Here is a 115,343-nt window from a genome sequence, read left to right as displayed (position 1 = left end):
CCACGCCCGCCGAGGCCGGCGCCCCGCGCGCCGCCGAGACCTTCCACGCCGCGAAGCCCGCGTGGGGGAAGTGCGGCACCGAGGACTACCCGACGCTCCAGTGCGCGTCCGTCGAGGTGCCGCTCGACCACGGCGACCCCGCAGGGCGGAAGATCACGCTCGCCCTGTCGCGCGTCCCGCACACGGCGAAGAAGTACCAGGGCCCCCTGCTGGTGAACCCGGGCGGCCCCGGCGGCAGCGGTCTGACGCTCGCCGGTTTCGTCGCGGCGTCGCTGCCGAAGGAGGTGGCCGCCCAGTACGACGTCATCGGCTTCGACCCGCGCGGAGTGGGCGCGAGCGAGCCGGCGCTGGACTGCGCGCCGGGCCACTTCGACCCGGTGCGCCCTGACTCGGTGCCGGCCACGCCCGAGGAGGAGCGGGCCAACCTCGCCCGCGTGCAGTCCTTCGCCGCGGCCTGCGGCCGGAAGTACGCCGACCTGCTGCCGTACATCGACACGTCGAGCGCGGTGCGCGACATGGACGTGATCCGCCGGGCCCTGGACGCGAAGACGATCAACTACTTCGGCTTCTCCTACGGCACCTACCTGGGCGCGGTGTACGCCAAGCTCTTCCCGGAGCGGGTACGGCGGCTGGTCCTCGACTCCGTGGTCGACCCCACCGCGGTCTGGTACGACTCCAATCTGGAGCAGGACTACGCCTTCAACGACCGCCACCGGGCCCTCATGGCCTGGGTCGCGGAGCACCACGCGACCTACGGGCTGGGCACCGACCCGGAGAAGGTCGAGGCCAAGTGGTACGCGATGCGCGCGGCCCTGAAGAAGGACCCGGCCGGCGGCAAGGTGGGCGCCGCCGAACTGGAGGACACCTACATCCCGGGCGGCTACTACAACGGCTACTGGCCGTATCTCGCGGAGGCGTTCTCGGCGTACGCGAACGACGAGGACGCCGAGCCGCTGATCGAGGCGTACGAGAACTTCGGCGCGAGCGACGCCGCCGGTGACAACGGCTACAGCGTCTACACCGCCGTCGAGTGCCGGGACGCCGCCTGGCCGCGTGACTGGCAGCAGTGGCGCAAGGACAACTGGGAGGTGTACGAACGGGCGCCCTTCATGACCTGGAACAACGCCTGGTACAACGCACCGTGCGCGTTCTGGCCGACCGAGTCGCTGCGACCGGAGCGCATCCGCAACAGCGAGCTGCCGCCGGCGCTGCTGTTCCAGGCGACGCGGGACGCGGCGACCCCGTACCAGGGCGCTGTCGCCGTCCACCGGCTGCTGGCGCAGTCGCGCCTGGTGGTCGAGTCGGGCGGTGGCAACCACGGTGTCACGCTGAGCGGGAACGCCTGTCTGGACCGGCATCTGGCGGCCTATCTCGCCGACGGGACGCTGCCGCGCCGGGGCGGGGGCGAGGCGGACGCGGTGTGCGCGCCGCTGCCCGACCCGAAGCCGCTGACGTCGAAGGCGGCGCCGACGACGGCCCGGGGGTCGACGCTGCACGGCCTGCTCGGGTTCCGCGGCTGAGCGGCCGGCCCGCCGTCGGGGACGGGTTGTCGTACCCGTGGGCCATGATGGGTCCATGAGCGACCTGACCAGGATCCCCGCCCCCGACGGCGTGGCACGCGCGGCCCAGTACAGCCACGTGGTGGCGGGCACGGGCCGTTTCGTCGCCGTCTCCGGACAACTCGCCCTGGACGAGGACGGCAAGCTGGTCGGCGAGGGTGACGCCGGGGCGCAGGCGCGGCAGGTGTTCGAGAATCTCCGGCGCTGTCTGGCGGCCGCCGGTGCCACCTTCGACGACGTCGTGAAGCTCACCTTCTTCGTCACGGACATGGCGCACATGCCGGCGATCCGCGCGGCCCGCGCCGAGCACATACCCGACGACCGGCTGCCGGCGGCGTCCGCCGTGCGGGTCGCGGGTCTGGTCCGCCCCGAGTTCCTGATGGAGATCGAGGCGTTCGCGGTCGTGGGCGCATGAGCGGGTTCCGGCTGCGGGCGATGACGGCGGACGACTGCGACCGCGTGGCGGAGATACGGATACGCGGCTGGCGGCACGCCTACCGGGGCCTGGTCCCGCAGCCGTATCTCGACGGCCTCGACATCGGGGCGGACGCCGAGCGGCATCGCGCGCGCCTGCTGCGGGGCGACGGCAACGTGGTGAACCTGGTCGTGGAGGCCGCGGACGGCGAGCTCGCCGGATGGGCGGCCTTCGGCCCGTACCGGGACGGCGAAGTGCGCACCGAGGACGCCGAGTTGTACGCCCTGTACCTGCTCCCCGAGCGCATCGGCCAGGGCGTGGGGCGGACGCTGCTCACCGAGGCGACCCGCCGCTGCGCCGCCGCCGGCCACGGACGCATGTACCTGTGGGTCCTCAAGGACAACGCCCGCGCCCGCCGCTTCTACGAGTGCGCGGGGTTCGGCTCGGACGGCGCCGAGGAGCCCTTCGAGGTGGACGGGGTGGCGGTGCCCGAGGTGCGGTACGCGAAGGAGCTGTCCGGCCGACACCCCTAGCGCGGCCGGGGGACCCTCCCCCGGGGACGCCCCTGCCGGGGGATCCGGGCGAGCGCGTGCACCGCCGCCTCGGCCAGCGCGGGGTGGGCGAGGGCTTCGTTGAGGACGGGCTCGGCGCGCGGGTCGCCGAGTTCGCCGAGGCCTTCCACACAGGCGAGGGCGACGCGGCGGTAGGGGTCGTGGGGGCGCAGCCGCCGGCGCAGGGTGGTGATCAGGGCGGGGACCGCCTCGGGGGCGCGCAGTTGAGTGAGCAGACGGACCGGGTGCAGGGCGTAGGCGACGCGGAGTTCATTGGTGGCGAGCGCGGCCGCGGCGCGGGCGGTGCGCGGGTCGCCGAGTCGCGCGAGGGCGTGGGCGGCGGAGGCGCAGCGGGGCGGGTCACGGTGGTTGAGCAGCAGCACCAGCGCCTCGAACGCCCGCCGGTCCCCGGCCACTCCGAGCCGGAACGCGGCCAGTTCCCGCGCCCACAGCGGCTGTCCCGGTTCGGTGAGGACGCCGGCCAGGGTGTCGAGGTCCTCCGTGGCCAGGAGACGGTCGTAGGCCGCCGATCCGCCCGCCTCGGACCGTAAGCGCTCCGTGAGCGTTCGCAACTCTTCGTTCATGTCTCCGAGGTTAGGCGTGCGCGCGGCGCATCGGGACCTACATCACAAAGCCGGGGGCTGGCGCGCTCGTTACCCGGGAGTTAAGCTCAGACGAGCGAGTTACCCACTCGCGACCCTCCTCATGGCGGTCTGGTGACGCGGCCGTCATGAGTCGCAGTCGGTTCGGTACCCCGTGTACCGCAGTACGGCTCGGCCCCGGGACAGGGCCGGTCGGATCCGCCGTCGCTTTCGTCGACGGCACCGGGCGTGTGCGCTCGCAGCCCGGTCAACACCCGCATCCCGCACGCACCCGGTGCGCCCTCCGGCGCACCCGGGCGTGTTTCCCGTCGTCACCCTCATTCCTGGAGTCCCGCGATGGCCACTCCCCTTTCCGACACCCCCCTGTCCCCGCTCCGGACCGTCGCCGTGGTCGGCCTCGGCACGATGGGCACCGGCATCGCCGAGGTCCTGGCCGGGGCCGGCCGCGACGTGATCGGCATCGACATCGGCGAGGCACAGACGGCCACGTGCCTCGCCGCCCTGGAGGCCTCGACCGCCCGTGCCGTGGAGCGAGGCCGGCTGACCGAGGGGCAGCGCGCGGATCTCCTGGCCCGCGTGACCACCTCCACCGACCTCACGGCCGCGGCCGACGCCGATCTGGTGATCGAGGTGGCGCCGGAGTCGTACGAGATCAAGCAGCAGATCCTCCGGGAACTCGACGGGATCGTGCGGCCGGAGACCATCCTGGCGACCGGGACCAACGCCCTGTCCGTCACCCGGCTCGCCGCCGATTCGGCCCGTCCCGAGCGGGTGCTGGGCATGCACTTCTTCAACCCGGCGCCGGCGATGAAGCTGGTCGAGATCGTGTCCTGCGTGCTGACCGCCCCCGCGGCCGTCACCGCGGTCACCGATCTCGCCCTGGACCTGGGCAAGGAGCCCGTCGCCGTCGGCGACCGGCCCGGATTCGTCGCCGACGGCCTGCTGTTCGGCTACCTCAACCAGGCCGCCGCGATGTACGAGGCCAACTACGCCTCCCGCGAGGACATCGACGCCGCGATGCGGCTGGGCTGCGGTCTGCCCATGGGCCCGCTGACGCTGCTCGACCTGATCGGCGTCGACACCGCGCGCACCGTCCTGGAGGCCATGTACGCCGAGTCCCGCGACCGGCTGCACGCCCCGGCCCCGATCCTCAAGCAGCTCAGTGAGGCAGGGCTGACGGGCCGCAAGGCGGGGCGTGGTTTCTACACCTACGAGGCGCCGGGCAGCGGCACGGTCGTGCGGGACGCGCTGACCCCACTGGAGGGCGGTTCCCCCGCCACCGGCCGTGCGGTGCGCTCGGTGGGTGTCGCGGGCTCCGGCACCATGGCCTCCGGGATCGCCGAGGTCTTCGCGAAGGCCGGCTACGAGGTGGTCCTGGCCGCCCGCAGCGAGGAGAAGGCACAGAGTGCCAAGGCCAGGATCGGGAAGTCCCTGGCGCGCTCCGTCGACAAGGGCCGGATGACCGCCGAGGCCGCCGCGCAGACCCTGGAGCGGGTCCGTCCCACGGGCACCTACGACGACTTCGCCGACGTGGACCTCGCGGTCGAGGCGGTCGCCGAGGACCTGGAGGTGAAGCGGCAGCTGTTCGCGGCGCTGGACAAGGTCTGCAAGCCGGGCGCGGTCCTCGCCACCACCACGTCCTCCCTGCCGGTCGTCGCCTGCGCCCGCGCCACCTCGCGCCCCCAGGACGTGATCGGCATGCACTTCTTCAACCCGGCCCCCGCCATGAAGCTGGTCGAGGTGGTGCGCACGGTGCTGACCGCGGACGACGTCCACGCCACCGTGCGCGAGGTCTGCGGCACGATCCGCAAGCACGCCGTGGACTGCGGCGACCGGGCCGGGTTCATCGTGAACGCGCTGCTGTTCCCGTACCTCAACAACGCGATCAAGATGGTGCAGGAGCACTACGCCTCCCTCGACGACATCGACGCCGCGATGAAGCTGGGCGGCGGCTACCCGATGGGGCCCTTCGAGCTGCTGGACGTCGTCGGGCTGGATGTCTCGCTCGCCATCGAGAAGGTGCTGCACCGCGAGTTCCGCGACCCGGGTCTCGCGCCGGCGCCGCTGCTGGAGCATCTGGTGGCCGCGGGCTGCCTCGGCCGCAAGACCGGCCGTGGCTTCCGCGAATATGCCAAGCGCTGAGCCGCGCCCCGGCGACTGGTTCACGAACGGCGCGGAGTGGGGCGGGCTGCTCGACCCCGACCGGTTCCCGCCACCGGCCCCCAGCGGCCCTCCCCCGCCCCCCGAGGGCGGGGGAGCCCCCGGTCCTGCGCGTCGAGCTGCGCACATGCAGTACGTTCAGGGCATGTCCCAGCCCGCCAAGTCCGCACGTACACCAGCCACGACCGAGCCGCCGGAAAGTGCCGCAGGCTCTCGCGCCGCCGCCCAGCGGCTCAAAATGCGCCGGGAACTGGCGGCCGCCGCGATGGAACTGTTCGCGACCAAGGGGTACGAGGCCACCACCGTCGACGAGATCGCGGCCGCCGCCGGGGTCGCCCGCCGCACGTTCTTCCGCCACTTCCGTTCCAAGGAGGAGGCGATCTTCCCCGACCACGACGACACCCTGGTCCGCGCCGAGGCGGTGCTCAACGCCGCCCCCGCGCACGAGCATCCGCTCGACACGGTGTGCCGTGGCATCAAGGAGGTCATGAGGATGTACGCGGCGCGGCCGGAGATCTCGGTCGCCCGCTACAAGCTGACGCGCGAGGTGCCCACCCTGCGCGAGGCGGAGATCGCGTCGGTGGCCCGCTACGAACGCCTCTTCACCCGCTATCTGCTCGGCCATTTCGACGAGCACGCGCACGACGACGACGCCAACGACGACCCGCTGCTGGCGGAGGTCGCCGCGTCCGCCGTGGTCACCGCCCACAACCACGTACTGCGGCGCTGGCTGCGGGCGGACGGCCAGGGCGATGTCGAGGCGCAGCTGGACCACGCCTTCGCGATCGTCCGCAAGACCTTCGGCAGCGGGATCATGGCGGGCCGGCGCACCGCTCCCCCGAGCCGGCCCGCGGCCTCGGTCTCCTCGCAGGGCGAGGTGCTGGTGACGGTCGCCCGCACCGACGCCCCGCTGGACGAGGTGATGCGGACCATCGAGCAGGCGCTCAAGGAGCGCTGAACGCAGGGCTCACCGCTGTGATGACGGCCACCCCACGGGGTGGCCGTTTTGCCATGTCAGAGGCCCTTTTCGCACGCCTTTCAGGACCCATTCGATCGATCATCGCTCATCTGATGGGTAAAGATTTCACCTGAGCTCAAGTTCTGACACTCAGTGCCTTGCGAGCTGACACGGCGTGCCATACGTTGAAGAGGTCCGGGCGATGTCCCGGCGGGCGCACCGCCCGCTTCGACCGGACGCCTGCGTCACAGGCACCCTCCCGCGCACACCAAGCGCTGCCGAAGCACCACCGCCGAACCGACGGCAAACCCTCGAACCCGAGCAGCACACCGACGTAACCCTCAGCGCCCCTCCCTCAGGGCGCTCATCGCCGGAGGCAACACCGTGACCGTCAAGGACATCCTGGCCGCGATCCAGTCGCCCGACTCCACGTCGGAGGACTTCGCCGCCCTTCCGCTCCCCGAGTCGTACCGCGCGATCACCGTGCACAAGGACGAGACGGAGATGTTCGCGGGCCTCGAGACCCGCGACAAGGACCCCCGCAAGTCGATCCACCTCGACGACGTGCCGCTGCCCGAACTCGGGCCGGGCGAGGCCCTGGTGGCCGTCATGGCCTCCTCGGTCAACTACAACTCGGTGTGGACCTCGATCTTCGAGCCGCTGTCCACCTTCGGGTTCCTCGAGCGCTACGGCCGCACCAGCGAGTTGGCCAAGCGCCACGACCTGCCGTACCACATCATCGGCTCCGACCTCGCGGGCGTCGTGCTGCGCACCGGCCCCGGCGTCAACTCCTGGAAGCCCGGTGACGAAGTCGTCGCCCACTGCCTGTCCGTCGAGCTGGAATCCAGCGACGGCCACAACGACACGATGCTCGACCCCGAGCAGCGCATCTGGGGCTTCGAGACCAACTTCGGCGGCCTCGCCGAGATCGCCCTGGTGAAGTCCAACCAGCTGATGCCGAAGCCGGACCACCTCAGCTGGGAGGAGGCCGCCGCCCCGGGCCTGGTCAACTCCACCGCCTACCGGCAGCTGGTGTCCCGCAACGGCGCCGGTATGAAGCAGGGCGACAACGTGCTCATCTGGGGCGCGAGCGGCGGACTCGGCTCCTACGCCACCCAGTTCGCCCTCGCCGGCGGCGCCAACCCGATCTGTGTCGTCTCCAGCGAGCAGAAGGCGGACATCTGCCGGTCGATGGGCGCCGAGGCGATCATCGACCGCAGCGCCGAGGGCTACAAGTTCTGGAAGGACGAGAACACCCAGGACCCCAAGGAGTGGAAGCGCTTCGGCAAGCGCATCCGCGAACTCACCGGCGGCGAGGACATCGACATCGTCTTCGAGCACCCCGGCCGCGAGACCTTCGGCGCCTCGGTCTTCGTCACCCGCAAGGGTGGCACCATCACCACCTGTGCCTCGACCTCGGGCTACATGCACCAGTACGACAACCGCTACCTGTGGATGTCGCTGAAGCGCATCATCGGCTCGCACTTCGCCAACTACCGCGAGGCCTGGGAGGCCAACCGGCTGATCGCGAAGGGCAGGATCCACCCGACGCTGTCGAAGGTGTACTCCCTGGAGGACACCGGCCAGGCCGCCCACGACGTGCACCGCAACGCGCACCAGGGCAAGGTCGGCGTGCTGTGCATGGCGCCCGAGGAAGGCCTCGGCGTGCGCGACCACGAGAAGCGCGCCAAGCACATCGACGCCATCAACCGCTTCCGGAACGTCTGAGGGCAGCTGGATGACAGAGCGTCAGACCCCGCCTGCGGCGCAGGGCGCGCCGGTGTCGAAAGAGACGAAGACAAGGGAGCGCAGCGACCGCGGGCTGAGGAACGTCGACACCGGCACGGAGCGCCCTGCGCCGCAGGCGCAGAAGGAAAGGGACCGTCCGTGGCTCATGCGGACGTACGCCGGTCACTCCACGGCCGAGGCGTCCAACGAGCTGTACCGGCGCAACCTCGCCAAGGGCCAGACCGGTCTGTCGGTCGCGTTCGACCTGCCGACCCAGACCGGGTACGACTCCGACCACATCCTCGCCCGCGGCGAGGTCGGCCGGGTCGGCGTGCCGATCGCGCACCTCGGCGACATGCGCCGGCTGTTCCAGGACATCCCCCTGGAGCGGATGAACACCTCGATGACGATCAACGCCACCGCCATGTGGCTGCTGGCGCTCTACCAGGTCGTCGCCGAGGAGCAGGGCGCGGACATCACCGAGCTCCAGGGGACGACCCAGAACGACATCGTGAAGGAGTACCTGTCCCGGGGGACGCACGTCTTCCCGCCGGGACCGTCGCTCCGCCTCACGACCGACATGATCGCGTACACGGTCTCCCACCTCCCCAAGTGGAACCCGATCAACATCTGCAGCTACCACCTCCAGGAGGCCGGGGCCACGCCGGTGCAGGAGATCGCGTACGCGATGTCCACCGCGATCGCCGTGCTGGACGCGGTGCGCGACAGCGGCCAGGTGCCGCAGGAGCGCATGGGTGACGTGGTCGGACGTATCTCCTTCTTCGTGAACGCGGGCGTCCGCTTCATCGAGGAGATGTGCAAGATGCGCGCGTTCGGCCGCATCTGGGACCGGGTCACCCGCGAGCGGTACGGCATCGAGAACCCCAAGCACCGCCGCTTCCGCTACGGCGTCCAGGTGAACTCCCTCGGCCTGACCGAGGCGCAGCCCGAGAACAACGTCCAGCGGATCGTGCTGGAGATGCTGGCCGTCACCCTCTCCAAGGACGCCCGCGCGCGTGCCGTCCAGCTGCCGGCCTGGAACGAGGCCCTGGGCCTCCCCCGCCCCTGGGACCAGCAGTGGTCCCTGCGCATCCAGCAGGTGCTGGCGTACGAGAGCGATCTGCTGGAGTACGACGACATCTTCGAGGGCTCGAAGGTGATCGAGGCGAAGGTGGAGCAGCTGGTCGCGGACTCGCTCGCGGAGATGGAGCGGATCCAGGAGATGGGCGGCGCGATGGCCGCCGTCGAGTCCGGCTACCTCAAGTCGCAGCTGGTCGCCTCGCACGCCGAACGCCGGGCCCGGATCGAGTCCGGCGAGGAGAAGATCATCGGTGTCAACGCCTTCGAGGGCACCGAGCCGAACCCGCTGACCGCCGACCTGGACACCGCGATCCAGACGGTCGACCCGGCGGTGGAGGCCCGCGTCATCGCCTCGCTCCGGCACTGGCGCGACACCCGCTACCAGCCGCCCTTCAACCACCCGCGCCCCTGCAAGGCGCTGGAGAAGCTGAAGGAGGCCGCGCGCGGCACCGACAACCTCATGGAGGCCACCCTGGAGTGCGCCCGCGCCGGCGTCACGACCGGCGAGTGGGCCGGGGCGCTGCGCGAGGTGTTCGGCGAGTTCCGGGCACCCACGGGCGTCTCCTCCGCCCCGGTGGCGGTCGCCGCCGAGGAGGGCTCGGCGCTGTCGGAGGTCCGCCGCAAGGTGGAGCTGACGGCCAAGGACCTGGGCGTGGGCAAGCTGCGCTTCCTGGTCGGCAAGCCGGGCCTGGACGGCCACTCCAACGGCGCCGAGCAGATCGCCGTGCGGGCGCGCGACGCCGGGTTCGAGGTGGTCTACCAGGGCATCCGGCTCACCCCGGAGCAGATCGTGGACGCCGCCCTCGCCGAGGACGTGCACGCGGTGGGCCTGTCCATCCTCTCCGGCTCGCACGCCCAACTGGTGCCGGACGTGCTCGAACGGCTCCGTGTGGCCGGTGCCACGGACATACCGGTGATCGCCGGTGGCATCATCCCGAACGGAGATGCCGAACAGCTGCGGGCCGCGGGCGTGGCCGCGGTCTTCACCCCGAAGGACTTCGACATCACCGGGATCATCGGACGCATCGTCGACGAGATCCGGAAAGCGAACAAGCTCGACCCCCTGGAGGTCCCCGCATGACCGTCAACCGTCTGCGTCCCCGCCGCTCCTGTCTCGCGGTGCCGGGAAGCAACCCGCGCTTCCTGGAGAAGGCGCAGGGCCTCCCGGCGGACCAGGTCTTCCTCGACCTGGAGGACGCGTGCGCGCCGCTCGCCAAGCCGGAGGCGCGCCACACCATCGTCAAGTTCCTCAACGAGGGCGACTGGACCGGCAAGACCCGCGTCGTGCGGGTCAACGACTGGACGACCGAGTGGACGTACCGGGACGTCGTGACGGTCGTCGAGGGCGCCGGCCAGAACCTCGACTGCATCATGCTGCCGAAGGTCCAGGACGCGCAGCAGATCGTCGCCCTGGACCTGCTGCTGACGCAGATCGAGAAGACGATGGGCTTCGAGGTCGGCCGCATCGGCATCGAGGCGCAGATCGAGAACGCGCAGGGCCTGAACAACGTCAACGAGATCGCGCAGGCCTCCCCGCGCGTCGAGACCATCATCTTCGGCCCGGCCGACTTCATGGCGTCCATCAACATGAAGTCGCTGGTCGTGGGCGAGCAGCCGCCCGGCTACCCGGCGGACGCCTACCACTACATCCTGATGAAGATCCTGATGGCCGCCCGCGCCAACAACCTCCAGGCGATCGACGGCCCCTACCTCCAGATCCGCAACGTCGACGGCTACCGCGAGGTCGCCCAGCGGGCCGCCGCGCTCGGCTTCGACGGCAAGTGGGTGCTGCACCCGGGCCAGGTCGAGGCGTCCAACGAGATCTTCTCGCCCTCGCAGGAGGACTACGACCACGCCGAGCTGATCCTGGACGCGTACGACTACTACACGTCCGAGGCGGGCGGCAAGAAGGGCTCCGCGATGCTCGGCGACGAGATGATCGACGAGGCCAGCCGCAAGATGGCCCTGGTCATCTCCGGCAAGGGCCGCGCCGCCGGTATGCGGCGCACGAGCAAGTTCGAGATCCCGGAGGCGTGACGGCGATGCAGTTCGGACGCACCTACGAGGAGTTCGAGGTCGGGGCGACGTACAAGCACTGGCCGGGCAAGACGGTCACCGAGTACGACGACCACCTGTTCTGTCTCCTCACCATGAACCACCACCCGCTCCACATGGACACGAACTACGCCGAGAAGACGACGGACTTCGGCAAGAACGTGGTGGTCGGGAACTACGTCTACTCCCTCCTGCTCGGCATGTCCGTCCCCGACATCTCCGGCAAGGCGATCGCCAACCTGGAGATCGAGTCGCTGAAGCACGTGGCGCCCACCTTCCACGGCGACACGATCTACGGCCAGACGACCGTGCTCGACAAGTGGCCGTCGAAGTCGAAGAACGACCGCGGCATCGTCCACGTCGAGACCAAGGGCTACAAGCAGGACGGAACCCTGGTCTGCGTGTTCCGCCGCAAGGTGATGGTGCCGACCGAGACGTACATCAAGGAGCGCGGCGGCGAGCAGCCGGGCCGTCCCGAACTGAAGCAGCAGGAGAAGTAGAGATGGCGCGCCTCGCCCAGACCGCCGGTCTGACGGACATCCAGCAGGAGATCCTCTCCACCGTCCGCGACTTCGTGGACAAGGAGATCATCCCGGTCGCGACCGAGCTGGAGCACCGCGACGAGTACCCGCAAGCGATCGTCGACGGCCTGAAGGAACTCGGCCTGTTCGGCCTGATGATTCCCGAGGAGTACGGGGGTCTGGGCGAGTCGCTCCTGACGTACGCGCTGTGCGTGGAGGAGATCGCCCGCGGCTGGATGTCGGTGTCCGGCATCATCAACACGCACTTCATCGTGGCGTACATGCTCAAGCAGCACGGCACGCAGGAGCAGAAGGACCACTTCCTGCCGAGGATGGCGGCCGGCGACATCCGCGGCGCCTTCTCGATGTCGGAGCCGGGCCTGGGCTCCGATGTGTCGGCGATCACGTCGAAGGCGGTGAAGGACGGCGAGGAGTACGTCCTGAACGGCCAGAAGATGTGGCTGACGAACGGCGGTACGTCGTCGCTGGTGGCCGTTCTGGTCCGGAGTGACGAGGGTCACCCTGAGGGCACCGCGCCGCACAAGTCGATGACGACCTTCCTGGTGGAGAAGGAGCCCGGGTTCGGCGAGGTCCGTCCCGGGCTGACCATCCCCGGCAAGATCGACAAGATGGGCTACAAGGGCGTCGACACGACCGAGCTCATCATGGACGGCCTGCGGATTCCCGCCGACCGGGTGCTCGGCGGTGTCACCGGCCGAGGTTTTTACCAAATGATGGACGGTGTCGAGGTCGGCCGCGTCAATGTGGCGGCGCGTGGCTGCGGCGTCGCTCAGCGTGCCTTCGAGCTCGGCGTCCAGTACGCCCAGCAGCGTCACACTTTCGGCAAGCCGATCGCCCAGCACCAGGCCATCCAGTTCAAGCTGGCGGAGATGGCTACCAAGGTGGAGGCCGCGCATGCGATGATGGTGAACGCGGCACGCAAAAAGGACTCGGGGGAACGAAACGACCTTGAAGCAGGGATGGCGAAGTACCTCGCCTCCGAATACTGCAAGGAGGTCGTGGAGGACGCCTTCCGGATCCACGGCGGCTACGGCTTCTCCAAGGAGTACGAGATCGAGCGTCTCTACCGTGAGGCGCCGATGCTGCTGATCGGTGAAGGCACCGCCGAGATCCAGAAAATGATCATCGGCCGCCGACTGCTCGAAGAGTATCGATTCCAGGGTTAGATGTCCGGATACGGGGTGTTTTCTTGGAGAAGAGGATCACACCCCGTATGCACTCTTCGGCCGTCGACTCGGCTGCCTGGCTTACCCAGTTGCGGCCCGGAGCCGCTACGATCGCCGGAAAGCCGCCGTCCCCCGCAAGTGCGCGGCATCATCCGCTACGAAGGTCATCCATGCCCCACAGCCAAACCTCTGCACACCGCGACAGCCTCGCCGGCGTACGCCTCGCGCGCGGAGCATCGCCGTGGCTTCTGCCGACCGTCGCCACCGCAGCCGTCAGCCTTCTGCGTGCCCGCCGCTCGGGTGCCGCGAAGGCCGTCGCCGTCCCCGCCACCGCCCTGGCGGCGGGGATGCTGTGGTTCTTCCGCGACCCCGAGCGCGAGATCGCCCAGGGCACGGTCATCTCGCCCGCCGACGGTGTGGTGCAGAGCATCATGCCGTGGAAGGACGGCCGCACCCGCGTCGCGATCTTCATGAGCCCGCTCAACGTCCACGTGAACCGCGCCCCGCTGGCCGGCACGGTGACGTCGGTCGAGCACATCCCCGGTGGCTTCGTTCCCGCCTTCAACAAGGAGAGCGAGAACAACGAGCGCGTGGTGTGGCACTTCGACACCGAGCTCGGCGACATCGAGATGATCCAGATCGCCGGCGCGGTCGCCCGCCGCATCGTCCCGTACGTGCCCCAGGGCACCAAGGTCGAGCAGGGCGAGCGCATCGGTCTGATCCGCTTCGGCTCGCGCGTCGACATCTACCTGCCCGAGGGCGTGGAGGTGGCCGTCGAGGTCGGTCAGAAGACCGTGGCTGGGGTGACTCGCATTGACCGTGGTTGATCCCGAGACACAGGCCGGCTGGGTGCCGGAGGCCGACGAGGCGGACGACGAGGAGGAGATGCCCCTCTCGCTCCGCCTGTCGATAGCGGACACCCTCACCCTGGGCAACGCCACCTGCGGCTTCATGGCGGTGTACTTCACCACCACCGGCATTCTGATCCCGCACCTCCAGGGCAGCCAGGAGACCGGCATGGCCCGCCACAGCGCGGCCACCGCCGTCATCCTGATGCTGTGCGCGGCGGTCTTCGACCTCTTCGACGGCCTGGTGGCGCGCAAGCTGCGGTCGTCGCCCATGGGCGCCGAGCTGGACAACCTCTCGGACCTGATCAGCTTCGGCCTGGCGCCGGCGTACTTCGTCCTGGTCTACGGCATGGTCGCGGACGACGCGCACCAGAGAGTGGCCGCGGTCGGGGCGATCGTGGTGCTGCTCGCGGTGGTGCTGAGGCTGGCGAGATTCTCCTGCGTCACGGTGAAGGACGGCACGTTCCAGGGCATGCCGTCGCCGTTCGGCGCGCTGACCGTCGTCTCGATCGTGCTCCTTGAGCTGCCGTTCGTGGCGACGCTGCTGGCGATTCTGGGGACGGCGTGGCTGATGGTGAGCCGGGTCGAGTACCCGAAGCCGCGGGGTCGGCTCGCGGTGGCGATGCTGTCGTGGATCGTGCTGTCGATGGGCCTGCTGGCCGCGTGGGCGTTCGACGCGCCGAGCGGGCAGCTGCTGCTCCAGACGGGCTGTGCGCTTCAGCTGGTGATGGGGGCGGTGATTCCGCTGTTCGCCACGGCTCGGCGGGTGAACAACTTCCGCGACAATCGGCGTGAGGCGCGGGCGGCGCAGTTGCCGTAACGCGCCGCGGTTTGATTTGGGCCCCGGACCCGGGTTGGGTTCGGGGCCCGTTTTTTCGCCCCCGCCGCCCCTTCCCGTCCCGACCCGGGGGCGCTGCCCCCGGACCCCCGCTCCTCAAACGCCGGAGGGGCTGAGTTTCAGCCCGTCCGGCGTTTGAGGACGAGGCCCGAAGGGCCGAGGGGGGTCTGGGGGCGCAGCCCCCAGGGACGGGAACGGGAAGGGGCGGCGGGGGCGAGAGAAAGCCTTGGCCTCAGGTCAGGAAATCCCGCGCGATGCGCTCAGCCGTGCGTTCCAGGATCGGCCCCGCATCGGCGATGCACTTCGAGACATCCGGCTCGAGGTCCGTCAGGGCGTACGCCCGCCGGATCCCCGCCCGCCCCAAAACCTCCGGCGGCAACGCCAACCGCCCGCACACCGCCACAACCTCCTTGCCCGCCGCCCGCGCCGCCGCGGCAACCCCCGCCGGCGCCTTCCCGTGCAGCGTCTGCTCGTCCAGCGACCCCTCCCCCGTGATCACGAGATCCGCCCGCTCCAGCGCCGGCGCGAAGCCCAGCACGTCCAGCATGACCTCGATACCGGGACGGAATCCGGCCCCCAGCAGCAGGGCGCCGTACCCGATGCCACCGGCCGCACCGGCGCCGGGAGACGCCGCGTACTCGGCGGCCTTCGGCCCCACCGCCCCCTCCAGCACCTTCGCGAAGTGCGCGAGCGCCGCGTCCAGCCGCTCCACGTCCTCCGGCGAGGCGCCCTTCTGCGGCCCGTACACCGCGGGCGCGCCCTTGGGTCCGGTCAGCGGATTGTCGACGTCACTCGCGAGCACGAACTCGACCGAGGACAGCCGCGGGTCCAGCCCGGACAGATCGGCGGACACCAGCTCGGCGAGCCCTCCGCCCCCCGGCGGAACCGGCTCACCCGAGGCCGTCAGGAACCGCGCGCCCAGCGCCGACAGCATGCCCGCACCGCCGTCCGTGGTGGCGCTCCCGCCCACCCCGAACACGATGCTCCGCGCGCCCGCGTCCAGCGCGGCCCGCAGCAGCTCACCGGAGCCGTACGTCGACGCCGTGAGCGGCGCGAAGACCCCGTCCGGCAGCCGCTGCAACCCGCTGGCCTCGGCCATCTCCACGACGGCGGTACCGTCGCGCAACGCGTAGGCCGCGGTCACCTCGTCCCCGAGCGGGCCGGTGACCCGTACCTCCCGGCGTTCGAACCCGGCCGCGACCGCCGCGGCCACGGTGCCGTCGCCGCCGTCGGCCACGGGCAGCGCCTCGACCGACAACTCCGGTACGACCCGGCGCAGCCCGGCCGTCACGCGCTCGGCGACCTCCACGGCCGTCAGCGACCCCTTGAACTTGTCCGCGGCGACCAGCACCCGCTGTGCCGACTGCGTCGTACGAGTGCCGCTCCGTGCAGCGTCCGCCACTTGCATTCCCCTTGTTCTCCGGGCCTCGCACGCATAGTCAAGGCCAGTCGCGCCGCTGTGACCCTAACCGGCGGGCACCGTCGCCGCCATGCCCCGCCCAGCCCGTGGAACGGCCCGGAATCGGGTAGACCGGTTGCATGACCGCCATGAGCGCTGTGGACACGGAGCGGGGACTCGCCGACCGCATCCTCGGAGGCTGGCTGGGCCGGATCGCCGGCAACATGCTCGGCAAACCGGTGGAACAGGGCGAGGTGTGGACGCGCGAACGCATCGACCGCTACCTGCGGCAGGCGGACGCCCTGCCGCTCACCGACTACCTCCCCGAGCCGCTGACCGAGAGCGAGGGCCTCGAGATGCGCCCGGAGTGGCGGGCCTGCGTCCGCGGCCGCGTCCACGGCAGCTGCCGCGACGACGACATCGACTACGCCGTCCTCGGCCTCCACCTGCTGGAGACCCACGGCTTCGACTTCACCACCGAGCAGGTCGGCGACCTGTGGCTGCTGCGGCTGCCGTACCTCCAGACCTTCACCGCGGAACGGGTGGCCTACCGCAATCTCGCGAACGGTCTCAAACCACCGCTCACGGCCACCTACGACAACCCGTACCAGGAGTGGATCGGCGCCCTGATCCGCGCCGACGTCCACGGCTGGACCTCGCCGGGCGCCCCGCGCCGTGCCGCCGCGCTGGCCCGCAAGGACGCGGTGCTGTCCCACACGGGCAACGGCGTGTACGGCGCGATGTGGGCGGCGGCGCTGGTCTCGGCGGCGTTCACCGCGCCCACGGTGCGGCACGCGGTGGACGAGGCGCTGACGGTGATCCCGGCGAGCAGCCGCCTAGCCCGTACCGTGCGCCGGGTGGCCTCCCTGCACGACACGGGGCTGACCTGGGAGGACACGCTCACCACGCTGGCGGAGGAGACGGCGGGCCTCGGCTGGATCCACACGGTCCCGAACGCGGCCGTCCTCACCGCCGGTCTGCTGTACGGCGACGGCGACTTCACCCGCACGATCGCCCTGACGGTGCGCGGCGGCCTGGACACCGACTCCAACGGCGCGACGGCGGGCTCGGTGGCCGGCGTCCTGTGCGGCGCCGCGGCCGTCCCGGGCCAGTGGAAGGACCCCCTCCAGGACACGGTGCGCAGTGCGGTCTTCGGCTTCGACGGGGTGCGGATCAGCGAACTGGCCGAGCGGACGCTGCGGCTGGCGCGGACGGATTCCTGAGGCGGACGCGCGGCCCTCGGACGTCGGTCGTAGGACCGACGGGGTAGGGCGTCCCTGCCTCCGGCCGGAGGCGGCGACCGGCATCGCGGCCTTAGCGTCGGAGCCATGAAGATCGGAATTCTCGGAACGGGAACGGTGGGCCGGACCCTGGCCACGGCCTGGTCCCGCGCGGGTCATGACGTCGTGCTGGGCTCACGGCGGGCCGGCGAGGCGGAGACACGGACGGAGCTGTCGGACGCGCTGGCCGCGGGGGTGACGGTCGCGGACCCGGCCTCGGCGCTGGACGCCGAGGTGGTGGTGAACGCGACGCCGGGCACCGCGTCCGTGTCCGCTCTCGCCTCGGCCGGAGCGGCCGCCCTGGCGGGGAAGGTGCTGCTGGACGTGGGGGTCGGCTTCGACGAGGAGGGCGGGCTGTCCCATCCGGGGGAGAGTCTGGGAGAGGAGATCCAGCGCACGTTCCCCGGCATCCGTGTCGTCAAGACGCTCGTCACCATGGACAGGGAGCTGATGGTCGCGCCGGACTCCCTGGAGGGCCCGAGCACGGTGTTCCTCTCGGGGGACGACGCCGACGCCAAGCAGACGGTCTCCGGGCTCCTGTCCGACCTGGGCTGGCCGCGGGACTCCCAGCTCGATCTCGGAGGCATCGCGACCGCCCGGGGCCAGGAGCACTACGCCCTGCTGTTCATGGGCATCGCCGAGGCCATCGGCTCGTACGGCTTCGGGATCCGGGTGGTGCCGCCGGCCGGGGCCTGACGGGTCCCCTGGGGCGCCGGGTGTTCTGCGCGCCCGGCGCTGGTGCGGGCCGGGGGTTGGTCGCGCTGCCCGGAGCTTACGGGGCACCTCCCAGGCCCTTAAGGCACTGGGGGAGGCACGACTGCCCGCGGATGGGTGCGCACCATATCCGCTCGCCGTGCCGGTGTGGGACGGCCTAGCCTCGGGGGATGAGTAAGCCTCTCGTCGTCCTTCTCAGTGGTGCCGGTGTCAGTACGGACTCCGGTATCCCGGACTACCGCGGGCCGAACGGACTGTGGCGCCGCGATCCGGAGGCCGAGAAGCTCGTGACGTACGACTTCTACATGAGCGATCCGGAGATCCGCCGCCGTTCCTGGCGGATGCGGCGCGACAACCGCGCGCTCGCCGCCGAGCCGAACGCCGCGCACCGGGCCGTGGCCGAGCTGGAGCGGTCCGGGGTGCCCGTGCGGGTGATCACGCAGAACGTGGACGGGCTGCACCAGCTGGCCGGGATGCCGGCCCGCAAGGTGCTCGAACTGCACGGCACGGCACGGAGCGTGGTGTGCACGAGGTGCCACGCGCGAAGCCCGATGGAGGACGCCCTCGCCCGTGTCGAGGCCGGTGAGGACGATCCGCCGTGCCGCGACTGCGGCGGCATCCTCAAGTCGGCGACGGTGATGTTCGGCGAGCGGCTCGACCCGATGGTGCTCGGCGAGGCGGTGGCGGTCAGCAAGGCGTGCACCGTCTTCGTCGCCGTCGGCACCAGCCTCCAGGTCCACCCCGCCGCCGGTCTCGCGGAGGTCGCAGCCGACCACGGCGCCCGCCTGATCATCGTCAACGCCGAGCCCACCCCGTACGACGATCTCGCGGACGAGGTGATCCGCGAACCGATCGGCACCTCGCTGCCCGCGTTGCTGCGCCGGATCGCAGCCAACAGGGCCTAGAAGAGGGCCGTTCCGCGTTCGAAGTCCAGGAGGCGCTGTTTGCGTTCCAGGCCGCCGCCGTAGCCGGTGAGGCTGCCGCTCGCGCCGATGACGCGGTGGCAGGGGACGATGATGCCGATGGGGTTGCGGCCGTTGGCGAGGCCGACCGCCCGGGAGGCCTTGGGGTTGCCGAGGTCGTCGGCGAGTTGGCCGTAGGTGCGGGTCTCGCCGTAGGGGATGCGGGTCAGCCGGTCCCAGACGCGGCGCTGGAACGGGGTGCCGTGCAGGCGCAGTTCGAGGGTGAACTCCTTCAACTCGCCCGCGAAGTACGCCGTCAGCTGTTCCTCCGCCTCGGCGAAGGGCGTGTCGTCGGGGGCGCCGAAGGTCTCCTCCGGTGGGCGGTGGCGCTGGTCGGTCATGTAGAGGCCGCACAGGACGCCGTCGTCGGCGACGAGGGTCAGCGGGCCGTAGGGGCTGTCGGTCACGGTGTGCTGCTTCATCTGCGGTGAATCCCTGTCGTCTCGCACCGGCTCACACCGGCAGGAAGTTGATGGGGTGGTCGTCCGTCGCCCACAGGTACTGGACGGCGTACGCCCGCCAGGGCCGCCAGCCGGCCGCGCGTGCGGTGAGGGCGGCCGGGGTGGACGGCAGGCCCAGTTCGCCGGCGGCGCGGCGGATGCCGAGGTCGGTGGGGAGGAAGGCGTCGGGGTCGCCCAGGGCGCGCATGGCGATGACGTCGGCGGTCCAGGGGCCGAAGCCGGGGAGGGCGAGGAGCCGGGCGCGGGTCTCGGGCCAGTCGCTGTCGGCGCCCAAGTGGAGTTCCCCGTCGGCGAGTCGGCTCACCAGGGTGGTGAAGGTGGTGCGGCGGGTGCGGGGCATCGCCAGGGTCTCGGGGTCGACTGCGGCCAGTGCCCCGGGCGACGGGAAGAGGTGGGTGAGGCCGCCCTCGGGGTCGTCGACCGGTGTGCCGTGCGCCGTGACCAGGCGGGCGGCGTGGGTGCGGGCGGCGGCCGTGGAGACCTGCTGGCCGAGGACGGCCCGTACGGCGAACTCCTCCTCGTCGACCGTGCGCGGCACCCGGCGGCCGGGCGCCTTGTCGACCAGCGGCGCGAGGACCGGGTCCGCGCGCAGCAGGTCGTCGACCGCGACCGGGTCGGCGTCCAGGTCGAGGAGGCGGCGGCAGCGGCTGATGGCGACGGAGAGGTCGCGCGGGTCGCTGAGGGTGAGGCGGCAGGCGATGTGGTCGGGCCGCGGGGTCAGCGCCACGATGCCGTGCCCGTACGGCAGCCGCAGCGTGCGCCGGTAGGCGCCGTCCCGCCACTCCTCCACGCCGGGGACGGCGGTCGCGGCGAGGTGGCCGAAGAGGTTGTCGGGGTTGAGCGGGGCACGGAACGGAAGGCGGAGGGAGAGCACTCCCGGGGTGCCGCCGGAGGCCGCCTTCGGCGCACGGCCGCGCAGGTCGCTCGGGGCGAGTGCGTAGACCTCGCGCACGGTGTCGTTGAAGGTGCGGACGGAGGAGAAGCCGGCCGCGAAGGCGATCTCCGCCATCGGCAGGTCCGTCGTCTCGACGAGCAGCCGCGCGGTCTGGGCGCGCTGCGCCCGGGCGAGCGCGAGGGGACCCGCGCCCAGCTCGGCGAGGAGCTGGCGTTCGACCTGCCGGGTGCTGTAGCCGAGCCGGGCGGCGAGACCGGGCACGCCCTCGCGGTCCACGACGCCGTCGGCGATCAGCCGCATGGCGCGGGCCACGAGGTCGGCGCGGTGGTTCCACTCCGGTGAGCCGGGGCTGGTGTCGGGGCGGCAGCGCTTGCACGCCCGGAACCCCGCCTGCTGGCAGGCCGCCGCGCTGGGGTGGAAGACCATGTTCTCGGGCTTGGGCGGGACCACCGGGCAGCTGGGCCGGCAGTAGATGCCGGTGGTGAGGACGGCGGTGAAGAACCAGCCGTCGAACCTCGCGTCCTTGGACCGCACGGCGCGCACGCAGCGCTCGGTGTCGTAGTGCATCCCCTTCTGCATGCCTCAAGGATCGGGCACGGCGGGCGCCCGGGTCTGGCGGGAATCCGACATCGACGTCACGTGTCCTGGGCCTGCCCGGATCGCCAGGCCGACTCGCGCAGCAGCCGCAGTCCGTTCAGGCCGACCAGCACGGTGGAGCCCTCGTGGCCGGCGACGCCGAGCGGGAGGGGGAGGTGGCCGATGAGGTCCCACAGGACGAGGGCGGTGATGGCGGTGCCCGCGATGACGAGGTTCTGCCGCACGAGCCGGCGGGCGGTGCGGGACAGCCGTACGACGGCCGGTACGGCGGCGAGCTCGTCGCGTACGACGACCGCGTCCGCCGTCTCCAGGGCCAGGTCGGAGCCCGCGCGGCCCATGGCGATTCCGGCGTGGGCGGCGGCGAGGGCGGGCGCGTCGTTGACGCCGTCGCCGACGAACAGCACCTTGCGGCCGGAGTCCTGGAGGTCCCGTACGGCGTTCACCTTGTCCTCGGGGAAGAGGCCGGCGCGGACGTCCGTGAGGCCGGTCGCCGTGGCGACGCGGGCGGCGGCCCGTGCGTTGTCACCGGTGAGGAGGACGGGCGGGGTGCCGGTCAGGGCCGTCAGCGCGGAGGCGGCGGCAGGGGCGCCGGGGCGGAGGCGGTCGGTGAGGGCGAGGGTGCCCACGGGGGTGCCGGCGCGGGTGACGCGGACGACGGTCCCGACCTGCTCCGCGCCCTCCGCCGGGTCCGCGCGGCCGACGGTCACCACGGCCCCGTTCACGGTGGCGGTGACGCCCTGACCGGGTGTGGCGGTGAAGTCGGTGGCGGGGGCGAGGGGCAGGTCGCGAGCCTGGGCGGCGGCCACCACGGCGCGGGCCAGCGGGTGCTCGCTGGGGTGCTCGGCGGAGGCGGCCAGGGCGAGGAGGGCGTCCTCGTCGAGGCCGGAGCCGGGCAGCGGGCGCACCTCGGTCACCTCGGGGGTGCCCTCGGTGAGGGTGCCGGTCTTGTCGAGGGCGGCGGCGTCGATCTCGCCGAGGCGTTCCATGGCGACGGCCGACTTGACCAGGACTCCGTGCCGGCCGGCGTTGGCGATGGCGGACAGCAGGGGCGGCATGGTGGCGAGGACGACCGCGCAGGGCGAGGCGACGATCATGAAGGTCATGGCCCGGAGCAGGGCGTCGGTGAGGTTCTCGCCGAACGCGAGCGGGATGCCGAACACCGCGAGGGTGGCGGCGACGACGCCGACGGCGTACCGCTGCTCGACCTTCTCGATGAAGAGCTGGGTCGGGGCCTTGGTGCGGGAGGCCTCCTCGACCAGGGCCACGATGCGGGCGATCACCGAGTCGCCCGGGTCCCGGCCGACCCGGACGCGCAGCGCGCCCGTGCCGTTGAGGGTGCCGGCGAAGACGTCGTCGCCGGGGCGTTTGACGACGGGCAGGGACTCGCCGGTGACGGTGGCCTGGTCGGCCTCGCTGACGCCGTCCAGGACGGTGCCGTCGGCGCCGATGCGCTCACCGGGGCGGACCAGCACGATGTCGCCGACGGCGAGTTCGGCGGTGGGCACGGTCTCCTCGCCGGTCCCGGTCACCCGGGTCGCCGTGGTGGGCGCGAGGTCGAGCAGGCCGCGTACGGAGTCGGCGGTGCGGGCGGTGGCCAGGGCCTCCAGTGCTCCGGAGGTGGCGAAGATGACGATGAGCAGGGCGCCGTCGAGGACCTGTCCGATCGCGGCGGCGCCCAGCGCGGCGACGATCATCAGCAGGTCGACGTCCAGGGTCTTCTCGCGCAGTGCGCGCAGCCCTTCGAGGGCCGGTTCCCAGCCGCCGCTCACATAGGCGACCGCGTACAGGCTTCCCCAGACCCAGGGCGGCGCACCGCCGAGGTCGGCGGCGAGTCCCACCAGGAACGCCACGAGCGAGGCGAGCGCCCACCGGGCTTCCGGGAGGGCGAGGACACGGGTGCGGCGGCGCCGGGCCGGGACGTCGAGGGACGGCCGGGGCGCGGGAGCGAGAGTCACGGACACCCGGCCACCATACAGGAACACTTGAAGACTCATTCATGCGTTCATATGTGATGGGTAAGATGTCGGCCATGGGTCATGGAGCCGTCATCCCGCAGGACGACGCGGAACGGGTGCGTCTGGACGAGGACAACGTCGCGAAGGTCGCCACCACGCTCCAGGCCCTGTCCACCCCCTCCCGGCTGCTGATCCTCGCCCGGCTGCGCGAAGGCCCGCTGCCCGCCACCGAGTTGGCGGCGGAGGTGGGCATGGAGCAGTCGGCCTGCTCGCACCAGCTGCGGCTGCTGCGCAATCTGGGCCTGGTGGTCGGCGAGCGCCGGGGCCGGTCCGTCGTGTACGCCCTGCACGACCACCATGTCGCCGAGCTGCTCGACCAGGCTGTCTTCCACGTGGAGCATCTGCGCCTGGGGATCAGCGACGCCGCCGAGTGAGACCCCGGCGGCGTCCCCGGATCACTCCCCCGCCGTGGGCCGGCGGGAGAGCGCCGTCGCCTCGGCCACGTCGGTGAGCGGGCGCAGGCGGTAGGTGTACGCGTAGTCGCGGTCGGCGAAGAGCTTGAACTCGTCGTGGGTGTGCGCGCCCCAGCTGTTGTCGCCGCCGACGCCCATCTGCCGGTGGTTGACCCGCAGGACCACGGCGTCCCTCGGGGTCAACTGGTAGTCGTGCCGGGCCCCGGCCGACAGGTCCTCGGGGGTGAAGTGGGAGGCGTTGACCTCCAGGAGCGGTTCGCCCGACACCAGCAGGCCGCGCCCGCCGCCGTCGGTCAGGGCGGCCCAGCGGACGTCGGTCTTGTTGCCGTTCTCCTGCGGCCGGATGTAGGGCGTCCACTGGCGGGCCACGGTCGACGTGTAACGGCCCACGTCGGTACCGGTGTTGCGGTCCCAGTGGTTCTCCTCGGGGCCGCGGCCGTAGTAGTGCAGCCGGTCCAGGCTGCGCGGCAGGAAGAGCAGCGTCCCGACCTCGGGGAGGTACGGCAGCTCGGCGGCGCCCGGGTGCAGGGTGTTGTCGACCTTGATCTCGCCGTTGCCGAAGACGGTGTACGTGGTGGTGTACGTGGACTCGACCGTGGTGGGCAGCGTGCCGCGCACCTCGATCCCGACGGCCCGGTCGCCCAGGGTCCGCACGGTGACGTCCGTGACCTTCCGGCGGGCGCCGGCGTCGCGCCAGGTCCGGTTGCGGGTGTGCTGGCCGTTGCCCTTGTCGTTGTCGGTGGGCGCCCGCCAGAAGTTGGGCACCGGGCCGGAGGTGATCAGCCGGGTGCCCTTCGCCTCGTACCCGGTGATGGTGCCCTCGCGCCGGTCGACGGTGACGGAGAAGTCCTCGCCGGTGACCCTGATCTCCCCGTCGCGGTCCTCGTGCCGCAGGGCGGGGACCCTCGACAGGGGTACGGGGGTCACGGCGGGGCTTCCGGCGTCGAGCGGGATCTGGTGCCGGGCCACCTCGAAGCCGGCCTCGGCCCACTTCGTGGACTCCTTGGTGGTGAACGAGAGCTGGAGGAAGAACTCCGCCCCCGGCTCCGGGTCCTCCGGCAGGCGTACGGGCACGGTGATGTCCTTCGCGGACAGCGGCCCCACGTCCAGCTGGTCCCGGCTCAGCCCTCCGCTTTCCACGACCTCGCCGTCGGCGACGAGCTCCCACCGGCCGTCGAACTCACGGAGGTCGGTGAACAGGTACTCGTTGGTGAGGGTGACCGCCCCGGGGTGGCCGCCGCCGGAGGCGGGCGCGGCGCCGATGGCCTGGTGGACGCGTTTGACCTCGGCGGCCTTGCCGGTGTGACGGCGGTCGGCGGTGACGATGCCGTCGGCGACGAAGGCGCCGTCGTTGGGGTTGTCGCCCCAGTCGCCGCCGTAGGCGAGGAACGTCATGTCCCCGGGCCGCTTCCTCTCGGCCTCGACGGTGGCGGCGTCGAACCAGAACCGCACGCCCTCGCCGCCGGGTCCCCGGTCGTCCGAGGCCAGTTCGGCGGCGGTGAGGGGGCGGGCGTAGACGCGGGCGCGGCGGACGGTGCCGCTGAACTCGCGGGTCTGGGAGTCGGCGTCGGTGGCGAGCGCGAGGGGCGCGGTGGTGCTGCCGGGGCGCCGGTCGGTGGTGCGGGTGGCTTTCACCGCACCGTCGACGTACAGGGTCAGGGTGCCGGCGTCGGCGTCGAAGACGCCCGCGATGTGGTGTTCGCGGCCGGTCCAGTCGTCCGGCAGTGCCCAGCTCGCGGTGATCCACTGGCCGCCGGAGTGGATGAAGAACTCCAGGTTCCCGTTGGTCTGCTTGAGCGCGTACTGGGTGTCGCCCTTGGCGAGGATGGGCTGGTGGTAGCCCGTGTACCGGGGTGTGACCCAGGCCTCCAGGGTCAGCGAACCGGTGAGGTCGAGGCTGTCGTGGCGGGCGAACACCGTGCCACCGCTGAGGCCCCTGTCCGGGTCCAAGGTGCCGCTGGGGGCGAGGATCTCGCCGCGCAGTCCGGCCGGCCCGGACTCGGTCAGCAGGGTGCGCGCCGGGACCGGCCAGTACAGGGACTGGTCGGCGAAGTCCCAGATCCAGCCGCCCTGGAGGACGTCGTGGCGGCGGACGACGTCCCAGTACTTCTTGAAGTTGCCATTGGAATTCCCCATCGCGTGGGAGTACTCGATCATGACGTACGGCCGGGTGTCGGCGGTGTCGCGGGCGCGCTGCTCGACGCGTGAGGGGCTCTCGTACATCTCCGAGCGGATGTCGCTGATGCCGGGCCGGTCGTCGCCCTCGTACTGGATGACGCGGGTGGGGTCGTAGGAGCGGATCCAGTCGTGCATGGCGTTGAAGGTGGTGCCGCCGCCGGCCTCGTTGCCGAGCGACCAGATGACCACGGAGGCGTGGTTCTTGTCGCGGTGGACCATGTTCTGGGCGCGGGCGACGCAGGCCGCCGTCCACTCGGGGTGGTCGCCGGGGTACTCGTCGCGGATGCCGTGCGTCTCGAGGTTCGTCTCGTCGACGAGGTAGAGGCCGTACTCGTCGGCGAGTTCGTACCACAGCGGGTTGTTCGGGTAGTGCGAGGTGCGGACGGAGTTCATGTTCATCCGCTTGATGAGGGTGATGTCCCGGACCATGTCCTCGCGGGTGAGGGCCGTACCGCGGCTCGGGTGCATCTCGTGGCGGTTGGTCCCGCGGAAGGAGACGGGCTTGCCGTTGATGCGCATCAGCCCGTCCCGGATCGCGAACTCGCGGAAGCCGACACGGTGGGAGAGCGTCTCGACCACCCGGCCGGCGGGGTCGCGGAGCCTGAGGACGGCCGTGTAGAGGTTCGGGTGCTCGGCCGACCACAGCCGGGGCCTCGGCACGGCCTTCGCGGCCCGTACGGTGACGTCCTCGCCGGCGCCGGCCGTGCCGAGGTCGGCGGTCTGCTCGAGCGGACGCGACCAGACGGCGTGTCCGCGCGCGTCGTACAGCTGGGTCTCGACGGTGTACCGGCCGCTCGCGTCGTCGCCGTACGCCCGCACGCTCGCGGTGACGGCCAGTTCGGCGGCGGTGTACGTGTCGTTCAGCGGGGTGTCGAGCTTGAAGTCGCGCAGGTGCACGGGCGGGGTGGAGTAGAGGTGGACCGAGCGGAAGATGCCGCTCAGCCGGATCATGTCCTGGTCCTCCAGCCAGTCGCCGTCGGCGTAGCGGTACACCTCGACGGCGATCTGGTTGGTGCCGGGCCTCAGGTGGTCGGTGATGTCGTACTCGGAGGGTGTGAAGGAGTCCTCGTCGTAGCCGACGAGTTGACCGTTGATCCACACGTAATGCGCGGACTTGACGCCCTCGAAGTGCAGGAAGGTGCGGCGGCCCCGCCAGTCGCGCGGGACGGTGAAGGTGCGCCGGTACTGGCCGACCGGGTTGTAGCGGGTCGGGGCGGCGGGCGGCCGGGGGTCCTCGCCGCGGCCGTTCGGGCCCCAGTACGGGTAGGTGATGTTCAGGTAGATGGGGAAGTCGTGGCCGTGCAGCTGCCAGACGGACGGGACGGGGATGGTGTCCCAGTCGCTGTCGTCGGTGTCGGTGCGGTGGAAGTCGGCGTCCCGGTCCTCGGGGCGGTCGGCGTAGGCGAACTTCCAGGTGCCGTCGAGGCTCTGCCGGTAGGGCGAGCGGGTGCGGTCGCCGGCGAGGGCCTGTCTCACGTCCGCGTAGGGCGTGAGGGTGGTGTGCGGCGGCTGGGTGCCGAGCCGGAAGACTCCGAAGTCGTTCCACTCCGGGGGCTCGTCGGCCGCCGCCCGCCGGCCGGCCGCGTGCGCGGCGACGGGTGAGGCGGACAGGGCGAGGGCGCCGAGCACGGCGGCGCCGGACTCCAGGAGTCGGCGGCGGCTGACGAGCGGCCGCCGGGGGTGGGCGGGCCGGTCGGCGGGAGACATGTGGGGGTGCGGCATGACCGTGGCCTTCCTCGGTGCGACAGAGTGCTGCGCGGACTGAGGGCACGTCGGATCCGCCTCGACGCAGAGCCGACGGGGGCGTTGCGGCAGGGGCGAATCACAACTGGCGGTGACGGAGCAACTACTGAGCCAGCCACACCCTAGAACTCGAACACAACCGAAGCAATGATCCCGTCGGTCTCTGTGCGGTCCTGATGGTTCTCCCGTTCCGGTCGGCTTCCTCGCGCACGCCTCTCGGATCCTGGCCTACTCGCGGGTAAAATGAGGGCAAAGGTGCCGGTTGTCGTATCCCGTCGGCCGGCACCGCGGTTCATGCCCTCGAAACCCGTACCGGTGAGAAGAGGCGCGTCATGGATCCATGGCTGATCTGGCTGATCGTCGCCGCCGTCCTGGCGGTGGCGGAGATCTTCACCCTCACCGCCGCGCTGGGCATGCTGAGCGTGGCCGCGCTGGTCACCTCGGGAGTCGCCGCGGCCGGGCTGCCGCTGGGGCTCCAGCTCCTGGTGTACGCCCTCGTCACCGCCGCCACGCTGCTGTTCGTGCGCCCCCTCGCCCTGCGCCACATGCTCCGGCCCCAGACCGCCCGGTTCGGCACGGACGCCCTGATCGGCAAGCCCGCCTACGTCGTCTCGGACGTCACGGGCACGGGCGGCAGGGTCCGTATCGACGGTGAGGAATGGACGGCCCGCAGCTACGACGAAACCCTGGTGATCTCATCCGGGACCACCGTCGACGTCATCGAGATCAGTGGCGCCACCGCGCTCGTCTACCCCCGGGACTGAAGCCATGGACATCACCGCCTCCGTCGTCGCCGGCCTGATCATCGCGCTGTTCGCGATCTTCACCGTCGTGCGTGCCGTCCGTATCGTGCCGCAGGCACGCGCGCGCAACGTCGAGCGGCTGGGCCGCTACCACCGGACGCTCACGCCCGGACTCAGCCTCGTCATCCCCTACATCGACCGGGTGCACCCGCTGATCGACCTGCGGGAACAGGTGGTCTCCTTCAAACCGCAGCCGGTCATCACCGAGGACAACCTGGTCGTCGAGATCGACACCGTGCTGTACTTCCAGGTCACCGACCCGCGTGCGGCCTTCTACGAGATCGCCAGTTTCCTCCAGGCCGTCGAGCAGCTCACCGTCACGACCCTGCGCAATGTCGTGGGGTCCATGGACCTGGAGAAGACCCTCACCTCCCGGGACACCATCAACAGCCAGCTCCGCGGGGTGCTGGACGAGGCCACCGGCAAGTGGGGACTCCGGGTCAACCGGGTGGAGATCAAGGCCATCGACCCTCCGCAGTCCATCAAGGAGGCGATGCAGAAGCAGATGCGGGCCGAGCGGGACAAGCGGGCGGCCATCCTGGGGGCCGAAGGGCAGCGGCAGTCGCAGATCCTCACCGCCGAAGGCGACAAGCAGGCGGCCGTCCTGCGCGCGGAGGGCAACCGCACCGCCGCGATCCTCGAGGCCGAGGGCCAGTCGCGGGCCATCGACGAGGTGTTCCAGGCCGTGCACCGCAACGACCCCGACCCCAAGCTCCTCGCCTACCAGTACCTCCAGGCGCTTCCCCAGCTCGCGCAGGGCTCGGGCAACAACTTCTGGGTGATCCCCAGCGAGATCACGTCCGCGCTCCAGGGCGTGTCCAGGGCGTTCACCGAAGTGCTGCCCCCGTCGCCGGCCACCCGTGAGAAGCCGTCGGCCGACGACAGCACCACCCGGGCCGCCGACGACACCGCGCAGGCGGCGCAGGCCGCGGCGGAGGCCCTGGCGGACGCCGCCGAAGCCGACACCTCCTCCCCCGGAGGCCTCCGGCGCCGCCGTCTCGCGGAGGGCGAGGACGGTGGGGACTGAGGGACCGCCGCCCGGGAGTCAGCCGACCCGGGCGGCGAACGCCTCGTAGGCCCGTTCGTCGAAGAGGACGAAGGTGACCTCCTCGACCGCCGTGTCCGTGGCGCGGACGGTCCCGACGGCGATGCGGGCCGCGTCCTCCATGGGCCAGCCGTAGACGCCGGTGGAGACGGCGGGGAACGCGACCGTACGGGCGCCCAGTTCGTCGGCGACGCGCAGTGACTCGCGGTAGCAGGAGGCGAGGAGGTCCGAGCGGTCCTCGCTCGCGCTGTGGACCGGGCCGACGGTGTGGATCACCCAGCGGGCGTCGAGGCGGCCCGCGGTGGTGGCGACCGCCTTGCCGGTGGCCAGGCCCTTGCCGTAGTGCCCGGCGCGGAGGGCGCGGCACTCCTGAAGGATCTCCGGGCCGCCCCTGCGGTGGATGGCGCCGTCGACGCCTCCGCCGCCGAGCAGGGAGGAGTTGGCCGCGTTGACGATGGCGTCGGCGCTCTGGCGGGTGATGTCGCCCTGGACGAGCCTGATGGTGGTGGTCATGTCTGTCGCAGCCTCCTCCAGACGGCCTTCGCCGCGTTGTGTCCTGACATTCCGTGCACACCGGGGCCGGGCGGCGTGGCCGAGGAGCAGATGAAGACGGCCGGGTGCGGAGTGGCGTAGGGGAACAGGGAGAGTTTGGGACGCAGGAGGAGCTGGAGTCCGGAGACCGCGCCGGAGGCGATGTCCCCGCCGACGTAGTTGGCGTTGCGGGCGGCGAGTTCGGGCGGTCCCGCGGTGGCGCGGGCCAGCACGAGGTCGCGGAAACCGGGGGCGTAGCGCTCCAGTTGGCGTTCCATCGCGTCGGTGAGGTCGCCGGTCCAGCCGTTCGGCACATGTCCGTACGCCCAGAAGACGTGCTTGCCGGCCGGGGCGCGGGTGGGGTCGACGACTCCCGGCTGGACGGTGATGAGGAACGGCGCGTCGGGCGCGCGGCCCTCGCGGGAGGCGGCCCGCAGGGCGGCGGCGATCTCCTCGCTGTCCGCGCCGATCTGTACGGTGCCGGCGGTGCGGGCCTCCGGCGCGGTCCACGGCACGGGGCCGTCCAGGGCGTAGTCGATCTTGAAGACGCCGGGGCCGTAGCGGTAGTCGGCGTAGTGGCTGCCGAAGCCGGCGATGCGGGCCAGGGCGGTGGGCGAGGTGTCGAAGACATACGCCCTGGCGGGCGGCAGGTCGTCGAGCCGCTTGACCTCGTAGTCGGTGTGGACGGCACCGCCGAGGTCCTTCAGATACGCGGCGAGGGCGTCGGAGATCGCCTGGGAGCCGCCGCGGGCGACGGGCCAGCCGCGGGCGTGCGCGGCGAGGGCGAAGACCAGTCCGACGGCGCCGGTGGCGAAGCCGCCGAGGGGGGCCATGACATGGGCGACGAGTCCGGCGAACAGGGTACGGGCCCGCTCGTCCCGGAAGCGGCGGGTGAGCCAGGTGGACGGGGGCAGGCCGAGCAGGCCGAAGCGGGCGAGGGTGACCGGGTCACGGGGCAGCGCGGTCGTCGGCAGGGACATGAAGTCCCGGGCCAGGGCGTCCCACTTGGGCAGGAAGGGTTCGACAAGACGGCGGTACGCGCCGGCGTCGCGCGGTCCGAAGGAGGCCGCCGTCTCACCGACCGACCGGGACAGCACGGCCGCCGTGCCGTCCGGGAAGGGGTGCGCCATGGGCAGGTCCGGGTGCAGCCACTCCAGGCCGTAGCGGTCCAGCGGGAGGGCGCGGAACGCGGGTGAGTTGACGGCGAGGGGGTGGGCGGCGGAGCACGGGTCGTGCCGGAAGCCGGGCAGGGTGAGTTCCTCGGTGCGGGCGCCGCCGCCCACGGTGTCCTTCGCCTCGAACAGGGCCACCGAGAAGCCGCGCCGGGCCAGCTCCACGGCAGCGGTCAGCCCGTTCGGCCCCGCACCGACCACGACCGCATCGAGCATCGACGGCACCTTCGGACTCCTTCGTCAGCCGACGGCCACTGGGGATCAGGATATGCCGGGGCGTCCGCGATCTCCCCCGGCCTCCTGTTGGCTGTGACGTCAGACTCCCCGCGCCAGCAGGTCCACCACCCGTCGGGCGGTGGCCTCGTCGCGGGCCGCGGTGAAGGGCAGGGTGTTGCCGCCGCGGATGGAGAAGGGCACGCCCGCGCGGGTGAGGTGGGTGCCGCCCGCCTCCTCCACGAGGAGCAGGCCGGCCGCGTGGTCCCAGGCGGCCTCCCACGAGAAGGCGGTTGCGTCGGACTCGCCGCGGGCTATGGCCAGGTACTCCAGTCCGGCGGAGCCGCAGGCGCGGGGCGCCACGCCGTCCGTCCGCAGGCCGAGCAGGGCGCGCTTCTCCTCGTCCGTGGTGTAGTCCGGGTGGGAGGTGGCCACGCGGAGATCGCGGCCCGCCTCCGGGGTGCCCGCGCGCAGCCGCTCGCCGTCGAGGTGGGCGCCCCGTCCCCGGAGGGCGGTGGCGAACTGGTCGCGGGCGGGGGCATAGGTCCAGGAGGCGTGCACGACTCCGCCCCGTGCGAGGGCGACCAGGGTGCAGAAGCCGGTGTCGCCGTGCACGAACTGGCGGGTGCCGTCGACGGGGTCGACGATCCACACGGGCGCGTCGCCCTGTATCGCCTCGTACGAGGCCGGGTTGGCGTGCACCGCCTCCTCCCCCACCACGACCGAGCCGGGGAGCAGGGCGGCGAGGGCGTCCGTGAGATACAGCTCGGCGTTGCGGTCGGCGTCCGTCACCAGGTCGTGGGGGCCGGCCTTGAGGTCCACCTCGTGGTCGGCGAGCCGCCGCCAGCGCGGCATGATCTCCTGCGCGGCGGCCTTGCGGACCAGTTCCTCCACGTCGATGGTGTGCCGGGCGAGAAACTCGTCGATGGTTTCGTTGGTCTCGATCATGCCTCCATGAGAGCACGCCCCACTGACATTCCCCGCCCGTCCGGTGCACTCCAGGTGGAATCGGGATGAAAATGAGGTGCCGACCCCTGGCCGTGTGGGCTCAGCGGCCCACCGCGTAGCCCTGCATGCCGCGCGGGTTGGCCGCCGCGGAGAGGACGCCGGTGGCCGGGTCCCTGGCGACCGCGCAGAGCCGGCCCTCCGACCAGGCGTCGCCGACCGTCACCTCGTGGCCGCGGCGCCGCAGCTCCGTGACCACCGCAGGGTCCGTGCGGGACTCGACGGTGACGCTGCCGGGGCGCATGCCGCGCGGGTAGAAGGAGCCGGGGAAGCTGTCGTTGTGCCAGTTGGGGGCGTCGACGGCGCCCTGGAGGTCGTACCCGCCGCGTACCTTCCCGCGCAGGGCGACCGCGAGGAGGAAGTGCAGCTGCCACTGGTCCTGCTGGTCCCCGCCGGGCGTGCCGAACGCCATGACGGGCACCCCGTCGCGCAGGGCGATGGAGGGGGTGAGGGTGGTGCGGGGGCGGCGGCCGGGGGTGAGGGTGTTGGGCAGGCCCTCCTCCAGCCAGGTCATCTGGAGCCGGGTGCCGAGCGGGAAGCCGAGTTCGGGCACGACCGGGTTGGACTGGAGCCAGCCGCCGCTGGGGGTGGCTGCGATCATGTTGCCCCAGCGGTCGACGATGTCCAGGTGACAGGTGTCGCCGCGGGTGCCGCCGTCGGCGGAGACGTCGGGTTCGCCGGGCACGGGGGACGTGGGGCTCTTGGCCACCGTCGGTTCGCCGACGCCCATCGGGCTGAACCCGGGCGGCTCGGTGGCCGCCACGCGCGCGTGGGCGCTCAGCCGGGGGGTGCGCCCGCCGGGGCTGCCGGGCCGCAGGTCGTGGGAGGCGCGGGGACCGATCCTGGTCCGCCGTTCGGCGTTGTACTCGGCCGACAGCAGGTCGTCGAGCGGCACCTCGGCCGCGTCCCCGTACCAGGCCTCGCGGTCGGCCATGGCGAGCTTGCAGCCCTCGATCAGCAGGTGCACGTAGTCGGCGGAGCCGTAGCGGGGCAGTTCCGGCGGGAGCAGCGCGAGTTGCTGGAGCAGCACCGGGCCCTGGCTCCAGGGGCCAGCCTTGCACAGGGTCCAGCCGTTCCAGTCGTACGTCACCGGGGTCTCGTAGGTGGCGGACCAGCCGGCGAGGTCGGCGGCCGTCAGGGTGCCGGTGTGGCGCTCGCCGCTGGTGTCCATGGTGGGACGCCCGGCCTGCCGGACCAGGGCCTCGGCGATGAACCCGGTCCGCCACACCTCCCGCGCGGCGTCCATCTGCGCCTCCCGGTCCCCGGCCCCGGCGACCTCGGCGAGCAGCCGCTTCCAGGTGGCGGCGAGGGCGGGGTTCCGGAACGGCTCCCCGGGGCGCGGTGCCCGGCCGCCGGGCAGGTACACCTCGGCCGAGGTGGTCCACTCCGTCTCGAACAGCTCGCGCACGGTCTCGACGGTCTCTCCGACGCGCTCGACCGGCGGGTGCCCGTTCTCGGCGTACCCGATGGCGTACTTGAGGACGTCCGCGAGGGTCTTGGTGCCGTGGTCGCGCAGCAGCAGCATCCAGGCGTCGAAGGCGCCGGGGACGGCCGCGGCGAGGGGGCCGGTGCCGGGGACGAGGTCCAGGCCGAGCGCCTTGTAGTGGGCGACGGTCGCCCCGGCGGGGGCGACGCCCTGCCCGCACAGCACCCGTACCTCCCCGCCGGCCGGCGCGAGCAGGATCGGGACCTCGCCGGCGGGGCCGTTGAGGTGCGGCTCGACGACGTGCAGCACGAACGCCCCGGCCACGGCGGCGTCGTAGGCGTTGCCGCCGTCCTCCAGCACGGCCATCGCCGACTGCGAGGCCAGCCAGTGGGTGGAGGACACCATGCCGAAGGTGCCCTGGAGGGTGGGGCGGGTCGTGAACATAGGGCCTCTCACCTTGCTGTCTACCTGTCGCGGCCCGGCTGACGGGCACTCCGGACGGGGCCGGGGAGTATGCGCCGGCGGCCTCCTCCTCCCGCTCCCCCGGAAGGCTATCGATCCCCGATGATCAGACGCGACCCGCGTGCGAGAGGTCCTGTCGGAGGTGCGCGGCGGTGTGGGAGTCGGTGGTCTTCAGAAGACCGGCCGGAGTTCCTTCGAACAGGATTCGTCCGCCGCCGCTGCCCCCTTCGGGGCCGAGGTCGATGATCCAGTCGGCGCTCCTGACGACGTCGAGGTTGTGCTCGATGACGATGACGGTGTTGCCCTGGTCGACGAGGCGCTCGATGATGCCGAGGAGGCGGTGGACATCCGACATGTGCAGACCCGTGGTGGGTTCGTCCATGACGTAGACGCTTGCGACGCGGTGCAGGTCGGCCGCGAGCTTGAGGCGCTGGCACTCGCCGCCGGACAGGGTGCTGAGCGGCTGGCCGAGGCGAAGGTAGTCCAGCCCCACCTCGTTCAGGGCGTGCAGGACGGGGCGGAGTTTGGGCTCCGTGAAGAAGTCCGCCGCCTCGGCCGTCGTCATCTCCAGGACGTCGCTGATGGACCTGCCCCGCAGGCGGTGGCCGAGGACGTCCTCGGAGAAGCGGCGGCCTCGGCAGACCTCGCACACCGACTTCAGTGTGTCCATGAACGCCAGGTCGGTGTAGAGGACGCCGAGCCCCTGGCAGTTGGGGCATGCGCCCTTGGAGTTGGCGCTGAACAGGGAGGCGCTGACGTTGTTGGCGTTGGCGAACAGTTTGCGGATCGGGTCCATCAGGCCCGTGTAGGTGGCGGTGTTGGAGCGCCGGCTGGTGGTCACCGCCGACTGGTCGATGACGATCGCGTCGGGGTACCGGCTGAGGAACTCGTCGTTGACCAGCGTGCTCTTGCCCGATCCGGCCACGCCGGTGACGACCGTCAGGACGCCGGTGGGGAAGCCTACCGTCACGTTCTTGAGGTTGTGGCTCGTCGCGTCGGTGACGGTGAGCGTCCCGGTGGCGCGCCGGGGTTCGGTCCTGAGAGGCAGTCGGTGCCGGAGGTGGCGCCCGGTGAGGGTGTCGGCACGGGTGAGTGCGTCGAAGCTGCCCTCGAAGACCACTTCGCCGCCGAGCGTCCCGGCTTTCGGGCCCATGTCGACCACGTGGTCGGCGATGGCCATGACGTCGGGGTCGTGCTCGACCACGAGCACCGTGTTGCCCTTGTCCCGCAAGGCGACGAGGAGTTGCTTGAGCCGGTGCACGTCCCGGGGGTGCAGGCCGACGCTCGGCTCGTCGAACACGTACAGCATCTCGGTGAGACTGCTGGACAGATGCCGGACCATCTTGATCCGCTGGGACTCGCCGCCCGAGAGCGTGCGGGTCTCCCGGTCCAGGCTCAGGTAGCCGAGTCCGATGTCGACCAGGTGGTGCAGACGGACGGTCAGGTCGTCCAGGACCGGTTTCACCCGCGGCAGGTCCAGCTCCGCCAGGAGGTGTGCGAGGTGCTGGGTCTCCATCGCGGTGAGGTCCGCGATGTGGTGGCCGCCGATCCGGGTGGCCAGCGCGGCGGGCGCGAGGCGGGTGCCGTCGCAGTCGGGGCAGGAGGCGGTGCGGGCGAACCGCTGGAACACCCGGCGGCCGCGCTCGGACATGTCCTCCTTCTTGACGTAGAGCCGGGTGAACTTGTCGACGATGCCCTCGTAACGGACGTTGAGGGTGTTGCCCTGCCAGAGGAGGCGGATCCTGTCCGGCAGTTCGCCGTGCAGCAGCAGTCGCCACTCCCGCTCGGTGAAGTCGGCCAGCGGCTTGTCGTTGTCGAACAGGCCGGACTCCACATAGCTCAGCCAGTACCAGCTGTCGGTGGAGAAGTCCGGGTGCAGCAGCGCGCCCTGGTTCAGGGACCTGGTGGGGTCGAGGAACGCGTCGAGGTCGAGGCGGACGGTCGTGCCGAGGCCCTCGCAGGTGGGGCACATGCCCTGGGGGTCGTTGAAGGAGAACGCGCTCGGTGGCAGGCCCGCGGGATCGCCGGCCCGGGAGAACAGCAGACGCAGCAGCGGGTTGATGTCGGTGACCGTGCCGACGGTGGAGCGCGGGTTGCCGCCCAGGCGTTTCTGGTCGATGACGACGGCCGCGGAGATGTTCTCGACGGCGTCCATGTCCGGCCGCCCGTGATCGGGCAGGAAGGTCCGGACGAAGGCGCTGAAGGTCTCGTTGAGCTGCCGCTGGGCCTCGGCCGCGAGGGTGTCGAACACCAGGGACGACTTGCCGGAGCCGGAGACACCGGTGAAGACGGTCAGTCGCTGTCTCGGGATCCGGAGTGAGACGTTCTTGAGGTTGTTCTCCCTGGCACCGGTCACCTCGATGGCGTCGGTCCTCACGTGTGCTCCTAGGTGGTGCGGGTGGGCTCCCCCTCCGGGGGTGTAAGGGGGAGCCCGGTCTCGGGTGGGCCCGCGGGCGGTGCCGTCAGGCGTTCTCCTTGCGGAAGGTCCGCGTGCCCCACAGCAGGGCGAGGAGGGCCATGACCAGCAGCACGAGGGAGCCGGTCAGCAGCGCCGTGGCGCTCATGTCCCCCCGGAAGGCCGCGCGTTCGGCGTCGACCACGTGGGTCAGGGGGTTGATCCGGGCCAGGTTGTACAGCCAGCCGGGCGCCAGTTGCTCGGAGACCGGCAGCAGCACCCCGGACAGCAGCAGAAGCGGCAGGAGCACGGCGTTCATCAGCGCGGGGAACGCGGCCTCGCTCTTGAGGATCATCGCCAGCGCGTACGACCCCGAGGACAGCGTGATGGCCAGGACCGCGGCGATGGCCAGGCTGAGCAGCAGCCCGGTCAGTGAGGCGTCGAGGTCGAAGACGAGCAGCGTCACCAGCACGATCAGTACGGACTGCGCGGTGGCCTGCACGGCCTGGGCCAGGACCTTGCCGAACAGCAGGGCGGCCCTGCTCGCGGGTGTGCCGCGGAAGCGGTCGACGACGCCGACCCGGTACTCGGTGAGCAGTCCCACCCCGGCGAAGGAGCCGCTGAACAGTGCCGTCTGGACGATGAGGGCCGGGGTGAGGACCTCCCAGGCGCCGCCGGGCGGGAAACCCGGGGTGTGGTCGACCACGGACACCATGAGGGGTCCGAAGAGGAACAGGTACAGGAGCGGCTGCATGATCCCGATGAGCAGCCAGGTCGGGCTGCGCAGCGCGAGCTTCATGTCCCGCACGAAGATCAGCTGGGTGTCACGCAGCATGGGCGGCCTCCCTGGCCTCCGGCGCGGGGTCGCCGTCCCGCAGGGAGCGTCCGGTCAGGCTGAGGAACACGTCGTCGAGGGTGGGCCGGTTGACCTTGACCGAGGCCATGGTGATCCCCCGGCCGTCGAGGGCGCGCAGCAGTTCCGGCAGGGCGGCGTCGCCGCGGGGCACCCGGAAGCGCACCGTGTCGCCGTCGACGCTCACCTCGGTCGCGCCGGTCAGCCGCCCGGCGACGTCGGCCGCCTCCGCGACCCGGTCGGTCACTTCGATGGTGATCGCGTCGCCGGCGACGCGGGCCTTGAGTGCGTCAGGGGTTCCCTCGGCGACGATCGTGCCGTGGTCGGTGACGAGGATCCGGTCGCACAGCGCGTCCGCCTCGTCGAGGTAGTGCGTGGTGAGGAAGACGGTCGTGCCCTGCTCGGAGCGCAGACGGCGGACGTGCTCCCAGAGGTTGGCCCGGCTCTGCGGATCGAGCCCGGTGGTGGGCTCGTCGAGGAAGACCAGCGTCGGTTCGTGGACCAGTCCGAGAGCGATGTCGAGCCGGCGGCGCTGACCGCCGGAGAGCGTCTTGACGGGGCGCTGGTCCAGGCCGGCGAGGTCGAGCCGCTCGGCGAGCAGGTCCCCGCGCCGTCTGGCCTCGGACCGGGACAGGCCGTAGAGCCGGGCCTGGAGTTCGATCTCCTCGGCGACCCTGGACTCGGGCCAGGTGGCGCCGCCCTGGTGGACGCAGCCGATCCTCCGCCGGACGCCCTGGGGGTCCGTCAGCAGGTCGCAGCCGGCCACGGTTCCGGTTCCGCCGGTGGGGCGCAGCAGGGTCGTGAGCATCCGTAAGGTCGTGGTCTTGCCCGCTCCGTTGGGGCCGAGGAACCCGACCACCTCCCCGGGCGCCACGTCGAAGTCGATTCCCTTGACCGCTTCGACACTCTGGCCGCGCACGGTGAACCGGCGGGCGAGCCCTCGTACTGTGAGCATGAAATCCTTCTCTCGGCCCGGCAGTCGTCCGGCCGGCTCGCGGCGCCGCCCGGCCGGGATGCCGGCTCCGGCGCGCGGCTCGTCAGGACTCGCCATCGGCCGCCGCCTGGTACTCGGCGAGGCGCTCCTGTGCCTCGGCCATGTCCTCGGCGGTCGGGGCGTCGTCCTGGGTGAGCTTGACGCGCCAGTAGCCGCTGAAGTCGATCGCGCGCTTGTCGATCCCCCGGTCGTTGACCAGGTGGCGTCGCAGGGTCCGGACGACGCCTGCCTCGCCGGCCAGCCAGGCGAAGGGGCGCCCGGGCGGGAACTCGGCGCCGCGGACGGCGTCGATCAGGGCTTCGCTGCGGCCGGCCTGGGTTCCGTCGCGGTGCAGCCAGTGCAGGGTGACGTCGCCCGCCGTCCGGAAGGTCTGCTGTTCGGCGCGTTCGGCGACCTCGATGTAGACCTGGGCGCGGGTCCGCTCGGGCAGGGCCTCCAGCAGGGTGCCGATGGCGGGCAGTGCCGTCTCGTCGCCGGCGAGCAGCAGCCAGTCGGCGGAGGTGATCGAGTCCGTCAGGGAGACCGGTCCGGCGTAGAGCGCGGAGGGGCCGACCATGCCGAGCCGGTCGCCCGGGCGGGCGGCGCCGGCCCAGGCACTGGCCGGGCCGTTGTCGCCGTGCAGGACGAAGTCGACCTCGACGGTGTTCGTCCCGGGTACGCGCCGGCGGAGGGTGAAGCTGCGCATCCAGGGCCGCTCGTCCTCCGGAATGGCCAGAAACGCCTGGTACCAGCCCGTCGCGTCGTCGCTCTGCTCCGGCAGCACGGGGCGCGCCTGGCCGGGCCGGGGGAAGCAGAGCTTGAGCTGCTGGTCGGGGGTCAGGCCGACGGAGTCGTCGAGGTGGTCGGCCTCGAACGTCACGCGGGCCATCCGCGGGGTGATGCGTGTGATGTCGGTGACCTGGATGAACGTGACGGGGAGCTCTGCCATCGAAAACCTTCCACGAACGTACGGGGATACCAGGGCGGTCGACCGCCCAGCTGGTATCTTTACAGCGTAAAGAGATGCGCCGGTGAGGTTACTTTATGCAGTAAGGAGTCGCAAGGTGGTTGTTTTCGCCGGACAGGGCGATGCCCGCCGGTCCATGTCCCTGCTCTGGCGATCGGCTGAATCGGGTGGGCCCGCTCCCAAACCCGGTCCCAAACCCGGACTCGACGTGGACACGATCGTGGCAGCGGGCGTCGCGGTGGCGGACGAACAGGGAATGGCGGCCCTGTCCATGCGGGCGGTCGGGACCCGGCTCGGGCGGACCGCCATGGCGCTCTACACCTACGTGCCGAGCAAGAGCGAACTGGTCGACCTCATGCACGACCGGGTGCTGGCCGAACTGCCCACGGAGTACGACACGAGCGGGGGATGGCGCCCGGCGATCACCGCCTGGGCCGACGACGCCTGGGCGTTCTATCTGCGCCACCCCTGGGTGCTCCAGGTCTCGCAGGCCCGTCCCGTACTCGGGCCGAACGAGTACGCGCGACTGGAGACGGTGGTGCGGATCCTGGGCGGAATCGGCCTGGAACCCCTGCACCTCAGACGGGTCATCGCGGTGTTGTTCCAGTTCGTGCGGGGTATGGCCCTGGTCGCGACGGAACACCGGCAGGCGGCGCCGGAGACCGGGGTGCCGGACGAGGAGTGGTGGGCGCAGCGGTCCGCGCTGATGGCGGAGTTCGCGCCGGACTTCACCGAACGCTTCCCCGCCCTCGCGGCCCTGGAGGCGACCGCGAGTCTCGCCGCCATGACCGAGGCGGAGGCGGGTGGCGCCGCGTCACAGATGGAGCAGGAGGCGAGGGAGGCGTTCCGGGTGGGCCTGGACCTGATCCTCGACGGCGTCGGGGCGGCGGTGCGGACGGACTCCGACGGCACGCTCCACGCCTCGGCCGACACCCTCTGACGGGGTCGTGCGGGCCCGGGCGGGCCCCCACGATTCGGCACGTGCCGCACTCCCGGAGCGGTCGGCACAGAAGCCGGAGGCACCCCCGGCCATCCGCGGCCGGAAATGTTCATTGACGGTATCTCGGACGGTGACTACCGTTTTTTGAGCTTGCGCCCTTGATGGCTCGAGGGCGCGATGAATGGTGCGAGATGCATCATGCCCCGATTTCAGGAGAAAGCCGGTGCAGCACATCGCAAAGTACGACCGGAGTGACCGTCAATTGCCAGTCGGCCGCCGAGCGACCGAGGCGTCCCGCCCTCGCAGGCCGGGCGAGCAGGAACGAATCTTCACCACCCGGGTCGGCCTCAAGATACCGACCAGCCTCACGTACGACCGATGGGAGAGGGCCGGGCAGCACATCTTCCAGATCGCCGACTCCTCCGCCTGGTGCCTGGGCGACTGGCTCGTCTACGGCCAGGACCGCTACGCCGACCGCTACCAGACCGGAGTGAAGGCCGCGGGACTCGACTACCAGACGCTGCGCAACTACGCGTGGGTGGCACGCCACTTCGAGCTCTGGCGTCGGCGCGAGGCGCTGAGTTTCGGCCACCACGCCGAGGTCGCCTCCCTGCCGCCGGCGGAGGCCGACACCTGGCTCGACCAGGCGGAGCAGCACGGCTGGTCACGGAACCAGCTCCGACTGCGGCTGCGGGAGAGCCGCAGTGGAGACCGACCGGCCGGACCCGCACGGGCCAGCCAGCTCCGGATCAGCGCCCCCTGTGACCGTGTCCGGCGCTGGCAGGAGGCCGCATCTAGGGGAGACCGGGACTTCGAGGAGTGGGTCCTGCTGACGCTCGACCGTGCCACCGCGCACGAGCTCGGTCATTGACGCCCCGCCCGACCACCGGAGACGGCCGCCCATGGAGATCCACATCGACCACCGCACCTGTATCGGGTCCGGGCAGTGCACCCTGACGGCACCCACCGTGTTCGCCCAGGACGACGACGGGTACGCCGCGCTCGTACCCGACGGGGCGCGGACGGCGACCCCGCGGCAGGTCACCCAGGCCGCGCTGTCCTGCCCCGTCCAGGCCATCGCCGTGGGGAACGACCCACCTGACGCCTGACGGCACGACTCCCGCCACCCCCCAGGGCTGAGGGCTCCACGATGCAGACCGTGGAGCCCTCAGTGCTGCGGTCGGATCACGCTCCGAGCCGCAGGCGCAACGCGTTCAGCCGCCAACTGCCGGGCAGCCGGGCACGGTCGTGCTCCGGATCGCCGTCGGCGAGCGCGAGGTCCGGGTAGCGGGCCAGCAGCCGTGCGAGCGCCACCTCGCCCTCCTGCCGGGCCAGCGTCGCACCCAGGCAGTAGTGGATGCCGTGGCCGAAGCCCACATGGTTCTCGGCCTGCCCGTCCGGCTGACGTGTCAGATGCAGCCGGTCCGGGTCGGTGTAGTGCCGCGGGTCGAAGTTGGCGGAGACCAGCACCGGTTGGACCGCGTCACCGCGGGCGATGCGCGTGCCGGCCAGCTCCAGGTCCTCGACGGCGTAGCGCAGTCGGGCCACCTGCACCGAGCCGCACCAGCGCATCAGCTCGTGCACCGCCCTCGGGAGCAGTGCCGGGTTCTCCCTGAGCCGCGCCAGCTGGTCGGGATGGGTGAGCAGGGCCGCGGTGCCGTTGCCGATCAGATGCGTGCTCGTCTCATGGCCGGCCAGCACCAGGGTGACCACCATGGTGACCGTCTCGGTGTCGCTGAGCCGTCCGCCGTCGTCGTCCTGTGCCCGGATCAGCTCGCTCAGCAGATCGTCCCTGAGCGCGGCGCGACGCTGCTCCATCAGTCGATGGCAGTAGTCGATCATCACGGGAAAGGAGTGCCGCAGGCGTTCGGGCCGCATCGACACAAGGTCCCCGCCCCACTCCCGCCACCGTTCGAGGTCGGCCGCGGGGATCCCGACGAGCCGGCAGATCACCGTGATCGACAGGGGGTAGGCGTAGTGCTCCAGCAGGTCCACCGTTCCGTCCCGCGCCCGGTGGGGCAGTTCGGCGAGCAGCCGGTCGGCGATCTGTTCGATGGCGGGACGCAGATCGAGGATACGGCGGGCCGTGAACGCCCGGGTCACCAGGCGGCGCAGCCGCGGATGGTCCGGCGGGTCGCTGTCCAGGATGGATCCGAGCAGGTAGGCCCGTAGGTGCTCGGGGACCTTGAGCAGTTCCATCATCCCCTCACGCGGATCCGCGCCCTGTGCGCCGGGCACGTGGGAAGGGGTGTTGACGAACCGTGGGTCGCGCAGCACGGCGCGGACGTCGTCGTAGCGGGTCACGAACCACACCGGAGTGCCGTCCACGAACCGGCCGCGGACGACCGGGCCCTGTTCGCGCAGCCGGCCGTAACCGCCGAAGGGGTCAGCGAGGAGGTCGGGGTCCATCATGTGCGGGCCGGCGGGGCAGGCCGCTCCCCCGCCGGCCGGCGGGCTGTCCTGGAACGTGGAGGACATGGTCGGCTCCGGTACTCGCCGGGGCGTCACTTGACCGCGCTGATCACGCCGTGCGGCGTCCACCGGCCGCCGGGCAGCCGCTCGGGCTTCACGAACCCGGCCGCGGCGAACCACTCCTCGTACTGGCCCCACCGGTAGATCGTGCTACTGGCAGCCGGCAGCGTCGCGAAGTACACGTTGTCCAGGGCCGCGTACAGCGGGCCGTCCCCGCTGTCGTCGGACATGGCGTTGAACACCAGCACCCGCCCGCCGTCCGGCAGCGCCGCGTGCGCCTTGCGCAGCAGCCGTATGTTCTCCTGCGGCGACCAGATCACGAGCTGGTTGGCGAAGAGCACACAGTCGTGGCCCCTCGGGTAGGTGTCGGCGAAGATGTCCGCGGCTCGCACGGAGATCCGGTCGGACAGGCCGTGCTCGGCGATCTTCTTGCGGGCGATCTCCACCGTGCCGGGCAGGTCCAGGACGGTGAACTCCACGCCGGGGTTGGCCTGCGCGAGGGCGATGGCGTTGACGCCGTCGCCGCCGCCCACGTCGAGCACGCGCCGCACTCCGGTGAGGTCGGCCTTCTCGACCAGCACGGGGTTGGACAGCCGGGACCAGGACCGCATGCAGCGGTAGAACAACCGCTCGAGCTCGGGGTCCGCGGACAGCCGGTGGTAGAGGTCCTCCCCCGTGCCCTTGATCCGTCGCAGGCCGACGTTGGTGTTCTCGCGCAGCGACGCGATGAAGTCCACCTCGGCGGGCCGGACGATCCGCTCCTCGTACTCGACGAGATCCTCGATGATCTCCCAGGTGCCCTCCGCGAAGAGACCGTTCAGCACGTCGGCGTTCTCGTAGCCGTCGCCCTGACGGCCTGTCAGTCCGAGGGCGGTGGTGCCGAGCAGCAGGATCTGCACCGGCCGCTCCTCCAGGTCGAGTTCCCGGCCGATCTCCGGCGGGGTCAGGCCCGGTCGCCGGTGCAACAGGGTGAACAGGCCCAGCTCGCTGCCCGCGCGGAGCATCTGGAAGGCGGAGGAGCCGAACAGGATCTGTACCAGTCCGTCGGTGGTGAGCGGGGATGCGTGAGCCATGGGCACTCCGAATCGGCTGAGGTGGAGAGGGTGGTGTGCGGGGAAGCTGAGGTCAGGTCACCCGGGCGAGGCCGGCGGGCCGGGAGGCGTGGGCGCCCTCGGCGACGACGTCGCGCACACGGGCCAACGCGTCCCAGACGTCGGTGAACCGGGTGACCAGGGGGGACAGACCGATACGCAGCCGGTCCGGGACCCGGTAGTCGCAGACGACCTTCGCTTCCGCGGCCAGCGCCTGGCAGATCCGCCAGGCGTCGGGGTGGTACAGGGACAGATGCGAACCGCGCCGCTCCGGCGGGCGGGGCGAGGCGGGCCGGAAGTCCAGCGGAGTGAGCCAGGCGTCCGCCAGATCGTCGGCCAGCCGGCCCAGCCGCAGTCCCTTGGCCCGGATCCGTGCCAGGCCGGCCTCCTCGACCAGGGCGAGGGCGGGATCGATCGCCGCCAGCGACACCAGCGGCGGGGTGCTCACCAGGAACCGCTCGATGCCCGGCACCGGGTCGTAGTCGGGCCCCATCTCGAACTGCCCGCGCTGCCCGTACCAGCCCCACACCGGCTGCCGCAGCCGGGACTGAAGGTCGCGCCGCACATAGAGGAAGGCGGGTGAACCCGGGCCGCCGTTGAGGTACTTGTAGGTGCAGCCGACGGCGAGTTCGGCACCGGTGCCGGCCAGGTCGACGGGGACGGCTCCGGCGGCGTGCGACACGTCCCACACCACCCGCGCGCCGACCGCGTGGGCCAGGTCGTTCACCTGCGCCATGTCCAGCAGCGCGCCGCTCCGGTAGGACACCAGGGACAGCACCACCAGCGCGACGTCACCGTTCAGTGCCGAGCGCAGCGCGTCGAGGTCGAGGCCGCCGTCGAGGTCGGACGGCAGCCGCACCAGCCGCAGACCGCGCTGTTCGGCCAGGCCCTGGACGATGTACCGGTTGGTGGGGAAGTCCTCGGCGTCCATCAGGACGGTGCCGCGCCCCGGTGCCGCGTCCAGGGCGGCGGCGGCCAGCTTGTAGAGGTTGACCGACGTGGAGTCGGAGATCACCACCTCGCCGGGTGCGGCGCCGAGTACGTGCTCGGCGACGCGGTCGCCGAGCCGGGCGCCCCAGTCGATCCAGCCCTGCCACGACCGCACCAGTCCCCCGCCCCAGCCCTCCTCGACCACCTCCCGCAGCACCTCCGGCGTGGCCGCGGGCAGCGGGCCCAGCGAGTTGCCGTCCAGGTAGATCAGCTCCGGATCGGCGATGACGAACCGCTCGCGGAACGCGGCGAGCGGATCGGACGCGTCCAGTTCCTCGGCCACCGTGCGCGGGATCCCGCTCATCATCGGCCCTCCTTCTGTCTCGTGTCGTCCGTGTCCGCGTGTCCCCGCCGTCCGCGGGGGGCCATGGGCGCCCGGTCAGAGCGTGGAGCGCACCGACCACAGTTCCGGGAAGAAGCGGTGCTCACTGATCCGGGCGAGCCAGGCCACGCCCTCGGTGCCGCCGGTCCCGGGCTTGGCGCCCAGCATCCGCTGCACGGTCACCAGGTGGGTGTAGCGCCAGCGCGCGAACTGGTCGGCGGTGTCCATCAGCGCCTCGGCGAGCAGATGCAGGTCGCGATGGCCCACGGGGTCCCGGTAGACCGACCGCCAGGCCTCCTCGACCTCCGCGCCGCCGCGGTACGGCCGGGTGACGTCCCGGTCCGTGGAGTCGTCCGGCGTGAGCAGCCCGCGGCGCGCGAGCAGCGCGAGCGCGGCGTCGTACAGGCTCGGCTCGTGCAGCTGGCCGACCACCGCGTCGTAGCCCGCCGTGTTCCGGTGTGGCGCGGCCATCGCGGGGTTCTTGTTGCCGAGCAGGAACTCCAGGCGCCGGTAGCCGGCCGACTGGAAGCCGGAGGCCGACCCCAGGACGTCCCGGAACTCGGCGAACTCCACCGGGGACAGCACGGAGAACGTCTCCCACGAGACCAGCAGCACCTGCTGCACCCGCGCGGCGCGGCGCAGCGTCCACAGCGCGTCGTCGAGCAGGTCGTCCGCCAACTGGTCGCGCGCCGTGCTGAATTCGGTGTGCAGCAGCTTGAACAGCAGCTCCTTGACCTGGCTCATGATGATGAACCCCGGCTCGGTACGGGCCGAGCTGAGCGGATGCTGCAACGCCAGCAGCTCGTCCATCCGCGCGTAGTGGGCGTACGGGGTGGTGTCCGACGGGGATCCGGCGGACAGCGGGCACGCGGGGCTCCGGGTGGTCTGCTCGGTGGTCATGCGGTCGTTCCTTCCAGTCCCATCTGCGCCAGGACCGCGTCGCCCAGCCCGGTGCCCGGCACGCCCAGGTCGTAGGGGAGGTCGAAGTGGTCGCGCCGGCCGGCGACGACCTCCGTCACCGCTGCGCGGGGGCGCAGCGCCGTCACCATCCGGTCGTGCTGGCGGACGTACTCCTCGGTCTCGTTCCCGCCGCGGGCGACCACCGTCTCGGGCAGCCGGGCCGGCAGTCGGAGGATCGGGCTGTTGCGGCGGGCCGCGGCCTCGTCCAGCCGCAGCGCGTCGTTGACGTAGGACAGGCGGACCGGCTCCAGGTCGTACATGCCGCTGAGCAGCACCGCCCCGGCGATCCGGCCGGACAGGTCCGGGCCGGCCGACGCTTCGGGCAGCAGGGCCATGGCGGCAAGGTGCGCACCGGCCGAGGTGCCGCACAGATGGAGGCGGTCGGGGGCGAACCCGAGCCCGTCCGCGTGCCGCAGCAGCCAGTCCACGGCCCGGCGTACCATGCCCGCCATGGCGTCCAGGCCGACGTCCGGCGCCAGCCCGTACTCGATCACCGCGACCGCCGCGCCGGCGGCCAGCAACGGCGGCACCGGGAAGGCCGATTCGGCGCGGCCGAGTGCCTGCCAGTTCCCGCCGTGCACGAACACCAGCAGCGGCGCCCGCCCGGCTCCCGGTCCGGGGAAGTAGTCGAGCCTCTCCGCCGGGTGCGGGCCGTAGGCGAGGGAGGTCCGCACCGGGTGGGCCCGGCGGGCGGCCTCGCTCAGCCGCTCGTACTCGCGCAGGTAGGCGTCCAGGCTCGCCACGCGGGAACTCGGCGAGTACTGCCGGTCCAGCGTGGCCCGGTCCATGCCCCGGTACACGGCGGCTCCGGCCGGCGGTGCGTCGCGCATGCGCTCAGCTCCCCGGAGCGTAGGCGGCTCGGGCCCGCTCGTACACCTCGGTCAGCACCGGGTCGATGCCGTGCGACCCGCCGCGGTAGCGGGCTCCGAAACGGCTCGCGTACTCCTCGAACCACTCCCGCCGGCCGGCCAGGAACAGCACGTCGTGGATCGCCATCGACCGTACCGCCATCATCGGCACCGGTGCGTGGCTCACCTCGAACGCCGGATTGCGCGCGGCCTTCTCCTCGCACTTCTCGTGGAACTGCGCGATCATCAACCCCCGCCGCACGCTCTCCGGCTTCAGCGCGGTGTGCGCCGCGTCCAACAGGTGCAGGTGCTCGGGGGGCAGGTCCGGCAGGACCAGCAGCAGCGAGCGCAGATTCGGGTTGCCGGACTTCCAGTCGACCTCGCTGAACTCGTCGAGGCCGCAGCGGACGATCTCGTCGATCAGGGTCTGGCTCGGGGTGGGGCCGACCAGTCGGACGCGGATCTCCAGCGCGCCGGCACGCTGGGCGGGTTCGACGAACGGGCACACCGGGCCGGTGCGTCCGAGTTCGCCGTGCGGTCGGCGGATGTACTCGATCAGCCATTCGTCCACGGCGGCCAGGGCCTTGGCCACGTCGACGGAGAGCACGTCGGTCAGCATCAGTGTCAGTCCTCGGGTGTCGGTCCTCGCGGACAGCGGACGGCGGGTTCCTGGTGGGGCGGCCCGCGAAGGTCACTCGTCGCCGGTGAGGTCGTGGAGCTTGGCCGAGAGGATGCGGCCGATCTCGGCCAGCGTGTCCGGGCGGGTCAGCATCGACCCGTGGTCGCCGGGCACCACATGGGCCTCGACGGAGCCGCGCACGTACGGCTGCCAGGCCCTGGCGGTCACCGGCGGATCCTGCTCCTCCGAGCAGGCGATCAGCAGCAGGTCTCCGTCGATCGGGCCGGGCCGGTAGTCGACTGTCAGATGGGTGTTGTTCGCCGAGATCTCGGTGATCGTCGTGAGCCGGTCCTCCTCCAGGTTGGCCAGCACACTGCCCTGGCGGCGGAGGATCTCCCGCGCCTTGGCGAAGGTCATCTCCTCGTCGTGGTGGTGACTGCCGTCGTCGACGAGACCCACGTGGTAGAGCAGCATCACCCGGTCGTCCGGGGCGGGTACGTCGGCGTGGGTGAGGCCCTGCCAGTCGGGGATCACGTCGAGCACCGCGACCAGCGCCACCGGTTCGCCGCGCCGCTGGAACTCCGCGGCCAGCGCGTGCGCGCACAGCCCGCCGAACGACCAGCCGGCCAGGTGGTACGGCCCGTGCGGCTGCACCCGCTGGATCTGGTCGGCGTAGTCCACCGCCATTTCCTCGATGCTGGCGGGCCGGGGTTCCGGCCGGGCCAGACTGCGCGCCTGGATGCCGTACAGCGGGTACTGCGGCCCCAGGTGCTTGATGAGGGCGCTGTACGACCAGCTGATGCCTCCGCCCGGATGGATGCAGAACAGCGGCGGCCCGCTGCCCGCGGAGCGCAGCGGCAGCATCACCTCGTACGAGCCGTCCGCGTCGTCGACGTCGAGCCGGGCCGCGATCCCGGCGGGTGTCGGCGCCTCGAACAGGCTCCGCACGCCCAGCTCGACACCGAAGGCCGCGCGCAGCCGGGCCATCAGCCGGGTGGCCAGCAGCGAGTGCCCGCCCAGGTCGAAGAAGTCCTCGCTCGCACCGACCACCGGTCGGCCGAGGACCTCCGCGAACAGTTCGCACACCACCTGCTCCTGCGGGGTGGCCGGCGCCCGCCCGATGTCGGCGCGCTCCGGTTCGAGCGCCGGCAGCGCGGCACGGTCGAGCTTGCCGTTGGAGGTGAGCGGCAGCCGGTCGAGCGGAACGACGGCGGCGGGGCGCATGTACTCGGGCAGCCGACGGCGCAGGTGCTCCCGTACGGCCATGAGCAGGGCGCCGCTGCCACGGCCGGTGGCCGGACTGGTGGTCCAGGAGGAGAACGGCGTGCCGGGGCCGGCCGCGCCCGTGGGCGCGTAGGCACCGACGGGCACCCCCTCGCCGAGCAGTTCGCGTTTGACGTACGTGAGATCGAGGGCGGCCGGGTCGTGCCCGTTCCAGCTGATCGCCGTCCAGTAGCCGTACTTCTCGCCCAGGCGGTGCAAGTCCTCCGGATCGACGCCGGCCGGGTCCCGGACGTCCGGTGCCGTCCCGGACTCGAGCGCGCGCTGTGCGGCGAGGTCGGCCGCGATGCGCGCGTGGGGTACCCCGGTGACGCGCAGCCGGTCGGGCCGCGCGCTGCCCAGATGATCGGCGAGGGCACCCAGGTCACGGGTCCAGGGTCGGGTGGGGGCGTCGTCGAGGGGGTGGGGGGTGATGCCGGTCTTGTAGAGGGTGGCGTCGTAGCGGTAGCGGGTGAGTTCGTTGTGGGCGGTGCCGCGCTTGAGCTGGATGTCGGTGCCCGCCAGGTCGGGGACGTGGTGGGCGAGGGCGCTGAAGTACTCGGGGTCGACGAGGAGTTCCTTCTCCAGGACCAGGCTCTGCTCGACGGCGCGGCGGATCGCGGCCGTGTCGCTCGGGTCCTCGGCACGCGCCGTCTGCACACCGGAAGCGAACGTCCGCAGCAACCGCGGATTGCGCAGGTCACCCAGGAACAAGGCGCCACCTGGCGCGAGCAGGCGGAAGGCCTGCTCGACGACCTGCGTCAGGTATCCGCCGTTCGGGAAGTACTGGGCGACGGAGTTGAGCACGATCGTGTCGAAGTGCCCCTGGGGAAGGTCGCCGTGCTCGTGGGCGGCCTGCACCCGGAGCCTGACCCGCCGGGCCAGCCCGGGGTCGGCGTCGACATGACGCCGCAGTTCCTCCACGACGACCGGGGAGAAGTCCGTGCCCCAGTACTCCTCGCACTCGGGCGCCAGTCCGGACAGCAGCAGACCGGTGCCGACACCGATCTCCAGGACACGGCCCGGCCGGAGCGCCCTGATCCGCTCGAGCGTGGCCGCACGCCACTCCCGCATCTCGGGCAGCGGGATCGGCTCGCCGTCGTAACTGCTGTTCCAGCCGGAGAAGTCCTCGCCCGGCGTCGAACCGGGCGCCGAGTACAGCGAGTCGTAGAGATCCCGCCACTCGCCGATCTGGTCCCGCTCCTCCTCGTCCCCCGTCGGTCCGCCGGCGTCGGGGACGACGTAGGCGATCAGGCGGGTGCGGCCGGGCTGGTCGTGGTGGGCAACCACGGCGGCCTGGCCGATCGCCGGATGGGCCGTGAGGACGTTCTCGATCTCGCCGGGTTCGATCCGGAAACCGCGGACCTTCACCTGCTGGTCGGCGCGGCCCATGTACTCCAGATCCCCCTCGGCGTTGGCACGCACGAGGTCACCGGTGCGGTACATCCGCGTGCCCGGCTCAGCCGCGTACGGATCCGCCACGAACCGCTCGGCCGTCATACCGGGCTTGTTCAGATACCCCCGGGCCAGACCGGCCCCCGCGATGTACAGCTCGCCCGTCACCTGCGGCGGGACCGGCCGCAGGCGTGCGTCGAGAACGTAGACACGGGTGTTGGCCATCGGACGGCCGATCGGCACCGTCGCGCTCCCGCTGTAGGGGCGCGGCACGGGGTGGTGGGTGGCGAACGTGGTCGTCTCCGTCGGTCCGTACCCGTCCACGACCGTCAGACCGGGGCAGGCCTCGTGCAGGCGCCGCACCGTGGCCCCGGAAACAGCCTCGCCGCCGCTCCACACCTGTCGTACCCCCGACAGCACCTGGGCAGCGTGGTCGGTGATCACGTTCAGCAGGGAACTGGTCAGCCACAACGCGGTCACACGCTGAGTGGTGATGGTGTGGTGCAGGGCGGGGACGTCCAGGTCCCCGGCCGGGGCCACGACGACGGTCCCGCCGCTCAGCAGCGGCACCCACAGCTCGTAGGTGGAGGCGTCGAACGCGGCCGGCGAGTGCAGCAACACCCGCTGGTGCGCCGAGCGGTCAAAGCACGGGTCCAGAGCCAGAGCGGCGACATTGCGATGCGTCACCACGATCCCCTTGGGCGCACCCGTCGAACCCGAGGTGTACATCACATACGCCGCATCTTCCGACCGCACACCCACCCCAGGCGCTTCGCGCTGCTCCTCTCCCTCAGGTGTGGAGTCGATGACGAACACGTCTGCCGCATCCGCCGGGAGCTGCGGCTGAGACGCGTCGTCCGTCACCACCAGCGTGGCGCCGGTGTCGGCCAGGACATGGAGGATGCGGTCGGCCGGATAGCGGGCATCCAGAGGCACGTAGACGGCGCCGGCCTTCATCAGGCCAAGGACCGTGGTGACCGTCTCGATCGAACGCTCCAGAAGAACGCCGACCGCGTCACCGGGCCGCACCCCCCTGCCGATCATCTCGTGCGCGAAGTGGTTGGCACGCGCGTCGAGCTGTGCGTACGTGAGCGTGGCGGCGCCATCGGTGACCGCCGGGGCATTCGGCGTCTCAGCCACCTGCCGTAGGAACAACTCGCCCAACGAGCAATCCGGCACGGCATGGGCCGTGTCGTTGAAGTCGACCACGGCACGCCGGCGTTCGTCGGGGGTGAGGATGTCGATGTGGTTGAGGGGCTGGTCGGGGTGGGTGGTGGCGATGTCGAGGAAGTGCAGCCAACGCTCGAACAAGGCCTGGACGGTGGGCGCGTCGTAGATGTCGCTGGAGTACTCGATCGCACCGCTGATGCCCTGCGGCTCACCGTGGGCACCGCGCTGCTCGGCGAGGCTGAAGAACAGGTCGAACTTCGCCGTCCCGGTCCGTCCGGGAGCGACCTCGATCGTCAGACCGGGAAGCCGGAAACTGGCCTCGGGGGCGTTCTGGAGGGCGAGCATCACCTGGAACAGCGGGTGGTGCGACAGGGTCCGGGTCGGGTTGATGAGCTCGACCAGGTACTCGAAGGGGACATCCTGGTGCGCGTAGGCGGCCAGGCTCCGCTCCCGCACCCGCGTGATCAGCTCCGCGAAGCTCGGGTCACCGGACGTGTCCGTGCGCAGGACCAGCGTGTTGACGAAGAACCCGATCAGCTCATCCAGCGCCTGGTCGGTGCGGCCGGCCACCGGACTGCCCACCGGAACGTCCTCACCAGCCCCCAGTCGGGTCAGCAGGGCCGCGAGTCCGGCTTGCAGCACCATGAACAGACTCGCACCCGACGCCCGCGCGAGATCCGACAGCCGCCGGTGCAGATCCGAGTCGATGTCGACCGTGACGTAATCGCCCCGGTAGGTCATCACGGCCGGACGCGGACGGTCCGTGGGAAGGGTCAGCTGATCCGGCAGACCCGCCAACGCCTCGGTCCAGTAGTCGATCTGCGTGGCGAACAGGCTGTCGGGGTCGCTCTGGTCGCCGAGGAGTTCGTTCTGCCACAACGTGTAATCCGCATACTGCACCGGCAACGCACGCCACTCCGGCACCCGCCCCTCCACCCGCGCCGTGTAAGCACGCGTGAGGTCGGTGGCGAGCGGTCCCAGCGACCAACCGTCACCCGCGATGTGATGCACGACCAGCAGCAGTACGTACTCCTGCGCCGAGAGTTCGAAGAGGTCGGCGCGCAGCGGGGTCTCGGTTGCCAGGTCGAAGGCGTAGCGGGCGGCCGACTTCAGGGCGTCCGGCAGCTCTGCCTCGGTGGTTGGGTGGACGGCGAGGTGCGGGACGGCCGCCTCGGGTGACAGCACCTGCTGGCAGGGGACGCCCTCGGCCTCGGGGAACACCGTCCGCAGGCTCTCGTGCCGGGCCACCACGTCACCGAGAGCGGCCCGCAGCGCGTCACGGTCCAACTCACCACTCAGCCGCAGGGCCAGCGGGATGTTGTAGGTGGCGCTCGGCCCCTCCATCTTGTGGATGAACCACAGCCTGCGCTGGGCGAAGGACAGCGGCATGACCTCGGGTCGCCTGCGGACGGTGAGGGCCAGGCGTCCGGGGGCGGCCGTGTCGAGGAGTGCGGCCACCGCGGCCGGCGTCGGACCCTCGAACAGCGCACGCAGCTCCAGCTCCACGCCGAACGCGGCACGGATCTGAGCGATCAGCCGGGTGGCCAGCAGCGAGTGCCCGCCCAGGTCGAAGAAGTCGTCGTCCACGCCGACCCTCGGCAGCCCCAGCACCTGCGCGAACAGATCGCACACGATCTGCTCCTGCGGCGTGCGCGCCCCGCGTCCCGACCCGGCCGACGCGAACTCCGGCGCGGGCAGGGCCGCCCGGTCCAGCTTGCCGTTCGCCGTCAGGGGGAGCCGGTCGAGGGGGACGATGGCCGACGGGACCATGTAGTCGGGCAGATGGTCGCGGGTGTGCTCACGGAGCTTGGTGACCAGGGCACCGGTGCCGCGGCGGGCGGCAGGGTTGGTCGCCCACGTGGACAGGGGTGCGGTGGAGGCGCTGGTGGGAAGCGCGGCGTAAGTGCCGACGGGTGCGCGGCCGGACAGCAGGCTCCTATCGACGAAGACGATGTCCACGGCGTCGGTGTCCTGGGTGTTCCAGGTGATGCCGGTCCAGTAGCCGTGCTCGTCGCCCAGGGCGTGGAAGGCCTCGAGGCCGGTTGATGACGCGGTGGGGCGGTCGGGCAGGGGTGTGTCGTCTTCGAGGGCCTGTCGCACGGCGAGTTCTTGGACGAGGCGGGGGTTCGGGACGCCGGTCAGGCGAAGTTCCGCGGGCCGTTCGGCCGCCAACTGCTGCCTCAGATCCCCGAGGTTGGCTTGTTCGTCGGCGTGAGCGGTCCAGGGCCGGGTGGGGGCGTCGTCGAGGGGGTGGGGGGTGATGCCGGTCTTGTAGAGGGTGGCGTCGTAGCGGTAGCGGGTGAGTTCGTTGTGGGCGGTGCCGCGCTTGAGCTGGATGTCGGTGCCCGCCAGGTCGGGGACGTGGTGGGCGAGGGCGCTGAAGTACTCGGGGTCGACGAGGAGTTCCTTCTCCAGGACCAGGCTCTGCTCGACGGCGCGGCGGATCGCGGCCGTGTCGCTCGGGTCCTCGGCACGCGCCGTCTGCACACCGGAGGCGAACGTCCGCAGCAACCGCGGATTGCGCAGGTCGCCCAGGAACAGGGCGCCACCTGGGGTGAGGGCGCGGAGCGCGTGGTGAACGACCTGCTCCAGGTAGCCGGCGTTCGGGAAGTACTGGGCCACGGAGTTGAGCACGATCGTGTCGAAGTGCCCCTGCGGAAGGTCGCCGAAGTCGTGGGCCGGCTGGGTGCGGAGGTGTACCCGCGTGGCCAGGACGGGATCGGCGTCGACGTGCCACCGAAGCTCGTCGATGACGGTGCGGGAGAAGTCGGTGCCCCAGTACTCCTCGCACTCGGGCGCCAGCCGGGCCAGGAGCAGACCGGTGCCGACACCGATTTCGAGGACGCGGCGCGGCCGTAGGGACCGGATGCGGTCGACGGTCGTGTCACGCCACTCCCGCATCTCGGGCAGCGGGATCGGCTCGCCGTCGTAACTGCTGTTCCAGCTGGCGAAGTTCTCGCCGAAGGCCGTCTGCTCCGCAGCGTTGTACACGGCGTCGTACAGGCTCTGCCACTCGCTGAGCTGGTCCTGCTCCACAGCTTCGTCGTGGTCGAGCGCCGAGGTGTCGGCCACGACGTAGGCGACGAGTCGGGTGTCACCGGGCTGGTCCTCGCGGACGACGACGGCTGCCTGCGCGATGTCCGTGTGGTCGGTGAGGACCTCCTCGATGTCGCCGAGTTCGATGCGGAAGCCTCGGATCTTGATCTGGTGGTCGACGCGCCCGACGAACTCCAGCTCGCCGTCCTGGTTCCACCGCACCAGGTCTCCGGTGCGGTACATACGAGCACCGGGCTCGGGGGCGTACGGGTCCGCCACGAACCGCTCGGCCGTCATACCGGGCTTGTTCAGATAGCCACGGGCCACACCGGATCCCGCGATGTACAGCTCCCCCACCACACCGGGCGCCACCAACTCCAGGCCCGAACCCAGCACGTACGTACGCGTGTTGGCGATCGGTCGGCCGATCGGCGGTGCGCCCGCGCCGTCGGCCAGGTCCGCGGCGGTCGACCAGATGGTGGTCTCGGTGGGGCCGTACAGGTTGGTCAGGTCGTCGGTGAGCGTGCGCATCGACTCCGCGAGTGGTGTGGGCAGCGCCTCACCGCCGACCAGGATGCGCAGGCCCCGCAGCGCCTCCGGCTCATGCGCCACCAGGAGCTGCCACAGCGAGGGCGTGCCCTGTACGACCGTGACGCCGTGCCGGGCGATCAGGTCGAGCACGGCCGACGGTTGAGGGACGGCCTCCTTCGGTGCGAGGACGACCGTGGCGCCCGACAGGAGTGGGTGGTACAGCTCCAGCGCGGCGATGTCGAACGCTACCGTGGTGACCGCGAGCAGCCGTTCCCCCGTCCGGAGCGGGACCTTGCGCCGCATGGCCTCCAGGAAGTTGAGCAGCGGCGCGTGCGGGACGACCACGCCTTTGGGGCGACCGGTCGAGCCGGATGTGTAGATCACGTACGCGGCGGCCTCGGGCGCCGGCGGCGCTGCGTGGCCGGTCTCGACCGGGTCGGTTTCGGGGCGGGCGGCCAGCAGGGCGTGTACGTCCGGGGAGTCCAGCACCAGTCGTTCCGCCGAACCACCGCTCGGCGTCCGCGAGTCCGTCGACAGCGTGGTGAGCAGCAGGGCGGGCCGTGCGTCCTCGAGTACGTGGGCGAGGCGGCCGGCCGGGTGGTCCGGGTCCAGCGGCAGGTACGCGGCGCCGCTCTTGAGCACGGCCAACAGGGCGACCACCAGCTCGGCCGAACGTGGCAGAGCCAGCGCGACCACGCGGTCCGGCCCCACGCCTCGGCGCAGCAGGAGGTGCGCGAGGCGGTTGGCGCGGCGGTCCAGTTCCGCGTAGGTCAGGGAGGTGTCCCCGGCGATCAGGGCCACGGCGTCAGGGGTGGCGGCGGCCTGCTCGGCGAAGCGGACCGGCAGCGGCTTCTCGCCGATCTCGGTCTCGGTCTCCAGCCAAGTGCCGAGCAGCTGCCCGTGTTCGTCGGGGGTGAGGATGTCGATGTGGTTGAGGGGCTGGTCGGGGTGGGTGGTGGCGATGTCGAGGAAGTGCAGCCAACGCTCGAACAGGGCCTGGACTGTGGGGGCGTCGTAGATGTCGCTGGAGTACTCGATCGCACCGCTGATGCCCTGCGGCTCACCGTGGGCACCGCGCTGCTCGGCGAGGCTGAAGAACAGGTCGAACTTCGCCGTCCCGGTCCGTCCGGGAGCGACCTCGATCGTCAGACCGGGAAGCCGGAAACTGGCCTCGGGGGCGTTCTGGAGGGCGAGCATCACCTGGAACAGCGGGTGGTGCGACAGGGTCCGGGTCGGGTTGATGAGCTCGACCAGGTACTCGAAGGGGACATCCTGGTGCGCGTAGGCGGCCAGGCTCCGCTCCCGCACCCGCGTGATCAGCTCCGCGAACGTCGGGTCACCGGACGTGTCCGTGCGCAGGACCAGCGTGTTGACGAAGAACCCGATCAGCTCATCCAGCGCCTGGTCGGTGCGGCCGGCCACCGGACTGCCCACCGGAACGTCCTCACCAGCCCCCAGTCGGGTCAGCAGGGCCGCGAGTCCGGCTTGCAGCACCATGAACAGACTCGCACCCGAGGCACGCGCCAGATCGGCCAGCCGCCGGTGCAGATCCGAGTCGATGTCGACCGTGACGTAATCGCCCCGGTAGGTCATCACGGCCGGACGCGGACGGTCCGTAGGCAGCGTCAGCTGATCCGGCAGATCCGCCAACGCCTCGGTCCAGTAGTCGATCTGCGTGGCGAAGAGGCTGTCGGGGTCGTTCTGGTCGCCGAGGAGTTCGTTCTGCCACAGCGTGTAGTCCGCATACTGCACCGGCAACGCACGCCACTCCGGCACCCGCCCCTCCACCCGCGCCGTGTAAGCACGCGTGAGGTCGGTGGCGAGCGGGCCCAGCGACCAACCGTCACCCGCGATGTGATGCAGGACCAGGACGAGGACGTGGTGGTCGGGTGCGAGGCGGAACAGCTCGGCACGCAGGGGGATTTCGGTCGCCAGGTCGAAGGGGTGTCGGGCCGCTGACTTCAGGGCGTCCGGCAGCTCCGTCCCGGTGATGTCGGTGGCGGGCAGCTCCACGCTCACACTGTCGAGGACGTGCTGGTAGGAGGTGCCGTCGGCCTCGGGGAACACCGTCCGCAGACTCTCGTGCCGGGCCACCACGTCACCGAGAGCGGCCCGCAGCGCGTCACGGTCCAACTCACCACTCAGCCGCAGAGTCAGTGGGATGTTGTAGGTGGCGCTCGGCCCCTCCATCTTGTGCAGGAACCACAGCCTGCGCTGGGCGAACGACAGGGGCACCGCGTCGGGCAGTTGCTGCTTGGTCAGGGCGAGCCGTGCGGGCCCGGCGGTGTCGAGCCGGGCCGCGACCGCGCCCGCGGTCCGTGCCTCGAAGAGCGTGCGCAGGCCGATCTCGACGCTGAAGGCGGCCCGGATGCGGGCGATCAGCCGGGTGGCCACCAGCGAGTGGCCGCCGAGTTCGAAGAAGTCGTCGTCCACTCCGACCCGGGGCAGCCCCAGCACCTGCGCGAACAGATCGCACACGATCTGCTCCTGCGGCGTACGTGCCTCCCGTCCGGATCCGGTCGGCGCGAAGTCCGGCGCGGGCAGGGCGGCCCGGTCCAGCTTGCCGTTCGCCGTCAGCGGCAGGCTGTCCAGGAGTGCGACGGCCGAGGGCACCATGTGTTCGGGCAGCCGCTCGCGCACGAACTCCCTCGCGTCCTCGGGCCGCAGAGTCTCCGGCGCCACCACATAGGCCACCAGCCGGGTCCTGCCGGGCCGGTCCTCGCGGGCGACCACGGCGGCCCGGGTGATGTGGGGGTGCTCGGTGAGGACGTTCTCGATCTCGCCGGGCTCAATGCGGAAGCCGCGGATCTTGAGCTGGTGGTCGGCGCGGCCGACGAACTCCAGCTCGCCGTCCTGGTTCCACCGCACCAGGTCACCGGTGCGGTACATCCGAGCACCGGGCTCGGGGCCGTACGGGTCCGCCACGAACCGCTCGGCCGTCATACCGGGCCTGCCCAGATAGCCACGGGCCACACCGGATCCCGCGATGTACAGCTCCCCCACCACACCGGGCGCCACCGGCTCCATCCCCGAACCCAGCACGTAGGACCGGGTGTTGGCGATGGGCCCGCCGATCGGCGCGGTGAGCGGCCAGCTGTCGGGGTCGTCGCTCAGGGTGTGGGCCGTGACCACGTGGGTCTCAGTGGGGCCGTAGTGGTTGTGCAGCACGCGCTCCGGTGCCGAGGTGTGGAACTCGCGGACGACGCGGCTCAGCGTCAGGGCCTCGCCGGCCTGCGCGATGGTCCGCAGCCGGGGCAGCGCGCGTCCCTGCTCGACGGCGGCCTCGGCGACGGCCTCCAGCACGAGGTTGGGCGCGAACAGTTCCTCCACGTCGTGCTCGTCCAGCCACTCGACGAACCGGGCCGCGTCCCGCCGGACGTCCTCGTCCGGGATCACCAGGGTCTTGCCGTACATCAGGGCCGACAGCATCTCCTGCGCGGAGACGTCGAAGCTGATGGCCGTGAACTGCGCGGTCCTCGTGCCGGGTTCGCCACCGACCGCCTCGTGGTGCCACTCCAGCAGGTTCACCAGCGCACCGGCGGGCATGACGACGCCTTTGGGTCGGCCGGTGGAGCCGGACGTGTAGATGACGTACGCCGGATGATCGGGCGCGAGTGCGGTGACAGGGTTGTCCGCCGACCGATCCGTCACGTCGAGCCCGTCCAGCAGCACTACCGGCGCCCCGCCCGCCGCCTCCACCGAGGCACGATGCTCGCTCGTCGTCAGCACAAGCGCCGGCCCCGCGTCGGCGACCATATAGGCCACACGCGCAGCCGGATACGCCGGGTCAACAGGCAGGTAGGCCGCACCCGCCTTCAGCACCGCCAGGACCGCGACCACCAGGTCCGCGCTCCGCGGCAGAGCCAGAGCCACCACATCCTCCGGACCGACACCACGCCCCAGCAACTCATGCGCCAACCGGTTCGCCCGCTCGTTCAACTCCCCGTACGACAGCGAGGCCCCCTCCCACACCACCGCCACCGCACCCGGCGCCGCCGCCACCCGCGCCTCGAACAACCCCGGCAACGTCACCCCCGACGGCACACCAACCGAAGCCACCCCCAACACAGCCGCCCGCTCCTCCGCGGAGAGCAGATCGATCCGCCCGATCGGCCGAGAGGGATCCGTGACGACGAGGTCGAGCACCCGGATCAGCCGGTCGACGAACCCGGCGGCCGTCGCCCGGTCGAACAGGTCGTCGCGGTAGTCGAGGCGGAGGTACAGACGGCGGCCAGGGGCGGCGACCAGGGTCAGTGGATAGTGCGTCGCGTCCCGCCCATGGGCCAGGTCAGGGGTGATCCGCAGCCCGGTCCCCGGCCGCTCGCCGGGCTCGTCCCACGGGTAGTTCTCGAAGACCAGAGAGGTGTCGAAGAGGTCGCCCAGCCCGGCCAGTTGCTGGATGCGGGCGAGCCCGAGATGGTGGTGCCCGGTGAGCCGCGACTGCGCGCTCTGCACCTGTTCGACGGTGGTCAGCAGTGACTGCGCCGGGTCCAGGGACACCCGCACCGGCACCATGTTGATCAGCAGACCCACCATGCTCTCGACGCCGGGCAGTTGAGGGTCGCGGCCTGCCACGACGGCCCCGAACACGACGTCGTCGTGGCCGGTGCGCCGGCTCAGCACCAGCCCCCAGGCGGCCTGGAGCACGGTGTTCAGGGTCACCCCGTGCCGGCGCGCCCAGTCGGCCAGCGCTGCCGTGCGGTCCTCGTCCAGCTCCACCGTGATCCGCTCCGGCATCAGTCCGGGGCGGCCCGGATCCACCGGGGTGAGCAGCGTCGGCTGCTCGAGTCCGCCGAGCGCCTCCCGCCAGGCGGCCTCCGCCGCCGGCTGGTCCTGCTGCGCGAGCCACCCCAGATACTGCCGGTAGGGGGCCACTCGGGGCAGCACGGTGGCGTCGCCCCGGCTGTCGTACAGCGTGGTCAACTCGCGCACGAGCAGTGGCGTCGACCAGCCGTCGAGCAGGACATGGTGGGTGGTCATGATGAGGCGGTGGCGTTCGGCGGCCAGGCGCACCAGGGAGAAGCGCAGCAGGGGCGGCTCGGCCAGGTCGAACCGGCGGGCGTGCTCCTTGGCGGCGAGCCGGGCCAGTTCCCCCTCCGCGTCGGCATCGGGAAGGGACGACAGGTCGAACTCGTCCCAGGGAACGTCGACCTGGCGCGGTATCAGCTGCACGGTCCGGCCGGAGTCCACCTGCCGGAAGCCGGCTCGCAGGTTCGGGTGCCGTTGGACGAGCGCGAGCACGGCGTCCCGCAGCCGCGCCGTGTCGAGGTCGCCCTCGATGGCGAAGACGTGCTGCACCGCGTAGACGTCCGCGCCGTCCTGCTCGTAGCGGGAGTGGAACAGCAGCCCCTCCTGCATCGGAGAGAGGGGGAGGATGTCTTCCAGGCCCGACGACGTCATTTCTGCACCCTCCACGCTGCTTCGAGCTGCTCGATGTCGTGCTGGCTGAGTTCGGTCAGGGGGAAGTCCGAGGGACTGTGGCCGCCGGTGCCGGAGCCCTCGCCGTGCCGGACCAGTCCGCGGATCGCTCGGAACCAGTGGTCGGCCAGGGCTCGGACGTGCCGTTCGGTCCAGAGATCCGGCGCCCAGGTCCAGACGGCCTCCAGTTCCGGCCCGTGCGGGGCGTCGCGGACCATGCTGTTCACCTCGAGCCCGTGCGCCAGGGCGGTCGCCGGGTCGGCGCCGCTCAGCAGGCCCGTCTCGGCGGCCACGGTCCATTCCGGGCGGCCGGGGACCACCGGGGCGCCCGCCGAGGGGAACCGGCCGAGGTAGTTGAATCCGAGTTGCGGTACGGCGAGCCCGGCCAGCTCCGGCCCGGTCTCCGGATTGAGGTGCCGCAGCAGGCCGTAGCCGATGCCCCGGTCGGGCAGGGAGCGCACCTGTTCCTTGACCCGTTTCAGGGCCTGTCCGAGCGGCGGCCCGCCGCCGACGACCTCATCCCACGCCAGGGGGCCCGGGTCGACGCGGACGGGAAACAGCGAGGTGAACCACCCCACGGTGCGCGAGAGGTCCGTGCCCTCGAAGACCTCCTCGCGCCCGTGTCCCTCCACGTCCACCAGAAGAGCCGTGTGCCGCCCGCGTGTGTGGGTCCGTCGCCACTGGGCGACCGCCAGGGCGAGCGCGGTGAGCAGGACGTCGTCGACCTTCGCGTGGAAGGCCGTGGGCACGGTCGTCAGGAGCGGGGTGGTGACCTCGGGCGGCAGGGAGAGGGTGAGCTCGCGGGCGCGGCCCACGGTGTCCCGCGAGGCATCGAGCCGGCCAGTGGTCAGCGGTGGGTCGGCCGCGGTGAGCAGTTCGCTCCACAGCGCCGCCTCGGCGGTGCGGGCCGGCTGCCGGGCCTCGGCCGTGAGGAGACCCGCCCAGCGGCGCAGGGAGGTGCCCACCGGGTCCAGCCGTGGGGGACGACCGCCCCCGACGGCCTCGCAGGCGGCGATGAGATCGGGAAGCAGGATCCGCCAGGACACCCCGTCGACGACGAGATGGTTGACGACGACCAGCAGCCTGCCCCGTACGGCCGGTCCGGCGTCGAACCAGACCAACTGAACCAGTAGGCCACGCTCGGCCGACAGACGGGCGGACGCCGCCTCCGCCTGTGCGCGGACCAGCGTCGCGTCGACGGCGGCGCCGGCGGTCTCGACACGGTGTACCAGGTCCGCGGCCGACACGGACCCCACCGGAGCCACCTCCAGCGACCACTCCCCGTTGCCCTGACCGCCCGGTGTCCGGGTCAACCGCAGCGCGTCGTGGTGGTCCACGAGTGCCTGAACGGCCGCGACGAGATGGTCCTGGCGCAGCTCGGCCGGCACCTCCAGCAGCATCGCCTGGTGGAACGCGTCGATGTCGCCACCGCGCGCGTCGAACCAGCGCATGATCGGGGTCGGTTCCATCCGTCCCACGCCGGAGTCGTCGGGGTCGGGTGCCGACACGGCCAGTTCATCGGCGACCTCGGCCAGTCCGGCCGCGGTCCGCTGCTCGAAGACGTCCCGGACCGTGAGTCCGACACCCGCCGAGCGAGCGAGGCTGACCAGCCGGATCGAGACGATGCTGTCCCCGCCGAGCGCGAAGAAGTCGTCGTCGGGCCCGACCTCGTCCACGCCCAGGGCTTGCGCGACCAGCGTCCCCAGCAGTCGCTCGCGCTCGGTCCGCGGCTCACGACGCGGCACATCCGCCTGGGCGCCCGGATCAGGGGCGGGCAGCGCGGCCCGGTCGAGCTTCCCGTTGGCCGTCAACGGCAGCCGGTCCAAGGTGACATACGTGGACGGCGCCATGTAGTCGGGCAACCGCTGCCTCACGAACTCACGCAGGTCTGCCGGTGTTTCGTCGGTGTCGGGGACGACGTAGGCGATCAGGCGGGTGCGGCCGGGCTGGTCGTGGTGGGCGACCACGGCTGCCTGGCCGATCGCCGGATGCGCCGTCAGGACGCTCTCGATCTCGCCGGGTTCGATCCGGAAACCGCGGACCTTCACCTGCTGATCAGCGCGGCCCATGTACTCCAGATCCCCCTCGGCGTTGCAGCGCACGAGGTCACCGGTGCGGTACATGCGCCCGCCGGGCACGGGACCGTAGGGATCGGCGACGAAACGCTCCGCCGTCATACCGGGCTTGTTCAGATAACCCCGGGCCAGACCGGCCCCCGCGATGTACAGCTCGCCCGTCACCTGCGGCGGGACCGGCCGCAGGCGTGCGTCCAGGACGTAGACCCGGGTGTTGGCCATCGGACGGCCGATCGGCACCGTCGCGCTCCCGCTGTAGGGGCGCGGCACGGGGTGGTGGGTGGCGAACGTCGTCGTCTCCGTCGGCCCGTACCCGTCCACGACCGTCAGACCGGGGCAGGCCTCGTGCAGGCGCCGCACCGTGGCCCCGGAGACGGCCTCGCCGCCCGTCCACACTTCCCGCACAGCCGACAGGGCGTCCACAGCGTGCTCGGCGACCACGTTCAGCAGGGAACTGGTCAGCCACAACGCGGTGATGCCCTGGGTGGTGATGCTGTGGTGCAGGGTCGGGACATCGAGATTCCCCGCGGGAGCCACGACAACGGTCCCGCCGGCCAACAACGGCACCCACAGCTCGTAGGTGGAGGCGTCGAACGCCGCCGGCGAGTGCAGCAACACCCGTTGGTGCGCCGAGCGGTCAAAGCGCGGGTCCAGAGCCAGAGCGGCGACATTGCGATGCGTCACCACGATCCCCTTGGGCGCGCCCGTCGAACCCGAGGTGTACATCACATACGCCGCATCTTCCGACCGCACACCCACCCGGGGATCACCGGGGTCGGACGCGAAGGGCGGAGGAGACTCGATGTGGAGCAACTCCACGGCTTCGGCACCTGATTCCGGAGCCGACCGCTTGTCGGTGATCAGCAAGCGCGCCCCGGTGTCGGCCAGGACATGGCGGATGCGGTCGGCCGGATAGCGGGCGTCGAGGGGCACGTAGACGGCGCCGGCCTTCATCAGGCCAAGGACCGTGGTGACCGTCTCGATCGAACGCTCCAGAAGAACGCCGACCGCGTCACCGGGCCGCACCCCCCTGCCGATCATCTCGTGCGCGAAGTGGTTGGCACGCGCGTCGAGCTGTGCGTACGTGAGCGTGGCGGCGCCATCGGTGACCGCCGGGGCATTCGGCGTCTCAGCCACCTGTCGCAGGAACAACTCGCCCAACGAGCAATCCGGCACGGCATGCGCCGTGTCGTTGAAGTCGACCACGGCACGCCGGCGTTCGTCGGGGGTGAGGATGTCGATGTCGGCCAGCGGGCGGTCAGGATCGGACACGGCCGCGTCCAGTAGCCGTAACCAGCGGTCGAACAGTGCCTGGACGGTGGGCGCGTCGTAGATGTCGCTGGAGTACTCGACGGCACCGGTGAGGCCTTGTGGCTCGCCGCGCTCCCCGCGCTTCTCGGCGAGGCTGAAGAACAGGTCGAACTTCGCCGTACCCGTCCTGCCCAACTCGACCCCGGCTCGCAGCCCCGGAAGCTCGAGCTCGGTCTCGGGGGCGTTCTGGAGCGCAAGCATCACCTGGAACAGCGGGTGGTGCGACAGGGTCCGGGTCGGGTTGATGAGCTCGACCAGGTACTCGAAGGGAACGTCCTGGTGCGCGTAGGCGGCCAGGCTCCGCTCCCGCACCCGCGTGATCAGCTCCGCGAAGCTCGGCTCACCGGACGTGTCCGTACGCAGGACCAGCGTATTGACGAAGAACCCGACCAGCTCATCCAGCGCCTGATCGGTACGGCCGGCCACCGGACTGCCCACCGGAACGTCCTCACCAGCCCCCAGTCGGGTCAGCAGGGCCGCGAGTCCGGCTTGCAGCACCATGAACAGACTCGCACCCGACGCCCGCGCTACATCCGACAGCCGCCGGTGCAGATCCGCATCGATATCGACCGTGAGGTAATCGCCCCGGTAGGTCATCACGGCCGGACGCGGACGGTCCGTGGGAAGGGTCAGCTGATCCGGCAGACCCGCCAACGCCTCGGTCCAGTAAGCGATCTGCATGGCGAACAGGCTGTCGGGATCGTCCTGATCGCCGAGGAGTTCGTTCTGCCACAACGTGTAGTCCGCATACTGCACCGGCAACGCACGCCACTCCGGCACCCGCCCCTCCACCCGCGCCGTGTAAGCACGGGTCAGGTCGGTGGCGAGCGGGCCCAGCGACCAACCGTCACCCGCGATGTGATGCAGGACGAGCAGCAGCGCGTGTCGGTGTTCGGACACCGTGAACAACTGGGCGCGGAGCGGGATTTCGTCTGCCAGGTCGAAGGCGTGGCGGGCGGCCGACTTCAGGGCGTCCGGCAGCTCCGTCCCGGTGATGTCGGTGACGGGCAACTCGACGCTCGCACTGTCGAGGACGTGCTGGTACGGAGCACCGTGAGCACCGTCGGTCTCGGGGAACACCGTCCGCAGGCTCTCGTGCCGGGCCACCACGTCGCCGAGGGCGGCCCGCAGCGCGTCACGGTCCAACGTGCCGGTCAGTCGCACGACGAGAGGGATGTTGTAGGTGGCGCTCGGCCCCTCCATCTTGTGCAGGAACCACAGCCGCCGCTGGGCGGACGAGAGGGGAAGGGCCGGCGGGCGTTCCCGCGCCGCCAGGGGCGGCCGAGCGGGTCCCGCGGTGTCGAGGAGTGCCGCCACCGCGGCCGGCGTCGGCCCGTCGAACAGTGCGCGCATCTCCAGCTCGACTCCGAACGCGGCGCGGATCCGACCGTTGAGCTGGGTGGCCAGCAGCGAGTGCCCGCCCAGGTCGAAGAAGTCGTCGTCCACGCCGACCCTCGGCAGCCCCAGCACCTGCGCGAACAGATCGCACACGATCCGCTCCTGCGGCGTGCGTGCCTCCCGTCCGGATCCGGTCGGCGCGAAGTCCGGCGCGGGCAGGGCGGCCCGGTCCAGCTTGCCGTTGGCGGTGAGCGGCATGCGGTCCAGTACGACGACGGCGGCCGGCAGCATGTGGTCGGGCAGCCGGCCCCGCGCGAACTCCCGTACGTCCCCGGCGCGGAGAGCTCCCCGTAACACCACGTAAGCGATGAGGCGGGCATCGCCGGACTGCTCCTCGCGGACCACCACCGCCGCCTCGGTGACGTCCGGGTGGTCGGTCAGCACGTTCTCGATCTCGCCGGGTTCGATGCGGAAGCCGCGGATCTTGACCTGGTGGTCGGCGCGACCGACGAACTCCAGCTCGCCGTCCTGGTTCCACCGCACCAGGTCACCGGTGCGGTACATCCGCGTGCCCGGCTCGGCCGCGTACGGATCCGCCACGAACCGCTCGGCCGTCATACCGGGCCTGCCCAGATAGCCGCGGGCGACACCGGCGCCCGCGACGTACAGCTCCCCCACCACACCAGGCGCCACCAACTCCAGCCCCGGGCCGAGCACATACGTCCGCAGGTCGGGAATCCCGACGCCGATGACGCTGGCCGCCGCCGCGGTTGCCCGCTCCCGGGTCAGCGGCTGGTACGTCACGTGGACCGTGGTCTCGGTGATGCCGTACATGTTGATCAGGGCCGGCGTGTCGTCGGGGTGGCGCCGGTACCAGTCGGCGAGGCGGGACGGTTGGAGTGCCTCGCCGCCGAACACCACGGTGCGCAGGGCGAGTCCAGGGCCCGGCGGGGAGGCGTCGGCGTCGGCCTGCGCCAACTGGTGGAAGGCCGACGGCGTCTGGTTGAGGACGGTGACGCCGTGTTCGGCCAGCAGGGCCAGGAAGGCGCCGGGCGTCCTGCTGACCTCGTAGGGCACCACGACCAGCCGGCCGCCGTGCAGCAGCGCTCCCCACAGCTCCCAGACGGAGAAGTCGAAGGCGTACGAGTGGAACAGCGTCCACACGTCGTCGGGGCCGAAGCCGAACCACTTCCGGGTGGCGTCGAAGAGCCGCGCCACGTTGCGATGGGCGACGACGACGCCTTTGGGTCGGCCGGTGGAGCCGGAGGTGTAGATGACGTACGCCGGATGATCGGGCGCGAGTGCGGTGACAGGATTGTCCGCCGACCGATCCGTCACGTCGAGCCCGTCCAGCAGCACTACCGGCGCCCCGCCCGCCGCCTCCACCGAGGCACGATGCTCGCTCGTCGTCAGCACAAGCGCCGGTCCCGCGTCGGCGACCATATAGGCCACACGCGCAGCCGGATACGCCGGATCAACAGGCAGGTAGGCCGCACCCGCCTTCAGCACCGCCAGGACCGCGACCACCAGGTCCGCGCTCCGCGGCAGAGCCAGAGCCACCACATCCTCCGGACCGACACCACGCCCCAGCAACTCATGCGCCAACCGGTTCGCCCGCTCGTTCAACTCCCCGTACGACAGCGAGGCCCCCTCCCACACCACCGCCACCGCACCCGGCGCCGCCGCCACCCGCGCCTCGAACAACCCCGGCAACGTCACCCCCGACGGCACACCAACCGAAGCCACCCCCAACACAACCGCCCGCTCCTCCGCGGAAAGCAGATCGATCCGCCCGATCGGCCGGGAGGGATCCGTTGCCGTGACGGCTCGCAGGGCCGTGCGCAGACGCCGGTGGTGAACGGCCAGTTCGTCGCGCGTGCACAGTTCGGGGTGGGCGTTCACGTCGACGGCCGGCCCGGCGCCGTCGCGTCGGTCCCACACGGCGAGGGTGAAGTCGCCCACCAGGCCGGAGGAGAGGTTGTGCGCGGTGGTCGGCAGTCCGGCGAAGGTGATCGCGTAGTCGAAGGACATGACGTTGACGACCGGTGCGTACCACGTTCCCGGGCGGCCGGGCAGTGCGAGGTCGCGCTGGATGTCCTCGGCCCGGTACCGCTGGTGGCCGCCCAGTTCGCGCACGCCCTTGCCGATCTGGGCGAGGAGTTCGCCGAGCGTCAGCTCCGGTCGTAGCGTGAGCCGGAGCGGCAGGACGTTGGCGGCCGTGCCGGGGGTGCGGCGCTCCACCTGGGTGAGGCGGGCCGTCACCGGCAGGCCCAGGACGACGGTGGCCGTGCCGGTCGTCCGGTGGACGTGGAGGGCCGCGGCGGCGATGACCAGGTGCGACCAGGGGGCGCGGGCCCGGCGGGCCGCGTCGCGCAGTGCCGTGTGTTCCGCCGGCTCCAATGCGGTGGTGTGCCGGAGATAGCGCTCCGGCGTGGTCGAAGGCGTGCCGACGATTCCGGCCGGCTGCGGACGGTCGGCGAAGCGTTCCGTCCAGTACGCCCTGTCCTGGTTGAATTGCCCTGATGCCCGGTAAGTCTGTTCGGCCGTGATCAGGTCGGACAGCGTGCCGAATGGGCTCGCTCCCACCGCGCCGCCTCCGGCCAGTGCGGTGTAGACGTCGGCGACCCGGCGTGTGATCAGCAAGGACCCGAAGGCGTCCATCACGGCGTGGTGGTAGCCCTGGTACCACCAGAAGCGGTCGGCGCTCAGCTTCAGGAGCGCGTACTCGAACAGCGGACCCTCGGTCAGGTTCATGGGCCGGGCGACCGCGGTGTCCATCCAGGCGCGGGCGGCCTGTTCGGGGTCCGGCTCCGCGCTCAGGTCGGTGACCGCGAGTGGCCATTCGGCAGGCTCCTGGAGGGCTTGCCGGACCTCGCCGGCATCCTCGACGAAGCGGACGTGCAGCGCCTCCGCCTCGGCGACGACCAGCCTCAGGGCTTGCGCGAACAGCTCCGGGTCCACGCCTCCGTGGATCTCCAGATACTCCCCCACCCGGAAAACGCGATTCCCCCTCCCCAGCCGCTGCTCGGCGATCCATATTTCGCGTTGCGCAGCCGTGAGGGGCAGCGTCGTGCCGGCACTGACGGACAAGTCTCCACCTCCGAGAATTCCCCCGCACGGACGGCCGGAGAGGCAGGAATGAAAGCTCACAATGTCCTGGAAAACGCGTCGTCAATTCGCTCGCGCAGAAGTGAAACGGCGACCTCCGCTCTGGTCGGAGCGACGTGGATCGCCGTATGTGTACAGGCGCCGGACGCAACCGCCCGGAAACGCGACAGAGGGAACCTAACCCCGGGCGATCCGGAGGGTCAAGGAGATCAATCGGCTATGCCACGTGCATGTCCGGGCCGTGTCCCGCCGGCGGGACACGCGGGACAACCCGGCGGGACCCGCGCGCACGCCCGGCACCGGCCACGGTGCCCGCCGATGCGGCCTGGCGACCGGCTGCGCCCTGCCGGTGCGGCGGCCGGCGCAGGGCCCCGCGCGTCGCTCGCGGGGCGGTTCGCCTTGATCGGCGGGCTCTTGCACGCCGTTTCTCGGCGGTGTTAGCTTCACTTTCCACAAATGCCGATCGCACGTTTCCCGAGGATGTTTCACAAAAGGAAACCCGTATGGCAAAAACGCAGTGGGTAAGTCATCTGCTGAACCGTGGCGCGGACGACGACCCCTGGGCCGTTTCGAGCGCTTCGGTCACCCGGGGACAGTTACGCGGTGCGGTGGCCGAGTTTGAGGAGCGTTTCCGGAACCAGGGAATCGGCGAAGGCAGCTCGGTTCTCCTGAGGATGACGCCGAGTTTCACTTATATTCAGGTTCTGCTGGCCCTGTGGAGCCGTGGGGCGCAGGTGGTTCTGGTCGACTTCCGGCTGAAACCGGCGGAGTACGAACCGCTGGCGCGGCTGGTGCGTCCGCAGTACCTCGTCGCCGCGTCCGGCGCCGGAGGGCCGGTGGCCGGATTCCGTCAGGAGTCCGGCTTCACGGTCCGGCGGCTGCCGGACGGCCGGCCCGCCGTCGACGGCGTCCGACTGGTGCAGTTCAGCTCGGGCTCGTCCGGCCGGCCCAAGGTGATCGGCCGCCCCGCCGACTCCGTGCTGGCCGAAATCGACCGGCATGCCGCCCTCCCCGGAATCCCTGGCGCGGGCGACCGGATGATGTTGCTGAACTCGGTCATGCACAACATGGGCCTGGTCAGCGGCGTGCTGCACGCCCTCGCGTCCGGGGCGACGCTGATCATCCCGCCGACGCTGCGCCCGGCCGAGATCGTACGGCTCATGGCGGCGACCGGGACGACCGCCGTCTACGGAACGCCCGTCCACTACGACCTGCTGTCCCGCGTCGCCGACCCGCCCCAACTGCCCGCACTGCGCCTTGCGGTGTCCGGCGGTGAGCGGGTGCCGCAGGAGACGTACGAGAACTTCCGTGCACGCTTCGGCCTGCCGATCAGCCCGGTCTACGGACTGACCGAGATCGGACTGATCGCGGGTGACCTGTCCGGCACGTCCGCCCCGCCGCAGCTGGGGCTTCCGGTGCCGGGGGCCGAGGTCAAGGTCGTCGACGAGGAGCTGTATGTGCGGATGGACCACTCGCCGTATCTGTACGGCGAGCACGCGGACCGCTACACGGACGGCTGGCTGCGGACCTACGACCGGGTCCGGCAGGACCCTGCGACGGGGGTGCTCAGCATGCTCGGCCGGGCCGACTCGCTGGCCGTGATCGGCGGACTGAAGGTCGACCTCGCGGAAGTGGAGAACGTCCTCCTGACCCACGACCGGGTGACGGAAGCCGTCGTGACGCACGGAGAGGTCATCGAGGCGTTCGTGGGCGCCGATGCCACCGTCGGCGCGGACGAGTTGACGGCCTGGTGCCGGGAGCGGCTGAGCCCCGTCAAGGTCCCCAAGAGGTTCCACGTCACGCGACTGCTGCCGCGGAACTCGATGGGGAAGCTGATCCGCGACCGTGCGCTGATGCACGGACGCGTCCTGTCGGAATCACCCTCGCGGGCACAGGGGGACCGGTGATCTCGAAAGACGACCTCAGGGCGATATTGACCGAGAACGCGGGACTCGGGCCGGGCGAGGAACTGACCGACGACGCCGAGCTGGTGATCGACTCCTTCACCCTGGTGGTCCTTCAGCACGTCCTGGAGGAGCGGCACGGCGTGGTCATCGACCCGCAGTTCGACGACATGGCCCAGTTCACCTCGATCGACGGCATCCACACCTACGTGACCAGGGTCGCGCAGGAGCACTGACCGGCACCCCTGGCCCCCATCCGACCGCATGCGCAGGGAGCGATGATGAGCAACCCCTTCGAGAACCCCGACGGCACCTTCCTGGTGCTCGTCAACGACGAGGGCCAGCACTCGCTGTGGCCCTCGTTCGCCGAGGTGCCCGCGGGCTGGACGGTCGCGCTCGGCCCGAGCGACCGCCGGACCTGCCTCGCACACGTCGAGGAGCACTGGACCGACATGCGCCCGCTGAGCCTCGTGCGCCGATAGGAGACCTCGATGGACGACGCCGCATTCCAGCAGCTGCTGTTACGGGAGGAGGACCTCGAGGAGTCGTTCTACGGCGAGGAGCCGAGCGCCGCCTACGATCCCGTCTTCGTCTCCGGCGACGAGTCGGGGCGGGCCATCGTCGACCTGACCAACATGCTCACGCACGGCACGCACCCCGAGACGGTGCACCACGCCTCCGCGCTGTTCACGAACGTCGTGGGATCGGTGGTGTTCCACCATGTCGCCCGGTTCGGCCACGGGACCTGCCGGCAGATCTACCAGGAGCTCTTCGACGCGGTGCACGCCTGCGCGCAGTACCGGATGGAACTCAACGACGGCGTGCGGCTCGACATCTCGAGGGTGGACCTGGAGCCTGTCGAGTTGGGAGACGGCGGCTTTCTGGTGCGGTGGCTGTCCACCGTCGACCACTTCCGCATCGAGACCGCCTGGGTGATCGTCGCGAAGGACGACATTCTCACCTTCGTCAACGCCCGTGTCCCGGACGAGTCGGAGATCCAGCGGCTCGCCCGCGTCGCCGTCGGCCGCGTCGCCGAACCGACCGGTGCGTCATGACGTCCACGGCATCCCTGGTCGACTTCGCGTCAGCGCTGGAGACGGTCGAGGAATGGCTGACCGAGTACATCTCGGCGAGCCATCCGGAGATCGGCCGCACGGGGCCCATCTGTCCCTTCGTGGCACCCTCGCGCAAGAACCGGACGATGGAGATCCGCCTGCGGTTGGCCGGTCACGCGCCGACCCTCGAGCTGATCGAGGAGATCGCCCTCAGCAGTCTGCGAGAGTACGAGCTGACGACCTGGCAGGGCCGCAATCCCATGCTGCGGGCCATGGTGGTCGCACTTCCCGACCTGCGCGGCGAGGACACCGGACTGCTCGACCAGGCCCAGGCCCGGGTGAAGGACGCCTTCGTGGCACAGGGGCTCATGATCGGCCAGTTCCACGAGAACTGCGAGGTGACGGCCGCCCGCAACCCCCGCTTCGCGGTGAGCAAGGCACCCTTGCCGCTGTTCGCCATCCGCGCCATCGCCCTGCACGACGTCTTCTTCCTGTCCGAGCGACCGCACTGGTTCCAGCAGTACCGGGAGCGGTTCGGCAAGTTCTTCGGACCCGGATCCACCGTGGCGGACCCGCTCCTGGTGGAGCGCTACCAGGAGGCCGAGCAGGCTTACGGTGGTCCGCCGCCGTAGGTGCCGGCGACCGCTCCGCCGGACGACAGCCCGTACCCGGCTAGGGTGGCCCCTCATGGACTGCCTCACCGATGACCTGCCGTTGCTGGAGTTGCTGTGCGCCGCTGACGAAGTGCGGGCCCCCGGCGAACTCGAGTCGTCGCGCCCTCACGAGAAAGCTCCCGACGCGGTCGTGGACACATACGTGGTCGACGGCGGCCGGCTGCTGCTCACTCTCTGGCGCGGCCGGCTGCATGAGGTGATCTACCAGACCCCGGCGGAGTCCGAAGAGGACGCGTCGCGGCGCAACAACCGGCTGTTCGCGCACTACGGACAGGGCGACGGCTGGACCGAGATCCTCGACAACGGTTTCGGCAAGACCTATCGCCGTACCGATCAGCGGCGGTACGCGTTGTGGAGCTACGCGATGGACATCACGACCTTCGGCACGATGGACTTCCATCAGGTCATGTGGTAGCCGCAGGGCGCCGCTGTACGTCGGGGGGAGCTGACCGTGGGGAACGTACTGCCCGTGGCCATCGGGGCCGCCATCGGCCTCATAGGGGTGGTGTTCGGGTCGTGGTTCACCGCGCGCCGACAGGACCGCATGTGGCTCCGCGAACAGAAGCTGAAAGCCGGGATCGGCTTCAACACGGCCGTGGTTCAGTTGCTGGACCACCTCAAGGAAACACGGCTGAGTGACGACGGTCCGGGAGCCAATGAGTTGGCGAACCGGCTGCAGGAAGCACGCTCGGCCCTCTATCTGCTCTGCTCCGACGACACCGTCGATCTCGCCGATGCCGTCGCGCGGCGGGTCTGGAGCACCCGGCCCACCGACGGCAGGGACGACCGCCGGGCCGAGTTCCGAGAGACGTTGGACCTCCTGCGCCGCTTCACCCACCAACTCCGGCAGGAGATCGCCAGATCCTAGTCGGGCAGCGGGCTACCCGTCGGTGGCGACGCCCTCGCGGGCCGGTGTCGTTTCGGTGCCCTCGCCGGCGCGGCGGAGGGCGTCCTCGTCGGTGCGGGCGTCGTAGCGGACGAGCTTGGGGAGGGCCGCGGTGAGCAGGCCGACCGCGGCGACACAGGCGAGTCCGCCGCTCCAGATCGCCGGGCGGGCGCCGGTCCAGCCGGCCATGGCCCCGGCGCGGACCTGGCCGAGTTGCGGGCCGATGCTGTAGGAGAGGACCTCGATGCCGGCGAGGCGGCCGCGCAGCCGGTCGGGGATGGTCTGGTTCCAGATGGTCGAGCGGCCCAGCCCGCTCAGCATGTCCCCCGCGCCGGCCAGGCCGAGGCACACCAGTACCAGCCAGACGTTCGCCGTCCAGCCGGCCGCCGCCATGGCCAGGCCCCAGCCGGCGGCGCCGAACACCACCAGCAGGCCGTGCCGTTGGGTCCGTGAGACCCAGCCGCTGGTCAGGCTCACCAGGAGCGACCCGACGGCGCCCGCCGAGTACATCAGGCCCAGCGCCCAGTCGGCGTCGAGCTCGTCGGCGAGGAAGGGGAAGATGGTGTTGGGGAAGGCGAAGAACATCGCCGCCAGGTCCACCGTGTAGGTGCCCAGCAGCACCGGCCGCGACCAGGCGTAGCGGGCGCCTTCGGCGATGCCGCGCAACGACGGCTTGGCGGCGTGCTCGACGGGCGGCACGGGTGAGAGCCGACGGCACGTCAGGACCGACGCCGAGAAGCAGACCACCGTGGTGGCGTAGGCGGGGACGTTGCCCGCGTACGCCACCACGAGTCCGGCCAGCGCGGGTCCGGCGATCGCGCCCGCCTGCCAGCGCAGGGCGTTCAGCGCGGCCGCGGCGGCGAGCTGGTCGTGCGGGACGATCCGGGCCAGCAGCGAGTCCAGGGCGGGGCGTTGGAGTCCCGCGAGCGCCGCCACCCCGGCAGCCACGACGTAGAGCGGCCAGAGCATGGGGTTCGGCAGCAGCGCGTTGAGCAGCAGGAGGACGGCGAGCAGTCCCAGCCCCGCTTCGGTCAGCACGATGACCTTGCGCCGGTCCACCGCGTCCGCGAGGGCTCCGCCGTACAGGCCGAAGACCACCAGGGGCACCAGTTCGACGGCGCCCATCGCGCCGACCGCGAGCGGTGAGCCGGTCAGCCCCTTGATCTGGAGCGGCAGCGCGATCAGTGCCATGACGCTGCCGAGGTAGGTGACCAGGCCCTGCACCCACAGGAGGCGGAAGTCCCGGGAGGAGCGCCAGGGCGCGAGGTCGGGCAGTACTGCCGCGAGCTTCTTGATCATGGTTCAGCGGCTCCCGGCCGCGTGCCGCCGCGACCCGGCCGAGGCTTCGGTCTCCGCGGCCGTCGAGTGGTGGCGCCCGATGGGCAGGACGAGGGGCTTGCCCGAGACCGGGTCCTCGATGACGCGGCTCTCCATGCCGTACACGGCACGGACGGTGTCCTCGGTCATCACGTCCCGCGGTGTTCCGGCGGCGTGCAGCCGTCCGGCGGCCAGGGCGACGAGCCGGTCCGCGTAGCGGGCGGCCAGGTTGAGGTCGTGCAGGACCATGACGATCGTGGTGCCCCGGGTCCGGTTGAGGTCGGTCAGCAGGTCGAGGACCTCGATCTGGTGGCTGATGTCGAGGAACGTGGTGGGCTCGTCGAGCAGCAGCAGGTCGGTCTGCTGGGCCAGCGCCATCGCGATCCACACGCGCTGGCGCTGGCCGCCGGAGAGTTCGTCGACGGCCCGGTCCACCAGTTCCGTCGTCCGCGTGGCCTCCAGGGCGGCGGCGACGGCGGCGTCGTCCTTCGCCGTCCAGCGGGCGAAGGCACGCTGGTGGGGGTGGCGGCCCCGGCCCACCAGGTCGAGGACGGTGATGCCTTCAGGGGTGACCGGTGACTGCGGCAACAGGCCCAGGGTGCGGGCGAGTTCCTTGGCGGGGGTGCGGTGGACCTCCTTGCCGTCCAGGACGACCCGGCCCGCGCGCGGCGCGAGCAGCCGGGACATCGAGCGCAGCAGCGTCGACTTGCCGCAGGCGTTGGCGCCGACGATCACCGTGATCCGCCCGGCGGCGAGGGTCAGGTCCAGGCCCTCGATGACGGCGCGGTCGCCGTAGCCGAGTGTGAGGTCCTCGGTGGCGAGGGTGTGGGACGCGGTCACAGTGAGCCTCCGGCCCGGTTGGTGCGAATGATCAAGTAGACAAGGTAGGGGGCGCCGAGGACGCCGGTGACGACGCCCACCGGGTAGCGGGTGTCGAAGGCGTACTGGCCGGTGAAGTCGGCGACGAGGACGAGCAGGGAGCCGACCAGTCCGGCGGGGACCAGCAGGGAGCCGCCGGTTCCGGTGAGCCGGGCGGCGATCGGGCCGGAGAGGAACGCGACGAAGGCGATCGGTCCGGCCGCCGCCGTGGCGAACGCGATCAGCCCGACGGCGGCGACGATCACCGTGACGCGGGTGCGTTCGACGCGGACGCCGAGCGCGGAGGCCGTGTCGTCGCCCAGACTCAGCGCGCTCAGGTTGCGTCCCTGGTACAGCAGCACCGGGCCGAGCGCCAGCACGGCCAGGACGGTGGGCACGGTCTCCTCCCAGGTGGTGCCGTTGAGACTGCCGGTGAGCCAGCGCATCGCCGCCTGGAGGTCCCACTCACCGGCCCGCGACAGGACGTAGGAGGTGACGCTGTCGAGCAGGGCGGCGATGCCGATGCCGATCAGGATGAGCCGGGTGCCGGCGACCCCGTCGCGGAACGCGAGGGTGTACACCAGCAGCGCGACCCCGAGCGCGGCCGCGATCGCCAGCACGGACACCTGGGTGTCGCCGAGCGAGAAGGTGACGATGGCGATGGCCGCCGCCGCGCTCGCTCCCGCGCTGATGCCGATGACGTCGGGGCTGGCGAGCGGGTTGCGGAGCATCGTCTGGAAGGTGACGCCGGCCATGCCGAAACCGAACCCGGCGGTCAGGGCGAGCACCGCCCGCGGCAGCCGCAGCGTGCCGACGGTGAAGGAGGCGCCCGGCACCTGCTCGCCCATGACCACCCGCAGCACGTCGGAGGCCGGGTAGAAGGTGTGCCCGGCCATGAGCGTGGTGGCGAAGGCGGCGACGACGAGGACCAGCAGGACGGAGACGATCAGCCGGCGCCGGTACGCGCGGCGGACCCGGGCGCGGGTGACCGCGCGCTGCGTCGGCGGGGCGGTGACGGCGGGGGCGCTCACAGGGATCTGACCTTCTGCCGGCGGACGATGTGGATGAAGAAGGGGGCTCCGACGATCGCGGTCACGATGCCCACCTCGATCTCGGACGGCCGGGCCACGACCCGCCCCACCACGTCGGCGGCCGTCAGCAGGACGGCGCCGCCGAGGGCGGAGAACGGCAGCGTCCAGCGGTGGTCGACGCCCACGAGCAGCCGGCAGGCGTGGGGTACGACGAGTCCGACGAAGGCGATCGGCCCGGCGACGGCGGTGGACGCTCCGCACAGCACGACCGCGCCGAGCGCGGCGCCCGCCCGCACGAGGGCCACCCGTTCGCCGAGTCCGGCGGCCAGGTCGTCGCCCAGGGCGAGGGAGTTGAGGGCGCGGGCGGAGGCCAGGCAGATGACGAGACCGGCGGCGAGGAACGGCACGACGCTGCCGAGCTGCGCGTAGGTGGCGCCTCCGACGCCGCCGATCTGCCACAGCCGGAAGGTGTCGGAGATGTCGTTGCGCGGCAGGACGACGGCGCTGACCAGCGAGGCGAGCGCGGCCGAGATGGCGGCTCCGGCGAGGGCCAGCTTCAGCGGGGTGGCGCCGCCGCGCCCCAGGGAGCCGACGGCGTACACGAATCCGGCGGTGAGGCCGGCCCCGGCCATCGCCGTCCAGATGTACCCGGACACCGACGCGAGGCCGAAGTGCGCGATGCCGGTGACCACGGCGAGGGAGGCGCCCATGTTGACGCCGAGGATGCCGGGGTCGGCGAGCGGATTGCGGGTGACGCCCTGCATGACCGCGCCGGAGATGCCTAGGGCGGCGCCCACGGCGACGGCGAGGAGGGTGCGCGGTACGCGGTTGGCGACCGCGGCCTCCTCCAGGGTGCCCTCCGCTCCGCCGAGCGCCGACCACACGTCGGCCCAGGCGACGTCGCGGGAGCCGAGGGCGAGGGAGGAGGTCATGGCGGCGAGCAGGACCGCGGCGACGACGAGGAGCCAGATCACGCGCACCCGCGCCGGACGCCGCAGCGGGGCGGAGTCCGGCGCGGGCGGGGTGGCGGTGACGGTCACGCGGCCTTGTCCGCGGCCTCGGCGAGCGCCTTCACGTAGTCCTCCAGGACGTACGGGATGGACAGCGGGGTCGGGTTGGCGGCGGTGGCCTGCGGGGTGCTGCCGGGCAGCAGGTGGATGGAGTCCCGTTCGACGGCGGCCAGCTTGGAGGTGAGCGGGTCCTTCTTGAGGGCGTTCAGCAGCTCGCCCTTGTCGTCCCCGTAGCCGGTGATGATGTCGACGTCGTTGAAGTCGTCGACGCGCTCGGCGCTCTTGGTGAGGACGAACTTCTTGGTCGACCCGGACGGCCCGGAGACGCTGGCGGGGATCTTCATGCCGAGGTCGGTGAAGAACTGGGTGCGGGTGTCGTGGGTGGTGTAGAAGCCGACCTGGCTGACGTTCTTGGACGACACGTGCGTCATGAACATCGCCGACTTCCCCTTCAGCTGGGGGTACTTGGCGACGGTCTTCTCGATCCGCCCCTCCAGGTCGGCGATCAGTTCGTCGCCCTCGTCGGCCAGTCCGATGGCCTTGCTGTTGAGGCGGATGATGTCGCGCCACGGGGTCGCCCAGGCGGCCTCGGGGTAGGCCACCACGGGGGCGATCCGACTGAGGGTCTCGTAGTCCTGCTTCGTCAGTCCGGAGTAGGAGGCGAGGATGACGTCGGGCCGGGTGTCGGCGACGGCCTCGAAGTCGATGCCGTCGGTCTCGTCGAACAGGACGGGCGTCTTGGCGTCGAGTTCCTTGAGCCGGTCCTCGACCCAGGGCAGTACGCCGTCGCCGTCGTCGTCGCCGAAGTTGGCCTTGGCCATGCCGACGGGGACGACGCCGAGGGCGAGCGGGACCTCGTCGTTGGCCCAGTTGACGGTGGCGACGCGCTTCGGCCTGTCGGGGACGACGGTGGTCCCGAGGGCGTGCTCGATCGTCACCGGGAACTGGCCGGAGCCCTTGGCGTCGGCGCCGCTGTCGTCGTTGGCGTCGGACTCGCCGCCGCAGGCGGTGAGTCCGAACAGGAGGGCCGCCGCGAGGGCGAGCGCGCGAAGGCGTGGGGTTCTCATCGACCCGTGTTCTTTCGGTCCGGGGTGCGGCACCAGAGGCGCTACAGCAAGTTAGGTAAGCCTTGCCTGAACAGCGTATGGAGTGGGGGCGCACTGATCAATCGAGCCTTTTCGACAGCCCTTGTAGCGATCGGGACACGGGTGCGCACGGATTCCCTGCCGGGTCGCTCCCCTCAGCGCGCCCGGAACCTGCCGGGAGTCATGCCGGTCGTCCGCCGGAAGGCCGCCCCGAACGCGCTCGCCGAGCGGTAGCCGACCGCGTCGGCCACCACGTCGACCTCCAGGCCGAGGGCCAGCAGCCGCACGGCGTGCTGGGCCCGCACCGAGGCGACCCAGCGGGCGAAGCTCGTGCCCGTCTCGCTCTGGAAGGCGCGGGTGATCGTGCGGGCGCTGCACCCGAGGGCGGTGGCCCATCCGGTCAGCGTGCGCTGGTCGGAGGGATCGGCCCGGACGACGTCCACGATGGGCCTCAGCAGCGCGGAGGTGGGCAGTTGCACCAGCAGGGCCCGGGGCGACGGGCGCAGGACGTCGAGCACCATCGCCTCGGCCACGGCCCTGGAGTGCGGCGGCAGGTCGGGCTCCTCGAGCCGTTCCAGGAGCAGCCGGAGCAGCGGGGTGATCTCCACGGCCACCGGCACGTCGGGCAGCGCCGACCGCGTGCCGTGCCGGAAGAAGTGGGCGCGGTAGGAGGTTCCGGCGACGGCCGAGGCGGAGTGCAGCTGCCCCGCCGGCATCCACAGCCCCAGCGTCGGCGTGATGCACCAGACCTGGGACCCGACCACGGCGGTGGACGTGCCGTACTCGTTCCAGAGGAGTTCGTGCCAGGGGTGCGAGTGCTCGTTCCACGTCGTGTCGGCGGCGACGACCTCCTCGTACCCCTGGATCACGAAGGGCACGTCCCCCTCACCCGCGGCGAGCGCCGGCAGGTTCCTGATGACACGCATGGGGTCAGGTTAATCGCGGGCGGGAACAGCGCGGCCGCCGCCGGTGTTGGCGCGGGTGTCAGCAGGGAAAGGCGGAGCCGTGCACGGTGAGTACAAGGTTCCCGGCGGCAAGCTGGTCGTCGTGGACGTGGACGTGGAGGACGGCGTGCTGCGGCACGCGCGCGTGGCGGGCGACTTCTTCCTCGAACCGGACGAGGCGCTGGACGCCGTGAACCGCGCCCTGGAGGGCGCCCCCGCCGACACCGACGCCGCGGGTCTGGCCGCACGCATCGACGCGTCCCTCCCCGAGGGCACGGTGATGTACGGGCTCACCTCGGAGGGCGTCGGCATCGCGGTGCGCCGTGCGCTGGCGCACGCCACCGACTGGACCGACTACGACTGGCAGCTGATCCACGAGGGCCCGCAGTCCCCCGCGCTGCACATGGCGCTGGACGAGGCGCTGACCGCCGAGGTCGCCGCGGGCCGGCGTCCTCCGACGCTGCGCGTGTGGGAGTGGGGCGCCCCGGCGGTGATCATCGGGAGCTTCCAGTCGCTGCGCAACGAGGTCGACCCGGAGGGCGCCCGGCGGCACGGCATCGAGGTCGTGCGCCGGATCTCCGGCGGCGGCGCGATGTTCGTGGAGCCGGGCAACACCATCACCTACTCGCTGTCGGTGCCGGAGGCGCTGGTGCAGGGGCTGTCGTTCCAGGACAGCTACGCCTACCTCGACGACTGGGTGCTCGGCGCGCTCGGCGAGATGGGGATCCGGGCCTGGTACCAGCCGCTGAACGACATCGCCACCGACCAGGGCAAGATCGCCGGCGCGGCGCAGAAGCGGATGGTGGGTCCGGACGGCGGCCCCGGCGCGGTGCTGCACCACGTGACCATGGCGTACGACATCGACGCCGACAAGATGCTCGACGTGCTGCGGATCGGTCGCGAGAAGCTGTCCGACAAGGGCACGAAGAGCGCGAAGAAGCGGGTGGACCCGCTGCGCCGGCAGACGGGTCTGCCGCGCGAGGCCGTCATCGAGCGGATGATCGACTCGTTCCGGGCCCGGTACGGTCTGGCGGACGGCAAGGTGACGGACGAGGAACTGGCCCTCGCGGAGGAACTGGCACGGACGAAGTTCACCGCGCCGGAGTGGACCGCCCGGGTCCCCTGACGGACGCACATCACCTCTTCACGCGGGAAATCGCGGCAAGTCGGCACCCCCTGACGGTACGTCCGCGTCACCGCCCCTCTACGGAGCGAGTTGACCCTTCCGCACCACAGGGATGCGTGTGACACTGGCGTCCCGTCCGCAGTGCGGACTCCCTCCGCACCGTCCCCCACGAAGAGTGCGCCGTGCGTTCCTTTCCTCTGCCGATCGCCCTGACCGCGCGGCTGTCGCCGGTGGTCGTCCTCGCCGCCGCCGGCTGGGCGTTGTCGTCCGGTCCGCTGGCCGCGCCCCAGGCCGCCGAGAGCAAGCCCGACGAGAAGACGGAAACGCAGTCCGCCTCCGCCCCGTCGGAGACCCAGGTCTCGAAGACGTACACCGCCGCGCCCGCGCCGTGCGACAGCATGTCCGCGGAAACCGTCAAGTCCCTTGTCCCGGGCGCCAAGACGGCCGGCAAGGAGATCGAGTCCACGGACTCCGAACTGCGCCGCACCTGTTCCTGGAACGCGCTCAAGGGCTACGAGTACCGCTGGCTCGACGTGTCCTTCGAGGTGCTGGAGTCGGACGAGGCGGCGGAGGGGTCGTACCGGGGGCGGCTGGAGGAGAAGAGCGGCGGGGGCGAGGTCCCCGGGCTCGGTGACGCCGCGTACTCGGTCGTGAACCTCACGACCGAGGACAAGCAGCAGACCCGGGAGGGCGTGGTGGTGGCCCGCGCCTCCAACGCGCTGGTGATCGTGACGTACAACGGCAGCGACTTCGAGTCCAAGAAGGCGCCCGGTACGGACGAGATCAACAAGGGAGCGATCAAGGCCGCCAAGGAGGCGGTGGCGGCACTGGAGAAGAACCGGAATTGATGGTTCCGTGACATCTGTCACACGCTGTCGGCGATCTGTGCGGGTCGGTTAGTAGAAGTCGTCCCGACGACATAGGGGACTTGTCCGTCTTGCCGTGATTGCGGGAGGGGGCGGGACAGGTGGTCCTCCGGCGCCGAGCCGATGACCGTCGCTCCTTCGCCGCATGAGGGATTCTGACGAGTCGGCAGGCGCCCCGAGGAGCGCGCCGCGGACGGGTCGGCACGCTCTCCGGCCCTCCGCAAGGCCCCTCGGGGTCTACGAAGCGCAGTAGTAGGACGGCCCTTTGCGCCCGGTGCCGGGGCGTCCCAAGAATGACCAGCCTCCGGACAGCAGGGGTGAGGTCACGCATGGGAAAGCATCGCCATCAGCAGCCGTACCGGCGGACGGTCGTCGCGGCAGTCGCCATCGGGGTCATAGGCATACCCTCGGTCGCCATGGCCTGTACCGACTGGCCCGACGAGGGTCAGCGGGGGAACCACCGCACGGCGGCCGCGGCCGAGGACGGGTGGGACGGGCCCGACTGGTACAGCAAGTGGAGCAGCCAGCAGCACGGCGAGCCCACGGCGCTGCCGTCGGACACCCCGACGGCCACCGCGAGCCCCTCGAAGCCCGCCGAGCCGAAGAAAAAGAGCACCAAGCCGTCGCCCAAGCCGAAGAAGACGGCCCCCAAGAGCACCACCGCGGCCCCGAAGCCGACCACGGCGGCGCCCAAGCCCACCACGGCCGCGCCCAAGCCGACCACGGCCGCTCCGAAGCCCTCCACCACCGCGCCGAAGCCGCCCGCCAGTGCCTCGAGCCCCGCCCCGACAGGCGGCGCCCAGGTCTCGGGGGCCGTCGCCAAGGTCGTGGAGCTCGTCAACGCCGAGCGCGGCAAGGCCGGTTGCTCCCCGGTGAAGGTGAACGCCACCCTCACCAAGGCCGCCCAGGACCACAGCGAGGACATGGCCGCGAGCGGCAACATGTCGCACACCGGCTCGGACGGATCCTCGCCCGGTGACCGCATCACCCGCGCCGGCTACAGCTGGAGCACCTACGGCGAGAACGTCGCCTACGGTTACTCCACCCCCGAGCAGGTGATGGCCGGCTGGATGGCCAGCCCCGGCCACAAGGAGAACATCCTCAACTGCGGGTTCAAGGAGATCGGTGTCGGCCTCGCCCAGCCCGGCTCCTACTGGACCCAGGACTTCGGCACGGCCCGGTAGCCACCCGCACGCTCACGCGCGCCGGTGGCCCGCCATCAGCGCGACGTACACGACCAGCGACGCCGCCAGCCCCACCGCCCATCCGTAGTCCGCGAAGGGTTTCAGGAGGGGGATCAGCCCGTCCTCGGGGAAGGGTCCCTTCCCCGGGGCCGAGTGGGAGCCGCCCACCGCGAGCACCCCTCCGGTCACGAAGGCGGTGACGGCGCGCAGGTTCCAGCCGGACGTGTACCAGTAGCGTCCGCCCGGTGTGTACAGGGCGGGCAGGTCCAGGGCGGTACGGCGGACGAGCCAGTAGTCGGCGATGAGAATCCCGGCGACGGTGCCGAGGAGCCCGCCGACCAGCCCGAGCCAGGTGAAGATGTACAGCTCGGGTGTCTCGGTGAGCTTCCACGGCATGATGAGCACGCCGACGACACCGGTGATCAGCGCGCCGGTGCGGAAGGTGATCAGTCGCGGCGCCAGGTTCGCCAGGTCGTACGCCGGTGAGACCACGTTCGCCGCGATGTTCACCGAGATGGTGGCGACGAGCACCGTCACCAGGGCGAAGAGCAGTCCGAAGACGTTGTCGGTCCTGGCGGCGAGCGCGACGGGGTCCCACAGCGGGGCCCCGTACACCGCCTGGCTGCCGGACGTGACGAACACGGACAGCAGCGCGAACAGGGTCATGGTGGTGGGCAGTCCGAGCGTCTGGCCCCAGACCTGGGCGCGCTGGCCCGCGCCGAAGCGGGTGAAGTCGGGGATGTTCAGGCTCAGGGTCGACCAGAACGCGATCATGCCCATGAGGGACGGGAAGAACACCGGCCAGAAGTCGGCGCCCCAGCCGAGCTTCGACGGCTGGTCGAGCAGCGGGCCGAGGCCGCCTGCCTTGTTCGCGATCCAGACCAGCAGCACCAGCGCGCCGACGATGACGAACGGCGCGGCCCAGTTCTCGAACCGGCGCAGGGTCTCCATGCCCCGGTAAATAATGGCCAGTTCGAGGGCCCAGAACAGCACGAAGCACACCCACAGCGTCCACGGCTGGCCCCCGACCTCCGACGCCTCGGCCCAGCCGCCGAACAGCTTGCCGAGCAGCACGAAGATGCCCTGGCCGCCGATCCAGGTCTGGATGCCGAACCAGGCGCAGGCCACCCCGGCCCGGATCATCGCCGGAAGGTTGGCGCCGCGCAGTCCGAACGAGGCGCGGGCCAGCACCGGGAACGGGATGCCGTACTTGGGGCCGGCGTGACCGGTCAGCAGCATCGGCGCGAGCACGATGACATTGGCGAGCGCGATGGTGAACACGGCCTGTTTCCAGTCCATGCCGAGCGCGACAAGCCCGGAGGCAAGCAGCCAGGACGGGATGTTGTGGGCCATACCGACCCAAAGGGCCGCGAAGTTGTACGTCGTCCAGCGGCGCCGGTCCAGCGGGACGGGCAGCAGATCGTCGTTGACGAAGCGCGGGTCGGTGGGGGTGACGCCCGGCGGGAGCTCGACGCGTCCCGCGGGGTCGGGTATGGGTGGGTCGGACGGCGTGGGCGGGACGGTCGCGGTCATGGGCGTGCCCCTTCGGCCGGGGTTACGGGTTCAGTGCCGGGATGATCTCCGCGCCGTACGCGTCGATCGTCGTCTCCTGCGCGTCGTGCATGTCGTACACGGCGAACTGGTCCACGCCCAGCTCCCGCAGTGCCCGCAGCTTCTCGATGTGCGCCTCGGGCGGGCCGAGCAGGCAGAACCGGTCGACGATCTCGTCGGGGACGAAATCCGTGGACGGGTTGCCGGCCCGGCCGTGGTGGCTGTAGTCGTAGCCGTGTCGCTCCTTGATGTACGACGTCAGCGCCTCGGGGACCAGGTCCGAGTGCTCGCCGTAGCGGGCGACCAGGTCGGCGACGTGGTTGCCGACCATGCCGCCGAACCACCGGCACTGCTCGCGGGCGTGCGCCAGGTCGTCACCGACGTACGCCGGGGCGGCGACGCAGACGGTGACGGACGCGGGGTCGCGCCCCGCCTCCACGGCCGCCGCGCGCACGGCCTTCACCATCCATTCGGTCAGATAGGGGTCGGCGAGCTGGAGGATGAAGCCGTCGGCCTTCCGTCCGGCGAGGGCCAGCGCCTTGGGCCCGTACGCCGCCATCCAGACCGGCAGTTTCCCCTCCCGCACCCAGGGGATGCTGAGCGGCTGCCCGTCGACCTCGGCCTCGCGGCCCTCGGCGAGGTCGCGGATCGCGTCGATCGCCTCGCCTAGGCGGGCCAGGGTGTTGGGCCGGCGTCCGGCGACACGCATGGCGGAGTCTCCGCGGCCGATGCCGCAGACGGTGCGGTTGCCGAACATGTCGTTGAGGGTGGCGAAGGTGGAGGCGGTCACCTCCCAGGTGCGGGTGCCCGGGTTGGTGACCATCGGGCCGACCTTGAGCTTCGTGGTGTTGGCCAGGATCTGGCTGTAGATGACGAAGGGTTCCTGCCACAGCACGGCGGAGTCGAAGGTCCAGCCGTGGGTGAAGCCGTTGCGCTCGGCGCGCTTCATCAGGCCGACGACCCGCGAGGCCGGCGGATCGGTCTGAAGGACGAGTCCGAAGTCCATGCGGGGCGCTCCTAGGTGAGGTACTGGCAGGTGGAACGCGGGGTGTAGACGCCGTGTCCGGCGCGCCCGGTGTACTCCCGCTCGGTGATGACGGGGACACCGCGCGAGAGGACGGTCTCGACGCGGCCGGTGATCCGCCTGCCCTCGTAGGCCGAGTAGTCGACGTTCATGTGGTGGGTGTCGGCGGACAGGACCTGCTCGGCGCCCGGGTCGTAGACGACGACGTCGGCGTCGGCGCCGGGCGCGATGGTGCCCTTCTTCGGGTAGAGGCCGAACATCCGGGCCGGGGTGGCGCAGGCGATCTCGATCCAGCGGCGGCGGGAGATGTGTCCGTCGAGGACGGCCTGGTGGAGCAGGTCCATGCGGTTCTCGACGCCGGGCAGGCCGTTGGGGATCTTGGAGAAGTCGCCGCGGCCGAGTTCCTTCTGGCCGACGAAGCAGAAGGGGCAGTGGTCGGTGGAGACCACCTGGAGGTCGTTGGTGCGCAGCCCTCGCCAGAGCGCCGCCTGGTGCTCCTTCGGCCTGAGCGGGGTGCTGCACACGTACTTGGCGCCCTCGAAGCCGGGCTCGGCGAGGTTGTCGGTGGACAGGAACAGATACTGCGGGCAGGTCTCGCCGAAGACGTTCAGGCCCTCGTCGCGGGCCCGCGCCAGTTCGGCGACCGCCTCGGTCGCGGAGACGTGGACGACGTACAGCGGGGCGCCGGCGACCTGGGCGAGCCGGATGGCGCGGTGGGTGGCCTCGGCCTCGAGGAGGGCCTTGCGGACCTCGCCGTGGTGGCGGGGGTCGGTCTCGCCGCGGGCGAGGGCCTGTTCGACGAGCACGTCGATGGCGATGCCGTTCTCCGCGTGCATCATGATCAGCCCGCCGTTCTCGGCGGAGCGCTGCATGGCGCGCAGGATCTGGCCGTCGTCGGAGTAGAAGACCCCGGGGTAGGCCATGAACTGCTTGAAGGAGGTGACCCCTTCCTCCACGAGCAGGTCCATCTCCTTGAGCGTCTCCTGGTTCACGTCCGAGACGATCATGTGGAAGCCGTAGTCGACGGCGCAGGTGCCCTCGGCCTTGGCGTGCCAGGCGTCCAGGCCCTGGCGCAGGGACTGGCCGACGCTCTGCACGGCGAAGTCGACGATGGTGGTCGTACCGCCCCAGGCGGCGGCCCGGGTGCCGGTCTCGAAGGTGTCGGAGGCGAAGGTGCCGCCGAACGGCAGCTCCATGTGGGTGTGGGCGTCGACGCCGCCCGGGAGGACGTACTTCCCGGTGGCGTCGATGGTCCGCTCGGCGGTGAAGGCATCGGCGGCGGGGGTGCCGGAGGCGGCGAGGGCGGCGATGCGGCCGTCCTCGATCAGGACGTCGGCGTGGATCTCGTCGGCGGCGGTGATGACGAGGCCACCACGGATGACGGTTCGGCTGCTCATGGTGCTCCCTCTCTACGAGCTCTACGAGCCGGTGCTACGACGTGCTCCTCAGGGCGCGTTCGAGGATCGCGGCGCCCTCCTCGGCCTCCGCGACGTTGAGGGACAGCGGCGGGGCGATCCGCAGGGCGCTGGTGTCGTGGCCGCCGCCCTTGCCGATGAGCAGGCCGCCCTCGCGGGCCGCTTCGAGGACGGCGGAGGCGGCGGCCGGGTCGGCCTCGTCGGTGCCGGGCTTCGTCAGCTCGATGCCGATCATCAGCCCGCGGCCGCGGACCTCGCGGACGGCGGGGACGTGGGCGGCGGCGGCCCGCAGCCGCTCGATGAGCATGCCGCCGACGCGTCGGGCGTTGCCCTGGAGGTCGTGCTCCAGCAGGTAGTTGAGGTTGGCCAGGCCGGCCGCCATGGTGATCTGGGTGCCGCCGAACGTCGAGATGCTGTTGGCGTCCAGGCAGTTCATGATCTCGGCGCGGGCGACGACCCCGCCGATGGACATGCCGTTGCCGATGCCCTTGGCGAAGGTCAGCATGTCCGGCGGCCCGCCGCGGCCGTGGGCCTGCCAGCCCCAGAAGTGCTCGCCGGTGCGGCCCCAGCCGGTCTGCACCTCGTCGGAGATCCACAGGATGCCCCGCTCGTGGAGCACCTCGCGGAAGGCCGCGTACAGCCCGTCGGGCGGTGAGGTGAAGCCGCCGACGCCCTGGATGGGTTCGGCGATGAGTGCGGCGGGCGGGCGGGTGTGGCCGAGGAGGTCCTTCAGGTCGTCGACGCAGGCCGCGACGAAGTCGTAGTCGTCGAGCGCGGCGAACGGGCCCCGGGTGCGCACGCCGCCGTGGACGTAGAGCGTCTGGAGCGGGGAGAGCGAGGTCGGGGACCAGCCGCGGTTGCCGGTGATGCCGACCGAGCTGAAGGAGCGGCCGTGGTAGCTGTTGCGCATCGCCAGGACGGTGTTGCTGCGCCGGTAGGTGGTGGCGAGCAGCAGGGCGGTGTCGTTGGCCTCGGTGCCGGAGGTGGTGAAGAACACCCGGGCGTCCGGGATGCCGCTCAACTGGGCGATGCGCTCGGCGAGTTCCACCATCTGCCGGTTGAGGTAGAGGGTGGAGGAGTGGACGATCCGCCCGGCCTGCTCGCTCACCGCCTTGGTGACCTCGGGCAGGGCGTGGGCGGTCATGGTGGTGAGGATGCCGCCGAAGAAGTCGAGGTAGCGGTTGCCCTCGGAGTCCCAGACGTGGCGGCCCTCGCCGTGGGTGATCTCGATGGGCTCCTCGTAGTAGAGGGCGAGCCAGTCGGGGAGCACCGAGCGGTGGCGGCCCAGCAGGTCGTCGGTCACGGCCGCACCAGCCCTTCGTAGGCGTCGGGGCGGCGGTCGCGGTAGAAGGCCCACTGCTGCCGCACCTCGTCGATGAGGCCGAAGTCCAGGTCGCGGACCACGAGTTCCTCCTTGCTGTCGCTGGCGACGTCGCCGACGAACTGGCCGCGCGGGTCGACGAAGTACGAGGTGCCGTAGAAGTCGTTGTCGCCGTACTCCTCCACGCCGACGCGGTTGATCGCGGCGACGAAGTACTCGTTGGCGACGGCCGCCGCCGGCTGCTCCAGCCGCCACAGGTGGGACGAGAGTCCCCGGTGCGTGGCGGACGGGTTGTACACCAACTGGGCTCCGTTGATGCCGAGTTGCCGCCAGCCCTCGGGGAAGTGGCGGTCGTAGCAGATGTAGACGCCGACCTTGCCGACGGCGGTGTCGAACACGGGCCAGCCGAGGTTGCCGGGCCGGAAGTAGAACTTCTCCCAGAAGCCCTTGACCTGCGGGATGTGGTGCTTGCGGTATTTGCCGAGGACGGTGCCGTCGGCGTCGATCACGGCGGCGGTGTTGTAGTAGTAGCCCGACTGCTCGATCTCGAACACCGGCACGACGATCACCATGCCGGTCTCGCGGGCCAGTTCCCGCATCCGGCGGACGGTCGGCCCGTCGGGCACGGGTTCGGCCCAGCGGTAGTGCTCGGGGTCCTGGACCTGGCAGAAGTAGGGCGCGTTGAACACCTCCTGGAACCCGATGACCTTCGCACCCTGCCGGGCCGCCTCGCGGGCGTGCTCCTCGTGTTTTGCCAGCATGGACTCGGTGTCACCGGTCCAGGTGGCCTGGACCAGAGCGGCACGTACGACGTTGGCCATGAGCTGCTCCTTCGACGCGACGTCAGAGCCTCTACGCCCGTAGAAGGGCCGTAGAGGGACGAAAGTAGGCCTCTCGGGCGGCCTTGCCAAGACCATCGTCGTGAACCCGCTGAGTCGATCGTGTTTCGCACTCCTGTGGGTGAGTCGGTCGCGCCCGTCGGCGCCGGTCAGGCGGTGAACCCGGCGACACGGAGGGCGTGCAGCAGATCCCAGTGCCGCTCGTCCGAGACGTCCCGGGCGGCGGTGAGGAGCAGGGGGACCAGCCGCCGCGGGTCCGGTGCCGCCGTGCGGGCAGCGTCCTCGGGGGTGCGCATACGGACACAGGCGTCCAGCAGCGCCCGCAGCTCGCGGTGCCGTGCCTCCGTGTCCAGGGCGAGCACGGCCCGCCCGAGCTCGTCGGCCGGCCGCACGACGCCCTGCCGCAGGATCCGCTCCCCGTCCTGGGCGCGGCCCGCCGCGGTGAGCGCGTCGGCGGTGACGACCAGCCGTTCGGCGGGCAGCGAGGCGGCGGCCTCCCACAGCAGGGTCGCCCAGTCGGCTTCCAGCCCGGCCCGCCGCATCTCCTCCGCGAGCAGCGGGAAGCGTACGGCCGGCCCGCGGGCGGTCTCGATCAGCAGCGCGTGCGCCTCCCCGCCGCGCCCCTCGTGGCGCAGCCGCTTGAGTGCCGCCACGACCCGGCCCGCCTCGCGCCGGTCCGCATCGAGGGGCCGCTCGGTCCGGGGCCGCGCCTCCTCGGGCGCCACCTCGGCGGCGGCCCCGGCGAACCGGGCGCCGCGCGGGGTGCGACGAGGCGTGGTTCCGGACGCGGGCGGACTCGGCGAGGCCACGGGAGGTACGACGACGGCGCCGGCCTCCTCGTCCACGGCCGCCCCGGCGAACCGGGCGCCGCCCCGCCGGCGCCGGCGGGCGGTGGGGGCGGGCTCCGTTTCCGGGCGGTCGTGCGCGACGGCCTCGTCCCCGTCGCCGTCGGAGCCGACCGTCGAGGTCCGCCCGGCGTCGTCGCGTCGCGTCTGTCGCCCCGGGTCGGGTTGACGGGACCGGCCGTCGAGCGCCGTCAGGCGGGCGGTGATCTCCGCGCACCGGGCCGTGGCGCGTTCGTGGTCGTCCTGGGTCCAGGCGAGGTCGACGCGGAGGGTGTCGACCTGTTCGCGGGTGGTGGCGGCGGCGAGCCGGCGGGTCAGCTCCGCGCGGCGCTCCGCCGCGTACCTCTGCTCGCGCAGCATGACGTCCAGCCGGTCGCTCAGCGCCTCCCGGGCCCCGGGCCGGGCGTCGTACACGGCCAGGGCGGCCAGGTACAGGGAGCGGGCGTGCGGGGTCTCGGCGGTGGCGGCCCCGGTGCCGTATGCCGCGGCGAGGTCCTGGAGCAGGGCCTCCACCACGTCCCAGGGCGGCGGCTCACGCCCGTCGAGGCAGGCCCGGATCCCGTCGGGGTCGCGCTGCCAGAACACCGCGCACCAGCCGCCGGACGGATCCAGCCGCGCCAGCAGATCCCGAAGGTAGTCAGTGAACTCCCGGATGCCGCCCGGGAGTTGCTCCACCGTCATGGCCAACTCCCGCCCGATCCGGAGTACTCAGCTCCGTAGGTAACACCCGTCGTGTTACAGCGGCGCTACGGAGAGTTTTCCGGCGGAACTCAGGCGGCGACCGGGGCGGTCGGGGTCGTCTGTGCGCAGCGCCCGACCAGTTCGTCCATCGAGAGGCCTAGCGCGGCGGCCAGCGCGGCCACCGTGAAGAAGGCGGGGGTCGGGGCCCGGCCCGTCTCGATCTTGCGGAGGGTCTCCGCGGAGATGCCGGCGCTCGCCGCGACGTCGGTCATGCTGCGGCCGCCGCGCGCCTCGCGCAGCAGCCGGCCGAGCCGCTCGCCGCGTTCGCGCTCTTCGGGGGTCAAGGGGGTGCGCACCATGGCACCCATTCTAATACCGGTATAGTAATTGGCATGGTGGAGCTGAAGACCGATACACACATCGATGCCATGTACGAGGCGGGCCAGGTCGTCGCGAGCGCGCTGACGGCCGCACGGAAGGCCGCCGACGTGGGCGTTTCCCTGCTGGAGCTGGACGAGGTGGCGCGGGACGCGCTGCGTGCGGCGGGTGCGACCTCACCCTTCCTGGGCTACCGGCCGTCCTTCGCGCCGACCCCGTTCCCGGCGGTGATCTGCGCGTCCGTCAACGACGCGATCGTGCACGGCATCCCGGACGGCTACCGGCTGCGCGACGGGGACCTCGTCTCGATCGACTGCGGCGCCCAGCTGGGCGGCTGGGCCGGGGACTCGGCGATCAGCTTCATCGTGGGCACCCCGCGCCCGGCCGACGAACGGCTGATCGAGACCGCCGAGCGGGCACTCGCCGCGGGGATCGCGGCGGCCGTCGTCGGCAACCGCATCGGCGACATCGCGCACGCGATCGGCACGGTGTGCCGCGCCGGGGGGTACGGCATCATGGAGGACTTCGGCGGCCACGGCATCGGCCGGCGCATGCACGAGGACCCGGCGGTGCCCAACGAGGGCCGGCCGGGGAGGGGGATGCCCCTGCGGCCCGGCATGGTCCTCGCGATCGAGCCCATGCTGATCGCCGGCGGCACGGACGCGTACCACGCCGCCCCGGACGGCTGGACCCTCCGCACCAACGACGGCACCCGAGCGGCCCACGTGGAACACACGGTGGCGATCACCGAGAGCGGTCCGCGGGTTCTGACCGCCCGGCTCACGGCGTGAGCACACGCCCCAACCACCCTCCGCCCGCACAGCCGGAGGCTGTGTTGCGCGGAGGAGGCAGCCGAACGCGCTCCGGAGGCTCCCTTCCGCGCCCCCACCGGGACCGGCGCGCCGGGGCGGGAATCCCGGACCATAGATCAAGGTGAGAACGTTTCCTCGCACAGAAATCCAGGCGATCCGCAGACGTCTGCCGCCGGATGCGGGACAAGTCCGGACCGGCGAGCCGGCATCATCGCCAAGATTTCTCACACCATCCTACTTTTTTGTATCTCCTTGCCCTCCTCGGCCGTTCTGCCGCTAGCTGGGTGCCGCGCCGCTCCTCGCCCCCTGGCTCCCGATGAGCCACGGGCACGTCGACGAGGGGAGCCGGCCGAGCCATCAGCACGCGAGGAGAGTCATGAAGAAGGCATACGAAGCGCCGACCCTCGTCCGTCTCGGGACGTTCCGCAAGGAGACCGGACTCCTGGGGAGGAGCGGCAACGACCGGCTGATCCTGAGCAAGAACTGACGGGCGACGGTACCGACCCGACGTCATGACACCACTGCACGCATGTGCGGGGACGGGCCCCGGCGAGGCGCACTTCGCGGTCTTCACCGACCGCGAGGAGGCGGCCGCCGCGGCCCGCTCCTTCGCCCGGCCCGGCTGCCGGACCGTACACCACCCCTCGGGCCGGCCCTGGCTGGTGGGCCACTGGCCCGAGGACGAGGCCGTCACCGTGCGAGCCGGTGGGGCCGCCCTCGCGGTCATCGGCTGCTGCCCCGTCGAGGCGGACGAACTGCGGCGCCGGGCGGCCCGATTGCGCGACCTCGCCGAGGTCGGCGCGCTGGCCCGGTCCCTGCCGGGCAGCTTCCACCTGGTGGCCGCCCTCGACGGGAGCGTCCGCGTCCAGGGCACCGCCTCCGGCCTCCGGCTGGTCTTCCACACGGAGATCGCCGGCACCCGGGTCGTCGCCACCCGGGCCGACGTGCTCGCGGACGCCCTCGCCCTCGAACCCGATCCCGCGGAACTGGCCGTCCGGCTGCTGTGGCCCGCGCCGTACCCGCTCTACGAGACGTCCCTGTGGCCCGCCGTCACCGCCGTACCTCCGCAGGACGCGGTGGTCGTCGCGGCTGACGGGCGAGGCGCCCGGCACACCCGCTGGTGGACACCGCCCGAGCCTGTCGTGCCGCTGGCGGAGGCGGCCGGCCCGGTCCGCACGGCGCTCGAGGAAGCCGTCGGCGCCCGGACCCGGCGGGGCGGTGTGGTCAGCTGCGACCTGTCCGGCGGGCTGGACTCCACCTCCGTCTGCTTCCTCGCCGACCACTCCCCCGCGCGCGTGGTGGCCGGCACCTGGCCCGGACGCGACCCGGCGGACACCGATCTGTACTGGGCCGAGCAGGCGGCCCGGTATCTCCCGGACGTCGAGCACGTGGTCTGGGACGCCGACGCCTCGCCGCTGGTCTACGACGGTCTGCTCGGCATCGACGACCTGCTGGACGAGCCCACCATCGGTGTGATGGACCGCTCCCGGGCCCTGCACCATCTGCCGGGACTCGCCGAGCGGGGCAGCCGCGTGCACCTGACCGGCATCGGCGGCGACCACGTGGCCTGGTGCTCCGAGGCGTACTACCACCGACTGCTGCGCACCCGCCCCCTGCACGCGCTGCGGCAACTGCGCGGGTTCCGGGCCCTGTGGCAGTGGCCGCTGGGCGGCACGGTCCGCGCCCTGGCCGACTCACGGCCGTACGGGAAGTGGCTCGCCGACGCCGCGGGCCGGCTGCGCCGGCCGGCCGCCTCGTCCTCCGTCGGCGCCGGACTCGGCTGGGGCACGGCCCCGCGGCTCCTCGACTGGGTGACCCCGGACGCCGAACGGCTGGCGCGGCGGGCCCTGCTCGACGCCGCCGCGACGGCGACTCCCCTGCATCCCGACCGGGGCATGCACACGGACCTGGAGCAGATCCGCTCCACGACGCGTGTCATCAGGCAGTGGGACCACATGGCGGCCCGCGCCGGGCTGCCGATGGCCTCGCCGTTCCTCGACGACCGGGTCATCGAAGCGTGCCTCGCCGTGCGTCCGGCCGAGCGGGTCACGCCGTACCGCTACAAGCCGGTGCTGACCGCCGCGATGAGCGGGGTGGTGCCCGAACCGTGTCTGCGCCGGACCACCAAGGCCACGGCCTCCATGGACGCCTCCAACGGGCTGCGCGAGAACCGCGCCGAGCTGCTGGCGCTGTGGGAGGACTCCCGGCTGGAGCGGCTCGGGCTGGTGGACGGCGCCGAGCTGCGCCGTCTCGCCCGGCGGCCGGCCTCCCCCGGGCTGTCCGACGCCGTCCTCTACTCGACGATCGCCGCCGAGGTGTGGCTGCGTGGGCGCTCCCGCAGCCACGGCGGCTCCCGTACCCGTGTCCCCTAGGGCCCGCGCGCACCGCGGGGCCGCCCCGCCCTCGGTGCAGAAAGGCGATGCCATGCCCCTGCGTTTCGACACACACGTCTCCACGGCCGAGACCGACTACGGCACCGTGCTCCTCGACGAACGGGCCGGAACCTACTGGGAGTTGAACCCCACCGCCACGCTGGTGGTGCGGGCGCTGATGGACGGCGGCGAGAGTGCCGACGCGGCCGCCGCCCTGGTCCGCGAGTTCGACATCGAGCCGGCGCAGGCCCTGCGGGACGTCGAGGCGCTCGTCGGCGACCTGCGCGAGGCGGGGCTGGCCTCATGACGACACCCAGCGCGCTGGAACGCCCGACGGGTGTGCCGCTCGGGCGGCGGCTGGCCGCCCGGCTGGTCCTGGCGCCCGCCGTGGTACTCGCCCTGCTGCCGCCGCGCCGCATCCGCACCGTGCTGCATCTGCTGCGGCGCGGCGCGGCACCCGCCACCGCCGTCCAGGCGCAGGCCGCGCGCGACGCCCTGTGCGCCGTCAGCCTGCGCTGCACCGGGCCGAAGGGGTGTCTGCCGCGTTCCCTGGGCGCCGCGCTGCTGTGCCGACTGCGGGGGACGTGGCCGACCTGGTGCGCGGGCGTCCGCGTGGTGCCGCCCTTCACCGCCCACGCCTGGATCGAGGCGGAGGGCCGCCCGGTCGGCGAAGGCGTCCCCGACGGCTATTTCGCCCGGCTGGTCTCCGTGGAGCCCTCCTCCCGATGACCGACCGCCCTCCCCCCGACGCCCCGGCACACACCGGCGACCCGCCACACACCGGGGCCCCGACCGGCGCCCCGGCCCGGAACCTCCACCGACGACCCGAGCCCACCGACGACCCCGCCCTCCCGGACGGGATCCGCCCCATCCGGACCCCACACGAACCGACCCCCAACCACCCGACACCCGGCCCCCCACCATCCACCCCGACACCACAACCCGAACCCACCGACCACCCCGCACCCCCGGACGAGCGCCGGTCCGTCCGGGCCGCGTTGTGCACGCTGTTCCGGCTCACCGCCGGACACCGGCGGGCCATGGGTCTGGCCGTGCTGCTGACCCTCGTGGGCTCCGCCCTCGGGCTGGCCCAGCCGCTCGTGGCCCGGCAGGCCGTCGACGCGAGCGGCCGCGGGCAGGTCGTCTGGCCGCTGCTGGGGCTGCTCGGCGCGCTGTTCGTCGCCGAGGCCGTGACCGGCTCGGTGGGCCGCTTCCTCCTGGAGCGCATGGGCGAGGGCGTGGTACGACAGCTCCGGCTCGGCCTGGTCGACCGGCTGCTCCGGCTGGAGATGCGCGTCCACGACCGCCACCGCGGCGGCGACCTCGTCTCGCGCGTCACCGCCGACACGACCCTGCTGCGCGAAGTCGTCTCCCAGTCATTGGCCGATCTGGTGACCGGGAGCATCGTCGCCGCCGGCGCGCTCGTCCTGATGGCGTGGCTCGACCCGCTGCTGCTCCTCCTCGTGGTCGTGACCGTGGCCGTCGCGGCAGGCGTCGTGGCCTCGCTGCTCCAGGCGATCCGGTGCGCCTCGGAGCGGATGCAGCAGGCGGTCGGTGCCATCGCCGCCGACCTGGAGCGGGCGTTGGGCGCCCTGCCCATGGTCCGGGTGCACCGCGCCGAGGCGCGCGAGTCGGCCCGGGTGGGGGCCCGGGTGGACGAGGCGCACGACGCGGGCGTGCGCACCGCGAAACTCGCCTCCGTGATGAGCCCGGCCGTCGAGCTCGCCGTCCAGGGTTCCTTCCTCCTCGTCCTCGTGGTCGGCGGCCTGCGCGTGGGCGGGCGGTCGGGTTCCCTGGGCGACCTCGTCGCCTTCCTGCTGTACGCCTCGTATCTCGTGCTGCCGCTGTCCTCGGTGTTCCACGCGGTGGGCCAGGTCCAGCGCGGCATGGGTGCCCACCGGCGGGTCGAGCAGGCCATGCGCCTGCCCGTCGAGCACACGGGGCCGGGCCTCGCGCCCGCCCGCCCCGCCGCCCGTCCCCGCTCCGGGGCGCGGGGCGCCGGCGAGCGGCCGGTGCTCGCACTGGACGACGTCCACTTCGGCTACGCACCGCACCGGCCCGTGCTGCGCGGCGTCTCCTTCGCCGTGGACACACACCGCCAGGTCGCTCTGGTGGGTCCCTCGGGCGCCGGGAAGAGCACGGTTTTCGCCCTGGTCGCGGGCTTCTACGAACCGGACTCGGGCGCCGTGCTCTTCGACGGCCGACCGGCCGCAGAACTGGGCCGTGAAGCGTGCCGGCGCCGCATCGCCGTCGTGGACCAGAACACCCACGTCGTCCACGGCACCCTGCGGGAGAACATCGCCTACGCCGTGCCGGACGCCCCGGAGGCGGAGCTGAGGCGGGTGGTGGAGCTGGCCGGGCTCGCGGAACTCGTCGACCGCCTGCCCGGAGGCCTGGACAACGTCGTCGGCGAGCGCGGGAGCACCCTCTCCGGCGGCGAACGCCAGCGCGTGGCACTGGCCCGGGCCCTGCTCGCCCGTCCCGCGCTGCTCCTGCTCGACGAGCCCACCTCGCACCTGGACGCGATCAACGAGGCCGCGCTGACCTCGGTGATGAAGGACGTGGCACGGGAGTGCGCCGTGCTGGTCGTCGCCCACCGTCTGTCCACCGTGCGGCACGCCGATCGGATCGTCGTCCTGGACGGGGGCCGTACGGTCGGGCAGGGGCGGCACGAGGAGCTGCTGGCCACGAACGCCCTCTACCGGCGGCTGACCACGAGCCAGCTGCCGCGGCCGGGCGACCGCCCGTCCGCCGGGCGTCCCCGGTCACCCTTCTGACATGCCCGCGGACACGGATCGTGTCATCGTTGGCATGAGCGAGCCCCGACCGGGTTACCCGGCCCCGGCACGTCGACCCAGCGAAGGAACGGATGACGATGACGAGTGGTTTCGTCGGCCCGGAGGGTGACCCCTTCGCAGAATTCCTCGCCCGCTTCTTCGGCGGACAACGCCCCCGCCAGATCGACATCGGCAGGCTCCTCAGCCAGCCCGCCCGGGAACTGGTGCGCGGGGCCGCCCAGTACGCCGCCGAGCACGGCAGCCGTGACCTGGACACCCAGCACCTGCTGCGCGCCGCGCTCTCCGCCGAGCCGACCCGCAGCCTGCTCAGCCGGGCCGGCGCGGACCCCGACTCGCTGGCGTCGCAGATCGACGACCGGTCCGGACCGGTCCAGCACGGCCCGGAGGACGCCCCGCCGCCGACCTCGCTGTCCCTGACGCCCGCCGTCAAGCGGGCCCTGCTGGACGCGCACGAGATGGCCCGCGCGTCGGGCGCCGGCTACATCGGCCCCGAGCACGTCCTCAGCGCCCTCGCCTCCAACCCCGACTCGGCCGCGGGCCACATCCTCAACGCGGCCCGCTTCGCCCCCTCCGGCCCGCCGGAGGCACCGGAGGCCCCGCAGGTCCGCGCCGAACGGCCCCGCCCCGCCACGGGCACCCCGACCCTGGACAAGTACGGCCGTGACCTCACCGAGCTCGCCCGCGAGGGCCGTGTCGACCCGGTGATCGGACGCGACGACGAGATCGAGCAGACCGTAGAGGTGCTCTCCCGGCGCGGCAAGAACAACCCGGTGCTGATCGGGGACGCGGGCGTCGGCAAGACGGCCGTCGTGGAGGGGCTGGCCCAGCGGATCGCCGAGGGCGACGTGCCCGACGTACTCCTCGGCCGGCGCGTGGTCGCCCTGGACCTGACCGCCGTGGTCGCCGGAACCCGCTACCGGGGCGACTTCGAGGAGCGGATGAACAACATCGTCGAGGAGATCCGCACCCACTCCGACCAGCTGATCATCTTCATCGACGAGCTGCACACCGTCGTCGGCGCCGGGGGCGGAGGCGAGGGCGGCTCGATGGATGCCGGGAACATCCTCAAGCCGGCCCTCGCCCGCGGCGAGCTGCACATCGTGGGCGCGACCACCCTGGAGGAGTACCGCCGCATCGAGAAGGACGCGGCACTGGCCCGCCGCTTCCAGCCGATCATGGTGCCCGAGCCGACCCCGGCGGACGCCATCGAGATCCTGCGCGGGCTGCGGGACCGGTACGAGGCCCACCACCAGGTCCGCTACACCGACGAGGCGCTGGTGGCGGCCGTGGAGCTGTCCGACCGCTATCTGAGCGACCGCCGCCTGCCGGACAAGGCCATCGACCTGATCGACCAGGCCGGGGCACGGGTGCGGCTGCGGGCCCGGACCAAGGGCACGGACGTACGGGCCATGGAGCGCGAGGTCGACCAGCTGACCTGCGACAAGGACCAGGCGGTCGCCGACGAGCAGTACGAGCGGGCCACGCACCTGCGGGACCGCATCGTGGAGCTGAAGCAGCGGATCACGGAGGCCGGCGGCGACGGCGAGGTCGACGAGGGGCAGAGCCTGTGGGTGGACGCCGAGGCGATCGCCGAGGTGGTGGCCCGGCAGACGGGCATCCCGGTCAGCCGGCTCACCGAGGAGGAGAAGGACCGGCTGCTGGGCCTGGAGCAGCATCTGCACCAGCGGGTCGTCGGCCAGGACGAGGCCGTGAGCGTCGTCTCGGACGCCGTGATGCGCTCGCGCGCGGGTCTGTCCAGCCCCGACCGGCCGATCGGCAGCTTCCTGTTCCTCGGCCCGACGGGCGTCGGCAAGACGGAGCTGGCGCGGGCGCTCGCCGAGGCGCTGTTCGGCAGTGAGGACCGGATGGTGCGCCTGGACATGAGCGAGTACCAGGAGCGGCACACGGTGAGCAGGCTGGTGGGTGCCCCGCCCGGCTATGTGGGGCACGAGGAGGCCGGGCAGCTCACCGAGGTGGTGCGCCGGCATCCGTACTCGCTGCTGCTGCTGGACGAGGTGGAGAAGGCGCACCCGGATGTCTTCAACATCCTGCTCCAGGTCCTCGACGACGGCCGGCTGACCGACTCGCAGGGCCGGACGGTGGACTTCACCAACACCGTGATCGTGATGACCAGCAATCTCGGTTCCGAGGCGATCACGCGGCGCGGCGCGACTCTCGGTTTCGCGTCCGGCGGCGCGGAGGCCGACGAGGAGGCGCGGCGCGAGCAGATCCTGCGGCCGCTGCGGGAGCACTTCCGGCCCGAGTTCCTCAACCGGATCGACGAGGTCGTGGTGTTCCGCCAGCTGACCCGCGAGGAACTGCGGCGGATCACCGACCTGCTCCTGGAGAGCACCCGGCGCGGACTGAAGGGCCAGGGCATCGCGATCGACTTCACCGACGCGGCCGTGGACTGGCTGGCCGAACGGGGCCACCAGCCCGAGTACGGCGCCCGGCCGCTGCGCCGCACCATCCAGCGGGAGGTCGACAACCAGCTGTCCCGGCTGCTGCTGGACGGCCGGGTCCGGGAGGGCGGCCGGGTGACCGTGGACGCGCGGGACGGTCACCTGACGTTCCGTACGCAGGAGACGCCGGCCGCCGAGCTGTGACGGCGCCGGCGTCCCCCGGTCGCCCTCAGCGGGCCGGACGGACCACCATCGCCGAGCCGCCGCCCCTGCGGACCTTCTCGGCCGCCGCGAGCCACCTGCCGTCCGGCAGGCGCTGGATGCCGGTGGTCGCGCCGATCTCCGGGTTCTCCCTGAAGGAGTGCCCGATGGCCTCCAGGGACTGCCGCACCTCGCTGCCGTACAGGCCGGGTTCGAGGTCCGTCCGCGCCGTGTTGCGCTGGCTGGCGCGCGGCGCGGCGATCGCGTCGACCAGCGGCAGTCCCCGGTCGAGGAAGCCGGTGAGGGTTTGCAGCACGGTGGTGATGATGGTCGAGCCGCCGGGCGAGCCGAGCGCCACCACCGGCCGGTCGTGCCCGTCGAGCACGATCGTCGGGGAGATCGACGAGCGGGGCCGCTTGCCGGGGCCGGGCAGGTTCGGGTCGTGCACGGCCGGGTCCGCCGGGGCGAAGGAGAAGTCGGTCAGCTCGTTGTTGAGCAGGAACCCGCGTCCGGGCACGGTGATGCCGCTGCCGCCGGTCTGCTCGATGGTGAGGGTGTAGGCGACGACGTTGCCCCACCGGTCGGCGGTGGTGAGGTGCGTGGTGTTCTCGCCCTCGTACGTCGTGGGGGCGGCCGTGCCGCCGGTCGCGCAGGGCTCGGGGTCGCGGGGGTCGCCGGGGGCGAGGGGGCTGGTGAGGACGGCGTCGTCCTCGATGAGGCACTCGCGCGAGTCGGCGAACCGCTGGGAGAGCAGTTCCCGCGTCGGTACGTCCTCGAAGGCGGGGTCGCCGACCCAGCGGCCCCGGTCGGCGAACGCGATCCGGCTCGCCTCGATGAAGCGGTGCAGGTACTGGACGTCGCTCGCGTCGGAGAGGTCGGTGCGCTCCAGGATGTTGAGGGCCTCGCCGACCGTGGTGCCGCCGGAGGAGGAGGGCGCGATGGAGTAGACGTCCAGTCCGCGGTACGAGGTCTTCGTGGGCGGCTGGGACTTGGCGCGGTAGGCGGCGAGGTCGCGTTCGGACAGCTCGCCGGGGCGGGCGTTCCAGCCGGAATCCGGGTCCACGGGCGGCTTGTTGACCGTGTCCACGATGTCCCGGCCGATGGCGCCCCGGTACAGGGCGTCGACGCCCTCGCGGCGCAACTCCCGGTAGGTGCGGGCCAGATCGGGGTTCTTGAAGGTGGAGCCGACGGCCGGGAGTTCGCCGCCGGGGAGGAACAGCTCGGCCGTGTCGGGGAAGTGGCGGAAGCGGGTCTCGTTGGCGGCGGTCTGCGCGCGGAAGGTGTCGTCGACGGTGAAGCCGTCGCGGGCGAGACGCTCGGCCGGTTTCAGGACCGTGTCCAGGGCGCGCCCGCCCCATTTGTCGAGCGCCCGCTGCCAGGTGGCGGGCGTGCCGGGGGTGCCGACGCCGAGACCGCTGCTGACGGCCTCGGCGAACGGGATGGGCTCGCCGTTCTCCAGGAAGAGCCCGGAGTCGGCGGTGAGCGGGGCGGTCTCGCGCCCGTCGAGGGTGTGCACGGTGCGGGAGCGGGCGTCGTAGTAGACGAAGTAGCCGCCTCCGCCGATGCCGGCCGAGTAGGGCTCGGTGACGCCGAGGGCGGCGGCCGTGGCGACGGCCGCGTCGACGGCGTTGCCGCCCTTCCTCAGGATCTCGATCCCGGCGGCGGAGGCGTCGGCGTCGACGCTGGAGACCGCGCCGCCGTGTCCGACGGCCACCGGGACCTTGGGGGTGTGCCGGGCGGGTGTGTCGTGCTGGGTGGGTGGCGGGGCCGCCCCCACCGACAGCACGGCGGCACCGACCGCCAGGACCGCGAGTTTCCGTACGACAGGGCGACGCATCCGCACCTCCGGTGAAGAGCCGTTCGCGCAGCTTAGTTCGCCGCCATGCTCGCGTCAGGGAGGTGCGCGAGGTGTGCCGTCCCCGAGTCGCCGCGGCCCTTGCGGTCCTTTGCGGCCCTTTGCGCTCTGGGCTCGAACACGGGTTTGCGTGGGCCCGCTAGCATGCGCGCCCATGAATGACGACGTGCGCAACATCGTTCTGGGTGTGGTGGCCGCCGGCATCAGTGCCGCGCTGGGCTGGCTCGCCCGTACCTACTTGTGGAAGAGGAAGCTCCGGCGCAAGCAGATGTTCTTCGGGCTGCCGGAGAACTCCGAGTCACTGCTCGTCGTCAACCGGGATCCGGCGACGGCGGAACCGGCGGTGCACCGCTTCGACGTGTTCGCGCTGCTGGAGCTCTCCGCGCTGATCAAGGACTGCGGGGCGCATGCCCAGGTGGTCACCCAGGACGCGGCCCATCAGGGCTTCGGCGAGCGGACCGAGTTCTGTGTGGGCGGGCCCGGATCGAACCGGCGGATGGTCGCCCACATGGCGGCCATGCTGCCGGGGGTGCGGGTCAACGTCGATCCGGAGCCGGGCCCGGACCGGGGCGCCTTCCAGATCGGCTCCGAGCGCTACCGCATGGACCCGGGCATCACCGAGTACGTGCTGCTGGCGCGGCTGACCGCCGGTGAACGGCGGGAGACCCGGCCGGTGTTCCTGTTCTGCGGCCAGCGCGCGATCACCAACCAGGCCGCCACCCGCTATCTCGCCCGCAACCACGAGCGGCTGGCCCGCAAGTACGGCTCGCACTCGTTCGTCCTGCTGCTGAAGGTGATCAACTCGCAGGCGTACGGACCGGATGTGGTCGAACTGGTCGCGGACGTGACCAAGGCCGCGCAGACCGCGCTGCCGGCTCCCGCGCCCCGCAACAGCCACCGCGCCGACTGACCCGGTTCAGCACCACCCGTCCGGCGCGCAGCTGACCTTCTCCTCGCCGGCGGATCCGGCCCGTGGCACGGGCCGTTTCCGCGCGAGCAGTGATCTCCGGCTGCCGCCGGACGGGACTGGCCGATGTGATCCACCGCCACCACGGGTGGTGGGTCCCTCCCGGCGGCGGCGTCCCCGCTCCTGACGCGAAGTCCCCTCCCCCACCGGGATGAAGGGACCATCCTAGTCGAGGCCGGCGCGGACGGGTCTACGGGCGCCACCCCGTTCAGTGCTTGAGGATCTTGGAGAGGAAGTCCTTGGCCCGGTCGGTGCTCGGGTCGCTGAAGAACTCGTCGGGGGTGCGGTCCTCCACGATCCGGCCGTCCGCCATGAAGACCACCCGGTTCGCCGCGGAGCGGGCGAAGCCCATCTCGTGCGTCACCACGATCATGGTCATGCCCTCGCCGGCCAGTTGCCGCATGACCTCCAGGACCTCATTGATCATCTCCGGGTCCAGCGCGGAGGTCGGCTCGTCGAACAGCATCACCTTGGGGTCCATGGCCAGCGCCCGCGCGATCGCCACGCGCTGCTGCTGGCCTCCCGAGAGCTGCGCCGGGTACTTGTCGGCCTGGTTGGCGACGCCGACGCGGTCGAGGAGCGCATGGGAGCGCCGGTCGGCCTCCTCCTTCTTGCGTCCACGGACCTTGACCTGGCCCAGGGAGACGTTCTGGAGCACGGTCTTGTGCGCGAAGAGGTTGAACGACTGGAAGACCATGCCGACATCGGCCCGCAGCCGCGCCAGCGCCTTGCCCTCGTCCGGCAGGGGCTGCCCGTCGACCAGGATCGTGCCGGACTGGACGGTCTCCAGCCGGTTGATCGCGCGGCACAGGGTCGACTTGCCCGACCCCGACGGGCCGATGACGACGACCACCTCTCCCCTGCCCACGGTGAGCCCGATGTCCCGCAGGACATGGAGATCCCCGAAGTACTTGTTGACGTCACGCAGTTCGATCAGCGGTTCGACGGCCATACCCACCCCTACTCGCTCTCAGCCGTGTGGTGGTGCACGTGGTGGTACGTGTGGTGGTCGCCGCAACGTATCCGGGCAAGATCGCCCCGGTGGCGCGACACGCACCTTCCGATCAATAGCCGTATTTACGGCTGCCGTGCCCCGGCCGGCCGCCCGCGCGTCACGTCTCGGCGACCTCCGCGTACAGCTGCGACAGTTCGGGCACGCCGCTGGCCGCCCACGCGTGGCCCGCGTCCACGACGTCGAACTCCCGCCCGGAGGCGAGCCGTACGACCGGCTGTCCGTCGGCGCGGATCTCCCAGGCGGCCCCCGGTACGGTGCGCACGATGACGGTGCCGAGGTACAGCCCGGCGTCGTTGCCCAGCCAGGTCGAGGTCTCCTCGTCGTCCCGCCAGCGCGGCACCAGCTGGTCCAGCGCCTCCAACGAGGCCGGGGAGTCGTCGAGTCGCACACCCGCCCGGGACGCCTGGGAGCGCAGGAGTTCGCACTCGGCGAGGAGTTCCGCGATGCCCTCGGGATCGGGAACCCCCGCCTTCTGGCGCCGGTGGCCCAGGAAAGGGATGTTCATACCTCCAGCCTGTCATTCGTACCGTGTTGTGCACCACAGGCGCGCGGGGTCGGACGACGGCCGGGCGGCCGGCGGCTACACGTCGAGGTCCACCACGACCGGCGCGTGGTCCGAGGCGCCCTTGCCCTTGCGCTCCTCACGGTCGACGTAGGAGTCCGTGACCGCCTTGGCGAACGGCTCGTTGCCGTACACCAGGTCGATGCGCATGCCGCGGTTCTTGGGGAAGCAGAGCTGGCGGTAGTCCCAGTACGTGAAGGGGTGCTCGTACTTGAGGGGGCGCGGGACGACGTCGGACAGGCCGGCCTCGCGCAGGGAGGCGAGGGCGGCGCGCTCGGCGGGCGTGACATGGGTGGAGCCCTCGAAGGCGTCCCGGTCGTAGACGTCGTCGTCGGTCGGCGCCACGTTGTAGTCGCCCATGACGGCGAACGGGCGGCCGCCCGCCGCGTCGCCGGCCACGGCCGCCTTCAGCGCCTCGAACCACTGGAGCTTGTACGCGTAGTGCGGGTGGTCCACCTCACGGCCGTTCGGCACGTACACCGACCAGACGCGGACCGGGCCGCAGGTCGCGGAGATCGCGCGGGGCTCGACGGAGCCGTCGTACCCGGGATCGCCCGGCAGGCCCTTGACGACGTCCTCCAGGCCGACGCGGGAGAGCACCGCCACTCCGTTCCACCGGCCGGTGGCGTGCACCGCCGACTCGTAGCCCAGTTCCCGCAGCTGCTCCGCCGGGAACTGGTCCTCGGCGACCTTGGCCTCCTGGAGGCACAGCACGTCCGTGCCGCTGCTCTCCAGCCAGGCCAGGAGCCTCGGCAGGCGGGCGGTGATCGAGTTCACGTTCCAGGTAGCGATGCGCATGTCCCACAACCTACCCGGCGCCTCTGACAACGCCCCGCCCGCCGGCTCACAGCTCGGTGGAGCCTCCCGGCGCGAGCCGCAGGTGCTCCGCACCGCCGAGGGCGCCGATCTGGCGGTCGTAGACCGGGCGCGCGAGATCGGTGAGGAGGGCGTCGTGGATGTCGTAGGCACGCCTCGGCCGCACCTCGCGGACGTAGTCGATGACCTCGGAGATCTTGTTCCAGGGGGCCTGGACCGGCAGCATCAGCGTGTCGACCGGCACATCGGGGACGGTGAGCGCGTCGCCGGGGTGGAAGAGCTTCCCGCCGTCGACGAGGTAGCCGACGTTGGTGACGCGCGGGATGTCCGGGTGGATCACCGCGTGCAGCTCGCCGTGGACCTGGACGTCGAAGCCGGCGGCGGTGAAGGTGTCGCCGTGGCCGACGGTGTGCACGCGACCCGGGAAGGCCGCCGAGAGCTGGTCCGCGACCGACTTCAGGGTCCAGATCCCGGCGGCCGGGTTGGCCTCCAGGGCGGTCCGCAGCCGGCCCTCGTCGAAGTGGTCCGGGTGCTCGTGCGTGACCAGGACGGCGTCCGCGCCGAGGGCCGCGTCCTCCTCGCTGAACCCTCCGGGGTCGAGGACGAGGACGCGTCCGTCCTTCTCCAGGCGGACACAGGAGTGCGACTTCTTCGTGAGCTTCATGATTCCATCCTGCCCCCGTGCCGTTCACGGCCGCGCGGAGCACCCCGCCGGGGCTCACTCCTGGGGTGTGGTCTCCTCGCGGACGACCTGCTGGGCCACCCGGAACGCGCTGTTCGCCGCCGGGACGCCGCAGTAGACGGCCGCCTGGAGCAGCACCTCCTTGATCTCGCCCGGGGTGAGCCCGTTGCGCAGGGCGGCGCGGATGTGGGGGGCGAGCTCGTCCAGGTGGCCGCCGGCGACGAGGGCGGTGAGGGTGACGCAGCTGCGGGTGCGCCGGTCGAGGCCGGGCCGGTCCCACACCTCGCCCCACGCGTACCGGGTGACGAGCTCCTGGAAGTCGGCGGAGAACTCGTCGGCCTCGGCCAGCACCCGGTCGACGTGCGCGTCGCCCAGCACCTCCCGGCGCACCTTGATCCCGGTGTCGTACGGGTCGGGCCTGCCCTGCGTCTGCCGCGGTACGGCGGGCGGGGCGATCTCGGCGACGGGCGCGGGCTGCGGCGGGGCGGCGGCGAGCACCGGCTTCACGGCCGCCGCGGGCAGGGCGGTCTGGCCGGTGGCGGAGTCGAAGGCGGGCTGCCAGGCGGTGGAGAAGTGCCGCACCAGCAGATCGGTGACGGCGGCCGGCTGCTCCACCGGCACCAGGTGGGAGGCGCCGGGTACGACGGCGAGCCGGGCGTCGGGGATCCCGGCGACCAGGGTGCGGGCCTCGGCGGGGCCGGTGACCTGGTCCTCGGAGCCGACCAGCACCAGGGTGGGCACGCCGACGCTGCCGAGTCCCGACCGCACGTCGAACGAGGCGAGCGCCTCGCAGGCGGCGATGTAGCAGCCGGGGTCGGTGGTGCGCACCATCTGCACGGCCCACTCGGTGATCGCGGGCTGGGCGGCGGCGAACCCGCCGGTGAACCAGCGCTCCGGCGCGGAGCGGGCGATGGGGTCGAGCCCGTTGGTCCGTACGATCACCCCGCGCTGGCGGAACTCGTCCGCCGTGCCGAAGCGGGGCGAGGCGGCGATCAGCGCGAGGGACGCGAGGCGCTCGGGGTGGCGCAGCGCCAGCTCGATCCCGACGGCACCGCCGAGCGCGCAGCCGGCGTAGCCGAAGCGCTGCACGCCGAGGCCCTCGAGGGTGGCGAGCAGCCGCGCGGTGAGATCGGCGACGGAGCCGGCGGGGTGGGCCGGGGCGCCTCCGTGTCCCGGCAGATCGAACCGGAAGACCCGCCATTGCTTCGTCAGCTCGGGAACCTGCCGGTCCCACATGTGCCAGGTGATACCCAGTGAGGGCCCCAGGATCAGAACCGGAGCGTCTTCTGGTCCGTCGAAGCGGTATTGCAGGGTGTTGGGTGGTGTCTCGCTCACGCCCCAGACCCTCTCACGTCTCACGAAATCCCACACAGCCCGGGGAAGCCGACGGCTCGATGCCGTCGCGGCTCGACTCGACGGGCACTGCCGACGGCCTCGTCGATCGAGTCCGAGCCTCTCAGCGCGTACGCGCGCCCCTGACGCGGCGCGGCTGTTCGGCCACGGGCCGCCGACCGCGGGTGGATGTGCACGTGGTGGTCCCGCTCGGCGTCCGAGGCCCCCCGGCTCCGGGTCGCGGCCGCGACCCGGAGTCGGGGATGCCGCCCGGCCCGGTCAGCCGGTGTGGACCTTCAGAGCGGAACGGACGGCGGATTCCAGAGCGCCCTCGATCCAGGCCGGCTTGATCGAGGTGTGGTCCCCGGCGAAGTGCAGGGGTCCTTCGGAGGTGGGGATGTCGGGGAACAGCTCTGTGTGCTGGCCGGGGAAGAGCACGGATGCCTCTCCGTAGGCGTAGTGGTCCCGCGTCCACGACTGGGTCCGGCATTTGCCGGTGAAGAACACCTCGCAGCGGCGGCCGAAGACCGCCTGCACTCCGGCGAGGGCGCGCAGGTAGCGCTCCTCGTCGGCGTAGGCGTCCCACTTGAGGGCGTCGTCGGCCCAGCTGTACGAGGCGAGCATGATGCCGCCGTCGCTGCCTTCCATGGGCTGGGCGTGCTCGAAGTACATGAAGCGGTTGGCGTTGTCGCTGACGGCGCCGCCACCGCGGACGTGGGCGGCCTCGACCTCACCTTCCTTGGCGGGCCTGAAGGCGGTGAAGCAGTGCTTGAGGTCATCGGGGATCGTCACCCCCAGGTCCTTCACCGACTTGTGGGCACCGAGGTGTCCGGCGTCCCTGACCTTGCCCGCCCGGTACTTCTCGTAGAGGCCGTCCTCGATCGTGTCGAGGGCCCGCTTCCACTGTGCCTCCGTGAACTCCCACCAGCGCCGGGAGAATTCGAGCAGCACCTTGGTCGCGGAGTCGTAGTGCAACTCCGTGATGGCCCGGCGCTTTCCGTACGACAGCGGAGGGTCGAATGCGACGTGCCGCAGTCCGGAGAAGGGCACGGTGATGATCGCCTCGTCGCCCTCGAAGACCTCCGTGGTGCCGCCCTTGCCTGTCTGGCAGTCCTCCGAGACGGTGTGCACCCGCACTGTGCCGCCCGCGCGTTCGACGCGTACGGCGCGCCGGTCGAGCCGTACCTTTCCCTTCACGGGCGCGTAGAGCGCGTCGGCGAGCAGCGCGGTCCCGCCCTTGATCTCCCAGAACTTGGTCCCGGGGGAGATCAGTGCGCTGGACAGGAAGCTGTGCAGGAAGGAGAGGTGCAACCGCGAGGTGAGGTTCTGGACGGTGCCGACCAGGTCGATGGTGTTGGTGTCGAGCCCCGCGGCTTCGGTGAGGTAGCGGTACATGGACCAGTGTCCGTACTTCTCGAGTACCTCGGTCCACCCGTCGACGAGGGCGGTCCCCTCTTTGCCCCGGACGAGTCGGTGTACGGGTTCGAGCGCGTCGGCGAGGATGGCGGCGGCGGTCTTCTTCCGGTGTGCGCCGGTGACGTTGAAAGTGTCGTTGACCCTTTCCGGGTTCTTCTCGTAGTCGGCCCGGCGCTCATGGATGCCGTTGACGTGCATCCAGGTGCGATTGGTCTTCGTCGCCGGGTCGTCCGGATCGACGTCCACCAGGTAGAACTCCTGGCGGGGAAGGTCGAACTTCTTCAGCAGGGCCATGAGGAGCGGATGACTGTCGGGCAGCCGCATGGCCCCGGCCTCGGCGTACTGCCGGGGATCGGCGAACGGCTGCGCGCCGTTCTCGTGGCCCCCCTTGCGGAAGGTCTTGACGCGGCCGCCGACCCGGTTGCCATTGGCCTCGATCACGACGACGTCGTGTCCCGCCCGGTTGAGCAGGTCGGCGGCGAGCAGGCCGGCCGGCCCCGCCCCGACGACCAGCACCCGCTTGGTGGCCTTCCCCCTGCCGGTCGGCAGACCATTGTTGACGATCTTCACGTAGCCCGGGACCAGGGGCTTGTCGTGTTCGTCGTGGACCACGACAGCGCGGGCGACCGTCCGGTACGCCTTCGGATCGGTGCCGGGCGGGGCCGCCACCGGCTTGACGGCGGGCGCGGTGGCGGGACTGAGCGCGGTCGCGGAGGTGGCGGAGGCTGCGGTGAGCCCGACCGCGAGCGCCGAGGCGCCGGTCGCCGTGACCACGGTGCGCCGGGAGGGAGTGGCGTCCTGGTGTGCCGACGGAGTGCTCACGTCTGAGGAGTTCGCGTTCTGAGTGTTCATCGCGCATCACTCTTGGTGCGCGAACGGCACGCGGATAGCGCCTTCACACGGACGTGCCTCTCAAACCACTCGAAGGGGTCTACGCTCCGTGACCATGTTCACCAGGCACGCGCGCTCCCGCGTGAGTCTCCTGGCACCGGTCAGCGCTCAGCAGGCTCCCACCACACCAGATGGGCGGCTGCCTGGGCCACCGGCTCGATGATCTCCCATCCTTCGGCGATCAGCCCGTCGTCGATCCGCCAGATGTCGACGACCGCGATCTCCGGCCCGGCATCGGGGAGCCGTCGCCGCGAGTGCATCACGACGTGATCACCGTCGGCCAGCAGGTGGTGGACGTCGACCCGCATATCGGCGAGCGGGGTGAGTGCCGCCTGTACGGCGGCGAGCCATTCCGCTTTGGTCGAGGAGGTCGAGTCCGGCCTGTGATGGACGAAGTCATCGCTCAGCAACGGTTCGAGCGCGTCGGCGCTGCCCGTCTCGATCAGTTCCGCCAGTGCCCTTTGAACGATGCCCTTGTTGTCTGTGGTCATGGACGCAGTGTTTCCGCGGTCGCAACGGTTGTCGATGAAGTCGGATTTCATGGCGTGAGACTCCACGATGAGTACTCTCGACAGCTGTGCATACGGTCGGGGAGTTGTTGCGGCAGTGGCGGCATCGCCGACGACTCAGCCAACTCGATCTCGCGATCGCGGCCGACGTCTCGGCTCGTCATGTCAGCCTGGTCGAGACGGGCAAGTCAAACCCGAGCGCCGACATGGTGCTCCGGCTCGCGGACCAGCTCGATGTGCCGTTGCGTGAGCGCAACCGCCTGTTGCTCGCGGCCGGCTTCGCGCCCCGCTATGCCGAGCGGCCGCTCGATGACGACGCGCTGTCGGCGGCCCGTGGCGCGGTCGAGAGGGTGCTGCGCGCGCATGAGCCGTACCCGGCGGTGGCCTTCGATCGCCGGTGGAACATCGTGATGACCAACCGTGCGGTCGAGCCGTTCTTCGCGGACGTCGATCCCGACCTGCTACGGCCGCCGATCAACTTGGTACGGCTGGGACTGGACCCGCGCGGGTTCGCTCCTCTGGTCGTCAACCTGGCCGACGTACGTGCGGTGTTCCGTTCCCGAATCAGGCGTCAGCTCGCCGTCGCTCCCGACGCTGAGCTCACCGCGCTCTACGAGGAACTGCTGGAGCCCAATTCCGAGGACGTGTCGAGCCGATCGATCGAATCCGATGTCCTGATCCCGATGACCCTTCGCTTCGACGGACGAGAGCTGCGGCTGTTCTCGACCATCACCACCTTCGGTACCCCGATGGACATCACGCTCGACGAGGTCGCGATCGAGTCCTACTACCCGGCGGACGCGGAGAGCGCCACCTACTTCGAGGAGTGAGCGGTATCGCAGGGTGCTGGGTGGTGTCTCGCTGTGAGCAGGGCGTTGCACTCCCGTTGCAGGTCGATGTCGTGCCACATCGGGTGGTGGGGTGCGGCGTTGGAGCACACCACCGCGCCCCAGGCTCCGGCGCGTGCGGACTCGGTCACCGCCAGGCGGCAGAAGGCCGCGCCCACCGGGCCCTCTTCGAAGGTGCCGTGCAGCGGGGTGTAGCCGATCCAGCCCTCACCGAACACGAACGGCACGCCGGTCTCGGCGGCCCAGTCGGCGGCGGCGTCGATCCAGGTGCGCAGCTGCTGTTCCATCGCCGTGCGGTGGACGGCGTAGCGCTCGTAGAGCCAGGCGTCCCAGCGCTGCGGGTCGCACCAGTCGTGCACGTACACCTCGCGGCGGCCGACCACGGTGGCGTCGAGACGCCATCGGTCGCCGACCGGTGGCGCCCAGTCGTCGAGGGCCGGTGCGCCGGGGCGCAGCAGTTCTCGCTGGGCGCGTTCCTGGGGGAAGGGCCGGGAGAGGTCCCTCAGGGCGAATGCGTCCAGGAGTTCGTCCAGGACGCCGTAGACGTAGGGGTGGAAGACGGCGACGTCGATGTCCCGGGGCACACCGCGCAGGGAACCGACCGGTACGTGGGCGTAGTTGACGGTCACCATCCGTTCGGGTTGCCGCTCGCGGAAGCGGGCGAGCCCCCTTTCCAGCCTGGGCCGCAGCGCGACGACGAGGTCACCGGTGAGGCCCTCGGTGAGGGACCCGCCCTGGACCTCGTTGTGCAGTTCGGTGAACGCGATGCGGTCGTCCAGCCCGCCGTGGTCGGCGAGGAAGTCGATGAGGTCGGCGAGTGCGTCGGCCAGTGCCGTGGGGCGGTGCTCGGGGTCGACGGCCATCAGCGCGTCGAACCAGGCGCGGTCCTGGGCGAAGGACGACGACTGCTGGTACTCCCAGCTGGAGAGGATGACGAAGCAGTCGTGCCGGCGGGCGGCTTCGAACAGCGCCAGCAGATGGGCGCGCGCGTCGATCCGTGTCGTCGCCGGTACGTCGTACCAACGCACGCGCTGGGCGTAGGCGCCTCCGAGAGGACCCAGGCGCAGGTTGCCGGTGTCCAGGCCGGAGCCGAACAGCAGGTAGGGCATGGCGCAGATGCGCACGGTGTTGTAGCCGCGCTGCAGGGCCTGGGCGAATGCGGCGTCCAGGTCGGCGAAGGGCTCACCGGGGCCGGTGCGGGTGTACCAGGTGAAGTCCCACAGGGTGATCTTCAAGGTGTCGGGGAGGTGGCTGGGCCGGGTGACGGGCATGGCTGGATGGCCTCTGCTTCAGGGGGTTGGGGGGTGAGCCGGCCGGGACCGGGCATGCGTCCCGGCCGGCTCTGGTCAGTCGTGTCTCACCAGGTGCGGAAGGCGCTCAGGCCGGGCAGTGCCTTGTGCGTCCGGTTGTAGTCGAAGAAGGAGGTGTCCTCGACCTCGTTGTCGCCGCCGACGATCCAGCCGTTCGGGTCGGCCCCGTCGGCGAAGTCGATCGCGATCGGGTCCCAGTACGAGATCCCCACCACCTTGCCCGTGTCGTACATGGCGCGGAAGAACTCGCGCGTCCACCGCAGCTGCCCGTCGGGGGTGGCGCCGTAGTTCAGCGAGTGCGGCGCGGTGTCGGAACTGCCCATCGGCAGATGCCCGGTCAGGACCGGGGGCGCTCCGGGGGCGTGCAGGGACAACATGGCAATCGGCTCCTACAAGAGCGGCTCGGTGAAGTGCGTTCATCGTGGGCGGGGCCCGGACCCCTGTCAAGATGTATTCATAATTAACGTGCAGAGCTATGATGAGGGTGTTCCAGCACCGACCGCTTCCCACCGCGAGGAGAACACCGCATGGCGTCCTACACCGGCCGCGGCGTGCACGGGCAGATCGTGCACACCCTGGGCACGCGCATCGTCGGCGGTGACCTGCCCGAAGGCGCGATACTCGACGTCCGCGCACTCGGTGAGGAGCTGGACGTCAGCCTGACCGTCATGCGCGAGTCCATGAAGGTCCTCGCCGGCAAGGGGCTGATCGACGCCCGCCAGAAGCGCGGCACCTTCGTCCGGGAGCGCAAGCACTGGAACCTGCTCGACGCGGACCTCATCCGCTGGCAGGTGGAGAGCGGCGGCGGTCAGCGACTGATGCGGGACCTGGCCGACGTGCGCTCCATCGTGGAACCCGCCGCCGCGCACCGTGCCGCGCTGCACCGCACCGACGACGACCTGGACGCGATGCGGAGCGCCCTGGACGCCATGGCCGAGACGCACGCGCACTCCCCGGCGGGTGCCGCCGAGGCGGACGCCGCGTTCCACCGAGCCCTGCTCAACGCCACCGGCAACGAACTGCTGGCCCGCATGGACCTCCTCCTGGAGCCGGGACTGCGCGAACGCGACCGCGTGGTGCACTCCCACGGCCAGGCATCCGACCCCCTGCCCAGCCACCGGGCCGTGTTCGACGCCGTCCGCGACCAGGACGCGCCCCGGGCCGAGCTGGCCATGCTCGACCTGCTGGCCCAGGCCACGCACGACTTCGACCAGGTCACCGGGGACCGGCACACCGCACCCCACTGATGCCGCACACGGACGGGAAGCCCGCCGCTCGTTCGGTCAGAGGCGCTGCTCGGCGCCGGGGGTGGCCGGAGCGCCGGCCGTGCAGGAGGCGCGGAGCACGGCCCCGTCCCACGGGCCAGGGTCGGCCAGCCCGTACGCGGCCGTCGTCACGACGAGGTGCTGTCCGGTCAGGCAGACGGCGGTGGGCTGGAGGGCGGGAACGTCCACCGTCTGTAGCGGCTGTCCTTGCGGGCTGTAGCGTCGCATCTGGCCGCCGCCCCAGATCGCCGACCAGATGCAGCCGTCGGAATCGACCGTCATGCCGTCCGGGCTGCCGTCCTCGGGCTCGATACGGAACACCGGTCGGCGGTCGGACAGTTCGGCCGTGTCGGGATCGACGCGGAAAGCCTCCACCGTGCCCGCGGCGGAGTCGGCGAGATAGAGGGTGCGGCCGTCCGGGCTGAAGGCCGGCCCGTTGGGAACGGTCAGCCCGTTCAGGACGCGGGTCACCGAGCCGTCGGTGTTCCACCGGTGCAGCGCGCCGGCGCCGGGTGTGGCGTCGTAGGCCATGGTGCCGGCCCACATGCGCCCGGCGGGATCACACACCGCGTCGTTCATGCGGTGCGCCAGTTCCACCAGGGATCCCGTCTCGTCCTCGGGCAGGCGCAGGAGTCTCCCGGTGAGGATGTCGACGAGGACCACACTGCCGTCGGACAACAGGCGTGGCCCTTCGCCGAGTTCCAGCCGTTCGGGCGTGACGGGGAGGAATGTGCCGACCGGATGGTGTGCGGGCTCGGACATGTGACGGCCTTTCGGGGACGGAAGGGACAGGGGCGCCGGGCGGGCTCAGCGCACCGTCGCGCCGGGTGCCGCGTCCAGGAGCGGGAGTTCGTCCCGGTGGGGCAGCCCTTCCCAGTCACCGGAGCCGGCGACGGCGAACGCGGCGGTGCGGGTGGCGCGGCGCAGCCTTTGCTCGGGCGGCAGTTCGTCCAGTACGCCGGAGAGGTATCCGGCGCAGAACGCGTCACCGGCGCCCACCGTGTCGACCACGGGTACGGGGTGGGCCGGGGCGTGCACGACCTGATCGGCACCGAGGTACAGGTCCGCGCCCCGGGCACCCCGCTTGACCACGACCTCCCGCACGCCGTGGGTGAGCAGCTCGGCCACCCGGTCGGTCTCCGACATGCCGGGGTATCCGGCGATCAGGGGCAGTTCGTCGTCGGAGGCGATGACGATGTCGATCAGGCCGAGCAGCGGGCGCAGGGCGGCCGAGGCGGTCGCCGCGTCCCACAGCCGGGTGCGGTGATTCACGTCGAAGGACACGGCCCAGCCGTGCTCGGCGGCGTATTCGGCCGCGGCGCGCACGGTGTCCAGCGGGCCGGGGCCCAGGGCGCAGGTGATGCCGGTCAGGTGCAGCAGGCGGGCGCCGGCGGCCAGGGCGCTCTCAAGGTGCGGTGGCCGCATGCGGGAGGCGGCGGATCCGGAGCGCCAGTAGTGCACGCGGGCCAGATCGGCGACCCGGCGCTCGCGCATCAGGGCCCCCGTGGGGGCGCCGGGGTCGACGGTGGCATGATCCACGTTCACGCCTTCGCCGCGCAGCGTCCGCAGGATCATCCGGCCGGGTTCGTCGGCGCCGAGGCGGCCGGCCCAGCCGACCCGGTGCCCCAGTCGGGCGAGGCCCACCGCCACGTTGGACTCCGCGCCCGCGACCGCCGTGCGGGCCAGACCGCCCGAGGTCAGGGCACCGTCCACCTGGAGCGAGAGCATCGTCTCGCCGAACGTCAGGGCCTGCGGCGGGACGGTGCTCATGCGGCGTCCCCCGCCGCGCACACGGTGAGGAACTCCCGGGCCCGGACCCGCAATTGGGCAAGGTCACCGCCCTGCGCGGCGTCACCGAGCAGGGGTGACCCCACGCCCACGGCCACGGCGCCCGCGGCGAAGTAGGCCCGGGCGGCTTCGGCGTCCACTCCTCCCACCGGTACGAACGGCGTGTCGGGCAGCGGGTCGCGCAGCGCGCGCAGATAGCCGGGTCCGCCCAGGGAGGCGGGGAACAGCTTGACCGCGTCGGCGCCGCACCGCATCGCGGTCACCGCTTCCGTGGGCGTGAGCGCGCCGGCGAGCACGGGCACGCCGAGTGCGACGGCGTGCTCGAAGCCCTTGTCCAGGGCGGGCGTCACCATCCACCGGGCGCCCGCGTCCCGGGCCCGCAGGGCGTCCTGCCTGGTGACGACCGTGCCCGCTCCGATGACGGCGTCGGCGCCCGCCTCTTCGACGGCCCGCGTGATGACGGTTTCGGCGTCGGGTGTCGTCAACGAGATCTCGATCAGGCGCACGCCCTCCTGGGCGAGGGCCAGGACACTGGCCAGCGCGGCCTCGGGGTCACTGCCGCGCACGATGGCCACCAGTCGGTTGCGACGCAGTTCGTGGGTGAAGTCGGTGTGGTTCAGCATGCGTTGTTCTCCGTCGTGGTCGGCGGGGGCGGGGTCACCATTCGGCGAACGAGCCGTCGGCGTGGCGCCACAGGGGGCCGCGCCAGTCCGGGGCGTTGTCGTTCGCGCGGCGTACGGCCTGCTCGTCGACCTCGATGCCCAGGCCCGGGCCGAGCGGCCGGTTGATGTGGCCCCGGTCGAACCGGAAGACCGCGGGGTCTACCAGATAGTCGAGGACTTCGGCACCCGCGTTGTAGTGGATGCCGATGCTCTGTTCCTGGATGAGGAAGTTCGGTGTGCTGAAGGCGACTTGCAGGCTGGAGGCGAGGGAGATCGGACCCAGCGGGCAGTGCGGGGCCAGCAGCACGTCGAAGGTCTCCGCCAGCGACGCCATGCGCCGCACCTCGGAGATGCCGCCCGCGTGCGAGAGGTCGGGCTGGAGCACGGCGATGCCGGCCTGTAGTGCGGGCAGGGCGTCGGTGCGGGAGAAGAGCCGCTCTCCGGTGGCGATGGGCACGGACGAGGTCGCCACGACGTCGTGCAGTCGGTGAGCGTACTCCGGCAGGACGGGTTCCTCGACGAACAGCGGGTGCAGCGGGGCGAGTTCGGGCAGTACACGGCGGGCGTTCGCGGTGGTGAACCGGCCATGGAAGTCGAGCGCGAAGTCCCGGTCGGGCCCCAGTACCTCGCGGGCGGTGCGGGCCCGTTCGACCACGGCGTGGACTTCCGCGGCGGTGGCCATCTTCGCGATCCGCCCGGCGGCGTTCATCTTCACCGCCGTGAACCCGGCCTCGACCTGGGCCTGGACGGCTTCGGCGATCTCGCCGGGTTCGTCGCCGCCCACCCAGCTGTAGGCGCGTACACGGTCGCGCACGGGGCCGCCCAGCAGCACATGGACCGGCACGCCGAGCATCTTTCCCGCGATGTCCCACAGGGCCTGGTCGAGGCCGGCGACGGCGCTCGACAGGATCGGGCCACCCCGGTAGAAGGTGCCCTTGGTCATGACCTGCCAGTGGTC

Annotated in this window: 90 protein-coding genes (2 of these 90 cut by a window edge); 41 read left to right on the top strand and 49 right to left on the bottom strand. The window is 71.6% G+C overall.

Annotated elements, in window-relative coordinates; all coding sequences use genetic code 11:
- The 3 genes in view from ACZ470_RS08680 to ACZ470_RS08670 are tightly spaced (at most 55 nt apart) and all read left to right on the top strand, a layout consistent with a single transcriptional unit that may run on beyond the window.
- A protein-coding gene (locus ACZ470_RS08680) for an alpha/beta hydrolase (RefSeq protein WP_468425707.1) crosses the window boundary here: on the top strand, window positions 1–1,520 show its 3' portion. Its footprint begins 61 nt before the window's first position; only the last 1,520 of its 1,581 coding nucleotides appear in the window; the start codon falls outside the window, past its left edge; the stop codon is at window positions 1,518–1,520.
- 55 nt (window positions 1,521–1,575) lie between these two features.
- A complete protein-coding gene (locus tag ACZ470_RS08675) occupies window positions 1,576–1,974 on the top strand; it encodes a RidA family protein (protein WP_468425705.1) in 399 nt (132 codons plus the stop codon).
- Window positions 1,975–1,994: 20 nt separating this feature from the next.
- Complete coding sequence (locus ACZ470_RS08670; protein ID WP_468426292.1) at window positions 1,995–2,507, top strand: GNAT family N-acetyltransferase; 513 nt, start codon at window positions 1,995–1,997, stop codon at window positions 2,505–2,507.
- Here ACZ470_RS08670 and ACZ470_RS08665 read toward each other — a convergent pair.
- Entirely contained in the window at window positions 2,504–3,109 is a 606-nt protein-coding gene (locus tag ACZ470_RS08665) for an adenylosuccinate lyase (protein ID WP_468425702.1), read from the bottom strand. The two genes, ACZ470_RS08670 and ACZ470_RS08665, sit on opposite strands and share 4 nt — an antisense overlap.
- 354 nt (window positions 3,110–3,463) lie before the next feature.
- Between ACZ470_RS08665 and ACZ470_RS08660 the strand changes: the two genes are divergently transcribed.
- The 9 genes from ACZ470_RS08660 (at window position 3,464) to pssA (ending at window position 14,484) form a co-directional block, all read left to right on the top strand.
- Complete coding sequence (locus ACZ470_RS08660; protein ID WP_468425700.1) at window positions 3,464–5,269, top strand: 3-hydroxyacyl-CoA dehydrogenase family protein; 1,806 nt, start codon at window positions 3,464–3,466, stop codon at window positions 5,267–5,269.
- A 163-nt stretch (window positions 5,270–5,432) separates the two neighbouring features.
- Window positions 5,433–6,245 (top strand): TetR family transcriptional regulator, encoded by an 813-nt coding sequence (locus ACZ470_RS08655; protein ID WP_468425698.1) that lies wholly within the window; start codon window positions 5,433–5,435, stop codon window positions 6,243–6,245.
- Between the two features lie 384 nt (window positions 6,246–6,629).
- Window positions 6,630–7,973 (top strand): crotonyl-CoA carboxylase/reductase, encoded by a 1,344-nt coding sequence (ccrA, locus tag ACZ470_RS08650; RefSeq protein WP_468425696.1) that lies wholly within the window; start codon window positions 6,630–6,632, stop codon window positions 7,971–7,973.
- Between the two features lie 10 nt (window positions 7,974–7,983).
- Entirely contained in the window at window positions 7,984–10,134 is a 2,151-nt protein-coding gene (locus ACZ470_RS08645; protein WP_468425695.1) for a protein meaA, read from the top strand.
- Window positions 10,131–11,090: an HpcH/HpaI aldolase/citrate lyase family protein gene (locus ACZ470_RS08640; RefSeq protein ID WP_468425694.1), complete on the top strand. Its 960-nt coding sequence runs from the start codon at window positions 10,131–10,133 to the stop codon at window positions 11,088–11,090. The genes ACZ470_RS08645 and ACZ470_RS08640 overlap by 4 nt, the downstream gene beginning before the upstream one ends.
- Window positions 11,091–11,095: 5 nt before the next feature.
- Window positions 11,096–11,608, top strand: coding sequence for a MaoC family dehydratase (locus ACZ470_RS08635; RefSeq protein WP_468426291.1), 513 nt, complete (start codon window positions 11,096–11,098; stop codon window positions 11,606–11,608).
- Between the two features lie 2 nt (window positions 11,609–11,610).
- Window positions 11,611–12,816 (top strand): acyl-CoA dehydrogenase family protein, encoded by a 1,206-nt coding sequence (locus tag ACZ470_RS08630; RefSeq protein WP_468425692.1) that lies wholly within the window; start codon window positions 11,611–11,613, stop codon window positions 12,814–12,816.
- A 170-nt stretch (window positions 12,817–12,986) separates the two neighbouring features.
- Complete coding sequence (locus ACZ470_RS08625; protein WP_468425690.1) at window positions 12,987–13,643, top strand: phosphatidylserine decarboxylase; 657 nt, start codon at window positions 12,987–12,989, stop codon at window positions 13,641–13,643.
- Window positions 13,644–13,665: 22 nt separating this feature from the next.
- Window positions 13,666–14,484 carry a CDP-diacylglycerol--serine O-phosphatidyltransferase gene (gene pssA, locus ACZ470_RS08620; protein ID WP_189559904.1) on the top strand — a complete coding sequence of 273 codons (819 nt, stop codon included), beginning with the start codon at window positions 13,666–13,668 and terminating at the stop codon, window positions 14,482–14,484.
- A 250-nt stretch (window positions 14,485–14,734) separates the two neighbouring features.
- On the opposite strand, the gene ACZ470_RS08615 is transcribed toward pssA, so the two are convergent.
- Window positions 14,735–15,910, bottom strand: coding sequence for a glycerate kinase (locus tag ACZ470_RS08615; RefSeq protein ID WP_468425688.1), 1,176 nt, complete (start codon window positions 15,908–15,910; stop codon window positions 14,735–14,737).
- Between the two features lie 140 nt (window positions 15,911–16,050).
- On the opposite strand from ACZ470_RS08615, the gene ACZ470_RS08610 reads away from it, so the two are divergent.
- From ACZ470_RS08610 to ACZ470_RS08600, 3 genes are all read left to right on the top strand, one after another.
- Complete coding sequence (locus tag ACZ470_RS08610) at window positions 16,051–17,124, top strand: ADP-ribosylglycohydrolase family protein (RefSeq protein WP_468425686.1); 1,074 nt, start codon at window positions 16,051–16,053, stop codon at window positions 17,122–17,124.
- Between the two features lie 105 nt (window positions 17,125–17,229).
- Window positions 17,230–17,877, top strand: coding sequence for an NADPH-dependent F420 reductase (locus ACZ470_RS08605; protein ID WP_468425684.1), 648 nt, complete (start codon window positions 17,230–17,232; stop codon window positions 17,875–17,877).
- 188 nt (window positions 17,878–18,065) lie between these two features.
- Window positions 18,066–18,800, top strand: a complete 735-nt coding sequence (locus ACZ470_RS08600; RefSeq protein ID WP_468425682.1) for an SIR2 family NAD-dependent protein deacylase — start codon at window positions 18,066–18,068, stop codon at window positions 18,798–18,800.
- On the opposite strand, the gene ACZ470_RS08595 is transcribed toward ACZ470_RS08600, so the two are convergent.
- The 3 genes from ACZ470_RS08595 to ACZ470_RS08585 all read right to left on the bottom strand — a co-directional run bounded on the left by ACZ470_RS08595 (window position 18,797) and on the right by ACZ470_RS08585 (window position 22,804).
- Window positions 18,797–19,279 carry a methylated-DNA--[protein]-cysteine S-methyltransferase gene (locus ACZ470_RS08595; RefSeq protein ID WP_468425681.1) on the bottom strand — a complete coding sequence of 161 codons (483 nt, stop codon included), beginning with the start codon at window positions 19,277–19,279 and terminating at the stop codon, window positions 18,797–18,799. The genes ACZ470_RS08600 and ACZ470_RS08595 overlap by 4 nt on opposite strands.
- 31 nt (window positions 19,280–19,310) lie before the next feature.
- Window positions 19,311–20,780, bottom strand: coding sequence for an AlkA N-terminal domain-containing protein (locus ACZ470_RS08590; protein WP_468426289.1), 1,470 nt, complete (start codon window positions 20,778–20,780; stop codon window positions 19,311–19,313).
- A gap of 68 nt (window positions 20,781–20,848) precedes the next feature.
- Window positions 20,849–22,804 (bottom strand): heavy metal translocating P-type ATPase, encoded by a 1,956-nt coding sequence (locus ACZ470_RS08585; RefSeq protein WP_468425680.1) that lies wholly within the window; start codon window positions 22,802–22,804, stop codon window positions 20,849–20,851.
- A 35-nt stretch (window positions 22,805–22,839) separates the two neighbouring features.
- Here ACZ470_RS08585 and ACZ470_RS08580 point away from each other — a divergent pair, with 35 nt between their 5' ends.
- A complete protein-coding gene (locus ACZ470_RS08580) occupies window positions 22,840–23,199 on the top strand; it encodes an ArsR/SmtB family transcription factor (protein WP_468425678.1) in 360 nt (119 codons plus the stop codon).
- A gap of 21 nt (window positions 23,200–23,220) precedes the next feature.
- Here ACZ470_RS08580 and ACZ470_RS08575 read toward each other — a convergent pair whose 3' ends face one another.
- Window positions 23,221–27,138 carry a glycoside hydrolase family 2 TIM barrel-domain containing protein gene (locus tag ACZ470_RS08575; protein WP_468425676.1) on the bottom strand — a complete coding sequence of 1,306 codons (3,918 nt, stop codon included), beginning with the start codon at window positions 27,136–27,138 and terminating at the stop codon, window positions 23,221–23,223.
- A 353-nt stretch (window positions 27,139–27,491) separates the two neighbouring features.
- On the opposite strand from ACZ470_RS08575, the gene ACZ470_RS08570 reads away from it, so the two are divergent.
- Window positions 27,492–27,923: an NfeD family protein gene (locus tag ACZ470_RS08570; protein WP_468425674.1), complete on the top strand. Its 432-nt coding sequence runs from the start codon at window positions 27,492–27,494 to the stop codon at window positions 27,921–27,923.
- 4 nt (window positions 27,924–27,927) lie between these two features.
- Window positions 27,928–28,989 (top strand): SPFH domain-containing protein, encoded by a 1,062-nt coding sequence (locus ACZ470_RS08565; RefSeq protein ID WP_468425672.1) that lies wholly within the window; start codon window positions 27,928–27,930, stop codon window positions 28,987–28,989.
- An 18-nt stretch (window positions 28,990–29,007) separates the two neighbouring features.
- Here ACZ470_RS08565 and ACZ470_RS08560 read toward each other — a convergent pair whose 3' ends face one another.
- From ACZ470_RS08560 to ACZ470_RS08525, 8 genes are all read right to left on the bottom strand, one after another.
- A complete protein-coding gene (locus ACZ470_RS08560) occupies window positions 29,008–29,520 on the bottom strand; it encodes an O-acetyl-ADP-ribose deacetylase (protein ID WP_468425670.1) in 513 nt (170 codons plus the stop codon).
- The gene (locus tag ACZ470_RS08555) at window positions 29,517–30,926 is read right to left on the bottom strand and encodes a phytoene desaturase family protein (protein ID WP_468425668.1); all 1,410 of its coding nucleotides are present in this window, start codon (window positions 30,924–30,926) and stop codon (window positions 29,517–29,519) included. The genes ACZ470_RS08560 and ACZ470_RS08555 overlap by 4 nt, the downstream gene beginning before the upstream one ends.
- Before the next feature lie 99 nt (window positions 30,927–31,025).
- Window positions 31,026–31,871: an inositol monophosphatase family protein gene (locus ACZ470_RS08550; protein ID WP_468425666.1), complete on the bottom strand. Its 846-nt coding sequence runs from the start codon at window positions 31,869–31,871 to the stop codon at window positions 31,026–31,028.
- A gap of 100 nt (window positions 31,872–31,971) precedes the next feature.
- Window positions 31,972–33,798 carry a gamma-glutamyltransferase family protein gene (locus ACZ470_RS08545; protein WP_468425664.1) on the bottom strand — a complete coding sequence of 609 codons (1,827 nt, stop codon included), beginning with the start codon at window positions 33,796–33,798 and terminating at the stop codon, window positions 31,972–31,974.
- A gap of 124 nt (window positions 33,799–33,922) precedes the next feature.
- On the bottom strand, window positions 33,923–36,193 hold the full coding sequence (locus tag ACZ470_RS08540; RefSeq protein ID WP_468425662.1) for an ATP-binding cassette domain-containing protein: 2,271 nt from the start codon (window positions 36,191–36,193) through the stop codon (window positions 33,923–33,925).
- 85 nt (window positions 36,194–36,278) lie between these two features.
- Window positions 36,279–37,046 carry an ABC transporter permease gene (locus tag ACZ470_RS08535; RefSeq protein WP_468425660.1) on the bottom strand — a complete coding sequence of 256 codons (768 nt, stop codon included), beginning with the start codon at window positions 37,044–37,046 and terminating at the stop codon, window positions 36,279–36,281.
- Window positions 37,036–38,019 (bottom strand): ATP-binding cassette domain-containing protein, encoded by a 984-nt coding sequence (locus ACZ470_RS08530; protein WP_468425658.1) that lies wholly within the window; start codon window positions 38,017–38,019, stop codon window positions 37,036–37,038. Before ACZ470_RS08530 ends, ACZ470_RS08535 begins: the two co-directional genes overlap by 11 nt.
- Window positions 38,020–38,101: 82 nt before the next feature.
- Window positions 38,102–38,986 carry a siderophore-interacting protein gene (locus tag ACZ470_RS08525; RefSeq protein WP_468425656.1) on the bottom strand — a complete coding sequence of 295 codons (885 nt, stop codon included), beginning with the start codon at window positions 38,984–38,986 and terminating at the stop codon, window positions 38,102–38,104.
- 115 nt (window positions 38,987–39,101) lie between these two features.
- On the opposite strand from ACZ470_RS08525, the gene ACZ470_RS08520 reads away from it, so the two are divergent.
- The 3 genes from ACZ470_RS08520 to ACZ470_RS08510 all read left to right on the top strand — a co-directional run bounded on the left by ACZ470_RS08520 (window position 39,102) and on the right by ACZ470_RS08510 (window position 41,053).
- Window positions 39,102–39,944, top strand: a complete 843-nt coding sequence (locus ACZ470_RS08520) for a TetR/AcrR family transcriptional regulator (RefSeq protein ID WP_468425654.1) — start codon at window positions 39,102–39,104, stop codon at window positions 39,942–39,944.
- 223 nt (window positions 39,945–40,167) lie between these two features.
- Window positions 40,168–40,815 carry an LmbU family transcriptional regulator gene (locus ACZ470_RS08515; protein WP_468425652.1) on the top strand — a complete coding sequence of 216 codons (648 nt, stop codon included), beginning with the start codon at window positions 40,168–40,170 and terminating at the stop codon, window positions 40,813–40,815.
- A 31-nt stretch (window positions 40,816–40,846) separates the two neighbouring features.
- Window positions 40,847–41,053: a ferredoxin gene (locus ACZ470_RS08510; RefSeq protein WP_468425651.1), complete on the top strand. Its 207-nt coding sequence runs from the start codon at window positions 40,847–40,849 to the stop codon at window positions 41,051–41,053.
- Window positions 41,054–41,129: 76 nt separating this feature from the next.
- Here the strand turns inward: ACZ470_RS08510 and ACZ470_RS08505 are convergent, their stop codons facing one another.
- From ACZ470_RS08505 to ACZ470_RS08470, 8 genes are all read right to left on the bottom strand, one after another.
- Window positions 41,130–42,422 (bottom strand): cytochrome P450 family protein, encoded by a 1,293-nt coding sequence (locus ACZ470_RS08505; protein WP_468425649.1) that lies wholly within the window; start codon window positions 42,420–42,422, stop codon window positions 41,130–41,132.
- A gap of 26 nt (window positions 42,423–42,448) precedes the next feature.
- A complete protein-coding gene (acmL, locus tag ACZ470_RS08500; protein ID WP_468425648.1) occupies window positions 42,449–43,489 on the bottom strand; it encodes a 3-hydroxy-D-kynurenine methyltransferase AcmL in 1,041 nt (346 codons plus the stop codon).
- Between the two features lie 52 nt (window positions 43,490–43,541).
- Window positions 43,542–44,804, bottom strand: a complete 1,263-nt coding sequence (locus tag ACZ470_RS08495; RefSeq protein WP_468425647.1) for a kynureninase — start codon at window positions 44,802–44,804, stop codon at window positions 43,542–43,544.
- A 72-nt stretch (window positions 44,805–44,876) separates the two neighbouring features.
- Window positions 44,877–45,719, bottom strand: coding sequence for a tryptophan 2,3-dioxygenase (locus tag ACZ470_RS08490; protein WP_468425645.1), 843 nt, complete (start codon window positions 45,717–45,719; stop codon window positions 44,877–44,879).
- The gene (locus ACZ470_RS08485; RefSeq protein ID WP_468425643.1) at window positions 45,716–46,609 is read right to left on the bottom strand and encodes an alpha/beta hydrolase; all 894 of its coding nucleotides are present in this window, start codon (window positions 46,607–46,609) and stop codon (window positions 45,716–45,718) included. The genes ACZ470_RS08490 and ACZ470_RS08485 overlap by 4 nt, the downstream gene beginning before the upstream one ends.
- Window positions 46,610–46,613: 4 nt before the next feature.
- Complete coding sequence (locus ACZ470_RS08480) at window positions 46,614–47,246, bottom strand: DUF6875 domain-containing protein (protein ID WP_468425641.1); 633 nt, start codon at window positions 47,244–47,246, stop codon at window positions 46,614–46,616.
- A gap of 72 nt (window positions 47,247–47,318) precedes the next feature.
- Window positions 47,319–60,038, bottom strand: a complete 12,720-nt coding sequence (locus tag ACZ470_RS08475; protein WP_468425639.1) for an amino acid adenylation domain-containing protein — start codon at window positions 60,036–60,038, stop codon at window positions 47,319–47,321.
- Entirely contained in the window at window positions 60,035–67,930 is a 7,896-nt protein-coding gene (locus tag ACZ470_RS08470) for an amino acid adenylation domain-containing protein (protein ID WP_468425637.1), read from the bottom strand. Before ACZ470_RS08470 ends, ACZ470_RS08475 begins: the two co-directional genes overlap by 4 nt.
- 86 nt (window positions 67,931–68,016) lie before the next feature.
- Between ACZ470_RS08470 and ACZ470_RS08465 the strand changes: the two genes are divergently transcribed.
- From ACZ470_RS08465 to ACZ470_RS08435, 7 genes are read left to right on the top strand one after another with little or no spacing between them, the layout of a single operon-like run.
- On the top strand, window positions 68,017–69,795 hold the full coding sequence (locus ACZ470_RS08465) for a class I adenylate-forming enzyme family protein (protein WP_468426287.1): 1,779 nt from the start codon (window positions 68,017–68,019) through the stop codon (window positions 69,793–69,795).
- A complete protein-coding gene (locus ACZ470_RS08460; RefSeq protein ID WP_468425635.1) occupies window positions 69,792–70,028 on the top strand; it encodes a hypothetical protein in 237 nt (78 codons plus the stop codon). Before ACZ470_RS08465 ends, ACZ470_RS08460 begins: the two co-directional genes overlap by 4 nt.
- Before the next feature lie 45 nt (window positions 70,029–70,073).
- Window positions 70,074–70,274, top strand: a complete 201-nt coding sequence (locus tag ACZ470_RS08455) for an MbtH family protein (RefSeq protein ID WP_468426285.1) — start codon at window positions 70,074–70,076, stop codon at window positions 70,272–70,274.
- A gap of 9 nt (window positions 70,275–70,283) precedes the next feature.
- Window positions 70,284–70,847, top strand: coding sequence for a hypothetical protein (locus ACZ470_RS08450; RefSeq protein WP_468425633.1), 564 nt, complete (start codon window positions 70,284–70,286; stop codon window positions 70,845–70,847).
- Window positions 70,844–71,479: a DUF6875 domain-containing protein gene (locus ACZ470_RS08445; RefSeq protein ID WP_468425631.1), complete on the top strand. Its 636-nt coding sequence runs from the start codon at window positions 70,844–70,846 to the stop codon at window positions 71,477–71,479. Before ACZ470_RS08450 ends, ACZ470_RS08445 begins: the two co-directional genes overlap by 4 nt.
- Window positions 71,480–71,534: 55 nt before the next feature.
- Complete coding sequence (locus ACZ470_RS08440; protein ID WP_468425629.1) at window positions 71,535–71,936, top strand: hypothetical protein; 402 nt, start codon at window positions 71,535–71,537, stop codon at window positions 71,934–71,936.
- Window positions 71,937–71,972: 36 nt separating this feature from the next.
- Window positions 71,973–72,389, top strand: coding sequence for a hypothetical protein (locus ACZ470_RS08435; protein WP_468425627.1), 417 nt, complete (start codon window positions 71,973–71,975; stop codon window positions 72,387–72,389).
- Window positions 72,390–72,401: 12 nt separating this feature from the next.
- Here ACZ470_RS08435 and ACZ470_RS08430 read toward each other — a convergent pair whose 3' ends face one another.
- The 6 genes from ACZ470_RS08430 to ACZ470_RS08405 all read right to left on the bottom strand — a co-directional run bounded on the left by ACZ470_RS08430 (window position 72,402) and on the right by ACZ470_RS08405 (window position 78,634).
- Complete coding sequence (locus ACZ470_RS08430) at window positions 72,402–73,706, bottom strand: MFS transporter (protein WP_468425625.1); 1,305 nt, start codon at window positions 73,704–73,706, stop codon at window positions 72,402–72,404.
- A gap of 3 nt (window positions 73,707–73,709) precedes the next feature.
- Window positions 73,710–74,564: an ABC transporter ATP-binding protein gene (locus ACZ470_RS08425; RefSeq protein WP_468425623.1), complete on the bottom strand. Its 855-nt coding sequence runs from the start codon at window positions 74,562–74,564 to the stop codon at window positions 73,710–73,712.
- Window positions 74,561–75,613, bottom strand: a complete 1,053-nt coding sequence (locus ACZ470_RS08420; protein ID WP_468425622.1) for a FecCD family ABC transporter permease — start codon at window positions 75,611–75,613, stop codon at window positions 74,561–74,563. The genes ACZ470_RS08425 and ACZ470_RS08420 overlap by 4 nt, the downstream gene beginning before the upstream one ends.
- Window positions 75,610–76,653: a FecCD family ABC transporter permease gene (locus ACZ470_RS08415; protein WP_468425620.1), complete on the bottom strand. Its 1,044-nt coding sequence runs from the start codon at window positions 76,651–76,653 to the stop codon at window positions 75,610–75,612. The genes ACZ470_RS08420 and ACZ470_RS08415 overlap by 4 nt, the downstream gene beginning before the upstream one ends.
- Entirely contained in the window at window positions 76,650–77,690 is a 1,041-nt protein-coding gene (locus ACZ470_RS08410) for an iron-siderophore ABC transporter substrate-binding protein (RefSeq protein WP_468425618.1), read from the bottom strand. The genes ACZ470_RS08415 and ACZ470_RS08410 overlap by 4 nt, the downstream gene beginning before the upstream one ends.
- 173 nt (window positions 77,691–77,863) lie before the next feature.
- The gene (locus tag ACZ470_RS08405) at window positions 77,864–78,634 is read right to left on the bottom strand and encodes a helix-turn-helix transcriptional regulator (RefSeq protein ID WP_468425616.1); all 771 of its coding nucleotides are present in this window, start codon (window positions 78,632–78,634) and stop codon (window positions 77,864–77,866) included.
- A gap of 79 nt (window positions 78,635–78,713) precedes the next feature.
- Between ACZ470_RS08405 and ACZ470_RS08400 the strand changes: the two genes are divergently transcribed.
- The 3 genes from ACZ470_RS08400 (at window position 78,714) to ACZ470_RS08390 (ending at window position 81,828) form a co-directional block, all read left to right on the top strand.
- On the top strand, window positions 78,714–79,778 hold the full coding sequence (locus ACZ470_RS08400) for a lipoate--protein ligase family protein (protein ID WP_468425615.1): 1,065 nt from the start codon (window positions 78,714–78,716) through the stop codon (window positions 79,776–79,778).
- A gap of 182 nt (window positions 79,779–79,960) precedes the next feature.
- Window positions 79,961–80,626: a hypothetical protein gene (locus ACZ470_RS08395; protein ID WP_468425613.1), complete on the top strand. Its 666-nt coding sequence runs from the start codon at window positions 79,961–79,963 to the stop codon at window positions 80,624–80,626.
- A 347-nt stretch (window positions 80,627–80,973) separates the two neighbouring features.
- Window positions 80,974–81,828 (top strand): CAP domain-containing protein, encoded by an 855-nt coding sequence (locus tag ACZ470_RS08390; protein ID WP_468425611.1) that lies wholly within the window; start codon window positions 80,974–80,976, stop codon window positions 81,826–81,828.
- A 12-nt stretch (window positions 81,829–81,840) separates the two neighbouring features.
- Here ACZ470_RS08390 and ACZ470_RS08385 read toward each other — a convergent pair whose 3' ends face one another.
- The 7 genes from ACZ470_RS08385 to ACZ470_RS08355 form a co-directional block, all read right to left on the bottom strand.
- Entirely contained in the window at window positions 81,841–83,361 is a 1,521-nt protein-coding gene (locus ACZ470_RS08385) for an NCS1 family nucleobase:cation symporter-1 (RefSeq protein ID WP_468425609.1), read from the bottom strand.
- Between the two features lie 22 nt (window positions 83,362–83,383).
- Window positions 83,384–84,385, bottom strand: coding sequence for a TIGR03842 family LLM class F420-dependent oxidoreductase (locus tag ACZ470_RS08380; protein ID WP_468425607.1), 1,002 nt, complete (start codon window positions 84,383–84,385; stop codon window positions 83,384–83,386).
- Between the two features lie 11 nt (window positions 84,386–84,396).
- Window positions 84,397–85,800, bottom strand: coding sequence for a dihydropyrimidinase (gene hydA, locus ACZ470_RS08375; RefSeq protein WP_468425605.1), 1,404 nt, complete (start codon window positions 85,798–85,800; stop codon window positions 84,397–84,399).
- A 34-nt stretch (window positions 85,801–85,834) separates the two neighbouring features.
- A complete protein-coding gene (locus tag ACZ470_RS08370) occupies window positions 85,835–87,121 on the bottom strand; it encodes an aspartate aminotransferase family protein (RefSeq protein WP_468425603.1) in 1,287 nt (428 codons plus the stop codon).
- Window positions 87,118–87,960: a nitrilase-related carbon-nitrogen hydrolase gene (locus ACZ470_RS08365; protein ID WP_468425601.1), complete on the bottom strand. Its 843-nt coding sequence runs from the start codon at window positions 87,958–87,960 to the stop codon at window positions 87,118–87,120. The genes ACZ470_RS08370 and ACZ470_RS08365 overlap by 4 nt, the downstream gene beginning before the upstream one ends.
- A 167-nt stretch (window positions 87,961–88,127) precedes the next feature.
- Window positions 88,128–89,504: a hypothetical protein gene (locus ACZ470_RS08360; protein WP_468425599.1), complete on the bottom strand. Its 1,377-nt coding sequence runs from the start codon at window positions 89,502–89,504 to the stop codon at window positions 88,128–88,130.
- A gap of 89 nt (window positions 89,505–89,593) precedes the next feature.
- Window positions 89,594–89,863, bottom strand: a complete 270-nt coding sequence (locus tag ACZ470_RS08355; protein WP_468425597.1) for a helix-turn-helix domain-containing protein — start codon at window positions 89,861–89,863, stop codon at window positions 89,594–89,596.
- 33 nt (window positions 89,864–89,896) lie between these two features.
- On the opposite strand from ACZ470_RS08355, the gene map reads away from it, so the two are divergent.
- The 7 genes from map to ACZ470_RS08320 all read left to right on the top strand — a co-directional run bounded on the left by map (window position 89,897) and on the right by ACZ470_RS08320 (window position 98,470).
- The gene (gene map / locus ACZ470_RS08350) at window positions 89,897–90,673 is read left to right on the top strand and encodes a type I methionyl aminopeptidase (protein ID WP_468425595.1); all 777 of its coding nucleotides are present in this window, start codon (window positions 89,897–89,899) and stop codon (window positions 90,671–90,673) included.
- 397 nt (window positions 90,674–91,070) lie between these two features.
- Window positions 91,071–91,181 carry a keywimysin-related RiPP gene (locus tag ACZ470_RS08345; protein ID WP_107102704.1) on the top strand — a complete coding sequence of 37 codons (111 nt, stop codon included), beginning with the start codon at window positions 91,071–91,073 and terminating at the stop codon, window positions 91,179–91,181.
- Between the two features lie 25 nt (window positions 91,182–91,206).
- The gene (locus tag ACZ470_RS08340) at window positions 91,207–93,066 is read left to right on the top strand and encodes a lasso peptide isopeptide bond-forming cyclase (RefSeq protein WP_468425593.1); all 1,860 of its coding nucleotides are present in this window, start codon (window positions 91,207–91,209) and stop codon (window positions 93,064–93,066) included.
- Between the two features lie 52 nt (window positions 93,067–93,118).
- Window positions 93,119–93,373, top strand: a complete 255-nt coding sequence (locus ACZ470_RS08335; protein ID WP_468425591.1) for a lasso peptide biosynthesis PqqD family chaperone — start codon at window positions 93,119–93,121, stop codon at window positions 93,371–93,373.
- Complete coding sequence (locus ACZ470_RS08330; RefSeq protein ID WP_468425589.1) at window positions 93,370–93,795, top strand: lasso peptide biosynthesis B2 protein; 426 nt, start codon at window positions 93,370–93,372, stop codon at window positions 93,793–93,795. Before ACZ470_RS08335 ends, ACZ470_RS08330 begins: the two co-directional genes overlap by 4 nt.
- A complete protein-coding gene (locus ACZ470_RS08325; protein ID WP_468425587.1) occupies window positions 93,792–95,843 on the top strand; it encodes an ABC transporter ATP-binding protein in 2,052 nt (683 codons plus the stop codon). Before ACZ470_RS08330 ends, ACZ470_RS08325 begins: the two co-directional genes overlap by 4 nt.
- Window positions 95,844–95,941: 98 nt before the next feature.
- Window positions 95,942–98,470 (top strand): ATP-dependent Clp protease ATP-binding subunit, encoded by a 2,529-nt coding sequence (locus ACZ470_RS08320; RefSeq protein ID WP_468425585.1) that lies wholly within the window; start codon window positions 95,942–95,944, stop codon window positions 98,468–98,470.
- A gap of 25 nt (window positions 98,471–98,495) precedes the next feature.
- Here the strand turns inward: ACZ470_RS08320 and ggt are convergent, their stop codons facing one another.
- Window positions 98,496–100,304 (bottom strand): gamma-glutamyltransferase, encoded by a 1,809-nt coding sequence (ggt, locus tag ACZ470_RS08315; protein ID WP_468425583.1) that lies wholly within the window; start codon window positions 100,302–100,304, stop codon window positions 98,496–98,498.
- A gap of 172 nt (window positions 100,305–100,476) precedes the next feature.
- Between ggt and ACZ470_RS08310 the strand changes: the two genes are divergently transcribed.
- Window positions 100,477–101,232: a hypothetical protein gene (locus ACZ470_RS08310; RefSeq protein WP_468425581.1), complete on the top strand. Its 756-nt coding sequence runs from the start codon at window positions 100,477–100,479 to the stop codon at window positions 101,230–101,232.
- A 265-nt stretch (window positions 101,233–101,497) separates the two neighbouring features.
- Here the strand turns inward: ACZ470_RS08310 and ACZ470_RS08305 are convergent, their stop codons facing one another.
- The 7 genes from ACZ470_RS08305 to ACZ470_RS08275 all read right to left on the bottom strand — a co-directional run bounded on the left by ACZ470_RS08305 (window position 101,498) and on the right by ACZ470_RS08275 (window position 108,545).
- Window positions 101,498–102,241, bottom strand: coding sequence for an amino acid ABC transporter ATP-binding protein (locus tag ACZ470_RS08305; protein ID WP_468425579.1), 744 nt, complete (start codon window positions 102,239–102,241; stop codon window positions 101,498–101,500).
- Window positions 102,242–102,401: 160 nt separating this feature from the next.
- Window positions 102,402–102,809, bottom strand: coding sequence for a DUF6278 family protein (locus ACZ470_RS08300; protein WP_468425577.1), 408 nt, complete (start codon window positions 102,807–102,809; stop codon window positions 102,402–102,404).
- Window positions 102,810–102,884: 75 nt separating this feature from the next.
- Window positions 102,885–103,664 carry an exodeoxyribonuclease III gene (locus ACZ470_RS08295; protein WP_468425575.1) on the bottom strand — a complete coding sequence of 260 codons (780 nt, stop codon included), beginning with the start codon at window positions 103,662–103,664 and terminating at the stop codon, window positions 102,885–102,887.
- 46 nt (window positions 103,665–103,710) lie between these two features.
- A complete protein-coding gene (locus tag ACZ470_RS08290) occupies window positions 103,711–104,346 on the bottom strand; it encodes an MBL fold metallo-hydrolase (protein ID WP_468425574.1) in 636 nt (211 codons plus the stop codon).
- 54 nt (window positions 104,347–104,400) lie between these two features.
- Window positions 104,401–105,699 carry a bifunctional 3-oxoadipate enol-lactonase/4-carboxymuconolactone decarboxylase PcaDC gene (gene pcaDC, locus ACZ470_RS08285; RefSeq protein ID WP_468425572.1) on the bottom strand — a complete coding sequence of 433 codons (1,299 nt, stop codon included), beginning with the start codon at window positions 105,697–105,699 and terminating at the stop codon, window positions 104,401–104,403.
- 276 nt (window positions 105,700–105,975) lie between these two features.
- The gene (locus ACZ470_RS08280) at window positions 105,976–107,964 is read right to left on the bottom strand and encodes a flavin monoamine oxidase family protein (RefSeq protein WP_468425570.1); all 1,989 of its coding nucleotides are present in this window, start codon (window positions 107,962–107,964) and stop codon (window positions 105,976–105,978) included.
- Between the two features lie 140 nt (window positions 107,965–108,104).
- Complete coding sequence (locus ACZ470_RS08275; RefSeq protein ID WP_468425568.1) at window positions 108,105–108,545, bottom strand: nuclear transport factor 2 family protein; 441 nt, start codon at window positions 108,543–108,545, stop codon at window positions 108,105–108,107.
- A gap of 35 nt (window positions 108,546–108,580) precedes the next feature.
- Between ACZ470_RS08275 and ACZ470_RS08270 the strand changes: the two genes are divergently transcribed.
- Window positions 108,581–109,342, top strand: a complete 762-nt coding sequence (locus tag ACZ470_RS08270; protein WP_468425566.1) for a helix-turn-helix domain-containing protein — start codon at window positions 108,581–108,583, stop codon at window positions 109,340–109,342.
- Here ACZ470_RS08270 and ACZ470_RS08265 read toward each other — a convergent pair.
- The gene (locus tag ACZ470_RS08265) at window positions 109,327–110,631 is read right to left on the bottom strand and encodes a cellulase-like family protein (protein WP_468425564.1); all 1,305 of its coding nucleotides are present in this window, start codon (window positions 110,629–110,631) and stop codon (window positions 109,327–109,329) included. The genes ACZ470_RS08270 and ACZ470_RS08265 overlap by 16 nt on opposite strands.
- Window positions 110,632–110,717: 86 nt before the next feature.
- A complete protein-coding gene (locus ACZ470_RS08260) occupies window positions 110,718–111,047 on the bottom strand; it encodes a glycosyl hydrolase 53 family protein (protein ID WP_468425562.1) in 330 nt (109 codons plus the stop codon).
- A 150-nt stretch (window positions 111,048–111,197) separates the two neighbouring features.
- Here ACZ470_RS08260 and ACZ470_RS08255 point away from each other — a divergent pair, with 150 nt between their 5' ends.
- Window positions 111,198–111,917, top strand: coding sequence for a FadR/GntR family transcriptional regulator (locus ACZ470_RS08255; RefSeq protein WP_468425561.1), 720 nt, complete (start codon window positions 111,198–111,200; stop codon window positions 111,915–111,917).
- Between the two features lie 36 nt (window positions 111,918–111,953).
- Here the strand turns inward: ACZ470_RS08255 and ACZ470_RS08250 are convergent, their stop codons facing one another.
- The 4 genes in view from ACZ470_RS08250 to dgoD are tightly spaced (at most 45 nt apart) and all read right to left on the bottom strand, a layout consistent with a single transcriptional unit that may run on beyond the window.
- Window positions 111,954–112,697: an SMP-30/gluconolactonase/LRE family protein gene (locus ACZ470_RS08250; protein WP_468425559.1), complete on the bottom strand. Its 744-nt coding sequence runs from the start codon at window positions 112,695–112,697 to the stop codon at window positions 111,954–111,956.
- 45 nt (window positions 112,698–112,742) lie between these two features.
- A complete protein-coding gene (locus ACZ470_RS08245; protein WP_468425557.1) occupies window positions 112,743–113,705 on the bottom strand; it encodes a sugar kinase in 963 nt (320 codons plus the stop codon).
- The gene (locus ACZ470_RS08240) at window positions 113,702–114,346 is read right to left on the bottom strand and encodes a bifunctional 4-hydroxy-2-oxoglutarate aldolase/2-dehydro-3-deoxy-phosphogluconate aldolase (RefSeq protein WP_468425555.1); all 645 of its coding nucleotides are present in this window, start codon (window positions 114,344–114,346) and stop codon (window positions 113,702–113,704) included. Before ACZ470_RS08240 ends, ACZ470_RS08245 begins: the two co-directional genes overlap by 4 nt.
- A 34-nt stretch (window positions 114,347–114,380) precedes the next feature.
- A protein-coding gene (gene dgoD / locus ACZ470_RS08235; protein WP_468425553.1) for a galactonate dehydratase crosses the window boundary here: on the bottom strand, window positions 114,381–115,343 show its 3' portion. The gene runs 183 nt beyond the window's last position; the window shows 963 of its 1,146 coding nt (coding positions 184–1,146); its start codon lies off the right edge, out of view; it ends in the stop codon at window positions 114,381–114,383.

The organism is Streptomyces sp. NPDC031111, from assembly GCF_055570675.1.
Note: the sequence above shows the minus strand (reverse complement) of the source record. Positions and strands in the feature narration are given on the sequence as shown.

Coding starts and splice junctions, on each gene's coding strand:
- ACZ470_RS08530 (WP_468425658.1), bottom strand. CDS start 38,019: ATGCTCACAGTACGAGGGCTCGCCCGCCGGTTCACCGTGCGCGGCCAG.
- ACZ470_RS08595 (WP_468425681.1), bottom strand. CDS start 19,279: ATGAAGCAGCACACCGTGACCGACAGCCCCTACGGCCCGCTGACCCTC.
- ACZ470_RS08310 (WP_468425581.1), top strand. CDS start 100,477: ATGAATGACGACGTGCGCAACATCGTTCTGGGTGTGGTGGCCGCCGGC.
- ACZ470_RS08630 (WP_468425692.1), top strand. CDS start 11,611: ATGGCGCGCCTCGCCCAGACCGCCGGTCTGACGGACATCCAGCAGGAG.
- ACZ470_RS08390 (WP_468425611.1), top strand. CDS start 80,974: ATGGGAAAGCATCGCCATCAGCAGCCGTACCGGCGGACGGTCGTCGCG.
- ACZ470_RS08610 (WP_468425686.1), top strand. CDS start 16,051: ATGAGCGCTGTGGACACGGAGCGGGGACTCGCCGACCGCATCCTCGGA.
- ACZ470_RS08340 (WP_468425593.1), top strand. CDS start 91,207: ATGACACCACTGCACGCATGTGCGGGGACGGGCCCCGGCGAGGCGCAC.
- ACZ470_RS08575 (WP_468425676.1), bottom strand. CDS start 27,138: ATGCCGCACCCCCACATGTCTCCCGCCGACCGGCCCGCCCACCCCCGG.
- ACZ470_RS08570 (WP_468425674.1), top strand. CDS start 27,492: ATGGATCCATGGCTGATCTGGCTGATCGTCGCCGCCGTCCTGGCGGTG.
- ACZ470_RS08265 (WP_468425564.1), bottom strand. CDS start 110,631: ATGCCCGTCACCCGGCCCAGCCACCTCCCCGACACCTTGAAGATCACC.
- ACZ470_RS08380 (WP_468425607.1), bottom strand. CDS start 84,385: ATGGACTTCGGACTCGTCCTTCAGACCGATCCGCCGGCCTCGCGGGTC.
- ACZ470_RS08330 (WP_468425589.1), top strand. CDS start 93,370: ATGACGACACCCAGCGCGCTGGAACGCCCGACGGGTGTGCCGCTCGGG.
- ACZ470_RS08585 (WP_468425680.1), bottom strand. CDS start 22,804: ATGAGTCTTCAAGTGTTCCTGTATGGTGGCCGGGTGTCCGTGACTCTC.
- ACZ470_RS08290 (WP_468425574.1), bottom strand. CDS start 104,346: ATGAAGCTCACGAAGAAGTCGCACTCCTGTGTCCGCCTGGAGAAGGAC.
- ACZ470_RS08625 (WP_468425690.1), top strand. CDS start 12,987: ATGCCCCACAGCCAAACCTCTGCACACCGCGACAGCCTCGCCGGCGTA.
- ACZ470_RS08635 (WP_468426291.1), top strand. CDS start 11,096: ATGCAGTTCGGACGCACCTACGAGGAGTTCGAGGTCGGGGCGACGTAC.
- ACZ470_RS08600 (WP_468425682.1), top strand. CDS start 18,066: ATGAGTAAGCCTCTCGTCGTCCTTCTCAGTGGTGCCGGTGTCAGTACG.
- ACZ470_RS08355 (WP_468425597.1), bottom strand. CDS start 89,863: ATGGTGCGCACCCCCTTGACCCCCGAAGAGCGCGAACGCGGCGAGCGG.
- ACZ470_RS08565 (WP_468425672.1), top strand. CDS start 27,928: ATGGACATCACCGCCTCCGTCGTCGCCGGCCTGATCATCGCGCTGTTC.
- ACZ470_RS08645 (WP_468425695.1), top strand. CDS start 7,984: ATGACAGAGCGTCAGACCCCGCCTGCGGCGCAGGGCGCGCCGGTGTCG.
- ACZ470_RS08275 (WP_468425568.1), bottom strand. CDS start 108,545: ATGAAATCCGACTTCATCGACAACCGTTGCGACCGCGGAAACACTGCG.
- acmL (WP_468425648.1), bottom strand. CDS start 43,489: ATGGCTCACGCATCCCCGCTCACCACCGACGGACTGGTACAGATCCTG.
- ACZ470_RS08490 (WP_468425645.1), bottom strand. CDS start 45,719: ATGACCACCGAGCAGACCACCCGGAGCCCCGCGTGCCCGCTGTCCGCC.
- ACZ470_RS08465 (WP_468426287.1), top strand. CDS start 68,017: ATGTGTACAGGCGCCGGACGCAACCGCCCGGAAACGCGACAGAGGGAA.
- ACZ470_RS08655 (WP_468425698.1), top strand. CDS start 5,433: ATGTCCCAGCCCGCCAAGTCCGCACGTACACCAGCCACGACCGAGCCG.
- ACZ470_RS08325 (WP_468425587.1), top strand. CDS start 93,792: ATGACCGACCGCCCTCCCCCCGACGCCCCGGCACACACCGGCGACCCG.
- ACZ470_RS08605 (WP_468425684.1), top strand. CDS start 17,230: ATGAAGATCGGAATTCTCGGAACGGGAACGGTGGGCCGGACCCTGGCC.
- ACZ470_RS08335 (WP_468425591.1), top strand. CDS start 93,119: ATGCCCCTGCGTTTCGACACACACGTCTCCACGGCCGAGACCGACTAC.
- ACZ470_RS08505 (WP_468425649.1), bottom strand. CDS start 42,422: ATGTCCTCCACGTTCCAGGACAGCCCGCCGGCCGGCGGGGGAGCGGCC.
- ACZ470_RS08320 (WP_468425585.1), top strand. CDS start 95,942: ATGACGAGTGGTTTCGTCGGCCCGGAGGGTGACCCCTTCGCAGAATTC.
- ACZ470_RS08475 (WP_468425639.1), bottom strand. CDS start 60,038: ATGACGTCGTCGGGCCTGGAAGACATCCTCCCCCTCTCTCCGATGCAG.
- ACZ470_RS08670 (WP_468426292.1), top strand. CDS start 1,995: ATGACGGCGGACGACTGCGACCGCGTGGCGGAGATACGGATACGCGGC.
- ACZ470_RS08440 (WP_468425629.1), top strand. CDS start 71,535: ATGGACTGCCTCACCGATGACCTGCCGTTGCTGGAGTTGCTGTGCGCC.
- ACZ470_RS08405 (WP_468425616.1), bottom strand. CDS start 78,634: ATGCGTGTCATCAGGAACCTGCCGGCGCTCGCCGCGGGTGAGGGGGAC.
- ACZ470_RS08525 (WP_468425656.1), bottom strand. CDS start 38,986: ATGGCAGAGCTCCCCGTCACGTTCATCCAGGTCACCGACATCACACGC.
- ACZ470_RS08345 (WP_107102704.1), top strand. CDS start 91,071: ATGAAGAAGGCATACGAAGCGCCGACCCTCGTCCGTCTCGGGACGTTC.
- ACZ470_RS08255 (WP_468425561.1), top strand. CDS start 111,198: ATGGCGTCCTACACCGGCCGCGGCGTGCACGGGCAGATCGTGCACACC.
- ACZ470_RS08360 (WP_468425599.1), bottom strand. CDS start 89,504: ATGACGGTGGAGCAACTCCCGGGCGGCATCCGGGAGTTCACTGACTAC.
- ACZ470_RS08660 (WP_468425700.1), top strand. CDS start 3,464: ATGGCCACTCCCCTTTCCGACACCCCCCTGTCCCCGCTCCGGACCGTC.
- ACZ470_RS08430 (WP_468425625.1), bottom strand. CDS start 73,706: ATGATCAAGAAGCTCGCGGCAGTACTGCCCGACCTCGCGCCCTGGCGC.
- ggt (WP_468425583.1), bottom strand. CDS start 100,304: ATGCGTCGCCCTGTCGTACGGAAACTCGCGGTCCTGGCGGTCGGTGCC.
- ACZ470_RS08260 (WP_468425562.1), bottom strand. CDS start 111,047: ATGTTGTCCCTGCACGCCCCCGGAGCGCCCCCGGTCCTGACCGGGCAT.
- map (WP_468425595.1), top strand. CDS start 89,897: ATGGTGGAGCTGAAGACCGATACACACATCGATGCCATGTACGAGGCG.
- ACZ470_RS08365 (WP_468425601.1), bottom strand. CDS start 87,960: ATGGCCAACGTCGTACGTGCCGCTCTGGTCCAGGCCACCTGGACCGGT.
- ACZ470_RS08410 (WP_468425618.1), bottom strand. CDS start 77,690: ATGAGAACCCCACGCCTTCGCGCGCTCGCCCTCGCGGCGGCCCTCCTG.
- ACZ470_RS08640 (WP_468425694.1), top strand. CDS start 10,131: ATGACCGTCAACCGTCTGCGTCCCCGCCGCTCCTGTCTCGCGGTGCCG.
- ACZ470_RS08295 (WP_468425575.1), bottom strand. CDS start 103,664: ATGCGCATCGCTACCTGGAACGTGAACTCGATCACCGCCCGCCTGCCG.
- ACZ470_RS08555 (WP_468425668.1), bottom strand. CDS start 30,926: ATGCTCGATGCGGTCGTGGTCGGTGCGGGGCCGAACGGGCTGACCGCT.
- ACZ470_RS08450 (WP_468425633.1), top strand. CDS start 70,284: ATGGACGACGCCGCATTCCAGCAGCTGCTGTTACGGGAGGAGGACCTC.
- ACZ470_RS08300 (WP_468425577.1), bottom strand. CDS start 102,809: ATGAACATCCCTTTCCTGGGCCACCGGCGCCAGAAGGCGGGGGTTCCC.
- ACZ470_RS08445 (WP_468425631.1), top strand. CDS start 70,844: ATGACGTCCACGGCATCCCTGGTCGACTTCGCGTCAGCGCTGGAGACG.
- ACZ470_RS08545 (WP_468425664.1), bottom strand. CDS start 33,798: ATGTTCACGACCCGCCCCACCCTCCAGGGCACCTTCGGCATGGTGTCC.
- ACZ470_RS08245 (WP_468425557.1), bottom strand. CDS start 113,705: ATGAGCACCGTCCCGCCGCAGGCCCTGACGTTCGGCGAGACGATGCTC.
- ACZ470_RS08510 (WP_468425651.1), top strand. CDS start 40,847: ATGGAGATCCACATCGACCACCGCACCTGTATCGGGTCCGGGCAGTGC.
- ACZ470_RS08250 (WP_468425559.1), bottom strand. CDS start 112,697: ATGTCCGAGCCCGCACACCATCCGGTCGGCACATTCCTCCCCGTCACG.
- ACZ470_RS08455 (WP_468426285.1), top strand. CDS start 70,074: ATGAGCAACCCCTTCGAGAACCCCGACGGCACCTTCCTGGTGCTCGTC.
- ACZ470_RS08305 (WP_468425579.1), bottom strand. CDS start 102,241: ATGGCCGTCGAACCGCTGATCGAACTGCGTGACGTCAACAAGTACTTC.
- ACZ470_RS08280 (WP_468425570.1), bottom strand. CDS start 107,964: ATGAACACTCAGAACGCGAACTCCTCAGACGTGAGCACTCCGTCGGCA.
- ACZ470_RS08495 (WP_468425647.1), bottom strand. CDS start 44,804: ATGATGAGCGGGATCCCGCGCACGGTGGCCGAGGAACTGGACGCGTCC.
- ACZ470_RS08580 (WP_468425678.1), top strand. CDS start 22,840: ATGGGTCATGGAGCCGTCATCCCGCAGGACGACGCGGAACGGGTGCGT.
- ACZ470_RS08615 (WP_468425688.1), bottom strand. CDS start 15,910: ATGCAAGTGGCGGACGCTGCACGGAGCGGCACTCGTACGACGCAGTCG.
- ACZ470_RS08485 (WP_468425643.1), bottom strand. CDS start 46,609: ATGCGCGACGCACCGCCGGCCGGAGCCGCCGTGTACCGGGGCATGGAC.
- ACZ470_RS08560 (WP_468425670.1), bottom strand. CDS start 29,520: ATGACCACCACCATCAGGCTCGTCCAGGGCGACATCACCCGCCAGAGC.
- ACZ470_RS08675 (WP_468425705.1), top strand. CDS start 1,576: ATGAGCGACCTGACCAGGATCCCCGCCCCCGACGGCGTGGCACGCGCG.
- ACZ470_RS08535 (WP_468425660.1), bottom strand. CDS start 37,046: ATGCTGCGTGACACCCAGCTGATCTTCGTGCGGGACATGAAGCTCGCG.
- ACZ470_RS08665 (WP_468425702.1), bottom strand. CDS start 3,109: ATGAACGAAGAGTTGCGAACGCTCACGGAGCGCTTACGGTCCGAGGCG.
- ACZ470_RS08480 (WP_468425641.1), bottom strand. CDS start 47,246: ATGCTGACCGACGTGCTCTCCGTCGACGTGGCCAAGGCCCTGGCCGCC.
- ACZ470_RS08590 (WP_468426289.1), bottom strand. CDS start 20,780: ATGCACTACGACACCGAGCGCTGCGTGCGCGCCGTGCGGTCCAAGGAC.
- hydA (WP_468425605.1), bottom strand. CDS start 85,800: ATGAGCAGCCGAACCGTCATCCGTGGTGGCCTCGTCATCACCGCCGCC.
- ACZ470_RS08240 (WP_468425555.1), bottom strand. CDS start 114,346: ATGCTGAACCACACCGACTTCACCCACGAACTGCGTCGCAACCGACTG.
- ACZ470_RS08550 (WP_468425666.1), bottom strand. CDS start 31,871: ATGATCGAGACCAACGAAACCATCGACGAGTTTCTCGCCCGGCACACC.
- ACZ470_RS08385 (WP_468425609.1), bottom strand. CDS start 83,361: ATGACCGCGACCGTCCCGCCCACGCCGTCCGACCCACCCATACCCGAC.